Source organism: Vagococcus proximus (assembly GCF_029143285.1).
GTDB classification, from domain to species: Bacteria; Bacillota; Bacilli; order Lactobacillales; family Vagococcaceae; genus Vagococcus_D; species Vagococcus_D proximus.
In genome coordinates, this window is record NZ_JAPDSH010000002.1 from 115,343 (window position 1) to 230,685 (window position 115,343).

Below are 115,343 nucleotides of genomic sequence, written 5' to 3' on the forward strand. Positions count from 1 at the left end.
GAGTTACAGGAAAATGATTTAGTTAAGTCTGTGGCTTATGTTAAAAAGTTGAGGGAAAAATATTGTCAGTAATAGTGAAAACTATTTACATATAAATAAAAAGGGAGTTTTAACAGATGAAAAAAGAAATTAAAACACAACACGCACCAAAAGCAATAGGACCGTATTCTCAAGGAATGGCCACTGAGCAACTGCTATTTATTTCAGGTCAATTACCTTTAAACCCAGAAACTGGCGAAATGGGTGAAGATGTTGTTACGCAAACCAAACAAAGCTTGAGTAATTTAAAGGCTATTTTAGAACAAGATGGTTTAATGATGTCAGATGTTGTTAAAACGACAATATTTGTAAAAGATATAGAGGAATTTGCTGCTGTAAATGAAGTGTATGGAGAGTTTTTCTCTGAACCATATCCAGCAAGAAGTACAATTGAAGTAGCTCGATTACCTAAGGATGCTAAAGTTGAAATTGAAGCTATAGTAACACGAAATTAAAAAAATGCTCTTCTCAAACATGAGAAGGGCATTTTTTTGCGTGTTAAACCCATAAAGAAGGTAAGGCTTGAACTGTAATAGCTTCTTGAGTTAGAGGATGTACTAAACTCAATTCATAAGCGTGTAGCATCAAGCGTGCGGCTCTATCGGGTTGTGGATGATAAAGTGGGTCACCCATGATAGGATGTCCCATGCTCGCTAAATGGACGCGTATTTGGTGAGTACGTCCAGTTTCTAAGACGCAGTAGACGTAAGAACAGTTCTCTCCAATATGGTCACATGTCACATGAGTGATAGCTTCTTGACCTGCTACATCAGAGACCATACGCTTACGACTATCATGTCTGTCTTTAGTGATACGTTTGTTGATGGTCATTTCTTTTTGTGTAATGGCTCGACTAGCTACAGCTTGGTACGTACGTTTGATAGACTTAGCTTCAAGCATACGACTTAAGATTGGAAGGATAAAGGGGTTTTTAGCAAATAAAATCGCCCCACTTGTATCTCTATCTAGACGATGAACGACATAAGGAATCGTGTCAGTTTGTGCTAGATAAGCTGACACATGGTTTAGTAATGTCCCTTCCTCGCCAGGATCATTTGGATGAGTTTTCATGCCAACAGGTTTGTTAACAATAAGAAGGTGTTCATCTTCAAATAGAGGGGTGATTAGTTCGGCATCACCATGTTCGATTGAGGGGATTGGATAGTTACCGTCATCAAACGTTAAGGTAATCTTGTCGCCTTCAGTAGCTGTTTCGTGAAATTTTACAGTTTGGTCGTTTACAGCAACATTTTGTCCCGTACGCAAGAAGTGACGTACTTTCTTTGGCACAAGCCATTGTTTTTCTAAAAGGGTACTAACTTCTGTTTCTTTAAAACCACTAGGTAGTGTTATTTCAATTTTCATATAAGTCTCCATTATCTATTAAAAGTCATAAATTTTACATAATTCTTAATTATTGTATCATATAAATGAAATAACTTCATGATATGATAAACCTTATAATCAATAAACATCAGACTTTGGACTTAGGGTGTTTTAATGGTTCTATGATAGAATAACAATAGGATGTACGATTTAGAATCCGACTAATAGAGGTGATGACATGGACTTTCAAAAAATAAAATCAATAGTGGTATCAAAAATAAAAACATTTTGGACGTGGTTAAAACCACATTTGCAGACATTCCATCAATTTAGGAAGCGAGTATGGAAGAAGTATCAAATTAATAAAATTTTAATTTTAATTGTGTTACTTATTTCATTAGGGACAAGTATTTACATGTTCTATTTGGCTAAAAGTGCGAATGTTGAGACGTTAAAAGCGAGTCTTGCACAAGTTACAACATTTTATGATAAGGATGATGAAGAGGCAGGAAATGGCTATGGCCAAAAAGGAACATTTGTTGATTTAAAAGAAATTTCTCCGAATATTACAAATGCCTTACTTTCAACCGAAGATAAACGTTTCTATGAGCATAAAGGATTTGATATACGCGGGATTGCTCGGGCTGCAGTTGGTATTGTAACAAGTGGCCGTGTAACAGGTGGTGGGAGTACGATTACCCAGCAGCTTGCAAAAAATGCATATCTGACATTAGATCAAACTCTAAATCGTAAAGCAAAAGAGCTATTCTTGGCGATTGAGATTGAGAAAAATTACTCTAAAGATGAAATATTAGAGATGTATTTAAACCATGCCTATTTTGCTAATAATGTGTGGGGCGTGGAAGATGCTTCTCATAAGTACTTTGGTAAAAGTGCAAAAGAAGTAACAATAGATGAAGCAGCAGTAATTGTGGGTATGTTAAAAGGGCCGTCGCTATATAATCCTATCGACAACCACGAGAATGCTGTAAACCGAAGAGATACTGTTTTAGAATTGATGGTGGCTAATGGTAAGCTAGAACGAGAAACAGCAGATAAGTTAGAAGCAGATGAACTCTATATAACGGATGACTATTCGGATACTAAAAAAGGTTATCAATACATGGATTACTTTGATGCAGTAGTCAATGAGGCAAGTAAAAAATATAAAATTAAAGACGATGAATTATTAACAAAAGGGTACAAGATTTACACAACTTTAGATCAACAATCTCAAATTGACATGGATGCAACCTTCAAGCGTGATGAGTTGTTCCCACCAGATGCGAGTGATGGTGAAAAAGTACAAGGCGCTTCGATTGCTATCAACCCAAAAACAGGAGGGGTTGAAGCTGTAATCGGTGGACGTGGTGAACGAACAAGTCGTGGGTTGAACCGTGCGACTCAATCATCATTATCACCAGGCTCAACGATGAAACCACTAGCAGTTTACACAACAGCTTTAGAAAATGGTTATAAACCAACAGACATGTTGCAAGATAAAAAATTGGATTTTTATGATGTGGAAAACTATGATCGCATATTCAGAGATGAAGTAACTATGTATCAAGCCGTTATTCAAAGTTTAAATGCACCTGCAGTTTGGCTATTTGACAAGGTAGGTATGGATAACGGAATGAATAAAGTAGAAAAATTTGGTATAGATTTAGATAAAAAAGACCGTTATCCTGGTCTAGTTTTAGGTGGTATGACTAAAGGGACAACGCCTATGAAGATGGCGAGTGCCTACACGGTATTTGCTAATAATGGGAAACGTAAAGATCCGCATTTCATTCGTAAGATTGTGGATGCAACAGGTGCAGTAATCGTTGATAATGAAGAAGCAAAATCAAAACAAGTAACCACACCAGAGGTTGCTAAAAAAATGACAAGTATGTTGATGGGCGTTTTTGATGAAGGAACAGGAGCACCGGCTAAGCCAGATGGTTACGTGATGGCTGGGAAAACTGGAACAACTGAAAGTGTCAATGTAGATGAACAATCAAAAGATCAATGGATTATCGGTTACACACCAGATGTTGTGATTGCAACTTGGATTGGATTTGATAAAAGTAGTGACATTCATTACCTAGAAGGTTCAAGTACTCAGGGGATTTCTCCAATATTTAAAGACCAAGCGAGTCGAATCTTATCGCATTCGCCAGGCACAACATTTGATGTTGAGAATGAAAATGAAGGTTCGCTTAATGTAAAAGAAGCAAAAGAGCAAGCATCGAAGATAGGTTCCGAAGTGAAAGAGGGGCTATCTAAATTTGGTTCTAAAGTCAAAGAAGGTGCTGACTATTGGGGAGATCAAATAGGTAATGGTATGAGGAGTGTTAAGGATTCCTTGGGTGCGTTATGGGGTAAGGTGAATCAATAAGTATTTGAAGTAGAAAATTAGTAAAAAACAAGGTAGAATGTTATACTGTATAGGACTTTAAAAAGAGAGAGGGAGTTAGTTATGACTGTTAATATTTATGATAGTGCGAACCAAATTGAAAAAGAAATCCGTGAATTACCAGAATTTTTAGCTTTAAAAGAAGCATTTGAAGGCGTTAAAGCTGACGAAGCAACATTCAAATTATTTAAAGAATTCCAAACATTACAAATGGAACTACAACAAAAACAAATGCAAGGTCAAGAATTTTCTGAAGATGATGCTAAATTAGCTCAAGAATTAGCTGAAAAAGTTCAAGAGTCTGACTTAATTAACGAATTAATGACAAAAGAACAAGCATTCAGCATGATTATCAATGATTTAAATCGTGTAATTATGAAGCCTATTCAAGAATTATACGCTGAAGTATAATATTTCATCGAAGGCTCCCTGTAAAAGGTGGAGTCCTTCGTTTTTTTTTGTTAAAATAAGAACATACATTTGGTAGTTGGGAAGGAGGCGATAGCGTGAAAATCTTACATATCGCAGATTTACATATGGATCAGGCATTTGAAGGGCTTGGGAAATTACCTGGGGAGATGAGAAAGAAATTAGCACTAGAAAATCAAGATGTATGGATGAATCTAGTTGATTTAGCAATAGGTAGGAAAGTTGATATGGTTGTAATTGCGGGGGATACTTTTCATCAACCAAACGTGCCAGTCAATACGCAACATCATTTCATAAAAGGGTTATCTAAACTTGAGAACATGACTATTCCTGTTGTCCTAACATTTGGTAATCATGATTACTATATTTCTGAAAAGTATTGGTTTGAGTTTCCGTCTAATGTTTACGTAATGACAAGTGAGGAAGTTGATACGGTTCAATTTAGACTTAAGACAGGTGAAATGGTTTCAGTAAGTGGGTTCTCTTATGAGTCTAAGTGGTTGCAAGAATCAAAAAGTAAAGAATTTCCTGTAAGATGTTCGGATAGTGATTATCATATTGGAGTGTATCATGGTCAACTTCAAACAGGTAAAGTGGAAATGGATCGATATGCACCATTTAATATATCTGAATTAAAGCAATTGGGTTATGATTATTGGGCAATGGGACATATACACCAACCGCAAATTTTAAGTGAGGAGCCATTGATGGTTTATCCTGGGTCACCGGTAGGACATACTAAAAAAGAGCGATCAAGTAAGGGCGCTGTGTTAGTTGATCTTGGTAGTAAAGATGTGAAGATAGAGTGGTTGCCAGTTGCAACAACGAGTTGGCAATCCTGTAAGATTAGTTTGAATTCGGTAGACACGTTAAGTGAATGCTTAGTTGAAACAGAAGAGCAATTTAAAAAAATTGACTGGGAAGGTAAAAAATTAACATTAGCGATGCTTGAATGGTACGACATACCTGAAAAGTTACGTTATGAAATTTCAGAAGAATTAGAGCAACAGGAAGTACTAATGTATTTACAAGAACGACTGTATCATGCTACAACTGGGAAAGTTTGGTTGGCAAGTCTTAATCAAGAACCGTTAGAAAAAACAGAACATTTACCTTTAGGGTTATCAGATCAACTCATCCAAGAAGAGATACTAGCAGTAGACTCTACTGATGGATTCTATAATGCGGTATCAGATTTATTCAGACAACCGGAGTTAAGACAACTCATTGAACAAGATGACAACTTTAAAGAGGCCGTGTATTACGAAACCTACCAACACTTATTAAATGATTTAGGCGGAAGAGGTGCTACTATATATGAAAATTAGACGTTTAGAAATAGTAGCATTTGGAAAATGGCGTAATAAAACGGTTAATTTTTCACCTGATATGATGGTGGTATATGGTGATAATGAAGCCGGAAAATCAACACTTTATCACTTTATAAGAACCATGTTATTTGGTTTCTCTGCACGAGATAAGAAAAGTCAACTTTATAAACCGAAGGATACAGAACAATTTGGTGGCAGGTTGTGGCTAACAATACCAGGTTATGGAGATGTTAAGATTGAACGTTTTGAATCCGTTCGAAAAGGTAAGGCAACAGTTTATTTTGAAGAAGGTATCGAAGGTGACGAACAAGCACTTAAAGAATTACTATCACCCTTAACCATGTCGCTATTTGATGAGATTTATAGCCTAGATCCGGATCAACTCTTTGACTATAAAGGACTTTCCGAAGACGCTCTTCAACGGTCATTACTATCACTGGGGGCAACAGGGAGTCACCGATTAATGCAGCTGACAGATGAATACAACCGAGAACGCCAAAAACTATATAAAGTTAAGGGTCGTGTACCCGAGCTAAATCAACTGTTAGAAAAATACCGTGAATTAAATAGACGGATTACAGAAAAGGAAGCCAACGAGAAAAACTATCAAACCTTATGTGAAAAGGAAGAGCAACTGATAAAGGTACTGAATGACAACCGAAAAACTGTAGCAGAATTACAGTCTCGTAAACAAGTGGTTGAAGATCAAATTAAATCTTATTCATTGTATGTCGAGATGCAGGAGCTTTTAGAACATAGAGACTCCAACAATCTGTTTTCTGATATATCTCAAAAAGAGGATTATCAAGAGTTATTAGTGAAATATGATTATATTAAAGAAGAAAAAGAGAGCTATCATGCTAAGCAATTAGCCATTTTAAATGAAAGTACGGCTTCACCGGCGGTAAAACATTACCTAGCTCACCAAGAAGAACTGGAGAAAGCTAGTTTGGGATTTTCTGAAATGGAACAAACTCTATTGAAAGAGTCATGGTTAAGTGATACTGTAACAGAACTGATGAGTGAAGTGGATAGTATTGATAAAAAACTAGAGTATTCAAATGTTTTTGAAAAAAATAGTGTCAGTAAAAGAGAGTTAATGGAAGTGTCACATGAGGAGATTGAGAATTTAGCAAGACAAGAAAATGAAGTAAATATGACGATGTCTGAGCTAAATAATAAAGTAGAAGAAGAAAAATCTCGTGAGGCTTACTATATGTCACACTTAGAAAGAGAACAGGGTCAGTTGATAAAGTGGGGACTAGTTCCTTTGATAGCTTTACTGATTGGTTTAGTAATGATAGTAAGTTCGCAAGCAACTTTTGGTTTAGTTTTAGTTGTATTAGGGGGAATACTTATGGGAACAGTAGGTTATCGTCTCTTTACAACGAAACAATTATTAAGGCTTTCAAAAGAACGCCAGTCCAATGAAACAACCTCTCAACATTTGGTGACAGAACTTAATCAAGTAAGTCATGAACAGAGTCGTATTTTACTTGAAAAACAACGGTTAGCTCAAGAGCTAGGATTTAATAGTAATCAACCGGTTGAAAAGTGGTTAGGATACTTGCCGTTGCTTAATCAGAAAAAAAGACTACTTCAAAAAATTGAAACACAGCAGTTTGAATTAGAACGACTTAACAATCAATTCAAGGCCTATCAAGATAATTTGTACTGCATGGACGAGTGGTTACCACCGTTAACGCTCTCTAAAAAGAAATGGCTAAGTGAGTTACAACGTTTTTATACAGAGGTTGGGGCTAAGGCACGCCAGCAATTAAAGGTGGGCGATGAGCCAGAGCGAATAGGGACACTAGCTGAATTGACTAGACGTGAAGAGGAAATAAGCCAAAAATTGCTAGTACTTTCAAATGGTCAACTCGAAACGATAGAAGATGTTAAAGCATGGTTAGTTACAGCAACGCAAAAAGAACAGGAAGATGCACGATTAAACCAACTCCAACACCAGTTGTCAGGGGTTTTCTCAGAGCACTTAATTTATTCGGAGCAAGACTTAAGAGAAGAAGAAGAGAAGTTGACGCATCAACTCCATGAATTGCAAGATAACCAACCTGTTTTAGCCGATCAATTACAAGCTTATAGATTTGACATAAAGCAACATGAATTAGATGGTAGTTTAGCTGTACTCTATCAAGAACAATCAGAATTAGAGTGTGAGTTGACTAGATTGAGTGAAAAATGGTCAACTTATAAACTTGGAGAAACAGTTGTCACGAAGTTATTAGAACGTCTGACATCAGAACGTCTTAGTCACTTACTCCTTTTTACCTCTGAAATTCTAGCAGAATTAACTGAAAATAACTATGTAGAGTGTCGTTTATTGGAAGGACGTTTAGTTATTTGTAATCACGAGGGAGTATGTTATCATTTAGATGAATTATCAACAGGAACACGTGACCAGTTGATACTATCAGTAAGATTAGCTTTCATACTTTCTTATCAACAAGAAATTAAAGCACCATTAATCATTGATGATGCCTGGTTGCACTACGACCAGCAACGAAAAATACAATTGTTTAATGTCTTACAAAAAATGAGCCAAGACAACCAAGTGATTTGTTTAAGTTCTGACCAAGAACTGATGACATACGCAGAAGTAAATGAGCTTAAAATGGATTATTTATAAAGGAGAAGAGAGATGAAAAAATTAAGAGAGCTTGCCCTAGATGAAACATTTGAAATTTTTGTATATGTTAAACAAGCGGACGTTCGAGTTGCAAAAAATGGTAAGAAGTTTATTGCATTTACGTTCCAAGATACGTCAGGGTCGATTGACGGGAAGTTTTGGGGAGCATCAGAAGAAGAGATTAGTCGATTCGTTGCAGGCAGCGTTGTAGCATTATCAGGTAAACGAGAAGTTTATCAAGGAAATGCCCAAATCAAAATTTTACAATTACGATTAGCTGTAGAAGGTGAGCCAAATGATCCAGCATTATATATGGAGAAATCACCAGTCAAGCAAGAAGAGATGGTTGAAGAAATTACAGAAACTATTTTTGAAATTACAAATGCGACTTGGAACCGTATTGTACGTCATTTGTTGGCAGAATATCAAGCAGAATTTTATGAGTTTCCAGCAGCTAAACGTAATCATCATGCTTTTGCTGGTGGGTTAGCATACCACACGGTAAGTATGTTACGTATTGCGAAATCATTGTGTAAAGAGTATCCAGAGCTAAATGAGTCGCTATTATATTCGGGTGTTATTTTGCATGATTTAGGAAAAGTGATTGAGTTGTCAGGACCGGTTTCGACAGAATATACACTAGCTGGTAATTTAATTGGTCATATTGTACTAGTTGACGAAGAAATTAGTAAAGCCTGTGTTCAATTAAAAATTGATGAACGTTCAGAAGATGTTATTTTATTAAAACATATGATTTTATCACATCATGGCTTATTAGAATACGGATCACCAGTAAGACCACGTATTATTGAAGCGGAAGTCTTACATCAGATTGACAATATGGATGCGTCGATTCAAATGATGCTAGGTTCTGTTAAACAAGTAGGACCAGGTGAGTTTACAGAACGAATCTTTGGTATGGACAACCGTAGTTTCTACCGCCCAAACGTATAAAAAAGAGTTAACCTTTTAAAAGGTTAACTCTTTTTTTATAATGTGTATGATGCAGCGTTAAAAGCTTCGCCGACTGTCATTGTTTCAGGTAATTCTAGAATACCTTTAGCTTCAGGTGCGTTTGGTACGTGTAATTCTTTAGCAGAACAAATCATACCAAGACTTTCAACACCACGTAAAGCACCAGGCCAGATCATCATACCATCAGGCATCATAGCACCAGGTTTTGCAACCACGACTGTTAAACCTTGTTTGATATTTGAAGCACCACATACGATTTGTAAAATTTCTCCATTGTCAACTTCTGTTTGTGTAACAGATAGGTGATCTGAATCTGGATGAGCTTCACATTCTTTAACATAACCAACAACAATCTTAGGACGACCATCATCTTCTAATGTTTCAGAGAAACCAGCTTCTTTTAAAGCTGAATTCAAAGTAGTGATGTCTTCAGTTGACGGGTAAACTTGACCGTTACCCGTCAGGTTTGGTAGTAATGAACTTAAATTGAAGAAGTTCCAACCAACCGTCTCATTTGTTTCTTCTACGAAAACACGTGTAATGTTTCCTTTTGATTCTGAAGCGACAGGGTTACCTGCAGCATTTGCAACAGTGACTAAAAGTGTGTCACCAACATGTTCTTTGTTATAACTAAAAATCATGATAATCTCCTTTAAACCGTGATTAAGCTTATTTTTCTGGACGTACAACTAAAACGTCACATGGGGCATGACGAATGATATAGTCACTGACACTTCCCATCATTAATTTTTCAACTGCACTGAGGCCAGATTGCCCAACCATTATTAAATCAGTTTTATGTGCTGTTGGCAAGTCTTCCGCCATTAAGGTCTTAGGTGAACCAAATGCTAAAATAGTTTCGACTTCATCGATTCCTTTAGAATGAGCGTATTCTTTATATTCTTCTAAGACTTCTTTAGAGCGGTCTGTTTCTTGTTGAATTAAATCCGGGTTGACGAGTGAATATCCCATATTGCCATATAATCTGTTTTCGATAATATGAGCAACAAAAATTTTCGCTTTGTTTCTTTCAGCTACTGCAATAGCTTTATCAAAAGCCTCACGAGCTTGGTCACTACCATCTATTCCGACTAAAATACGTTGATATTCTTGTGTTTCTAACATGTGACTCACCTTCCTTAAGGGTTTATTTTATTGCATCATTTAAGAATGTGATAACTTGTTCTTTTGTTTTACGTTCTTTGTTTACAAGACGTGCCACTTCTTTGCCTTTGCTTGTGACAACAAAACTTGGGATGCCAAATATTGCCCATTCACCGCATAAATTGATAAATTCATCGCGATCAACTTGGATAAATTTATAATCAGGATACATTTCAGCAATTTCTGGCATAACTGGTTTGATAAAGACACAGTCGCCACACCATTCTGCTGTGAAGAAAAAGACGCAATTGTCATTCTCGACATAGTTTGCTAATTCTTCATATGACGTTGGGATAATCAAAATAAAAGCCTACTTTCCGTAAATAATTTCGTTTACTTTGTCAGCATCTAATGTATTCATAATTGTAAGAACCATTTCTTTAGCTGATTCGTAATCTTCGATATTAAACATTGTTTGGTGAGTGTGGATATAACGTCCAGCAACACCGATAACAGCACTAGGAACACCATCGTTAGCTAAGTGAGCCGCACCAGCATCAGTACCACCTTTAGATACAAAGTATTGGTGCTTAATGTTGTTACCCTCAGCAACGTCTAAGATAAAGTTACGCATACGACCTAACGTAATCATACCTGGGTCGAAAATACGAACTAAGAAGCCTTCACCTAAGTGACCGTAAGTATCTTTTTTACCATTCAAATCATTAGCAGGTGAGCAATCAACTGCGAAGAATAAATCTGGTTTAAATTTATTTGTAGAAGGTTTAGCTCCACGTAGACCAACTTCTTCTTGAACGTTTGCTCCAGCGATTAATGTGAAGGGTAGTTCAACATCTTTAAGCGCTTCTAATACTTCGATAACTAAGCTACAGCCGTAACGGTTATCCCAAGCTTTACTGATGATATTTTTGCCATTGGCAGTTTTAATTGTTGTCGATTCGGGAACAATGCTATCGCCAGGACGTACGCCATAGCTTTCAGCTTCTTCTTTAGAATCAAAGCCAGCGTCAAATAAAATATCAGCTGCTTCTACTTTAGATTGGCCATCAGTACCTCGTAATAAATGTGGTGGAACTGATGAAGAAATAACAGGATAGTTACCTTTACGTGTTTTTAAAGTATAACGTTGTGCTGAAACAACGTATGGATTCCATCCGCCTAAAGGAACAACGCGGAACATACCGTTATCTTGGATTTGTGCTAACATGAAACCCACTTCATCCATGTGAGCTGCTAACATAACGCGTGGTGCATTTTCAGCTTTACTTTTTTTAATTCCGAATACGCCACCTAAACCATCGTATTCAATTTTGTCGACAAAAGGAGTCATTTCCTTAGTCATTACCTCACGAACATCGTCTTCGAAACCGCTTGTGCCTTGAATTTCAGTCATTTTCTTAATTAATTGAAAAGTTTTTTCTTCCATAAATTTCTCTGCAAGTTGCAGAGCCCACCTCGCTTTCGTATATTACCTACATTATAACGCATGAATTCGCTTTTTTATATGGTTGTTTTGAAAAAAGCTATGATACAATAGAGACAAAGAAGGAGTGAATGCCCATGAAGGAAATATTGAAACATTACAGTCCAAAATGTGAGCAAGAGAAAGAAGCTCTGAAAAGGATTGATCTATTAGAAAATAACTTTAATAATCTTTTGTACCGAGAAAATGATTATGCTCACTATACAAGTTCAGCTTTTATTATAAATAAAGATCGAACAAAAGTTTTATTTATCAACCATAAACTATATGATGCTTGGGGTTGGGTAGGTGGTCATATGGATGGAGAAGATGATTTTAGAGCCGTCGCTTTAAAAGAGGCTCAAGAAGAAACGGGCTTAAAAAATCTTGAATTTTTATCAGAAGAAGTTGCAAGTGTGGATATACTGCCGGTTGTAGGGCATTTGAAAAATAATAAATGGGTATCGCCTCATGTTCACTTGTCCCTATCATTTGTATTAATTGCAGATGAAAATGAAAAATTAGTTGAAAATGAGGAAGAGACTAATGGTGTTCAATGGTTTGAGATAATCGAGTTAGATAAAGTAGTAAAAGAAGAGCATATGCTACCAATTTATAATAAACTAAAAGAGTTTAGCGAAGATCAAAAATAAAATTATCGAAAGAGGGGATATAATGAAAAAAGAGTGGGAGAAATTAGGACTAACAGCAGGTGTGAGTTTAGCTTGTGGAATGGTATTAGGTGGTGGTCTAGCTTTAATGATAAATAAAGCTAAAACTAAGAGTGCAAGTGATGTATTAGAGGCTATCAAATTATCATTCTCAGAAGAGGGTTCAATTGAAGGGGCTTGGATTCAAATGAAAAAAGAAGAGCTGAGACGTTACGCTATTAAAACTAAAGTATATACAGGTGGTATCACTCGTCGAGAAGATGAGGTGCTTGTTCAATATGAGTTTATTGCGGACGCCTATACAGGAACAGTGATTGATATCTATAGATTAAATTAAAAAAGCTCGCCTAGGCGAGCTTTTTATTTATCTTCTTTTGCTGGAAAGTAGGCTTCAACACGATTGATTCTGAATCCTTTAGTTGAGAATTTTTCTTCATATTCTGTTTTAATATTACCTTCGAAGTTTGAGTTATGTAAATCTAGCCAAACTTGGTTGATAATCATCCCATATTGTGAAAAGCTCGCTAGAGAGTATTCAAACAACCCTTGATTATCAGTTTTGAAGTGAATTTCGCCATTAGGAACTAAAATAGTTTCATAGGTTGCTAAAAATGTTTTATAAGTTAAACGACGTTTAGCATGACGCGTCTTAGGCCAAGGGTCAGAAAAGTTTAGGTACACTAAATCAACTTCTGCCTCATTGAAATATTCTGTTAAATCACGCCCATCGACTCTTAAAAGTTGTAAATTAGGTAATTCTTCTTCGATTAGTTTTTCAAGAGCAGTGACGATAACGCTTGTTTCAATTTCAATTCCAACATAGTTAATCTCTGGATTAGCTTTAGCCATTTGATAAATGAATTGCCCTTTACCTGTTCCAACTTCGATATGAAGAGGTTGTTTTTTTTCAAAGCGTTCTTGCCAACGTCCTTTCCAAATTTCAGGTTCATTTACAACGTATTGTGGGTATTCAGCAAGTTTGTCTTTAGCCCACGGTTTATTTTTAACGCGCATAAATCATTCTCCTTATTTTTTCAAATTAAAACTCTCTGACCATCTCGCATCAGAGAGTTTTTTTAATAAATATATATTTCTTTGAGCAAAGCTATTTCGTGATTCATTAATTTGAAATTTTCATTTAAATAAGCTTGCTTAATTCTCAAGAGAAAATTGATACCACAGTACCAATAAATACGGTCCATGTCATCTTTGTTAGGTTCAATCCCATAAACTAACAACCAGTGATGCCAATTGTGGTGCGCAACATAGCGACCTAAAATAGTTCCTAAATCACTAGCAGGATCAGCTAACATACTTGAATCCCAGTCGACTAGATAAAGACGACCTTCTTCTGAAAGAAGCCAATTGTGATGAAGGGGATCACCATGACATGCTCTAGGCTCAACTGGTTCAGGTAAGTAGTTTTCTAAATAGCGGAAAACACTTTCGAGATATTGGTTGGTCCGAAGTGCTGTTGGTAAGTCATCCACATAGGCGCTTAGGAAGTCGAGAGCAGTCTGTTCTTCGCCTCCAACTTTTTTTAGCATACTTTTTAATGAGTCTGATTGATGTAAATGTTTCATGATGGTAATCACTTCACGGCTATTACCAACAATATCAGGAGAGAGTAAGCTTCCCTCTAACCACTCTTGAGCTGTAAGGATATCTCCATTACCAGTTCGTTTGGTCCAAATTAATTTAGGGGCAATGCCTTCCCTTGATAGTGCGGCTAGGAAAGGGGATGAATTACGTTTTATAAATACTTTTTCATCGCCAGAAACACCTAAATAAGTTTGTCCCGTTTCTCCTTTAATTGGTTGGAGAGTCCATTTTTTATCAAATTGAAAATCTGTAATCATTTCGTCTCCACCTTATCTTTGGAATACACTTGTACCCTTCATTTTAAAACGTGAAACTGATGTAGTCAATAGATAGTGACTAAAGGGTAAAAGAATGACTTAGAATCTCGTCATTTTTTGTAGTCGTTTTGGTAAATAAATAAAATGAAAGACTAGTACTTCAACAATTAGAGCCAAAATAATGAATCCTACTAATTTTTTATCTGGATAAAAAATTATGAGAGTTATTCCAATGATAACAGTTACAATACTCAGAATCTTTGTAACAAGGTTTTTAAAATTTTTATTTTTCATCTGTGGCGTAAGAGGATAAAGCTGTGTCATTGTCATGTAATTAAATTGGTTAAATAACGGTATAAGTTGGAAACCAATTAGAAATAGTGACAATAATGAAATACCTAATACGAGAGGCCACTCTTTTAATGAGGCAACAATTAAAACTGCGACAACCGTGAGTCTGAAAACAAGACCACTGTATTCTGAACCTCGAATAAAACTACGCGCATACAAATAACGATACGTATTAGCATGTGTTCTAGAAATTCGATTTAAAATAGGGTCAAAAGCTCGACGGCGTTTAACTTTACCTGTCATTCCCGGCACGTCTGTAAATAGATTGATAAATTGATAGATAGTCTTCATTCGTTGCTGTTCAAGCTCGACTAAACGTTGCCAATGAAGCGAGATGTTTTGCAATTTCTTCTTTTCAACGAGCTGATCGTAAGTTGTAAGAAGTAGGGCAAGGACAAGTCCGACAAGTGGCGATACATAAAGTGTCAGTGTTAATGTTGAGAGACTTACGACGCCCCATGTTATTAAACCAATTTTCAGTTGAGCTGTATCAATTTGAAAAGCATGTTGTAACAAACGCATCATATGGCTTGTTTTAAGCAACCAAAGAATAAGACAGTATAGAACAAAATCAATTAGGGTTGAACGATTGATGGCTATTAATAAAGGCATTAAAACACCCGTCGTAAGTAACAGGCAAGTAAAGGGTAGCACCAAAGAATGTTTAAATGCTTGTTTTAAGTAGTCATGAAGTTGCATTTCTTTAGGCAATAAAAATAATTGGTCAGCTTCTTTTATAAGTGTTGCCAATTTTCCAGTGAGTAAGACTAAAAACCATATTAAAATAACAAATGGCTTACCAATAAAAAAATCGGGACTGAGTGTTTTAACGAAGTCAGCGTAGTAAAAGCCAAAGCCACCAATTAAAAAGGTAGAAACTAATACAATGTGATCATTAAATACATATTTTAAATAGCGCATTAATTTAGTTTGATGTTTGGTTAAACGGTCACGATAAAACTCTCTCATTATTTCGCTCCTTCTTCTTGTGTTAGAGCAAGATAGATATCATCTAAAGAAGAATTTGGAAGATTAAATTCAGCACGCAATTCTTCAATCGTTCCTTGCGCACGAACTTTTCCTTCATGTAAAACAACAAAACGATCACAGTATCTTTCAGCAGTTGCCAGTATATGTGTAGACATTAAAATCGCTGCGCCTTGTTTTTTCATATCAGCCATTAATTCTAATAGGGCGTGAATGGCAAGTGGATCCAATCCTAAAAACGGTTCATCAATAATATAAAGGCTAGGCTCAATTAAAAAGGCACAAAGAACCATTACTTTCTGCTTCATCCCTTTTGAAAAATGAGCGGGAAACCAGTCTAATCGAGTATCGAGTCTAAATGTTTGAAGTAGACCCTCTGCTCGTTTCATAGCGATATCAACGGGAATATCGTAAGCCATTGCTGTAATTTCAATATGCTCTCTTAACGTTAACTCGTCATATAAGACAGGGGTTTCTGGAATGTAACCCAATTTTTTACGATAAGTCTCAGGGTGTGTTTGTATGGTTTCATTATCGATCGATATGCGCCCTTTTGTAGGTGTTAGTAAACCAATTATCGACTTGATAGTGGTACTTTTACCTGCACCATTTAGGCCGATTAAGCCAACCATTTCACCATTTTTAACATCAAATGAGACATCTTTTAGAACAGGTATATGGCCGTAACCACCTGTGATTTTTTCTAGTTGTAAACTCATGTTTAGTCCTCCGATAATTTATTAGATTTATTATAACATAAGGATATTTTAGTAGGGGAACAACCTTTGACAATCGGGAGTTTTTTAGCGTATGATATGGACAAAAGTGGTAAAGGAGATTTGAAATGGAAAACTGTATTTTTTGTAAGATTATAGAGGGAGATATTCCAAGTTATAAAGTATATGAAGATGAGCATGTTTACGCCTTTTTAGATATTACCCAAGTGACAAAAGGTCATACGTTAGTTGTCCCTAAAAAACATTTAAAAGATTTATTTGATTATGATGACAAGGACGCATCACAAGTGTTTTCTCGTTTACCTAAAATAGCAAAGGCTTTAGAAAAAGCCTTTCCAGAGATGGAAGGATTAAACATGGTCAATAATAATAAAGAATTAGCTTACCAAACAGTCTTCCACTCGCATATTCATTTAATTCCAAGATATTCTAAAGAGGATCAATTCAGTTTGTCGTTTGGTAGTGTTAAAAATACAAGAACTCCTGAAGAAATGGCAAATATTGCAGAAGCGATTGCCGAGCAGGTGAGCTCGCATGATTAAAAAGTTTGCAAAAGGGCTTTTAGTGGGATCAATTGTTGGTGGTGGTTTAGGCTTATTATTTGCTCCTAAAAAGGGAAAAGAGACACGTCAAGGTGTGATTGATAGCGTAGATGACGCAACAACTACGACAACAGACTTAACCAAAAGTATTCAGCGTTTTAATGAGTCCCTAGTCACATTAAAAAAAACTGCGGCAGAGGTTATCCCTGTATTTACAGAGGACATGGCCGATACAGTTGATGAATTCAAATTCCAAGCAGAGCCTAGAATGAAAGAAATAACAAAACAAGTTGAAAAAATTCAAAATACTATAGATAAAAAAACTAATGTGTAAATAAGAATTTTTTTAGATTTTTTCTTGAAATTACAAATAAGAAACAATAGATAGGTTTGTTTCTTCAGGCTAGTATGGTATAGTTATTTAGGAATTATTTCAAATAATTAATATAAAAAATGAATGGAAGTGTAACTTAATGAAAAGTAAAAAAATAGCGTTAGCGTTAGTTGGTATGTGTGCGGCTTTCACATTAGCAGCTTGCTCAGGTGGAAAAGAATTAGTCACTATGAAAGGTGACAAAATTACGTTAGAAGAATTTTTTGACGAAATTAAAACAGATCAACAAGTACAAGGTAAACTACAAAATGCAATTGTCTTTAAACTTGCTGAAAATGCATATGGTGACAAAGTAAACAAAAAAGAAGTTCAAGATATGTTCAATGAACAAAAAGAGAACTTAGGAGATACATTCCTACAACAGTTACAAGCATCTGGTTTTACTGAAGCAACATACAAAGAAGCGATTGCTCAAAACTTAGCATTCAAAAAAATGCAAGAGGCACATGTTAAATTAACAGATAAAGACTTAAAAGAAACATGGAAAACGTTCCACCCAGAAGTTGAAGTTCAACTGTTTGGAACAAGTGATGAAGAAAAAGCCAAAGAAGCCTTAAAAGATATTAAAGGTGGAAAAGACTTTGGTAAACTTGCTCGTGAAAAATCAGAAGATATTTCAAGCAAAGACAAAGGTGTTGTAAAATTTGATTCAAGCAGCATGGCTGTACCAAATGAAATCAAAGAAGATATCTACAAATTGAAAAATGGTGAAATATCAGAAGTATTAACTGCTCAACAAATGGGACAACAAGGTCCTGTTACAACATATTACGTTGTTAAGATGGTTAAAAACAAAGATAAAGGTAACGATATGAAGCCTTTCGAAAAAGAATTAAAACAAATTGCTACAGATGCTAAATTAGCAGATGCAACATTTGTTCAAAAAGTTATTGGCGAAGAAATGAAAAAAGCAAATGTTAAAATGAAAGATAAGAGTTTAGATGGTATCATTGCAAGCTTTATCACTGAACCAGAAAAACCAGCTAAAACAGATAAAAAAGCTGATGACAAAAAGTCAGACAAAAAAGATGACAAAAAATCAGATAAAAAAGATGAGAAAAAAGACGATAAGAAATAATTAATGGGGACAAGCTGAAACTTAGTTTCGGCTTGTTTTTTTAAGAATGAATGATATTATTTGAGGTTTTAACAAATATCTTGTAAAATGAATATGAATACTAGAGGAAAGAGGTGGAGATGAATGTCTTTTACAGATGAAACAGTCCAATTCAATGTGGATGAATTCGCAAAACAAACCGTAGGTGAAACTCTTAAAACGGTCTATCAAGCATTAGAGGAAAAAGGGTATAACCCAATTAATCAAATTGTCGGGTACTTATTATCAGGTGATCCAGCGTACATTCCACGTTATCAGGATGCACGTAATTTAATTCGTCGCCATGAACGTGATGAGATTATGGAAGAATTAGTTCGTAATTACTTAACTAATAGTGGGTTAGACGTTAAATAATGAGAGCAATGGGACTAGATGTTGGTTCAAAAACGGTTGGAGTTGCGATTAGTGACCCACTAGGATGGACAGCACAAGGAATTGAAATTATCAGAATTAATGAAGCTGAAGGCAACTTTGGTTATGAGCGTGTTCAAGAATTAGCAAAAGAATATCAAGTGAAACACTTGGTAGTGGGTTTGCCTAAAAATATGAATAACTCTATTGGCCCTAGAGCAGAAGCCTCAATGGCGTATGGTAAAGCAATTGAAGAATTGTGCCAATTACCGGTCACTTATCAAGATGAGCGTTTGACTACTGTGGAAGCAGAGCGTATGCTAGTAGAGCAAGGTAATGTTTCAAGAGGAAAACGTAAAAAAGTGATTGATAAAGTAGCAGCAGTAATGATTTTACAAAATTATTTAGATAAACAGGCTAATTAAAATTTTAATTATATGAAAAGAGGCTATTAACATGACAGAAGAACACACACATGATCATGAACATGATTTTATTACATTAGTAGATGACGAAGGAAATGAAGCATTATTTGAAATCTTACTTACAATTGACGGCGAAGATGAATTTGCTAATAAACAATATGTATTATTATTCCCAGCTGGTGTGGAAGAAGATGACGAGCAAGTAGATGTTGAGTTATTAGCTTACCAATACATCGAAGGTGAAGATGGTACTGAAGGCGAACTTAAAAATATCGAAACAGATGCAGAGTGGGATATGATTGAAGAAGTATTCAACGCATTTGCTGAAGAAGAAGAACAAGCTTAAGTTTGTTTAACTAAGACCTCAAGTCTAAGGGCTTGAGGTCTTTTTCTATGCATAATTGAAAGGTGAGCTTATGTTATAATAATAGACAAGAAAATCCTTACTTGAGTTAAAAAATAAGGGGAATAGGAGTGACATAGCATGAAATTTTTACACACAGCAGATTGGCATATTGGTAAAAAAATAAATGGTTTTGATTTACTTGAAGAACAGTCTCATGCTTTCCAAAAGATAGTGGAGATTGCAAAAGAAGAAGCGGTTGACGGGATTATTATTGCAGGTGATTTATACGATAGCGCTATTCCATCAGTAGCAGCAGTAAAGGCGTTTGATGAGATGCTCATGACACTCAATATAGAGGAAGAATTTCCGATTTATGCAATTAGTGGGAACCATGACGGGGCCAATCGTTTGAATTTTGGGAACAGTTGGTTAGCAAAAAATGAGTTATATTTACATACTAAGTTATCTGAAGCCTTTACCCCGATTGAAACAGACGATACTCAGATTTTCTTGTTACCATTTTTTGATCCAATTGATGCTCGCATTTATTATGGAGATAAAGATGGTGAGGATCTACGCTCTATTAATGAAGCCATGGCCCGTATTATTGAAGATATGGAAAAGTTATTTAATCCGTCAAAGAAACAGATACTAGTCACTCATTTTCATGTAATTGGTCAAAAGAATCAAGAGTATGAATTGACAAGTGAAACAACTTCTACAGTAGGTGGTTTGCGCGCTGTGAGTGGGCAATTATTTGAGAATTTTGATTACGTAGCGTTAGGTCATCTTCATTTATGGCAAGCTAGTCCCGATGAAAGAATTCGATACAGCGGTTCGCCTATAAAGTTTAATACAAAAGAAGCTAAAAATAAAAAAGGGGTTTATATTGTTGATCTAGATGACAAGGAAGAAACAACTCGCTTTATCGAGATTCCACCTCATAAGGATTTAATCGTCCTTAAAGGAGCGTATGAAGAATTGATTTCACCGGAATTTTATAACAATCAGCCTGAAAAAGGGACAGCATTCTTTAGCATTAAGTTGACAAATAGACCAACAGAAAAAAACGTTAGGCAAGTATTAAATGGAATATATGGTGATATTTTAGAGCTACAGTATCATTTAGAAGCCATAGAAGGCAATTGGTCGGTTGACGCACTAAAAGAGCGTACCGTGATGAATGAAACGGACTTAATTGAAAGTTTTTATAAAGAAACAATGACGGAAGAAGGATTGACGAAACGTCAAGCGAAGTGGGTTGAACAAACCTTTACTGAAATTAGAAAAGGAGAAGACGCATAATGAGACCGTTAAAGTTAGAAATGAATTATTTTGGACCACACCGCAATGCGGTGATAGACTTTACAGCCTTTACCAAAGGTGACAGCTCACTTTTTTTAATCAGTGGAGACACAGGTGCAGGTAAGACCACTATTTTTGATGGCATGACCTATGCTTTATTTGGTACGGGAACAAGTAGTCGTGAACCAGAAACCATGAGAAGTGATTTCGCAACAGGGAAAGAAGAAACAAGTGTGAGATTTACATTTGAACATAATGGTAAAGTGTATCGAGTAGAGCGTAAACCTAAACAATGGTTGGAGACACGTAAAAAAAATAGTGATAAATTGGTTGAAAGTAAAGCAACTGTAAATTTTAGTGAGTTAGAAGATATAGCAGGTGCTGAGATTGGAGAAGGCTATAGCAAGATAACCGAAGCGAATCGTGTGATTAATGAGTTACTAGGATTGACGCCAGAACAATTCAGACAAATTATCTTACTTCCACAGAATGATTTCAGGAAATTTTTATCAGCAAAAAGTGATAGTAAAGAAGAAATTTTAAGAAACTTATTCGGGACAGAATTATTTGCTACATTTACCAAGCAGTTGAAAGAACGTCAAAATGAGTCTAAAAAAGAACGTGAAACAGTTGAAAAGCAATTGACAGGAATTTTAGATAACATTGTATGGGGAGAAGAGTATGCTGACAAGTTAGAAAGTTGTCGCACTCAGCTAGAACAAATTTCACTGTTAGAAGAAAAAATAAAAGAAGTAGAAGAACAGTTAGAACATTCTCTTAAACACTTTAAAGAGGTAAAGAAACAACAAACTCATTTATCTGAACGTTATCAACAAGCAGAAGTAATAAAAGCGCAAGAAGAGGAACTACGTCAATTAAGAGAAAAATTAGAGCATCTGAATTCTGAGAAACATAGTATTGAATTAGAACGTAAAAAGCTAGAGCAACTTACTTTTGCACAAGGGTTGCAGGAGGTTGTCCAACGGTTAGAAGAAAATAGCAATAGCCTTGAAAAGATAGAAAAAGTGCTATCTGAAAAACGAGTTATTGAAACAGAGTTGAAAGTTAAAGTTGATGGACTTGCCACCGAGGAAAAAGAATTAGACTCACAATTAGCAAGTAAAACTAAATGGGAAGATGAACTAGAGGACTTGAAGTCGAATCAGAAACCTGCTGCCTTGCAGAAAGTTGAATTGACACGAGACGTGACACATACGGAACAAAAGTTAACACAAGTTATAACTTCTATAGAGCTGAAACAAGAAAAATTAACAACATATCAACGTGAAGAAGAAGAGTTGAAGGTAAAACAATTGCAGTTGAAGGACTGTCAGATTGACCTTGTTAGAGTGAGAGAACAAGAATTGAAGTGGCAAGATGTCAATCGATTGTTAGACACTCTAAAACAGGTGACCGCTGATATTACGCAACTAGAAGCTAAATTAAGTGAACTCAAAGTAGCTAAAGAGCAAGCTGAAAAAAATAAGATAGAAGCAAATCAAGTATTAAAAGAAAGCCAAGTCAAGCGCCAAGAGTTGATGATTGCGCAGCTTCGTCATGAATTACATGATGGAGAAGCCTGTCTTGTATGTGGTGCAACTGAGCATCCTTATTTAGCAAAAGAGACTACCGAGTTGTCAGACTCAGACTTAAAGCAAGCCTTCTTAGAACTTGAAAAAGCGCAAGAAGAATCAGGTAAACGAAGCACTGAATTGGCACTATTGGAAACAAAAGAAGTAGATTTGAAAAATCAGTTGCAAGAGCTAGTTGCAACACAAACAAAAGAGACTGACAAATTAAACCAGGACTATGGCCAATTTAAGGTAGAGTGGGAAAGTCAGTTTACAGAGGCGGAGTTACCTGAGACAATCTGTTCTGAAAAGGTAAAAGCGACATTTGAAATGGTAAGACATCAACTTGAAAAAGATAAGAATGAATTGGAAAATATTATTCAACGACTGGAAGAATTAGCTCAGCATCTTTCGCAATTAGCGACAGAAATTTCAACGTTGACAGGTGAGAAAAATGGGATTGTTGATAAGAAAGAAGAATTGTCAACTAAGTTAAATCAGCTAACAGAAAAGTATCCGTCATTAATGAGCCTAGAATTGATTGAGGTACGTGAAAAGGAGCTTATTCAACTAATTGAACAATATACTCAATCAGTTGACGAGTTACAAATAAGAAAACAAGCTATTCTGACAAAACAAGCAAGTATTTCAGGTGAACTTTCGTCACTAGAAGTACAATATAAAGACTGCAAGCTTACGATTGAAGGTGATGACGAGACGTTAGACGCGAAACTTAAAGAGTCAAAAGAAGAATTTAGTCGTGACGTGTTATTGGAACTTATTCAAGCTATTAAGTTAGGAGAGTTGTCATCACGTTCTGCACGTATTACAAAATATCAAACAGATGTTGAGGCAACGTTAACTCGAATCGAGTTACTAGAGAAAAACAGCCTTAGCCGTGAGGCAATAAATCTAGATCAGTTGACCGAACAAAAAAATGAAGTTGATAATCAGGTTGAATCCCTACTTAAAGAAGTTTCAAATTTAGAAACAACTGTGTCAACACTTAAAGGGAGTCAAGAGAAGTTGAACAATTTAATGACTCATTATGCGTCTAAATCTGATGAGTATCAGGAACTAGATGAATTAGTATTGGCAGTCACAGGTAAAAATAAATTAAATCTGACATTAGAACGTTATGTCCTACAATCGTTTCTAATGGAAGTCCTACATTATGCTAATGACCACTATATTGGTCAGTTAACAAATGGTCGTTATCAGTTCCAATTAAAGCGTGAAAAATCAAGTTTTACTAACCGTACAGGGTTAGAGATAGATGTCTTTGACCAAGATACTAATGAAGCTCGCTCAACAGATACCTTATCAGGTGGAGAGAGTTTTATTGCGGCATTATCCATTGCATTATCATTAGCAGAAGTTGTCCAAGCAAAATCTGGTGGTGTTAAAATTGATGCGTTATTTATTGATGAGGGATTTGGTTCACTAGACCAAGAAACGTTAGAAAAATCTATGATAGCATTAGAAGAAATTGGTGATACTGGACGAATGGTCGGTGTCATTTCACACGTTACAGAAATGAAAACACGTATACCACAGCAATTGCTTATTCAAAAAGAGGGGAACGGGTGTAGTCGAGTAATAACTAAAATTAATTAAAAGCAATCCTAATGAAAACTGACTATTTTCATTAGGATTTTTTTATTAATTGTAATTAGTGTTATTTAATAATTATTACAAGCATATCATTCGCTATAATTAAAGTTACTCGTTATACTTAACCCTTAAATTATAATAATTATAATCTAGGAGGCAAAACATGTTAGAAGAAAAAGGTAAGACGTTGACTACTGCCCAAGGTGCACCTGTAGGAGATAATCAAAATTCGTTATCGGCTGGCAACCTAGGCCCTGTTTTAATACAAGATGTTCATTTGTTAGAGAAATTAGCTCATTTTAATCGTGAGCGTGTCCCTGAACGAGTGGTGCATGCTAAAGGATTTGGAGCACATGGTTATTTCAAAGTAACGAATGATGTGTCACGTTATACAAAAGCTGATTTTTTATCTGAAGTAGGGAAAGAAACACCAATGTTCGCTCGTTTTTCTACTGTAGCAGGAGAAGCGGGATCAGCTGATACATTAAGAGACCCCCGTGGGTTTGCTTTAAAATTCTATACAGATGAAGGTAATTTTGACATGGTCGGAAATAACACGCCAGTTTTCTTCATTCGAGATGCTATAAAATTTCCTGATTTCATTCATACGCAAAAACGTGATCCAAAAACACATCGCAAAAATGCAGATGCAGTCTGGGATTTTTGGTCACTTTCTCCTGAGTCACTTCACCAAGTTACGGTGTTAATGAGTGATCGAGGTATTCCTGCAACTTTCCGCAATATGCATGGTTACGGAAGCCATACTTATATGTGGGTCAATGAGAACAATGAACAATTTTGGATTAAGTATCATTTTAGAACAAATCAAGGCATTAAAAATTTGAGTGCTGAGCTTGCTGAGCAACTAGCAGGTGAAAATCCTGATTGCCATGGACAAGATCTATACAATGCTATTGAAGCAGGAGATTTTCCATCATGGACATTATCAGTTCAAGTTATTCCTTTTGAAGAGGGACTAAATTATAAGACAAATATTTTCGATGTGACACGTACGGTTTCACAAAAAGATTACCCGCTGATTGAGGTTGGCCAAATGGTTCTAAACCGCAATCCAGAAAATTACTTTGCAGAAGTTGAGCAAGCAACATTTTCACCAGGAAACTTTGTGCCAGGCATCCAGGCATCACCTGATAAATTATTGCAAGGGCGCTTGTTTGGTTACGGAGACGCTCACCGTCACCGTGTAGGAACGAATAGCGCTATATTACCAATCAATAGTCCTAAATCAGGAGCAAATACTTACCAACGTGATGGCGCAATGCGTTCAGATTCTAACGGTGGATCAAGTGTCTATTACGAGCCAAATAGTTTTAATGGTCCGAAAGAAGAACCAGCTGCTAAACAAGTAGGACATGAGATTACGGGGCAGATTGGTAATTATTCATATGATGATGATTTTTATAGTCAACCAGGTGATTTATATCGCCTACTACCAGTTGACGAACAACAGAACCTAGTTGACAATATTGTAGCCAATATGTCTGGTGTGACTCAAGAAGCGATTAAAATTCGTCAATTGAAACATTTTTATAAAGCTGATCCAAGTTATGGCGAACGAATTGCTAAAGGCTTAGGAATCGATATAGAAAAAATAAAAGAATAATAATAAAAAGACAGGACTTGAAAAAGTGCTGTCTTTTCTTGTTTAAAATGATAATTAAGTGCTTTTTTTATGGAAGTTGTTTAAAATGGAGATAAGCGAAAAGTGACGCTAAATTGACCGAAAGGAATGATTTTATGACAGACAAGTACGTGCCCGAAATAACAACAGCATTACGCCAAGATATTGTAAAAGTTCCTAAAGTAATTAAAGATGCAAGCGGCATTCTTATTTTTGGTAAGAAAATAAGATCAATTATTTTTACAACAGATATTGCGATTATTCGTAACACTGATGCAGATGCAGTGATTGCAGTTTATCCGTTTACACCACATCCCGCTATTACTAAAAGTATTATTGAATCGGCTGATATACCTGTTTTTTCTGGAGTAGGTGGAGGATTAACCCAAGGGGAACGTTCTGCTTATATGAGTATGTTCGCCGAGTCTCAAGGTTCGATTGGTGTAGTCTTAAATGCCCCAACACCTGTTGAGACAGTCGAGATGGTAACGAATGTAGTTGATATCCCAGTCGTCAGTACAGTGACGTCTATTCATACACAAATCGATGATAAACTTTTAGCCGGTATTAAGATGATTAATATAAGTGCAGGGAAAGATACAGCGGATACAGTTCGTTATTTTAGAAAAAAATATCCAGGCTTACCAATTATTGCAACAGGTGGCCCAACTGAAGAAAGTATTAAAGAAACCATCGAAGCAGGAGCCAATGCGATTACCTTTACACCGCCATCTAATGGGGATTTGTTTAGTCGTAAAATGGAAAAATACCGTGAAGAAGAGCAGAAAAAGTAGAAAAGACCTATACCACTTGAGTTCGTGAAATGAATGAGGTATAATTAAAAACGTTAAATAATTAAATATAACTCTTTAGAGAGATAGAGGAGCAACATTCACAAGTATTGTAGTCGAGGAGTAACGAGTCTGTTAACACTACAAAAAAAGGACTGTTGCCGAAGAAAAGACCTGTCGTTGAGGTTTTTATCTGGGCATACATTGAATAAGTGTGTGACTGTCACAATTGTGTGGGGCGCTATCAGATAAAAGTGTGAATTATAATTATAAGCCACTCTTTATGTCCGATAGTATCGACATAAGGAGTGGTTTATTTTATTTGATAATAACGAAGAATGTAGGAGAAGTTATGTCACAAGAAAACAATGAAATGAAAAGAAGTTTAGAAACACGTCACCTGTCCATGATTGCCATTGGTGGATCAATTGGTACAGGATTATTCTTAGCAAGTGGATCAGCGATTTCACAAGCAGGTCCTGGAGGAGCATTAGTAGCCTATGCCTTGATGGGCGCCATGGTATTCTTCTTAATGACCTCACTTGGTGAGATGGCAACCTATATGCCAGTGTCGGGTTCATTTAGTACGTATGCCACAAAATTTGTGGATCCAGCCTTTGGATTTGCTTTAGGTTGGAACTATTGGTTTAACTGGGCTATTACGTTAGCTGTAGAGATTAATACAGCAGCCATTATTATGGAATACTGGTTACCAGATGTTCCAAGTTGGATGTTTAGTGTCTTTTTCTTAGCTATTATTTTTACAATCAATGCAACATCAGGTAAGTCATTTGGAGAATCAGAATATTGGTTATCTATGATAAAAGTGATTACCGTTTTAGTCTTTATTGTAGTGGGGCTATTAACTATTTTTGGAATAATGGGTGGACAAGGACCGGTTGGATTTGAAAACTTTACAACAGGTGAAGCACCGTTTGTAGGTGGAATCCCAGCTTTACTAGGTGTGTTCGTTGTTGCTGGATTTTCTTTCCAAGGAACAGAATTAATCGGGATTACTGCAGGGGAGTCTGCTAACCCAGAAGAATCAATTCCAAAAGCCATTAAACAAGTATTCTGGCGTATTATTTTATTCTATATTGTTTCAATCTTTATTATTGCGATGTTGATTCCTTATACATCACCAAACTTATTGGGTGGCGATGTTAGTGATGTGTCAACAAGTCCATTTACGCTTGTGTTTGAACGTGCAGGACTTGCTACAGCAGCCAGTGTTTTAAATGCTGTTATTCTTACAGCTGTTTTATCAGCGGGTAACTCAGGGTTATATGCCTCATCAAGAATGTTGCATTCTATGGCTCACAGTGGTCAAGCCCCTAAAGTATTCGGTAAAGTAAATAAACGCGGTGTACCAATCAATGCTGTTATCCTTACAACATTAGTAGGAGCCTTAGCATTCTTAAGTTCAATCTTTGGAGATGGGTTTTATAATTTACTGTTAGCTGCGTCAGGTTTAACAGGATTTATCGCATGGTTAGGTATAGCGATTAGTCACTTTAGATTTAGACGTGCTTTCAAAGCGCAAAATCATGATCTTTCAGAATTAAAATATAAAGCAAGATGGTTCCCATTCGGGCCAATTTTAGCTGTTATCTTATGTGTTTTAGTTATTGTTGGGCAAGATGTTCAAGCCTTTAAAGATTTTGATTTAAAAGCAATCTTAGTAACCTATATGAGTATTCCATTAGTTTTAGTTTTATATGTTTATTACAAAGTAAAACATAAAACGAAATTAATTCCATTAGAAGAGATTAAATTAAAATAAAAAAACACGCTACTAACTGATTTAGTTAGTGGCGTGTTTTTTTAGTACTTATTTTTAACCAATAAAGATAAAGAATGAAAAGTCCCACACTAATAATAAAGCAAGCGACGCCCGTAATAAAACCATACGGTAGGAATACGAGTTCAATCTCATGCTTTCCAGGTTTTAAGTCAAGTGTAATAAAGGCTTTATCTAAAGGTTTTATATCTGTCTTTTTACCATCGACATAGGCTTTCCATCCTTTGTCATATGGGATTGTTGTAAATAGAACTTCGCGACCTTCAGGAACATTGACACTAGCTTTAGCTTTTCGACCTTTAACCTGGAATGGTACTTGGCTAGGCTTCATTTTATTGAAAGCTTCGGCATATTCTTCATTATTTAAGAAGATTACTTTTGGTGTGAAGACATCTAAATTAGCTGTTCCAAAGAAGCTGACAGTAAATTCGATTGTTTTCGCTTCATCATAGAATCCTAAATCATAATATTGTCCAGTTGCACTCATACGGGTTTTCTGTTTATGAGTCCCCACTGTAATCTCAGCTGTTCCAGATTTTAAGTCAGCAAAATTTGTAGGTTGCAAACTAAGATAAGCTTGTTTATTAGCTGGTACGGTCAATTTGTAAGTAATTTCTTTTGCTTTATTAAATTCTAATTCCTTAAAGCTTGTTATATTATCTTTTTCTTCTATTTTAGTATTAGTAGTTGAGACAACTTCAGGAAAGCTGTGAGTGAACAAATTAAGCTTATTCCCTGATAGAGTACTTAGTAATGAGGCTTGATTGTCTAAAAAGGCATTCTCTTTTGGTTTGTATTTGTAAAGAGAGCGAGGAGCCATCATACCTAGTGAGTTAGCATAGTCATTTTGGTACATTTTTAAAGTGTTATTTTTATCGAATTCTTTAAAACCAAATTTCAACGTTTTACTCTTGCTGATATTATAACGAATTCCTAATAAGGAATCCATAATCAATGTATTATTGTCATATCGAATATTTTGGTTAGTGCCGCGAGAACGATAGCCTAAGCTGTTTAAAAATGAATTAGTATTTCTATTTCGAATGGATGTAAAGGTACTGACACCACTATAACCGTAGTTAATGCCATCATTTGCAGTGACAGGTTCCATAGATTCCATACGGTAAAATGAATCTTCTTCTACTTTTTTAGTTTGTTGAACTAGTGACTCAATATCTGAATATGGACCGCTGTAAAGTACTCTTGAAGCGTAGTTCCAATCCTTACGGATACCTTGAATCATCCAGCTGGTATTTGTAACAACTTCACCGAGCATAACAAGAGCAAGAATAGTCATTATAAAATGCTGACGTCGTATATTTGAGTGTTTTCGTGAGCTCTTAAAGTAAAAATAGAACGTGACAAGATAAACACTTAAAAAAATGAGAGTTGCGACTAATTGAGAAATCGTAATGTATGTATAATTAGTTGTTCCTTTGGTAAAGTAGAAAACCAACATAAACGCTATTAAACCAATAATGATACGATTATAGAGATGGCTATCCGCTTTTGTTAAAAGTTCCAATCCATATCCAGCTAAGACAATCACCATAAAGGAGAAGGTAAATGCAAAGCGGAATAAAAACATATTGGGTGCGTGTAGGCCATGCCAAAATAAATTTAGTGGATTATAGTAAAAGCTAATAATAATAAAAATCATAATCGAGCCGTAAGCTAGTTTATTACGACGTGGTACTTTCTTTGTAAAGAAATAGAAGAGACATAGAACAAGTGGAACGAGTCCAATATAGATAAAAGGAATAGATCCATACTTTGTACCATCATAAGAACCTACCATATTTTTTGCGATTAAATCCCAAAATGCAGTAGCTTCCGTTTTAACCCAAGCAATTTTATTTAACTTTTCACCATTTGATCTAATATCAAGAACAGTTGGTAAAATCATAATCATCGAAGCAATACCAGCTAAGAAAGAAGTTATTAGATAGCGAGGGATACTTTTCTTGTATGTTTTCCAGTCTGTAGAGGCCTTCGCCCAGAAATATAGAAATGATAAAAGACCAACCATGAAGCCAAAGTAGAAATTGGAAACAAATAATAAGAAATAGGAAACAAAGAGTAGAGTAGGATTTTTACCCTCCATAATTTTGTGAATTCCTAAAAAGATAAGTGGTAAGTAGATAAAGGCATCTAACCACATGATTAATTCTGATTGAGCAGTAATGAATGACATTAAAGCATAGCAATTTGAAAAAGCAACCTTTAAAATTGGGCTGAAACGGTAAGTGTGTTTAGCAAAATACCAAAAAGAAAGACCCGCTAATCCTATTTTAAGTAAGGTCAAAAAGTAAAGGGCATCAGGTATGGCCTCATTTTTAAAAAAGAAAACGAGGGGGGTGAAAATCCCGCTAAGGTAGTATGAAATCAACGCGTAGTAATTTAGGCCGAGCGATGAGTTCCATGTATAAAAAATACTCTGTTTTCCATGTAACACATTATTGAAACTGGCATGGAAATTTGAAAATTGAGCGAATGCATCACTAGCAAGCAAACTTCGATCACTGCCCCAATAGATCCCTTGAGTGGCGTAAACACCTGCCATCACCGCAATTGGAATTAAAAAAGCAGCTAATGGATAAAGTATCATTTTATTTTTATAAAATAGTTTTTTTGTTTTTATTTCAGTCATATATTTTATCTCCTAGTGTTATTAAAAAACTTCCCTTATTACAAATATAAGTATAGCTAATTTTATCATGATTAGAAGTAAATACAAGGGTTCTTCTATAGAGATAGCGTTTTAATTTCAAAGATATTTCAATTTATATTTTAGTGTTATTTTTTGATAGAAAAATAAAAATCTAATTCTTTTTTTGACAGAAAGATATAAAAAAAGATTAAAACACTGTATTATCAAGGTTAATTTATTGTATTTTATATAAAAATATGTCCGGTAAGGTATTTGAAAAAAAAACTTTAAAAATCGTGATTGACTTTTAGTTTTAAAGGAATATAATGAGCTACATCAGTAATTTAATAATGTAAAAAAACATAGGGGAGTAGCTGACATATCAATGATTAGGCGTTGTTTCAAAAGAACGAAATTGATGTGTTTTTAGATCAACAGTTAGTACGTGTAGGCGTGCTGGTCTAAGATGAAATAGCGAGACTTGTGTATTGGGTGAATGCTCAATATGCAAGTCCATTTTTATGGCAGTAATTTGGTCCTCAGGAGGAAAATAATGAAAAAAGAAAAACAAAACCATCAATTAGACAAGTTTAAAATTGGTGGTGCCTTGGTGGCAATGGGGGTTGTGTACGGGGATATTGGAACAAGTCCGCTGTATGTAATGAAGGCCATAATCGAAGGCAATGGTGGTTTAGCTAAAGTGTCAGAGGATTTTATTATTGGAGCGGTTTCGTTGATTGTTTGGACGCTTACCCTACTGACCACTGTTAAGTATGTAATGATAGCACTCAAAGCCGATAACCACGGTGAAGGTGGGATTTTTTCATTATATACACTGGTTAGAAAATGTAGTCGTTATCTGATTATTCCCGCGATGATAGGTGGGGCCGCACTACTTGCAGATGGTGTGTTAACACCTGCTGTCACAATTACGACAGCTATTGAGGGTCTGAGAGGTATACCGTCATTTTATAACGTTTTTGGAAATAACCAAAATGTTATTATAGTTATTACGATTGCTATTATTTGTGTGTTATTTATGATTCAACGCTTTGGAACGGAAAAAGTAGGAAAAGCATTTGGCCCGGTTATGTTAGGGTGGTTCACATTTATCGGGGGAGTTGGTATTTATAACTTCTTAGGTAATATGACCGTGTTAAGAGCTCTTAACCCATACTATGCGATTGAGTTGCTATTTAGCCCGGAAAATAAAGCCGGTTTGTTTATCTTAGGAAGTGTTTTCTTAGCAACAACAGGGGCTGAAGCTCTTTATTCAGATATGGGGCATGTCGGTCGTAAAAATATCTTAGGCAGCTGGCCATATATCAAAATTTGCTTGTTATGTAATTACTTTGGACAAGCAGCTTGGATTTTATCTATTAAAGACAGTACATATTATCAAAGTGTGGATATGTTAAATCCATTCTTCCGTATGATGCCTGCTAGCTTATCAGTTTTTGGTGTTATCTTTGCTACCTTAGCAGCGGTTATTGCCTCACAAGCCTTGATTTCAGGGTCATACACATTAGTATCAGAAGCTGTTAAATTAAAATTATTACCACGTTTTAGAATTATTTACCCATCTAACCATAAAGGGCAGCTATACATCCCTGTTGTGAATACCATTTTATTCGTAACGTGTATTATGATTGTTTTATTATTTAAAACATCAGCCAAAATGGAAGCGGCATATGGATTAGCGATTACGGTTACAATGTTAATGACAACAGTTCTACTGTTATTCTATTTATTACAACGCAACAAAATACCAAAAATTATGTCATTTGCTATTTTCTTGTTCTTTGGAGCAATTGAAACAATCTTCTTTATTTCAAGTGCGACTAAGTTTTTCCACGGTGGATTCGTAGCAGTATTTATTGCTCTTGCAATTTTACTAGTTATGGTCATCTGGGAAAAAGGATCGATGATTCAAGAGCGTCACAACGAACGTGTTTCGCTTTGTGACTATACACAACAATTAAGTGATTTAAGTCATGATGAAAGTATTCAACTTTATCAAACAAACGTTGTTTTCTTAACGAACAACTTAAAAGGTCATAAAATTGGTCGTGAGATTCTTTATTCAATTTTAGATAAAAAACCGAAGAGAGCAAAAGTGTATTGGTTTGTAAATGTATTTGTTACTGATGAACCATTTACGAAAGAATATCACGTAGATATGATGGGGACAGATCATATCGTAAATATTCAATTACGTTTAGGTTTCCGTGTGAATCAAGATGTGAATCTATACTTAAGACGAATTGTTCATGATTTGATGGAACAAGGAAAATTACCAAAACAGCCTCAAAAATATACAATCTACCCAGGTCGTGAAGTAGGAGATTTCTGTTTTGTTCTTATTAAAGAAGAATTATCTCGTAAATCTGATTTAACTAATTTTGAACGCATGATTATGCAAGCAAAATTGGGAATTAAATCAATCACAACATCACCTGCACGTTGGTTTGGGTTACAGTTTAGCGACGTTATTAACGAAAGCGTGCCGTTAAATATCCCAAGTTATAATCAACATTTACAGTGTGACCAATTGAATCAAGTGCAAGTTGATGATTTTTCATCTGAAGATGATGAAGATGAGGATGAATTAACTGAAGTATAAAAAAAGAACTTCCTATAATAAGGAAGTTCTTTTTTTATTATGCTTCTTCACCAGGTTCTGAAGCGATGATTTGTAGATCGCCTTCAATACGCCAGTTTTTAATCGTGTAAGGTAAAATAAAGTGAGTTCCTTTAGAAATCTCGTAACTTTCTTCTTCTTTAGTAGCGTCGTCAATAATAACGATGTTACCAGCACCTTCAATAACACTAACAATTGTGTAAAGAGAATTTTGTTTAAAATCAAGCATGCCTGACACTTTCCATTCGTAAACGTTGAAGAATGGTGTTTTAACGTATTCTGTAATGCTAGAATCTCCGAAAGATGTTTCTTTAATAGAAAGAGTTGGGTCAACGTGAGGAATAGTTGTCACATCAACAGATTGTTGGATGTGTAATTCTCTTGGTTTACCATCATCGCCTTTGCGGTCATAATCGTATACGCGGTAAGTTGTGTCACTACTTTGTTGTGTTTCTAAAATCATGATGCCAGCTCCAATAGCATGAATAGTACCACTTGGAACATGGAAGAAGTCGCCAGCTTTTACTTTAACTCGGCGTAATAAATCATCCCAACGGCCTTCTTTAATCATCGCTTCTAATTCTTCTTTAGATTTAGCGTGGTGACCATAGATAATTTCAGCACCTTCATCGGCAGCAATAACATACCAACACTCAGTTTTTCCTAGTTCACCTTCGTGTTTCATGCCATAAGCATCGTCTGGGTGAACTTGTACAGATAAATCATCTGCAGCATCTAAAATTTTAGTAAGAAGTGGGAAGACATCACCTTTAGCATTACCAAATAGCTCACGGTGTTCTGCCCAAAGTGTATCTAAACGTTGACCTTTATAAGGGCCATTTTCAACTGTACAGGTACCATTTGGATGTGCACTTACTGCCCAACATTCGCCTGTTTTGTCACTTGGTAAATCGTAACCGAAAACGGTGTTTAATTTTTCACCACCCCAGATTTTTTCTTGTAGTACAGGTGTTAAAAATAATGGTTGTTCCATGAATAAAGTCCTCCTTAGTAATAATATCTTAATTATTATATCAGATTTTTGTTAGTGTGGCTTTCTCGTTTAAATATTCCTCTAATATGTGATCTCTTTTCTCTATATAGTCCACTCTATTGTCAATAGGATGAACCCGATTTGATAAAAAGATAAAGGCGCTTTTTTCTTTTGGATCAATAAGTAAAAAAGTACCAGTATAACCTGTATGGAAAAGTAGAGGTCGTTTTGTATCGACAGTCGTTTTTAAATCCCAACCTAATGAACGGTTTAGTGTCCCACTAGGAGTCCAGTCTTGTAATAAGTTTTGGATGGTTTCTTTTTGGAAATAGTGACTGCCATCTGGTAATTGCCCATAGTTAAGCACCATCTGACAGAAAGTAATACAGTCATCTAATGTAGAGAATAATCCTGCACTACCGCAATTCTCACCTAAGACAAAAGCTTTAGGGTCATGGACAGTGCCGCGAATAACACCTCGTTTAGGATGATTTTCTGTAGCGGCGATAGAATCGGACAGGTCAGGTTTAAAAGTACTTTGATTAAGTTGAAGCGGACGTAAAACTTCCTCCTCTATAACGTGTTGTACAGGTTTGTTATATAATTTTTCAATTAAAAAGCCAAGTAAGAGCGTTCCGGTATCTGTGTAGGCTACTTTTGCTCCGATATGAGGTCCTGAGTTTAAAAGTAAAAGCGCTGCTCGTAACTCTTCTTTGTTCAGAGTGTCACGATCTTTTATGAAAGGATTGATATCAGATGTGTGCGTTAGCAAGTGTCGACTAGTTACTTTTTTATCTTGAAAATCAGGCAAATAAAAAGCGAGTGGTAAATCAATATCAAGTTGTCCGTCCTCAATTAATTTTAAAATAACACTGTTTGTGCCGATTACTTTAGTAAGTGAGGCAACATCAAAGAGTGTTGTGTCAAACATTGCATCAGGGTTAGGTAAAAGTGAGGCGTGACCATAAGAGTGTGTCTCAATTGTGTTACCTTCAACAAAGGCGAAGTTAGCACCTGAAAATACACCAGATTTTAATTGAGAAAGAATGGTTTGTGTTGTATTAGGATACATAAGTTAGCTCCTTTCAGATATAGGTTTCTTGATTAAGTATAGCAAATAAATCAGTATAAAAGCGTGATTTTATAGTGAAATGTGACACAACCTTTCTTTAGAAATCCGACTAAAAAATTGTTATGAAAAAATTCGTCAGATTGTATATTGCCGTCCTAAATTTCCTGTGATAGTATTAGGAAAAACAGGTGATAACCCTAGCGATTATATCAAAGGACCCTCGTGCATATGAGGGCCCTTTTTCTAAATATTTTTAAGTTAAAAATATAGGTAAAAGTAATGAAATAGGCCGCTATAGGTATCAGATTGGAGGAAAAATATGAAAAATAAAGAAACACAAAAAATGATGTTGATTGTTATTGGTAATCTCTTCTTAGTATTCGTAGGGATTGGGTTAGTTATACCAGTAATGCCAACATTTAAAAGCGAGATGCATTTAAGTGGGCAAACAATGGGTTATTTAACCGCAGCCTATGCGATGTCACAATTAATTTGTTCACCAGTAGCAGGACGTTTATCAGATTTATTTGGTCGTAAACGGATGATTGTTATAGGTATGATTATCTTTTCATTATCAGAATTTTTATTTGGTATGGGGACAACTGTACCAGCACTGTATGTTTCAAGGGTTTTAGGTGGTCTTAGTGCGGCGTTAATCTTCCCTTCAGTCATGGCTTTTGTGGCAGATATTACGACATTAGAAGAACGACCAAAAGCAATGGGCTGGGTATCAGGAGCAATTAGTGGAGGTTTTATTATTGGACCTGGAATCGGTGGATTCTTAGGTGATATCTCTATGCGTTTACCGTTTTATGTAGCCGGTATTTTAGGTTTAGTAGGATTCTTATTTGCGTTAGTTATGCTTAAAGAACCAAAACGTATTGAAACAGTGACAGAAGACGGTCCAAAGGCAAGTTTAAAAGAAGTTATTTTAACGCCAGCGTTAACATTCCCATTCTTTATTATTTTGATTAATGCGTTTGGGTTAGCGGCATTTGAGTCTATTTATAGTATCTATGTAGATATCAATTACGGTTTTTCAGTAAGAGATATTGCGGTTGTTATCACTGTTAGTGGTGTTCTTGCTTTAATTGTTCAAATTGTCTTCTTTGATGCAATTGTTCGTAAAATTGGTGAGATTGGTTTAATTCGTTTATGTTTAGCTGTCAGTGCTGTTTTCGTACTAGCGATTGTCTTTGCTAAAGGCTATTGGGGTGTCTTGATTAGTACATTCGTCATCTTTTTAGCGTTTGATTTAATTAGACCTGCTATTACAACATTTTTATCTAAACATGCGGGTGAAAATCAAGGATCAGTTAGTGGAATTAACTCCGCACTGACAAGTGTTGGGAATATTGTAGGGCCTATTTTATCTGGGACATTATTAGATGTTAACTCGCATTATCCGTACTATGTTGTGGTTGTTATCTTGACAATTACCTTCATGTTAACAATGATTTGGAACACTAAGACTAAAGTAAAAATGAGTTAATTTAAAACACGTTTAGGCGTGTTTTTTTATTTCTAAAAAATTAATTAGATTTACAAACAGATAATTTCCTATTTGGCGAAAAAAGTGGTTTAATTAGAGATGAGAATAATTACAATTAGCATGGAATGTGCGAAGGTAATAAAAAACGGAGGAATAAAAAACATGACTAAAAAGAAAATTGTTGTCTTGGGAGCAGGCTATGCAGGCCTTAGAACGGTAAAAGGCTTACAAAAGAAAGGTCTAGACGCTGATATCACATTAATTAACAAAAATTCATATCACTATGAAGCCACTCAATTACATGAAGTTGCAGCCGGTACTGAGCCAGCTAAAAAAATTAGCTTTGAAATCAAAGATGTTATTGATGAATCAAAAGTTAATTTTATTCAAGACGAAGTTGTTACGATTAACCATGACGCTCAAGAAGTATCATTAAAAGAAGGCGAAAAAGTAAGCTATGATTACTTAGTTGTTGCCTTAGGTTTCGAATCAGAATCATTTGGTATCCCAGGTGTTGATGAATTCGGATGGCCATTAGTTGATATTAAAACAGCTGAAGCAGCTAAAGCACAATTAGATAAAAACCTACAAAATTATAAAGTATCAAAAGATCCTAAAGATTTAAGTATTGTAGTTTGTGGTGCTGGTTTCACAAGTATCGAATACTTAGGTGAAATTTCAAACCGTTTACCAAAATTAGCGGATAAATTTGATTTCCCAATGGATAAAGTGAAAGTAACATGTATTGAAGCAATGCCAAAATTATTACCAATGTTCTCAGAAAAATTAGCATCATACGGTATCGACGTATTAGAAAAACGTGGGGTTGAATTTATCGTAGGAACACCAATTAAAGAAATCAAAGAATCATCAGTTGTTTACGAACAAGATGGTGAATTAAAAGAAATCGAAGCAAGTACAATTATCTGGACTACAGGTGTACGTGGCAGCAGTGTTGTCGGAGCATCAGGCTTTGAAGAACGTCGTGGTCGCGTAATGGTAGAACCTGACTTAACTGTTAAAGGCCAACCAAACGTCTTCATGATTGGTGACGTTAGTGCGGTTATGGATGAAGCATCAGGTCGTCCTTACCCAACTACAGCTCAAATCGCCTTAGTTCAAGCGGACTTTGTCGTTGAAGCGATGGCTAACAAATTTGCCGGAACAGAACCAAAAGGATTTGAATTCAAATCAGCAGGTACTGTTGCGTCATTAGGTAACAATGATGGTATCGGTCATACAATGAACAAAGATTTCAAAGGCTACATCGCCTCTGTTATGAAAAAAGGAATTGTAGACAAATCATTATTACAAACAGGAACACCTTCAGTATTACTTAAAAAAGGTCGTTTTGATTTCTACCACTAAGAATTTAACTATTAAAACCTTGAATCTCTTTGGATTCAAGGTTTTTTATTTTAGTCTGGAAGACTCTGATAGTATCAATCAACCTCCTAAATAGTGTATAATAAATAGACATAGTTAGAAGTGGAGGCGTTAAGATGGTCTGTTATCCAAATGTTCAAGTTGCAACATTAATTAATCGAGATAATCGTTTCATAGCAAGGTGTTTGCTGGAGTCTGGAGAAGAAGTTCGGGTTCATGTAAAGAATACAGGACGTTGTAAAGAATTGTTAATTCCAGGTGTTACTGTCTCTCTTAGCTATCAAGCATCGCCGACACGAAAGACTGATTATGACTTAGTAGCTGTTGAGAAAAAAGGCAATTGGATTAACATCGACAGTCAAGTTCCCAATCAACTTGCAGCAGAAGGAATTCAATCTGGTGAGATTGTTCTGCCATTTTTAAAAGGAAATATCACTGAAGTCAGACGTGAAGTAACATACGGAGCATCGAGGTTTGATATTTGTGTAACAACTGACCAAGATGAGAAAGTCTTTGTTGAAGTCAAAGGGATGACCTTAGAACACAATAAAAAAGCTGCTTTTCCAGATGCACCAAGTGAAAGAGCTCTAAAGCATGTGACTGAATTAAGTACAGCAAGAGCGGAAGGCTACCTAACTGCGGTGTTATTTATTATTCAGTTAGAAGAGGTTGAGTTGGCAACGATTCACGAAGAGCGTCAACCAAAATTACAACAGGCGATTGAAGAAGGGTCTAAAAAAGGTCTTGAAGTTTTAGCCTATAATTGCAAAGTTACGCCAGAAACAATCGTACTAAAAGAAAGTATACCAGTGGATTTAGCACATGATTTTGTTGAAGCACTGGCTTAAATAGGGGAGAGAATAGATATGTTGAATTTAGGAATTATTGGTACAAACTGGATTACAAAACAATTTATTGAAGCGGCAGAAGCATCAAAAGAGTACCGCTTAGCATTGGTTTACTCTAGAAAATTAGAAACAGCTCAGTCATTTGCAGCTGATTTTTCGTGTGAGGGTGTAACCGATAGTTTAGAAGATTTTTATAAGGCGGAGGCTATTGACGTGGTTTATATTGCGTCGCCAAATAGCTTGCACTTTGAACAAGCCAAAGCAAGTTTAGAAGCGGGGAAACACGTTATTGTTGAAAAACCAGCTGTATCAACGTTAGCTGAGTGGCAACACCTATTAGCTATTGCGAGTGAAAATGACCGTTTTATTTTTGAAGCAGCCCGTAATATTCATGAAGACAGCTTTAAAAAAGTATCAGAGTTATTAAGTGCCTGTGAAGATGATGTGATTGGGGCGAATATTAGCTTTATGAAATATTCATCACGTTATGACGCTGTTCTTGCAGGTGAAGAGCCGAATATCTTTTCACTTGATTTTTCAGGAGGAGCTTTAATGGATTTAGGTGTGTATGTACTGTATGCATCAGTGGCGTGGTTTGGTAAGCCTGAATCTGTTCATTACTTTGCTAGAAAAATTAGAACAGGTGTTGATGGTATTGGCACAATGGTTTTACGTTATGAAAACTTTGATGTAAATATGATGACAGGGAAGATTGGCAATAGTTTCTTACCAACAGAAATCTACACACCAACTCAAACCATTAGTTTAAATGCGATTAACAGCATAGATGACATTTCTGTTATTGATCAAAAAGGTAACGTGGAAAAAGTTTCATGTACAAGTTTAGACAATCCGATGATTGAAGAAGCCGTAGACTTTGCAACTGTTATTAATAACCCAACATCAGAAGAGTCAAAAGAAAATTACAGCAAGTGGTGTGAAGTGGCGCTGACTGTACATGACATCATGGAAACGTTACGTAAACAAGAAGGCATTTACTTTAAAGCCGATAAAAAATAAAATCAATTAGTTTAGAAACTGATAAAGAATATGAGGGAAAAAGAGTGACGACATTAGTAGAGAAATTACCAGAAGTGTGGCAAGCGCAGTGGGGGAAATTAGGATTTACATCAGCTTCACCCATTCAAGAAAAAGCATATGAGCCGTTGTTAGCAGGAGAAAACTTAGTAGGGGTATCTCCGACAGGTTCAGGAAAAACATTAGCGTATTTATTACCGTTACTACAAACGATTGAAAAGGGAGCAGGCAATCAATTATTGATTTTACTGCCTTCTCAAGAACTAGCGGTTCAAGTAGCGAGTGTGACGAAAGAATGGGCTGATTTACTAGGCTTAAACTCACAAGCACTTGTAGGTGGCGCCAACGTGAAACGCCAAATTGAAAAACTAAAAACGAAACCAGAAATCCTAGTAGGGACACCCGGTCGTGTGATTGAGTTGATCAAAGGTAAAAAAGTGAAAGCACATTTACTAAAAACACTTGTCTTAGATGAAGTGGATCAATTAATTGAAACAAGTGAGTTAAATGCCTCAGCAACTATCTTGAAATCATTAGACCGTGACGCGCAGTTAGTCTGTGTCTCTGCAACGGCTGTAGCGATTGAAGAGAAGTTAGGTGAGTTAAATAAACGCGAGATGACAATACTAGACGTAACGGATGAAGATCAATCAGCTGGAACGGTTGAACATGGCTATATTGTGACGCCGCCAAGAAAACGTGTGGAAGTCTTACGTAAATTGTCACATATCAAAGGATTTAAGGCCATTGTCTTCTTTAACGAAGTGCAAGAGATGGGCTTTGTGTCAGAAAAATTAGAGTTTTTAGGTGTAGCAAATGCGACGTTAGCATCAGACCAAAATAAAATGGAACGTCGTTTAGCGTTATCTGCTTTTGCGGATAATAAATTAAACTTACTATTAACGACAGATATCGCTGCTCGTGGGTTAGATTTCGATGCTTTACCGTATGTTATTCATTATGACGTACCGTATACATTGGAAAGCTACGTTCACCGCTCAGGTCGTACAGGTCGTATGGGGCATGATGGACATATCTTATCACTTGTTGATGATTACTCTATTCGTGACCTTAAGAAAATAGCGAAGCAAAAAGAATGGCCATTATCAGAAAAAACAGTTCACAGTAGCCAAATCGTGACACAAGAAAAACGTGTCGTAATGGATGGCGAAACGGTGGGGGCTGATGGTGAAACAGGAACATCAGAGAAACCAGCTAGAAAGCCTAAAGGCGATGGCGAAGTGAAACGTTATAAAAAAATTAAAACACCTGCTGAAAAGAAATCAGCTAAGAAAAAAACTAAATCTAAAAATAAAAAGAATGATAAGAACAAAGGGGCTCGTAAAAAGTCCGAGAAATAATGAACTAAAGGGTGGGACAGATGTCGAATAGAAAAGAACAGATTATGACGATATTGGAGGAAAATCCAACAGGCTTAACAGCTGCCTCAGTGGCAGATTTAATGGCACTAGATCGAACAAATGTCAGTAGGTATTTAAATGAATTGTCAAAAGAAGGACGAGTAGCAAGATCAACTGGACGTCCTGTGGTATTTTCTATTTCGACAGCTGAGGAGATAGAGCAAGAGTCTTTTGAAGTTAGCTTTGACACATTGGTAGGGGCTGAGGAATCATTAAAGGTCGTTATCCAACAAGCGAAAGCCGCGATTCTTTACCCACCTAGAGGACTACATACGACTATATTTGGCCAAACAGGAACAGGGAAATCACTTTTTGCAGAATGCATGTATCGATTTGCAATTAGCTCTGAAACACTTCCTAAAACAGCACCGTTTATTTCGTTTAACTGTGCTGACTATGCTCAAAATCCGCAACTTCTTTTTGCGCATATATTTGGTGTGAAGAAAGGAGCCTACACTGGTGCGACAGAGGACCGTGAAGGGTTAATGTCTAAAGCAAATGGTGGAATTTTGTTCTTAGATGAGATACACCGCTTACCACCAGAAGGGCAAGAGATGCTTTTTACCTTTATTGATAAAGGTGTCTACCGACCTCTTGGTGAGAGTAGTAAGAGTCATGAAGCCAGTGTTCAGATTATTGGGGCAACGACAGAATCTTCAAGTACCTTTTTAAGTACCTTTAATCGACGTATTCCGATGTCGATTACGTTACCTTCCTTAACAGAGCGTACGATTGATGAACGTTATGAAATTGTAACGCGCTTTATTAAAGAAGAAGCGAACCGATTGAATCGTCGTATTATTGTCGAGCGTGATGCGATTTTAGCTTATATGCTCTATTATGCAGAAGGAAATATCGGACAGGTGAAGCGCGACTTGAAACTTGTCTGTGCAAAAGCCTTTCTATATAGCCGTACCAATCAGAAAGACTATCTTCAAATTAATCAGCAAGAACTGCCATTACATGTTCAAAAAGGCCTTCTTAAAGTCAAAGAAGCACCTGAGAAAGTAGAGCGATTTGTAGATAAAAATAACCGTTATTTAACTTTTGATCCTGGTATGAAAGAAGTGGTTTGGTCACTTGATCCAGCGAGAGATATGACAGTATATAACGAGATTGAAGAGCGTGTATCCAGTATGACATCGGTTGATTTGGAAAATACCGATTTGGCAGAACTGATTGAAACAGATGTCGATAAGTATTTTGAAACCTATGTGGATGAATTGACGAGAAGCGATGTTCATAGGGAATTGATTTCTGATAAAATGTGGGATTTAACTAACAAAGTGTATGATTTGGCAGAAGAGCGATTGGATAGAAGTTACAATCAAAAAGCTCGTTTTACATTTGCACTTCATCTTCAAGGGACGTTGGAACGGATTGAAAAAAATAGAAGTATTGTTCATCCTAACCTTAATGAAATTAGAATCAATTATAAAAAAGAATTTCAAGTTGCACTAGATATATCCTCTTTAATAGAAGAAGAATATGAGATTGAAATACCATTTGACGAAATAGGATTTATCACAATGTTCTTATCGCTTGATATTAGTGAGACTGTAGAAAAAGCTGAAAGTAAAGTGTCAGTAGTTGTTTTGATGCATGGAAAATCCACCGCAAGCAGTATGTTAGAAGCTGTTCAAGAGTTACTTGGAACCGATACAGGTAAAGCCTTTAATATGCCACTTACAATGGAAGTGCAAGAGATGTATGATGCACTCAAAACATATGTCTTAGAAAATCGTGAAGAGATGGAAAGTGGGATGCTGCTTTTAACAGATATGGGATCACTAAATACCTTTGGGGATATGATTTATGAAGAGACCGGTGTTAGAACGAAAGCTATTTCAATGGTCAGTACAATGATTGTTCTTGAAGCGGTAAGAACAGCAAGTATCGGTAGAAGTTTAAAGGATATCTATCAAAATATTCAACTATCATTAGAGAGTATTGTTAGGAATCAATTTAAACCCAAGCGTAAACTAGATAAAGCTGTTATCGTTACTTGTTTCACAGGTGAAGGTGTGTCTAAGAAACTTTACGAACGTGTGCTTCCAGTAGTTAATACAGATGTGATAGAAATTATTCAATTGCAATTTTTAGAAAAAGAGTCGTTTAAAAAGCATATCGATGAATTAATCGAGCAGTATGAGATATTAGCGATTGTAGGAACGGTAGAGATAGATTATCAAAATATCCCGTTCTTTTCAGCGTTTGATATCTTTAGTAATGAAAAATTAAACGTGTTTAAGCGAATCGTAGCGGATGAAGTACCAATGGAACAAATGGTATCCTCATTGGAAGGGACGATTAAAAGTGTTCCATCGGTATCGGTATTATTAATGATGCTGCAAAAAATCGTTCATCAAATGCAGACAGATTTACAAATTGTCGTTGAACCGGGTGTTGATGCGGGTGTGCTGATTCATTTGGCGTTTTTAGTAGAGGCGCTTAATAATGGACAAGCTGCGAGACAGTTTAAAGAGCTTGATGAATTTAAAGCAAGTCATCGTATGGAGATGAAGACAGTTCGTTCTAATCTAATGCCTCTAGAAAAGCAATATAATGTTGAATTACCAGAGAGTGAAGTGGCTTATTTAACACAAATGATGATTGAGAATAAAATTGATCAAAATTTTGTAGATACACACTAATCGTAGTGTGTAAGGATATAATCTTTAGTGTAAACGTTATATTGTATGTTCAAAAAGCGTGTTATATCAACAAAAACCGTGCCAATAAAAGTTGGCACGGTTTTTGCTTTATATATAAGTGTAAAATACAAATAAGGGAGACGATAGATATGTCAAAAAAAACAATTATGTTAGTATGTTCAGCAGGTATGAGTACTAGTTTATTAGTAACAAAAATGGAAGCGGCAGCAGAAGCTCAAGGAATTGAATCAGATATCTTCGCAGTATCAGCATCAGATGCAGATTCACACTTAGCGAATAAAGATGTTAACGTTTTATTATTAGGCCCTCAAGTTCGTTTTATGCAAAAACAATTCGAAGAAAAATTAGCACCAATGAATATCCCTTCAGCGGTAATCGATATGAAAGATTACGGTATGATGAACGGTGAAAATGTATTAAAACAAGCGTTAACTTTAATCGGTGAATAAGGACTAAGGAGATAAATTAATTTATGAGTATGAAAAGAGGAAAACAAATGGATGAAGCAAACTTAGAATCAATCATGGGACTTATCGTCAATGCAGGTAATGCAAAAAGCGATGCAATGGAAGCGATTCAAGCAGCAAAAGAAGGAAACTTCGATGAAGCAGCTGAAAAAATTAAAAGTGCAGAAGCGTCATTAGTAGAAGCGCATCATGCTCAAACAGGACTTTTAACTAAAGAAGCACAAGGCGATCATATGACAGTGACATTATTAACTGTTCATAGCCAAGATCATTTAATGACAGCTATTGCATTTACAGATATAGCTAAGGAGTTAATTGATTTACACAAAAAAATTGATGAAAAATAATTTTTAGGGGGAAGATGAGATGGACAAATTTATTGCCTTTATGGATGCAAAATTCATCCCAGTAGCTTCAAAAATTGGAGCACAACGTCACTTGGTAGCAATCAGAGATTCATTCGTAGTTACGATGCCTTTAATGATTTTAGGGGCTTTCGCAGTATTAATTAACAACTTACCGATTCCTGCAGTTCAAAACTTTATGAACTCAATTTTCTCAAAACAAGTTGAAGATGGTGTTTACATCTGGACTAAGTTTGGTGGAAATGTATGGAATGGTACATTTGCAATACTATCAGTGTTGATTGCTTTCTTAGTAGCTTATAACTTAGCTAACTCATATGGCAAAAATGGGATATCAGCTGGTACGACATCATTAGGAGCATTCTTTGCTTTTGGTGGGGCTACAGGTATGTCTTCAAATGGATTATTTATTGCACTTATCGTTGGATTAATCTCAGCTGAATTATTCTGTAAATTAGCAGGAAATGATAAATTAGTTATCAAAATGCCTGATGGTGTTCCACCAGCAGTAGCAAACTCATTTGCAGCTCTAATGCCAGCAATGATTACTATTTCTTTATTCGGTTTAATTAATACATTCTTCATGGCATTCGGTATTATGGACGTAGTAGCATCATTCTATGCAGCGGTACAAGAACCATTCATGAAATTATCTAGCTCTTATCCATCAGCTTTATTATTAGCATTCTTAACACCGTTCTTATGGTTCTTCGGTTTACACGGTGCCAATATGTTAGAGCCTTTAATGCAATCTATCAATGCGCCTTCTATTGAAGCGAATATCAAAGCGTTAGAAGCAGGAAAAGAATTACCATATATCGTTAACAAACCATTCTTTGATGCATTCGTAAACTTAGGTGGTACAGGTGCTACTTTAGGTTTAGTTATCGCGATTTTCTTAGTTGGTAAAAAACATAAACAATTCTCAGTTGTAGGTAAATTAGGAGCTGCTCCAAGTTTATTCAACATCAATGAACCTCTAACATTTGGTTTACCGATCGTATTGAATCCAATCTTATTCATTCCGTACATCATAACACCAATGGTATTAGTAACAGTAGCGTACTTTGCAACATCAATGGGTATGGTCCCAGCAGCTACAGGAATGCCACCATGGGTAACACCACCAGTAATTGGCGGTATCTTAGCAACAAATAGCCTATCAGGTGGAGTATTATCAGCAGTAAACTTAGTTATTTCAGTAATTATCTATGTTCCATTTATCAAAATGGCGACAATTCAAGAAATGAAAAAAGAAGCAGTTTAATACTAATTAGTAAAAGAAGCCAAATTTATTTGGCTTCTTTTTTTAGTCAAATTCCTAGACAATCAAAATGATAAGTGAGAAAATAAGTATGTTAATGTTTCTGTAGCTCAGTAGGATAGAGCAATCGCCTCCTAAGCGATAGGCCGCTGGTTCGATTCCAGTCAGAAACGTAAAGGGGAGACTAATGGTGACCTGCTTCAAAGGAACTGGAAGAGACTCTTAGGAACAAGCCCAAAGAGAGTATCTGAAGTTACAAAGAAGCAACCATTAGAACCCGTAAAAAGGTGAGACTAAAATCGTTATGCTCAAAAAAACTGGAAGCCAGCCCTATGCAGAAAAGCAAAAAGGACTGGCTGAAGTTTTAAAGAGCAGATTTTAGAACCCGAGAAAAAGGTGAGACTAATGGTGACCTGCTTCAAAGGAACTGGAAGAGACTCTTGGGAACAAGCCCAAAGAGAGCATCTGAAGTTACAAAGAAGCAACCATTAGAACCCGTAAAAAGGTGAGACTAAAATCGTTATGCTCAAAAAAACTGGAAGCCAGCCCTATGCAGAAAAGCAAAAAGGACTGGCTGAAGTTTTAAAGAGCAGATTTTAGAACCCGTAAAAAGGTGAGACTAATGCTGGTTTACATATAAAAAAGAAGCGCCTCTTTTGAGGCGCTTCTTTTTTATACCTATTATTAAGCCCAGTCACCATTTCTAAATAATGGAACTCGAGAACCGTCGGCACGGATGCCGTCGATGTTCATTTTATCTGAGCCAATCATAAAGTCAACGTGGGTTGTGCTACGATTAAGGCCAGCTTCAAGTAACTCATCATTTGTCATTTCAGTTCCACCTTGTAAGTTGAAGGCATAAGCTGAACCTAATGCAACATGGTTTGAAGCATTCTCATCAAATAAAGTATTGTAGAATGTAATACCTGATTGTGAAATAGGAGAAGGATCTGGAACAAGAGCGACTTCACCTAGACGTTTAGAACCTTCGTCAGTGGCCACTAATTTTTTAAGGACATCTTCACCTTGTTCAGCAGAGCAATCAACAACCGCGCCATCTTTAAATGTGAATGACATGCCTGTAATGGTCGTACCAGCATAGCTTAAAGGTTTTGTACTAACGACTGTTCCATCAACACGGTTGCGGTCAGGAGCAGTGAAGACTTCTTCAGTTGGCATATTAGCCATGAATTTTTCACCGCGTACGTTGTAGCTTCCAGCACCTTCCCAGCTGTGGTTTTTAGGTAATCCGATAACTAGGTCAGTGCCTGGTGCTGTATAGTGTAATGAATCAAATTGTTCAGCATTTAATTCAGCTGCTTTTTTATTCAATAGAGCATCATGTTCTTCCCATGCTTTGATTGGGTCTTCTTGGTCAATGCGAGTCGCTTTGAAGATAGCATTCCAAAGAGCTTCTACTTGCTCGTCGTTTGTTGTTAAGTCAGGGAACACTTTAGCAGCCCAGTCGCGACCAGCTGCCGCAACAACAGTCCAACTGATTTTATTCGCTTGAGAAGCTTGGCGTAAAGCACCCATAGCTTTTCCTGACGCGGCTTGGTAAGTTGCAACACGTTCTGGATCAGTACCAGCTAAGGCATCTGGATTTTGAGAAACAACACTAATACGGCTAGCACCAGCGGCAACCCAGGCATCCATTTCTGCAACTTTATAATCTGGAATGTCTGTTAATAATGATTCATCAGCGTGTAAGAAGAATTCTTTCTGAATAACATCGTCACGCCATTGAACCATGACGTTTTTAGCACCATTAGCATAAGCTTCTTTGGTAATTAAACGAGCAAGGTCAACTTGTTCGACATCAATTAATAAAACAACAGAGTGGCTCTTTTGAACGTTTACACCTGTTTTTACAATCAGTTTTGCGTAAGCTTCTAATTTTTCTTGAAATGTATTTTTAGTCATAACTATTCCTCCTGAATATCAATTAGTTAAAGAATATAATACCATATATAATTTGAAATCACTAATTAAATACTCTTTGTATTTTAATGTTCTAAAATAGTCCGAAAAAAAGTAAAAAGTCTGTTATATCAAGGTTTTAAGACGAACAATTGAATGATACAATAACAGAAATAAGAGAAGTGTTGGGGTTAGGAATTATCAAAAGAGAGGAAAAGAAAATGCCTAGAAAAAAAATGGTGACACGATCAGATATTATTGAGGCCGGATTCATGCAACTGATAACCAAGGGACCGAAAGGGTTTTCTTCGCGTAAGATAGCCGACAAATTAAATTGTTCGACTCAACCTATTTATTTAGAATTTAAAAATATGGACGAGCTTCATGCTGCTGTTTTAGGACACTTTGAAAAGATAATCAAACGTATTGATGAAATAGCTGTTGATCATACTGATCCTTTGATAGCTGCTAATCTTAAATTTTTAAATTTTGCTAAAGATGAAGGCAAAATATTTCAAGCGTTATTTTTAAGAGAAGATAAAATTGGAGAAGATTTAAAACGTTTTTGTCGAAAAATAGTATTGTCACACATTGATGACTCTCAAAAATATAGAGAGATAAGCGGTGAGGTGAAAGAAACTTTATTTTCAAGTACGTTGTTACTTACTATGGGTGTCGCTACGATGAGACTTAATGGTTCGATTAACCTCGAAAATGCCAAAGTGGTTTCTCTTTTAGAAGCGATGGTAGAAAATCGGTTATCAGAGTCTGGTGAGAAAGTTCTACTATAAATAAAAAAAACGCCATTAGGCGTTTTTTTTATTTATTAATTTAATTTAGCAGCAATCTCTTTAGCGAACGCTTCTAGATTAACGATGTCATCTTCTTCGGCAGCAAGGTCAACTTTGACTGCAGTTGCTCCTTTAGTTGCACCTGTCTTTTCGAATGCTGCTTCAAAATCATCAACAGACTGACAGAATAGCTCGTAGAAGGTATCCCCTGAACCAACGACACCATAAACCTTACCTTTTAGATCAACTTCTTGTAATTCTTCGTAAAAATCGACGATTTCATCTGGTAACTCGCCGTCTCCGTATGTATAAGTTGCAATAATACAAATATCAGCATCTGAAAAATCAGAAGCATCTACTTGTGAACACTCTTCTTGTTCCACTTCGATATCTAGATTTTCTAACGCTTCAGCAACGATATCAGCGATTTCTTCTGTATTACCCGTTAAACTTGCGTAAACTATTTTAGCTAATGCCATACTATTCATCCTTTCGCTATAAAGCTTTAAATACTACTTAAAATTATAACAGAAAACAAGATTATTGAAACAAAAAAATAGTAACCACAGTTATTTGGCTAGTGTCGGACATTGTGCTAAAATATAGAGTGCAAAGTTACGATTCATTATAAGATAACGTAACGATTGAGAAGGGATGAGAAAATATGATTACATTAAAATCAGCAAGAGAAATAGAAGCAATGGATAAATCAGGAGAACTTTTAGCAGATGTTCACCGTCAATTAAGAACCTTTATTAAACCAGGTATTACAAGCTGGGATATTGAAAAATTTGTTCACAAGTATATTGTGGATCACGGCGGAATTCCTGCACAAATCGGGTTTGAAGGATATGAGTATGCAACATGTTGCAGTATTAATGATGAAATCTGTCATGGTTTCCCTCGTAAAGAAAAACTAAAAGACGGCGATTTAATCAAAGTAGATATGTGTATCGACCTTAACGGCGCGATGTCAGATTCATGTTGGACATATGTTGTAGGTGAGTCTAATCCAGAACTTGATAAATTAATGGAAGTGACTAAAAAAGCATTATATCTAGGGATTGAACAAGCACAAGTTGGTAACCGTATTGGCGATATCGGACATGCTATCCAAACCTATGTAGAATCTGAAAACTTAAGTGTTGTTCGTGATTTTATTGGTCACGGCATTGGACCAACTATTCACGAAGCACCAATGGTTCCTCACTACGGTGAAGCGGGTAAAGGATTACGCCTTAAAGAAGGTATGGTTATCACGATTGAACCAATGGTAAACACTGGAACTTGGAAAATGAAAATGGATGACAATGGTTGGACTGCTCGTACATTAGATGGCGGGTTAAGCTGTCAATACGAGCATACGTTAGCGATTACTAAAGAAGGTCCTCAAATTTTAACCTCTCAAGGAGACCAATAATAGACGTCAAAACGTTATTAAAGGAGCCTTATGAAGTCAGTTGAAAGAATACTCAATAATCAAACGTATCGAAAATTAATAGGAACTATACAAGAGCGTTTTAAAGGGGCGGAGGTTGGTCTTTCAGCTGCTGCGATTGCGTATTACCTATTGTTATCTTTATTTCCACTAACGATAGCAATTGGTAATATTTTACCCTTTTTAAATCTCGATCCTGAAATGGTTCTCCCTTATATATCAGCGATGGTTCCTGAAAGTATCTTTACGATGTTAGAAGGGACGATTCGTTCGCTATTAAGTGTATCAAATGGTGGTGTCCTTTCTGTATCAGCGATAGCAACATTGTGGGCAAGTAGTCGAAGTATTAATGCACTCCAAATTACTCTTAATAAAGTATATGGAGTAGAACGTCGTGCCAACATGATTTTAACGCGGTTATTTTCATTTGGAGCGATTTTCTTATTCTTACTTTCTGTTATTGTTGTCGCGTTATTATTTAGTTTTGGACAACGAATATTAGATTATATTTTACCCATTTTAAATTTACCTATATCAATAGTGGATATTTTTCAAACATTAAAATGGCCGGTTACTTTGTTGGTCTTGTTTGTAACGATGTGTGTTATTTATGCTTTTTTACCAAATGCTAAAGTGAGGCTACGTTCAATCTTACCAGGAGCTATCTTTGCTTCGGTCGGTTGGATGATCCTGACCCAATTCTTTGGGTTGTATACGCATTACTTTTCAAAAGGGTTTACGAGTTATGGGTTGATTGGTGGGTTCGTTGTCTTTATGCTGTGGCTTGATTTTGCTGCGACAGTTATTATCTTAGGTGGGCTAATCAATGCTGTCTTTGAAGAATTTATCAGTGGGTCGATTGAAACACGCAATAGTAGTCTAAATGTTCCATTAAGAAAAATAGCACGTCAAGGTAAAAAATACACTATAAAAAATAAGCATTCCGAGTAATTTAAAATTACTTAGAATGCTTATTTTTTTTCTTACGTTTTTCTAACCGTTCAATACGATAAGCTCGATTTCCGATAAACTTCAACGCATCCATCAGAGGTTGACGTTCCGTACCGGTCAAGCCGATTAACTCAACGAAAAGTTCAAGACCAAATAACAGTGCGATGGTCATAATGATGTTGGCCCACATGTCACTAAAGCTATAAAGTATAGCAATGAATGAGAAGATAAATGCTAGAGCGTAAATCATTAAGACCGCTCCTCGGTGTGTGAAACCTATCGATAGTAAACGGTGATGCAGATGCATTTTATCTGCTGATGAAATGGGCTGTTTATTAAGAAGGCGACGGATGATTGCGAAAAGAGTATCTGTAATTGGCACACCTAGAATAATGAGTGGTGTGATTAATGAAATAACAGTTGTATTCTTTAATCCTTGTAATGAGAGGATGGCTATCATGAAGCCTAAAAACAGTGCGCCGGTATCACCGAGATAGATTTTCGCTGGATAAAAGTTGAATGGTAAAAATCCTACCGTGCAAGCTACCAATATAAAAATCATGATAGGGACTTGGATAATAACACCATAACTTGCTACCGAAATATACCCGACAATTCCCATGGACATCAATGCGATAATCGATACACCAGAGGCGAGACCGTCTAAACCATCAATGAGATTAATCGCATTCGTTAAGGCAATAATCCAAATCAAGGTTAAAGGTAAACTTAGAAATCCCAAATTGATATCAAAGAAGGAAAAAAGACTTACGGTATTCATGCGAATATCAGCAATATAATACGCGGATAGTGCGCCTAATGTAATGCCTAATAACTTTTGTTTAGGTGACAATTCAAAAATATCATCCAAAATACCTGTTATAACGACAATCCCACTTGATAAAATGATTTTTAAAGCATAATCTTTTGGGATAACATCAGGAAAGATGAAAAGTGTCGTAATAATAAAGGTAATATAAATGGTTAAGCCACCAGCTGATGGCATTGGTTTTTTATTTAATCGACGAGCGTTTGGATAATCAACAGCTTTAATAAAAAGTGAAAAACGTCGACCGATTGGAGTTATTAGGTAAGCAATGGCAGCAACAAGAAGTAGCCGTAGTACCAAACTTACAATAAAATTCATAATTATAAACCTACTTTCAGTATTCTTGTCTATTATACAGTACAACGGAATAACTGCCAACTTAAATAATATATTATGGAAAGTTTAAGACATATTAGCCGACTAGGTTTGTCATAAAAGATATGGTATAATAATTTGGATATTAATTAAGAAGGATGACACAAATGACTGATAAAAACAAAATCAAAGAGTCAAGTGAAACGAAAAAAGTTAATACGAAACAATCGGATGAAACGATAAAAAAAGAAACAAAAAAAGAAGAAGTAGAGAAGATAAAACCTGAGAGTTCAGAAGATCTACGCACGATATTATTGGAAGATGATTTAGTAGATGGTGCTATTTTCGATGAAATGCGTGAGAAATTAGAAGCGGCGACAGTCGAGGATGATCCGGAAGCTGATGATCCAGATGCTGTATTAGAAGAGGCTATTAAAGATTATCAACTCAAAAGTGTAAAACGTAAAGAAATTACGAAGGCGACGACTTTAGAGAAAAGAAAAAAAAGAAATCGCATCTTAATTATTGGGTTACTGTTGTTATTATTGGGGATAGTTGCCTATAGTGCTAACATTTTTACTACGGTGAATAGCTTTCTTAATGATTCGTATAAACCGTTGAACAGAAAAACAACGATCAATGATAATATTGACCCATTGAATGATCCGATTTCTATTTTAGTGCTCGGAATAGACAATAATGATGAGCGAAATTTAGAAGCAACTCGAACGGATGCTATGCTACTTGTAACAGTTAGCCCTAAAAATGGTAAAATCAGTCAGGTAAGTATCCCTCGTGATACCTATACTCAGATAAATTCTGAAAAGTATACCGGTAAAGGAAAAATTAATGCAGCGTATGCCTACGGTGATATTGAAGCGACCGTAGATGCAGTAGAAAACCTAATGAATGTCCCAATTAATCATTATGTGACGATTGATTTCCAAGCATTTGAGCAGATTATTGATGCGTTTGATGGAGTGGAAGTAGATGTACCGTATGATTACACAGAGCAAAATGCTAAAGGGAAGTTTAAAGTGAAGCTGAAAAAAGGACGTCATGTTCTAAACGGGGAAGAAGCACTAGCCTTTGCCAGAACTCGTAAAGCCGATGATGATGTTAAGCGAGGCAGTCGTCAACAAGAAGTCATGCAAGCTTTATTAAAAAAAGCAATGGGATTAGGTTCAATCACCAAATTTCAAGATGTGATTAAGGCGCTAAGAGGTCATTTTTGGACGGATATGAATATGCCGACGATGTTAGCGGTAGCCCAGTCCGGTCTAACCAATAGTTATGATTTTGATTCTTATATTTTCTCATGGATGAGTTTCACTTATTATGGCGAGAGTATGGTAGGACTTCATGAAGATAGTTTAGATTATATCAGTCATCGTATGCGTTATAACCTAGGGTTAGATGCAGCGGATGAAAGAGATGTAGAGGGCTTTAAGTTGGAATCAAATGGAGTTGTCTCACCGGACACATTCCCTGAAGATGGCATGGCCATAATAGATGATTAATGTGAAGTATCAGGGATAATTGTTTCTTAATTATCCCTATTATTATTTTATAAGCATCAAAAGATATTTTAAGAACATCTGAAAATAATGGTGTTCTAAAACAATTAGAGTAAGGTGGCGTTTAGTTTGACTCAAGAAAATAGACAAGTTAAAGTTCGGATGGAAATGATCACAAAAGAATATGACTTATATAAGAAAAAATCAGATAAAGTGAAAGCTCTTTTTAAATTTTCACAAAAAGATATTCCACATTTTTGGGCACTTAAAGGAGTGGACTTAGAAGTTTATTCAGGTGAAACGGTTGGTTTGATTGGGATCAACGGGTCAGGGAAATCAACCTTATCCAATATTTTAGCTGGCATTATTCCACAAACAAGCGGTGTTCTTGAAATTAAAGGTGAGACCTCAATTATTGCGATAGGCGCTGGTCTTAAAGGACAATTAACAGGATTAGAAAATATTCGCTTGAAATGTTTGATGACAGGCCTAACGAATGAGCAAATTGATGTTATTTTAGATGATATTATCGCGTTTGCTGATCTGGGTGCATTTATTGACCAACCTGTAAAAAACTATTCGAGTGGGATGAAGTCTCGTTTAGGGTTTGCGATTGCGGTGCATAATAACCCAGATATTTTAATCATTGATGAAGCCTTATCAGTAGGTGATGATACGTTTTATCAAAAATGTGTCGAGCGTATTGAACAATTTAAATCAGAAGGTAAGACAATCTTCTTCGTTAGTCATTCGTTAGCTCAAATCGAAAAACTCTGTACACGTGTGTTGTGGATGCATTACGGTGAGGTGAAAATGTTTGGTGAAACAGCTGAAGTTGTTAAAGAATATAAAGATTTTACTGCTTGGTTTAGGAAACAGTCACCAAAAGAGAAAAAAGCCTATCAAGATAATTATAAGAGTCAACAGACAGCCTTCAATGAAGAGAAGTTAGCTGAACTTGCTAAAGAAAAAAATAAAGATCCAGAAGTTTTAAAAGGGCCTCCGATTGGTAAGATGACACGTTTTACAAAAGTGATGTTAGGCGTGGCAGTATTAGCACTCATTTTTTTAGGCGCGATAAATATTAATGGACGTGCCCTAACGACAGTGATCAAACAGCCGACGGTCTTATTTGAGAAACCGATGCCGCTGAAACGTCTTGACCCTAAAACTGGTAAGCCTATTGTGCAAAAGAAAAAGACAAAACAATCACCAGTTAAAGGTAAGGGCTATGAGGGTTAAAGGTCAATTTAATCAATGGGCTAAAGTAGCCTATATGACTCTGGTTAAATTAAAGTCAAAACGAGCAAGACGACAAGGCATATGTCATGGCGTGGCGTACCTGCTTAGTTTTCCAGGGAATGACCGTGGTCTAATTAAACGACTGACTCAAGAAAAAGATTTAGGTATGGTGACGGTTTATTATACCAAGGCGTGTGAGACAGAGGTGGAAATTTACCGAGATATGGGTCTTACGTGCTATAGCCTAGATGAGACCACCTCTTTTTTTAAAGAATGTGTTGCTAGGATCACTAACTCCCGTTATGTCATCTGTGACAATTACTTTGCGTTTATGGGAGCGTTAGAGCTTTCAGATGAGACGACTGTTTTTCAAATATGGCATGCAAATGGTGCGATTAAAACATTTGGATGGCAAGATAGAGCGACCGCTACGCGTTCAAAAGCAGATCATAAACGGTTTCAAGCGGTCTATGATGCTTGCGATTATTATGTTGTGGGCTCTGATAAGATGGGAACCATTTTCCAAGAAAGCTATCAGATTTCTGAAACAAAGTTGCTTAAGATAGGTTGTCCTCGAACAGATTATTATTTTGAAAAGGGATATAAAGTTCAAGCGAAAGAAAAATTTCAGCTGGCTTTTCCTGAGTTCAAAGAGGAACAGATAGTATTGTATGTCCCGACTTACCGACCGTATGAGACTAGTGTGATAGAGGCAATGTTTAACCAGCTAAGCTTGCCTGAAGGGATGGTTGGGTTTGCACACTTGCATCCTCATATGACAGAGTACCGAGCTGATGGACCGCTTAAGTTTGATTTAAAAGGTCTTACATTAGAAGAATTGTTATATAATGTAGACATTCTAATTACCGATTATTCGTCTGTTCCGTTTGACTATAGCGTAATTAAGCCAGAAGGACAGCTTATCTTTTACTGTCCAGACTTAAAAACCTATAAGAAACAAGTTGGGCTTCAACCAGATTTTGTGCAAGGGGCGAGTTCAACTATTGTACAAACTATAGAGGATTTAGAGAAAAAAATAAAAGCGCATGAGGGGCTGTTAGCCGCTGATTATGGCGTAAGCTGGCAAGAGTATAATGATGGCCAAGCCAGTGAGCGTTTAATTGAATTTATGAAAACGAAATGAAGGGATGACTAACATGGAAAAGGAAGTCATACTAGGTTTACCTGTTGCTGTTGCGACCTTAGATGAGATTATCGCTGAATTACCAGAACATTTGCAGCAAGGGGATAAAACACTTTATTTAAGTATTAATCCTCAAATTGCTTTACATGCGAATAAGCATCCAGAAATCGTTGACTTAGCTAACAAGGCGACTTACGGCATTGCAGATGGCATAGGAATTGTCAAAGCTTCGAAACAACAAGGTGGCAAGATAAAAGAGCGGGTAACAGGCATTGATTTGATGTATCGCTTGTTGGCTTTTGCTAACGAGAGAAAAGAATCTATCTTTTTATACGGTTCAAAGCCAGAGGTTCTAAACGATACTGTTAAAGCGATTAGGAGAGAGTATCCTGACGTTAAAATCGCGGGTTACATTGATGGCTATACCGCTTTGTCGGGTGAACAAGTTGCAGCAGAGATAAATAAAGTGAAGCCGACATTTGTTTTTGTCGCGCTAGGATTTCCAAGACAAGAGCAGTGGTTAGCGGAGTACTATGAGAGTTGTGATGCGAAGGTCTTTCAAGATGTGGGAGGCAGTTTTGATGTGATAAGTGGTCATGTGAAGCGAGCACCTGATTTCTTTATAAAGTACCGTTTAGAATGGTTATACCGCTCGTTAAGTAGCCCAAAACGATTGTATAGAATAGCGGAATTACCACTTTTTATGTTCCAAGCTAAAAAATGGCATAAAGCGAACGTAAAACTGAAATGATGAAGACAAAATAGGCGAGTGAAGTCTTAAAGGAGTTTGACATTATGAATGATGTAAAATTAGTTTTAAAAGAACAACTAGAAAATGTCGGAATTATCCGTCGAATCTCTAAATATGAAGAAAAAGCAACGTATCAAAGTCACTACCTAGGCTTAGTGTGGCAGTTTTTAAATCCAGCGATTCAGATTGGAATTTATTATTTAGTATTTGGTTTGGGTGTTAACCAAGGGAAGCGAGTAGATGGTGTGCCGTTTATCATTTGGATGATTATCGGAATGATTGCCTGGTTTTTTATTAGCAGTTCTATCTTAGGCTGTTCTAACAGTATTTATCGTCAGGTTGGACTGGTGTCTAAGATGAAGTTTCCGGTAAGTATTCTCCCATCGGTTAATATTACGAGTAATTTTGTAAGTTACCGTGCAATGATGGTACTTCTATTAATCTCAATGTTGGCTGCTGGTGTGACACCTACGATTTATTGGTTACAGTATTTTTATTACTTTATCTGTATGATCGCTTTCCTTTTTTCATTCGGCATATTAAATGCGACGATAAGTGTGTTGGTCCGTGATTATCACATCATGTTACAATCAATCTTACGTTTACTTTTTTACTTATCAGGCCCGATTTGGAATATCGAAACAGCGGCCCAATTTGCAGGTAAAGATTTATTAATCCGTATCTTACAACTTAATCCCATCTACTATATTATTAACGGCTTTAGAGATTCATTTTTATCTAAAGGATGGTTCTGGGAAAAAGGAACGCAAACTTTATTTTTCTGGTTAATTGTGGGGGTACTATTGACGTTAGGCTCGCATTTACATATGAAGTTTAGAGCTCGTTTTGTGGATTTTATTTAACTTTAAAAAATAATACTGTTAAAGGTATTATTTTTTTTATTTATGAAAAAAGGGCACTTTATTAAAATAAATTAAAAGAATGATTTAAAGTTAAAAAAAGAGCTCATTAATATGGTAAAATGTAAAGTATCGTGGCTTATTCTGTATTAGAGAGGTAGAGGGTAAGTACTCAATCAAATAAGAAGAGGGATTAGACATTATGAAAAAAGTAATTACGTATGGAACGTTTGATTTGTTACATAAAGGTCATGTGAACATTTTAAAACGTGCGAGAGAATTGGGAGACCACTTGACTGTTGTTGTCTCATCGGATGAGTTTAATGCGTTAAAGGGGAAAAAGGCCTATACATCTTATGAAGACCGCAAGTATATCTTAGAAGCCATCAAATATGTAGACGTTGTCTTACCTGAATTTACGTGGGAGCAAAAAGTGGATGATGTTAAAGATAACAATATTGATGTCTTTGTTATGGGGGATGATTGGGAAGGTAAATTTGATTTCCTCCAAGAACACTGTGAGGTTGTTTACTTACCAAGGACAGAAGGTGTCTCAACAACGAAGATAAAAGAAGATTTAAAAGATCAATTGTTAAAAAAATAATAGATTAGTAATAGAGTGATCCTTGGAGGAGACGTTAAATGGAAACATATCTTATTACAGGAGGAGCAGGTTTTATTGGCTCAAATTTGACAAACTACCTGGTAAAGGAACATAAAGTTGTAGTTATTGATGATCTATCGATGGGGCAACAAGAAAACTTGAAACCTTCAGCAAACTTAACTTTTATAAAAGGTGATGTGACGGACAGGAAGTTAATGAAAGAGATAATTACAACTAATGAGTTTGATTATATTTTTCATTTGGCGGCCATAGCGAGTGTAGCGGACTCAGTTGAACGTCCGGTAGAAACACATCAAGTTAATTTTGAAAGTGTTTTAATGCTTCTTGAATTAGCTAAAGAGCATCAAAAGAATATGAAGAGACTTGTTTTTTCATCATCAGCAGCAGTTTATGGTGATGAACCGACTTTACCTAAAACAGAAGAATCGGTCATTAGACCGTTGACACCTTATGCTATTGATAAATTTGCTGCAGAACGTTTTGTACTAACATATAGTAAGCTTTATAATGTTCCAACTAGTGCAGTGAGATTTTTCAATGTATTTGGTCCTAATCAAAATCCTAAATCGCCATATTCAGGTGTCATTTCTATATTGGTAGATCAATTCAAAAGACGACTTAGAGATGAAGAAACACTTTTTAGTGTGTACGGAGATGGTAAACAATCAAGAGATTTTATTTATGTGGATGATGTGGTTCAAGCGTTATTGTTAGTTTCTAAAAGTATGATCTCACTGGGAGAGGTTTATAATGTTGGTACAGGAAACGAAACCGATTTAAATGAACTTATCATGATGATATCAGAAATTTTAGAAGTAGAGTTACTAGTAAGCTATGAAAAAGCTAGAGTAGGTGATATTCCTAAATCCTTAGCTGATATCACAAAGCTTAAGTCAATTAATTTTAAATCCAACTATAGTGTAAAAGAGGGTTTAGAAAACTATTTAAAGAATATATAAAAAAGTATTTATAATATGGAGGTTCCAATGGAAGAGACGTTTAGTTTAGAAGAAATTTTTAGTTTGATTAAAAAGAAAATGGCATTAATTTTGTCAATGATGTTAGTGGGAATTGGTATAGCGTCATTAATAACTTTTTTTATAATAACGCCCAAATATAGTTCGTCAGCTCAGTTGTTAGCTAAAATGGCGCAAAATGAAAATAATACAGTCAACGTTGGCGATGTGAATGCTAACTTAATGTTAATTAATACCTATAAAGATGTTATCAAATCAAACGTTGTGATTGATGAGTCGTATGAAAAGTTAGTAAAAGAAGTAGGTTTTAAAGGCGATGAATCAGAATTAAGAGATATGTTAAGCGTGGAACAGTCACAAAACTCTCAAATGTTTACTGTGAAGGCGACATCGAAAAATCCGGAAGAAGCTCAAGCTATAGCAAATAGTATTTCTAAAGTTTTTCAAAAGAAAGCAAAAGATTTGATTGATGTGGACAAAGTGTCAATCATTGCGAAGGCTCCTTTGAATGAAAAACCTGTATCACCTAATAATAAATTAAATATTCTAATAGGTGCAGTTTTAGGATTGTTTGTTGGTTTAAGTGTAGCTGTTCTAAGTCAAATTATGGATAAAACAATCAAAGAAGATAAATTTATTACGGATCAATTAGGTTTTAGAATTTTAGGGACAGTTCCCGAAATGACAGCTAAAGAGTTGAATGCTAAGGCAGATATGACAGTAATAGAAAAAGCAAATGATTTAACAACACGTTCACGTAGGAAAGGGTAGATAAAAATGGCAAAGAAACCTAATTTAAGTAATGTAACAAAAGCAGTGAGCTTAATATCACTGGCAGATAAAAGTTCACCAGTTTCAGAGCAATACCGTACAATCAGAACCAATATTCAATTTGCAATGGTGGATAGTGATTTAAAATCATTTGTTGTCACATCTTCTGGTCCCGGAGAGGGTAAATCAACTACTTCGGCAAATCTAGCGGTGGTATTTGCTAATTCGGGTTTGAAAACCTTAATTGTGGATGCTGATTTAAGAAAGCCGACAGTGGCAAAAACGTTTAGCTTAAATAACTCATTAGGATTTAGTAATTTATTGAGTGAAAGAACATTAACTGTAACAGAAGCAACCCAATCTACTGGTGTACCAGGATTATCTGTACTAACAAGTGGTCCTAAACCACCTAACCCATCGGAATTGTTAGGTTCAAGACGTATGGAAGAGTTAATTAAAGAGATGGAAGAAGAGTTCGATTTAGTTATTTTTGATATGCCACCTGTTGTAGCAGTAACTGATGCACAAATTATGTCCTCTAAAGTGGATGGGACAATTTTGGTTGTTAGAGAACAAATTTCAAACAAATCAGCTTTATTAAAAGCTAAGAGCTTGTTAGAAATGGTTAATGCAAATGTATTGGGTGTCGTATATAACGGGTCTACTCGTTCGAAAGATCAAGGCTATTACTACTACGGTGCATAGTTTATTAGATAAGGAGTAGTGCGATGATTGATTTACATTGTCATATATTACCAGGTATTGATGACGGGGCACAGACGTTAGAGGATTCCTTAGCGATGGCGGAAGTTGCCGTTGCTAATGGGATTACTCATATTTTGTGTACACCTCATCATAATAATGGTCGATTTGAAAATCCTAAATATGAAGTGATGGAGCATGTTTCAAAATTACAAGAGGAATTGGATGAACGAAATATTCCTTTGACATTGTTTGAGGGGCAAGAAGTTCGCTTGACAGGGGAGACAATCCCTGACCTATTAGGAGATAGATTATTAACGGTTGATAGTGAAGATAAATACTTGTTAATTGAGTTCCCTAGTAGTGATGTGCCCTCTTTTTCAGAACAAGTGGTCTTTGAATTGGTAAGTAAAGGTGTTACACCAATCATTGTTCATCCTGAGCGGAATGCGGTCTTTTTAGAAGAACCTAATAGACTTATTCCATTTTTAGAGATGGGCTGTTTAGCTCAGTTAACAGCGCCTAGTTATATTGGAGTATTTGGTAAGAAAATCCAAAAAATGGCTAAACTGATGATTAAACATAATATGGTGCATATGATTTCGACCGATGCTCATAATGTTAATAAGAGAACATTTTGTTTGAAAGAAGCCTACAAACGTTTAGGAAAAGAGTTTGGTAAGGAAAAAGTTGAAGAGTTTCAACAAATAGCAAAAGATTTAATTAATGGGGAGCAAGTTGAAGTGTCGCAATATAGTGAAGTGGAACAAAAGAGAGGCTTATTTTCTTAAACCACGCTAAATATTGAAAGAAGGTTGTTTTTGTTGAGTAGAAAAATCAAAGTTTTTACGCTAGTTACTATTGATTCGCTATTAATTATGATAGCGAATTTTTTCGCATATCTATATATGGGACCGTTCGTGAGAATAACACAGGAAATGATGGTTAATGCCTTGATCCTTCAATTGTGTCTGTATTTAATTTTTGGATTCTTTTTTAAAGTCTTTGTAAGAATTAATAGATACACAAATTTAAAAGAAATGATTGCTATTTTTTTGACAATTATTTTATCGTATTTAATAGAAAGTATTTACTTCTTTATGAACCATGATAGATATAGCCAGCGTTATATTTTATTAACTTCGTTAATAGCATTGCTATTAATTATTATCAGTAGAATAACATGGCGTCTAATTGTTGAATATGATGTTAAACGTCGAAACGTCGATCCAAAATCACATCGTATCCTTCTTGTTGGGGCAGGAGCAGGGGCTTCAATGTTATTGAATACTTTAAAGAACTCTACAAAATCGCAAGGTGAAATTGTAGGTGTTGTAGATGATGATCGTAATAAACAAGGAACGGTATTTTGTGGTCAAAAAGTATTAGGAACAATTCAAGATTTACCACATCTTATTGAAGAAAAACAGGCAGATATGATTACAGTTGCCATCCCTTCATTACCTGCTAAACAGTATGAGGAAATTTTAGATTTAGTAAAAGATAAGAAGGTTAAAATAAATACGGTGCCTTCTTTAGAAGAAATAGTTCACGGGGACGTCAGCGTGAGTAAGCTAAGAGAAGTAGATGTAGTTGATTTGCTAGGAAGAGAAGAAGTTCAATTAGATATGGATACTTTAGCTGCGCAACTGACAAATAAAGTTATTTTAGTCACAGGAGCAGGCGGCTCTATTGGTTCTGAAATATGTCGTCAGTTAATGCGTTTTACACCTAAAAAATTATTACTCGTAGGTCATGGTGAAAATTCAATTTATTTAATTGAGAAAGAGTTAAGAAATAAGTTTAGTAATAAAAATACTGAAATTATACCGATTATTGCAGATGTACAAGATAGAAAGAGAATGTTTGAATTGATGGAAAAATACCATCCAGCTATTGTTTATCATGCAGCAGCACATAAACATGTGCCTATGATGGAGTATAATCCAACAGAAGCGATTAAAAATAATATATATGGAACAAAGAATGTTGCAGAAGCAGCTAAGGATGCCGATGTTAAATCATTCGTAATGGTATCAACCGATAAAGCAAATAATCCGCCTAATGTTATGGGAGCTACTAAACGTGTAGCGGAAATGATTGTCACTGGATTAAACGAAGAAGGTAAAACAAAATTTTCAGCGACTCGCTTTGGGAATGTTTTAGGAAGTCGTGGGAGCGTTGTACCTTTATTTAAAGAGCAAATCGCAGCGGGAGGTCCTGTAACGGTTACCGATATGCGCATGACCCGTTACTTTATGACGATACCAGAAGCTAGTCGTTTAGTTATTCAGTCAGGAGTATTGGCAAAAGGTGGAGAAGTCTTTATTTTAGATATGGGTGAGCCTGTTAAAATTAGTGATTTGGCTAAGAAGATTATTAAATTAAGTGGTTTTTCTGAGGATGAGATACCTGTTGTTGAAACAGGTATTAGACCAGGAGAAAAGTTATACGAAGAATTATTAGTAGATAAAGAAAAATCACCAGAACAAATTTATGACAAAATATTTGTTGGGAACGTTTCGGCGTATCAACTAGGTGATGTGATGGATTTTGTAGAAAACTTATCCAAAGATGAAGAGGAACTTTCCAAAGAAATTGTAGCGTATGCAAATCAATCAAGTAAAGAATAGAGGGATTTTTAAATGAAGAATATACCATTTTCACCACCAGATATAACAGAAGAAGAGATAGCGGAAGTTGTGGATACACTTAAAAGTGGTTGGATAACAACAGGCCCTAAAACAAAGCTTTTTGAAAAAAGAGTTGCGGAGTACTGTGGAACAAATAAAGCAGTCGCTTTAAATTCAGCTACTGCATGTATGGAGATGACACTGAGAGTCTTGGGAGTAGGGCCCGGTGATGAAGTGATAACAACAGCTTATACTTATACTGCTACAGCGAGTGCAATATATCATGTAGGTGCACAAATTGTAATGGTGGATTCAGGAGAAAATTCATATGAAATAGATTATGATGAGATTGCTAATAAGATAACTGATAGAACTAAGGTCATTATTCCGGTAGATATCGCAGGTGTTATGTGTAATTATAATAAAGTTTTTGAAGTAGTCGAAAGTAAAAAAAACCTCTTTAAACCAGCAAATAATATCCAAGAAAAAATGGGAAGAATTACAGTTATGGCAGATGGAGCACACTCTTTTGGAGCTAGTCAATTTGGCAAAATGAGTGGAGCAGTTGCGGATTTTACTGCATTTTCATTTCACGCTGTAAAGAATTTGACTACAGGAGAAGGGGGGGCCGTAACATGGCAACCTATTGAGGGGATTAGTGATGAAGATATTTATAAAAATTATATGTTACTATCCCTTCACGGACAATCGAAAGATGCACTTGAAAAAACTAAGTTAGGTTCTTGGGAATACGATATTTTGTCACCAAATTTCAAATGTAATATGACAGATATTATGGCTTCAATTGGCTTAATTCAACTTAATAGATACGATAAAATGTTGAGTCGAAGAAAAGAAATTATTGAAATGTATTATGATGGGTTTAAGGATACCAATATTTCGTGTATTCAACATTTTACAGAGGGTAATAAGTCTAGTGGCCATCTTTTCCTAACCAGAATAGATGGGATAGCAGAGGAAGAAAGAAATAGTATAATTCAAAAGTTAGCAGAAAAAGGTATTTCTAGTAATGTTCATTATAAACCACTACCATTATTAACAGCCTATAAAGATTTAGGATTTGATATCCAAGATTATCCAAATGCTCATGAACAGTATAAGAATGGAATTTCTTTACCGTTACATACATTATTGACTGATAAAGAGGTTAGATACATTATTGAAAAGTATAAGAAAATTATAGATGGAGAATCAGAATAGATGTATAGCAAATTTTTTAAAAGATGGATAGATATCGTATTATGTCTATTGGTATGTCCGATAGTCTTGTTAGTTATCATTGTTTTTGCACCATTTATCTATTTTGAAGATAAGGGTTCAATTTTTTATAAAGCTAAGCGACGTGGACAGTATGGTACGGTATTCAATATGCTGAAATTACGAACAATGAAGGTAAATGCTCCTGATATTAGGAATGAAGACAATTCAACATTTAATTCTGAGAATGATCCAAGAGTGACTAAAGTGGGAAGGGTTTTAAGAAAAACGAGTTTAGATGAATTCCCTCAATTTTTAAATGTCATCAAAGGTGATATGAGTTTAATAGGACCAAGACCAGTTATGACTGATAAACCATTATCAGAATATGATCAAGTTCGAATAGATCGTTTAAAAGTTAAGCCGGGTATTACAGGCTTGTCACAGGCGTACTATAGAAATTCAATTTCTCAAGAAGAGAAAATGAAAATTGATGCAGAATATGCAAATACTGTAACCTTTGTTTTAGATATCAAGATAATATTTAAGACGCTTAAAACTGTATTATTAAAAGAAAATATATACATCGAGTAAGGAAGGATCTCATGAAAAAACTACTAATTTTAGGGGGATCAGAACTTCAGGTTCCTATGATACGAAAAGCAAAAACATTAGGGTACTGTGTAGCAGTTGTAGATTTCAATAACGAAGCAGCAGGACGTAGATTTAGTGATTATTTCTATAATATTAGTACAAATGATATACAGGGGGTTATTGAGGTCGTTAAAGAATTTCAACCCAATGGTATCACAACTATTGCTACAGACATGCCAGTTAGAACAATCGCAGGTGTTAATGATTATTTAGGAACTCAAGAAGGTTTAGACAGTGCAACTGCAATAAGATGTACTGATAAATTAAAGATGATAGAATCTTTATCATCTAATAATGTGAGTGTTCCTTGGTTTTATTTAGTAGATAGAACAAAAAAAATCGAGGAAGATTTAGAATTTCCTTGTATTGTTAAGCCAGTAGATAGCTCAGGAAGCCGAGGAGTATCTACTGTTAATAATATACAGGAACTATCGTCAGCAATTGAATATGCACTTGAATTTTCTAAAGAAGAAGAAGTATTGGTTGAAGAATTATTAATTGGTCAAGAAATTAGTGTAGAGGTTCTTGTTCATAAAGGAAAGGTTAATATTCTAGCTTATACAGAAAAAACAACAACAGGATCTCCTTATTTTGTTGAACTAATGCATATACAGCCGGCAAATTTATCGAGTCTTGTTAAGAATAAAGTAGATAAACTTGTTAAAGATTCTTTATTTGTGTTAGGAGTTAACCATGGTCCAGCGCATGTAGAAATGATGTTAACAGAAAAAGGTCCTAAAATAATTGAAGTAGGTGCGAGACTGGGTGGGGATTTCATAACAACCCACTTAGTAGAATTATCAACAGGGATTGATATTGTAGGTGCTACGATAAAACAAGCTTGTGGTGATGATTTTTCATTAGAGAGTACAATGACAAAAGCAAGCATAGTCAAGTTTTTTCATTCAGAAACATATGGTAAGATAAAAAATATAATTGTACCATCTGAAGCGTTACAAATTGAAGGTATAAAAGATATCTGTTTATTTAAAAATAAGGGAGACTATCTTGGACCTATAAATAACAGTACAAGTCGTTTAGGCGCAGTTATTGGTCAAGCTGACAATCGCAAAGAAGCACTAGCTATTTGTGATGAAGCTATAAAACAAATCAAGGTTTTGACCTTGTAATTTCAGGAGTGATAATATGAAGGATTTAATTATAATCGGTGCAGGTGGGCTAGGTCGTAAAGTATTTGTTTGCTTAAAAAGATTAAATCAAGGGAATTTAAGATGGAATATCAAGGGTTTTATTGATGATGATTTAAATAGTCTTGATAATGTCAGATGTGATTTAAAAATAATTGGCAGTATTAAAGATTATCAACCGAAACCTAATGATGTATTTGTTCTAGCAATGTCTAATCCCGATGCAAAAGAAAAGATGGCAGATATGTTTCTTGAAAGAGGAGCAGTATTTGAAACAATCGTTTCACCTGATGTACTTTTAGGGGATTATGTTGAAATTGGTTTAGGAAGTATTGTAATGACACCATACAACATTGAAAGTGGGGCTAAAATCGGGAAATTTGTGACGATTTTGGGATCAACTTTGGCATTAGATGGTCAAATAGGTGATTATTCTACAACTACAGGCTTCGCTAATTTAACAAATGCTAATATTGGGAAAAAGGTTTTTGTAGGGAGTCATGCGGTTATTTTAGAAGGGTTGAATATTGGCGATGAATCGTCAGTAGGTGTTGGTAGTATTGTTATGAAAGATGTTAATCCAGGTACAAAAGTTTTTGGTAATCCAGCAAGAGAATATAAATAAAGGACGTGCAAAATGGAAAATAAAATAAAATTAAATGAAATATTTAAAAGAACATTCAATATTAAGGATGAGGAATTAGATTTTTTATTTAACAAAGAAAATGTTACTAATTGGGATTCATTAGGTCATATTACCTTAGTTTCTGAAATTGAAAATGACTTTGAAGTTATGATGGAGACAGAAGATATTCTAGCTTTAAATAGTTTTGATGACGCAATTAAAATTTTAGAAAAAAACGAAATATCATTTTAAATTACTCGCTCTAGGAGGAAAAAGGTATGACATTGGACGGTAAAGTGTGTCTAGTTACAGGTGCAAGTAAGGGGATTGGTAGAGCTATAACAGAACTTTTTGCTGAGCAAGGTGCTATTGTTTATGCGGTGGCTAGAAATATTGATGACTTAAATAAATGGGTTGTAAATAAAGCGTTTCAGTCTAAGGTAATACCAATCTCATTTGACTTGAAAAATATAAGTCAAATAAAACAAATATTTCTAAGAATGCGAAAAGAGCAGGGAAAGATTGACGTGGTAGTTAATAATGCAGGAATTGAATATAACGAGAGAATTGGAATGATTTCTCAAAAAAATTTACAAGATATGTTCGAATTGAATGTGTTTAGTACAATTGAAATAATTCAATTAGCTTCTCGTATTATGGCCCCTAAAAAATGCGGAAGTATCATTAATATTTCTTCAGTTGTTGGGATCAAAGGTAATTCTGGTCAGTTGAGTTATTCAGCTACAAAAGGAGCGATAAACTCAGTAACACTTTCAGCAGCTAAGGAGTTAGCTTCTAATAATATTCGAGTAAATGCTGTAGCTCCAGGATTGACTGAAACTACAATGTTAGATGATGCTAAATCAGAGGAGTTGGAAAAGAGAATTAATAATATAAAATTGGGAAGGTTAGCTAAAGTTGATGATATTGCAAACGCTGTTCTATTTTTAGCCAGCGATGCCTCGGAGTATATTTCTGGTCAAATACTTTCAGTAGATGGATGTTCAATTTTTTAATATTACTTTATAGATAGGATGTGAAAATTGTGTTTTTAAATATTGATCAAAAAAAACCAGAAAAAATTGCTTTATTAGATGATACGAATAAATCGATTACATATGGTGAGTTAGTAAAGTTTTGTAATGATTTATCAGAAAAGCAATTACAAAGAGGTTTAGTTTTATGTCTATGTGATAATTCAGTAGATAGTGCTGTAGGTTATATTTCACTTATAGAAAATAAATTGGTCCCCATCATGCTATCAGTTAACACAGATCCAAAACTTATTGAATCATTTATTAAGAATTATGAACCAATGTACATTTTCTCACCAAAATCTAACGAATATATTAGTGAAGATAGTACAAAAATATTATCATATGGTGAGTTTGGTTTGGTTTCAAGGTCTAACAATATTGATGATTTAAACGAAAATTTATCCATTTTATTACCTACATCTGGGAGTACAGGCTCACCTAAATTAGTACGCTATAAGTATGGTAATTTAGAAAGTAATGCAGAAAATGTTGCTAAGGGACTAAAGTGGACAGATTCTGAAATAGGTTTTATGGACTTACCTATGAATTATACAATGTCGCTAAATGTTATTAATGTACATTTATGGTTAGGTGCGAGAGTGGTTTTAACCAAACACAATATTTTAAGTAGAGAATATTGGTCTCAGTTGGATGGAAAAGATATCACTAATATTACAGGAGTCCCTTTCAGTTATGAACTCCTTGAAAAATTAGGGTTATATAGAAAAAATCTCCCTAAATTAAATTATTTGTGTCAAGGTGGTGGGAAATTACCAAACGATAGATTCAAATCTTTAACTAAGTATGCAAAAGAAACAAATAAATATTTTATACCTACATTTGGAACAACAGAGACTTCTGCACGAATGAGTTTTTTACCATCTAATTTTGTAGATGAGAAAATTGGAAGCATAGGTAAACCTTTTCCGTATGGTAAAATGTATTTGATTGATGAGGACAATAATGAAATTACTAATTCAGACGTAAGAGGCGAATTGGTCTATGAGGGCCCGAATGTAACGATGGGATATGCTATGAATAAAAGTGATTTATTATTGGATGACGAATGGTGTGGTAAATATATCACTGGTGACTATGCGAGTATAGATGAAGATGGGTTCTTTTATATTCAAGGAAGAAAATCAAGATTTTTAAAATTACTTGGACACAGAGTAAGTTTAGATCAAACAGAATTGTTGATTAAAGATGAGTTTAAAATAGAGTGCGCATGTACAGGTACAGATGAGTGTATGGTCATATACATTACTGATTCAGAAAAAACTGAAAGTGTCCATGAATTCGTTTCTAAAAAAATGGATTTATACATGGGATTATTTAAAGTAAAAGTTATTTCTGAGATACCAAGAAACGAAGCTGGTAAAACAATGTACAAATTATTGAAATAAGTAGGGATCGAATGAAAAATTTAATAATCTTAACAAATAGTTTTCCATATGATAAAAGCGAGCCGTATATGGAAACAGAGACAGAATATTATCAAGGTTTTGACAGAAAAATAATTTATTCTTTATCAGTAAGAGACAGTAAAAACAAACGTATAATAGAGGACGGTTTTGAGACAATTCCAATAAAATTTGATAAGACAAGAATAATGTATTTACTAATGTTTATTTTTGTGTTGTTTGATTCAAATTTTTATAAAGAATTAAGGATATTGCGTCAGCAAAAAAAAACATCAGTAAAAAGAATTTTGAGGATAAGTATATTTTTATCTAGGGCGAAATATGAAGGTTATAAAATTAAAAGAGACTTAAAAAAAAGAAAGATTTCAAAGAATGATTTTGGGATAATTTATTCCTACAGGTTTGAATATCAGGCATATATAGCTGTTAATTTATTAAAATCATATCCTAATTACAAAGTTGTATGTCGTGCTCATGGTTATGATTTATACCATTATCGGAATAGTGATAAATATATTCCGTTTAGAGAATATGTATTAGATAAAATAACTAGTTTGAGTACTATATCTAAAGATGGTAGTGAGTATATTTCTAAAAGGTATCCGAAATATAAAGATAAAATTAAACTATCTTATTTAGGAACTAAAGACTATGGCTGCAGAGAGGTAGACAAAAAAAGTGATATTCTAAAAATAGTATCTTGTTCAAATCTATTACCGGTTAAAAGGATTGATAGAATCATTGAGGTTTTTAAATTATTACCGAAACAGTATTCTATAGTTTGGGAACATTATGGAGACGGCTATCTGAAAAAAGATTTAGATAATACAGCTTTAAATGAGCTAGGGAAAAATATTAAGTATGAATTTAAAGGACATATTTCAAATAAAGACTTGATGAAAGTATATATGACTGAAGAATATCATTTATTTATAAACCTAAGCGATTCCGAAGGTCTACCAGTTTCAATAATGGAGGTACTTTCTGTAGGAATACCTGTGATTGCTACAAATGTGGGTGGAACTAGTGAAATTGTTATTGATGGTAAAAATGGTAAACTAGTTGAACCAAATGAATTAACTGATATTAAGAATCAAATAGAACTATTTTATAATATGTCTAATGAAGGATACGTTGAGTATAGAAAGCAGGCCAGACTTTATTGGGAATCTAACTTTTCAGCAGAGAAAAATTATAAAAAGTTTAATGAAGAATTGTTAGGTATGTTAGAAGAGTAGGATGTGAGAATAGGTGTTAGATGAAAAAAAATTTGATATGTCAAATTCTTTAGTCTTAGGAATGATTTGTCTTATAACTTTTGGATATTTGGGCGTACTTAGAGAGAAACAAATATGGATAAGTGTGGTGTGTCTAGCCATATTATTAGTTTTAATTATGTTAAAAAAAATAAATATAAAAAAACCATATGGGACGATTATGACTATTTATATTTTTTTATTAGTTAGTGTGGTTATATACACTAGATTTCAAGGTTTAAGTTATATTATATATTTTACAATAATGTGTATTATTATACTTTTAGATAATAATTATATATTTTACAATAAGTTGATTAATATTTTTTCTAAAATCACAACTTTATTTATGATTGTTACAATTATAAATTACTTCAACAAAGATTTAATCATAAATAGTTTAGGTTTTTTACTTAGTAATGAGCAAGTAGATACAATTAGATTTGGGCAGATATGGAATGGCTCTTCAGGTCTTGCTGGAGAACTTAGTTTCAATGCTTTTTGTCTGTCGATTGGCTTTTCAATATATTTTAGCAGATTATTAAGTAATAAAAAAAATGTTTTATTGTCAATTTGGTACTCTATAGTTCTAATTTTATTCTTTATTAGTATATCTATGACTAGTAAGAGAAGTATGTTGATAGTAATACCTTTAGTATCTGTAATAATGATTTTGATATACGTGTATAATCAAAGAAATAATATTTTAAAATTTTTTACTACAATGATAATTATTGTATCGCCAATTTTTTACAAAATTTTTGTACTAGATAAATTAACTCAACTATTACAATCAGGGAAGGGAAACTCTGCTTTGAGTAATCGTGAATTATATTGGAATATAGCACTTGATATGATAAAAGAAAAACCGATTTTGGGTCATGGCATTAACTCTTATGATATTAGGTTTAATATGTTACGAGGACACAGTGGTTTTGCAGGAGCACATAATTCTTTTCTTCAAATTTTTTCTGAATTGGGACTTGTTGGTTTTTTGTTATTTGTTACATTTATTTTAAACAATTTGTATATGACCTTTAAATCACTTAATTATAGTATTAAGGAAGAGATGTTAGAGAATCAATTATTATTATTAATATCTTTATTTATACAGTTAATTTGTATTTCTGTTGGGGTATCTGAGAGTATTTTTTATCAGCCTCAAGAAATGTATATGTATGGTGTAGCTTGTAGTATTGGCTATAAAATATTCTTGGATATAAATAAAAGAAATAGAAAGAAGGTACCTGTACTATGCGAATCTTAGTGGTTAATTATTTAGACATAAATAAATTACCTCCAGTTCAAAGTTTGGTGCAAACTTTATTAAGTATGGGAATTAAAGTGACTTTGATATCTTTTGGTGATATTAAAAATGAAAAACTTAGAGATGATAAAAATTTAAAGTTTATAAAATTAACTGATACAAGTAATAATAAGTTTGGAAAAGCTATTCATTTTTTTTCTAGAAAAAAAGATTTAAAAAAAATAGTAACAGAACAAATGACAATGAATGATATACTATGGACAACTACTGATTTAACAGTGAGAGAATTAGGTGATCTTGTATATAGATATAAGCATGTCATGCATCTTATGGAATTGATAAAAGATATTCCAAAATATCCATATCAGAATTTTTTTGGGAGTAATTTAAAAAAATATGCACAAAAAGCTTACAAAGTTGTCGTACCTGAATATAATAGAGCACATATTCAAAAAGTATGGTGGGAACTGGAAGAATGTCCATCTATATTTCCAAATAAACCGTACTCAGTTAATATTGAAAATATCCCCTCAGAAGTTAATAAAGTTATTCGAACGATGCTAGAAGAAAAAAGAAAAATAATTTTATATCAAGGTGTTTTTAGAAAAGAAAGAAATTTAGAAGATTTTGCTAAAGCAATAACAGATTTGAATGATGAATACGTTTTTTATATAATGGGAAGTGAAAGCCTAGAAAGTACAGAATTATTAAAAAAATATCCAGAAGTCAAACATATACCATTTATAGCACCACCCTATCATTTATGTATTACAAGGCAGGCTTATATAGGTGTATTAACATATATACCTATGTTTAGCAAGGAACACCATATTTCAGAGCTAAATGGGGTATACTGTGCACCAAATAAATTATACGAATACTCTTATTTTGGAATTCCAATGATTGGAAATGATGTTCCAGGCTTAATGTACCCTTTTGAAAAGTTTAATATGGGAAGAGTAACTAAATTAAATAGTGTAGATATAAGAAAAACTTTGATGGTCATCGAAAAAAATTATGATGAATTGAGTCTAGGGTGTAAAGAATTCTATGAAGATGTAAGTTTAAGTGATGCCATAAATGAAATCCTTAGTTAAGAAGGAATTATATATATGAAAATCTTATTAAAAAAAATTTTGAAAAATAATACTATAAAAAATGGTATGTGGTTGTATGTCTTACAGATGTTTAATACTGTTATACCATTTTTGACATTGCCATATATAACGAGAATTTTAGGTGCAGATCAATATGGAGTTTTTTCAGCTGCCTTGAACTTGATTGGGTATTTTCAAGTAATTGTAGAATATGGTTTCAATTTATTAGGATCTAGAAAAGTTGCATTATTAAATAAAAAAGAAGAAATGAGTGAACTTTATACAAAAATTTTCTTAGCCAGATTAATTTTAAGCGCGATTAGTTTAAGTTTACTTGTCATTGTAGTGTTGTTAACGGGAGTATCACAATTACAATTTTATTGTATGTTAATTTTATTCTTTATGGTTATAGGAACTGGGATTCAACAAGTTTGGTTATTTCAGGGATTAGAAAGTATGAAATTTATAACAGTTTTAACTGTTATAATTAGAACAATTTTTACAATATTAATATTTATACTGATTAAGAATAGTTCACAAGTATTGATGTATTCTTTCTTATATTCAATTTCATTTTTTTTATTAGGATTAATTAGTATGTTTATAGCGAATAATAATCTAAATATAAAATTTGTTAAAATTAAGGCAAGTTCTGTTTATGATATCTTAAAAGAAGGTTGGATATTATTTACAACATCTGCTATGACAAAAATTTTTACGGGAATAGGAATTACTATTTTACAGTATACGAGTACTAATGCAATTGTAGGATCTTACACTGCAATTCAAAAAATACCTCAGATGCTAGTAATGTTATTTTTCCCATTGAGTCAAGCAATATATCCGTATTTAAGTAAGATATTTCAGAATTCTTTTGAAGAAGGACTATTTAAATTAAAAAGAATAACTAAAAGTGTAATGTTATTATTTATATGCATGGGTCTCGTATTAATTTTATTCAGAAGGCCAATAGTTTTATTATTGTATGGCTCTGAGTATATTAAGTATGTTAATATATTAATTCCATTAGTATTATGGTTGCTATTTAGCATATTTAATAATTTTTTAGGTACTCAATTTTTAGTTGCTACAGGAAATGTAAGAAGATACAGTAACGCTTTTAAAATAGGTATAGTTGCAATGGTTTCATCTAACTTGATATTAGGATACTTCTTTGATATTTATGGCATAGCTTTTGCTGCAATGTTAGGTGAATTCATTTTGACGATATCTTTATGGAAGCAAGTAAATGAAGTAATAATGTTGAAAGGAGATTTTCATGAAAAAAATTAAAATAATGACAGTTTTTGGTACAAGACCGGAAGCGATAAAAATGGCACCATTAGTTTTAGAAATCGAAAAACAAAGTGATAAGTTTGAGTCAGTGGTAGTTGTAACTGCTCAACACAGACAAATGTTAGATCAAGTTTTAGATATCTTTAAAATTAAACCTGATTATGATTTAGATATAATGAAACCTAATCAAACGTTAGCTGAAATCACTAGTAATGTGCTGACTAAATTAGATGAGGTTATAAAAGAAGTTGCTCCTGATATTATTTTGGTTCATGGAGATACAACTACCGCTTATGCAGGTGCAATGGCTGGTTTTTATAACCAAGTGCCTATTGGTCACGTTGAAGCGGGACTAAGAACTTGGGACAAATACTCTCCGTTTCCAGAAGAGGTTAACCGTCAGATGATTGATGTTGTAACAGATTTATATTTTGCCCCAACTGAAGAAACTAAAATGAATCTCCTTAAAGAAAATTACAAAGAAAATAATATATTTGTAACGGGGAATACAGTTATTGACGCATTATCGGAAACAGTACAAGAAAATTATGAAAATGAAATTCTAGATGCTGTATCAAAAGATAGAAAACTGATTCTTATGACAATGCATCGTCGTGAAAATTTAGGTAAGCCAATGGAAAATGTATTCAAAGCGGTTCGTGAGATTCTGGATGAAAAAGAAGATTTAGAGTTAATTTATCCAGTACATTTGAATCCAAAAGTTCAAGAGGCTGCAACTAAATATTTAGGCGAACATGATAGAATTCATTTAATAGAACCGTTAGATGTTATTGATTTCCATAATTTTGCTTCAAGAAGTCATCTGATACTGACAGATTCTGGTGGTATACAGGAAGAAGCCCCTTCTCTTGGTGTACCAGTGTTAGTTTTACGAGATACTACAGAGAGACCAGAGGGTGTCGCTGCAGGTACTCTTAAACTTGTTGGAACAGAATATAAAGATGTAAAAAAAGAAGTTAATGATTTATTATTAGATGAAAAATTGTATACTACTATGTGCAAAGCGGAAAATCCTTATGGCGATGGCAATGCAAGTAAATATATTTTAAAAGCAATTCACAATTATTTCATTAAATAGAAAAACTCTCCCCAAGGGAGAGTTTTTTAATAACTATTAAGTATTTTTTACATTTCAAGTTATTTATTGTATTTGATAGATTTTAATGCCAAAATAGAAACAGTTGATAAGCTACCAAAGTATCGCTAAAAAAATTCAAAAGGTGTTGACTATTATGTTGAAGAAATTACTCAAAGTGTTATTAAGTATCATCCTTATCCTAATGTTGGGTATTGTAGGATACAGTGCGAAAGTTTATTTTGATGTAAAAAATACAGCTAAAGATATGCATGAAACAATTGATAGACCAAAATCAGAAAAACGTAATAAAGCCGTTAATATTGATGGAGGAGAAGCTTTCTCAGTCTTATTATTAGGTCTTGATACAGGTGATTTAGGACGTGATGAGCAAGGTCGTTCAGATTCTATGATGATTGCAACAGTGAGTCCTAAAACAAATAAAACAACGATTACAAGTTTGCCACGTGATACACGTGCAGAAATCGTAGGACATGGTACAACGGATAAAATTAACCATGCTTATGCGTTTGGTGGTGTACCAATGGCTATGGATACAGTAGAAAACCTATTAGATATTCCCGTTGACCACTATGTGTCAATCAACATGAAAGGTCTAAAAGAATTAGTCGATGCAGTTGGCGGTATCGATGTCAATAATACATTAGACTTCAGTCAAGATGGCACACACTTCCCAGTTGGAAATGTACACTTAACTGGTGAAACTGCTTTATCATTCTCTCGTATGCGTTACGAAGATCCAAATGGTGATTATGGTCGTCAAGGACGTCAGCGTCAAATCATTGAAGGTGTTATTAAAAAGGCACTAAGTATTAAATCAGTGACGAACTATAAAAATATTTTAGATGCATTAGCTGATAATATGAAAACAGATTTAAATTGGGATGACATGATGGATATCCAATCTAAATATAAATCTGCATTTGGTGTAATTGAAGAAGGTAATCTTCAAGGAGATGGTCAAATGATTGATGGTGTATCTTACCAAATCGTTTCTGACGGAGAATTAGACCGTGTTCAAACAATGTTAAAAGAACAATTAGCTGAATAAACTATCAAATAAAAAGCTGGCATTCCGCCAGCTTTTTCTGTTATTTTATAACCAAAAGCCCCTACCTTTAATAACACAAGGTGGGGGCTTTTAGTCTCTATAAAATCCATCATCAAGGAAAATTTTCCTTGACTGTTCGTATCATATCGTCATACAATGACGGCAGATAGAGATAAATTAAATAAATCGGCACTCTACAGATTGGTTGGCGCCCTTCCGCAGAGCCTTGAACAAATAAAGACACTATTTGACCAAGTTGCCATAGCTAATACTATCATTAATAGTCAGGTTTGTAAACGCTGTAAAGGTTGCTATATTAACTTTTCACCGTAGTTAAACTTGTTTTTAGATAGGCTTATTAAACTATGTCAGAGGGGTTGGACAGTCGTCCAACTCCTCTTTTTTGTTTGCTCTAGACAGACAAAAAGCAAGCCGATTTTTATCTTTACTGCATATTGTCGGCTGTTTCTGATCGTCAACTGACTGTTTCTTTCGTTTAGATTAAGGTGAGAGAACCAAAAAATATCCGGAATTTTAAAGTTTACACTCACATTAATGAAACCGCTATCACTTTATTTTGTTCGATAGTTTAACAAAAAAAGGTAATAGCGAATAGTGAATGAATAATCATGTATCGCAAAGACGATACGATTATGTTTAGGAGGAACTTGATGTGAGAATTTTATTTGGAATAGTTATGTTGCTGCTCGTTTTAGGAGCGATGACGTTGTTTGCCTTTAAAGCACCACGAGGTAAGAAGTCGTTGGGTGCATTATCTGGTGCAGCCTGTGCTACGTTTTTAGGAGAAGCTTTTTTACACTATGCTATTGGTGGTGTGTTTCATTTAGATTATGTCGGTCATATTGGTGAAGTAATGGGTGGACTTGGCGGTTTAGCTGCAGGGACGCTTGTTCCTTTAGCATTTGGTGTTAGCCCAGTATTTGCCGTAATTATGGGCGTATCGTTATTAGAGTTCAAATTGCTTCCAGCCTTTATAGCCGCTTACTTATTATCGTTTATTATTTTACAAATTGAAAAAAGAGTGACAGAAGGTATTGATTTGATTGTTGTTATTTTAATTGTCCCAGTTGCAGCTTACACCGTTGCTTTTATGATTCAACCAGTCGTGCTTGGGGTATTAAATATCATCGGTGGTGTGGTGACAACCGCAGTCGATGGGAACCCGTATGTGATGGGGGCCGTATTAGGAATAATCATCCCAATTGTCGGTATGACTCCACTAAGTTCAATGGTCCTAACAGCCTTGATTGGTTTGACAGGTATACCGATGGGCGTAGGAGCTATGGGGTGTTTTGGTAACTCAATCTTAAACGGTATGTTATTTAAGAAAATGAGATTTGGTGATGATACAACTGCATTTGCCGTGGCAATCGAACCCTTAACCCAAATTGATATTATCAGTTCAAATCCAGTTCCCATCTATCTGACCAATGCAGTCGCCGGTGCGATTAATGGAATGATCGTCACCTATTTTGGCTTACAAATTCCCGTAACAGGAATGGCAACACCTTGGGCAGGTTTACTCGTAACCTTAGGTAATAATCCATTACTCCCAACCCTAACCGCCGTAGCATTGATTACAGTCAATAGTTTGATATTTGGTTACCTGGGTTACATGGTCTTTAAAAATCATAAAATCGTCACCGTAGATGAAATTAGGAATACAAATGCCGCGTAGTAATAAAAAAAGAGGAGGAAGATAATATGACAACAACGGATAACAAACCAGAAAAAAAGCCGCTTAATTTTAAAAGTTGTTTCGACATTATTGGGCCTGTGATGATTGGTCCATCAAGTTCCCATACAGCAGGAGCTATCTCAATCGGGATAGCTGCTAACAAATTATTTCAAACAACACCTAAAAAAGTCAGTGTAAATTATTATGAATCATTTGCTGAGACACACAAAGGGCACGGAACAGATTATGCGATTATCAGTGGAATTTTAGGATTTGCGACAGATGATTTACGTGTCCCTAACGCGTTGGAGATTGCAGCCGAACAAGGTATGGAAATCGAATTTATCGAAATGCCAGGAGACAGCCCTGTTCAACATGCGAATACAGCTTGTGTCAACTTACAGGATGGTGATCATGAAATAAATGTAACTGGAATCTCTGTAGGAGGTGGCACGATTGAAATCAAATATATTGAAGTCGACCGATTCGCTTTTGAGCCGCAAGGAACGTTACCCATTCTGATTGCAATTACTGAAGACGAATCAATCAAATATAACTTACAAGGAAAATTATATGATAACAATGTTGAGGTCAATGTGTTTAATGAGTACGAGTGTGATAGCACGTATTTATATCAATTTGACCTTAACTCTCAACCGCCAAAAAAATTAAAAGAACAGTTACTAAACATTGATAAAGCAACTCAAATTATCTTACTTTAACCATTAAAAGGAGGACAACTACCCATGTATTTATTAATTGAAGAATTTATAGTCGAAGCAGAGGAGACTGGAAAATCCTTATCCGATTTAATGATTGAGCAAGAGATGAAACAAAATCAACTGACTTTTGAAGAAGTTTGGGAAGTTATGGAATATAATTTAGCGACGATGGAAGAAGCCGTTAAACGATCCAGTGAAGGGGAGGGTGTTTTCTCCCCAACTGGGTTAACAGGTGGCGATGCTGTGAAAATGAAAAACTACCGTGCTAAGAAACGCACACTTTCAGGTGACGATATGCTAAAAGGGGTGCAAAGTGCCCTAGGAACAAATGAAGTCAATGCGTCTATGGGCGTGATTTGTGCCACACCAACTGCAGGGGCAAGCGGCACACTACCTGGCGTGTTATTCACGATTAACGACTCCCTAGAATTAACGCGTGAACAGATGGTGCGTTTCTTATTTACCTCTGGTTTATTTGGAATAGTGGTGGCTAATAATGCAATGATAGCTGGTGCAATGGGTGGTTGTCAGGCAGAAGTCGGAAGTGCCTCTGCTATGTCTGCCGCTGCCGCAGTAGAAGCTGCAGGTGGAACACCACGTCAATCGGCAACAGCATTTGGTATGGCATTAGGAAATTTACTTGGACTTGTTTGTGATCCTGTGGCAGGTCTAGTAGAAATCCCTTGCGTGAAACGTAATGCCATCGGAGCAGGGAATGCCCTAATCGCAGCCGATATGGCTTTAGCAGGAATTGATAATAAAATCCCTGCCGATGAAGTAGTTGAAGCTATGCGTGAAATAGGGTCAAACTTACCTAGAGAATTGAGAGAAACTGGCATAGGTGGTCTTGCAGGAACACCAGAAGGTAAGAAGATGATGAAAGAGATTTTTGGTGGAGAACTAAAGAGCAAAGATTAGGTATATAAATAGGACATTAGTAGTTTTTATTTTGGATAATAAACAAGCCTGACTCATCCAAACGGATTAGTCAGGCTTGTTCTGATTGTTATTTTTGTAAAGGGGATTACGAAAAAAAAGTATTTATAAACCACTATATAATCTTTACTACCATGGAAATTGATTAATAATGATTACTAATAATTGGATCAAAAGTAGAATATCATCATATGATGTTTGAACAGAGGAGATAAAAATTAAGTGTGAATGTAAGTTGTTAGCGTGTCACTAATTTAAAATTTAATTAACTTTATAAAATAACGTCTTTAAAGAATATTAAATGAACTTAAATGGAAATAAAAAATTTATTTTGACGTTCTTTGGAATTAAATGAATTTATTTTGAATATTTAGGAAAAATTCGCCTTTATTTAGGTGATATATAGACTTTTTTGGAAATTAACGATATATTGTAAGCGTTATCATAACGTTTTTTAGTTGTTTTTAGCTTAATTAAAATTGAGAAAAGGATGGGGATAAGTAATGAAAGTAGTCAAAAAAAGTTTGTTGGTTGGAATGACAGTTACTGCATTATTAGGTTTGACAGCTTGTGGTGGAAGTAAGAGTAAAGAGTCTAAAGATGGTGGTGTAAAAATCAGATTATTAACTAGAATGGCGGGTACATCTCCACAAGTTAAAATATATAAAGATGTTATTGAGCAATTTGAAAAAGATTATCCCGATGCTGAAGTGATTGATGAGTCACAAGGCGATGAAGGCTCATACAATAATAAACTTAAAACAAGTCGTGCTTCAGGCGATCTTCCTAATATTTTTAGAGTTCAAGGGGTCGCTAATTTAGGAGAATACATCGACAATAATCTTGTTATGAATATGGATGAAACATTAAAGGCTGACAAGGAATGGGCAGATGGTTTTACGGAAGGTGCATTAAATTATTATCAAGTCCCTGGCTATGATGGTACATATGCTATTCCTATGGAGTCAGGTTTGATTGGAATGTATTATAATGAAAAACTATTTAAAGAAGCGGGTATAAGTGAGTTTCCTGAAACATGGAGTCAATTTACAGATGCAATCAAAAAGTTAAATGCTAAAGGGATTGTGCCGATGTCTATGGGTGCAAAAGCTGCGTATAAGGCAGGTCATTTACACAACTCAATTTTCTATCACTGGTTAGGTACAGAAGCAGCCAAGGATTTAGGAACTGGTAAGTTAAAATGGACAGATCCAGACGTGGTTAAAACGATAGAGTATGTTAAAGAGTTAGCTGATTTAAAAGCTTGGGATAAAAATGCAGCAGGCATAGATGATAATGTCGCACTAACTTCATTCTTGGACGGTGAAACAGCGATGATTTTAACAGGTCCATGGGATGGTGACGGCTTTATGGATAAAGAAAAAACAGAGTATACAGACAGTATAAAGTTGGCTAAATTCCCATATTTTGAAGAAAAACCAGAATTTAAAAATAATGATATGCAAGTTGTCAGTCCTTATATGGTAAATGGAAAACTAGAAGGAAAAGATAAAGACTATACGATAGAATTATTAAAACGTCTAACAAGTAAAGACGTTGCAAAACGCTATGCTGAAGAAGCAAATTTTATTGTTCCAAGAACGGATATGGAGATTGATAAAGATAAAGTATCACCATTATTCTTACGCAACTTAGAGTTATCTGGAACATCAGATCATTTAGCTGTTGATGTTTTTGATTATGACAAGGTTCAATCTATGCAAGATAGAACACGTAATTCACTAGTAGGTGTTTTAACAGGAAATTCTCCAGAACAAGCGGCCAAAGAAATACAAGCAGAACGAGATAAAAACGCTAAATAAAAGTAATGCATAAGAGGTGTGAAAGCACCTCTTTCAAAATTTATAAAGTAAGAGGTGGAAATTTTGGTAGTAAAGTCCTTTAAAGAAAAAGCGAAAGTGTTAGTCATGCTCGTGCCGACAATGTTACTCTATACCTTATTTTTAGTTATTCCGATTATACTGGCGGTATATTTTTCAGTCCATCAGTGGAATGGAATTCCAGGATCACCATTAACATATGTGGGTTTTAAGAATTTTGTAGATGCTTTTAAAGATGATTTATTTAGAGTATCTGTGGTCAATCTTTTTAAATTAGTTTTTTTCAGTGTACTATTTCATACACCTATTGCCTTAATTTTAGCAGTGGCCTTACAAGCTAAACTTAAAGGCTCACGTTTTTTTAAAGTTATCTTTTTTGTACCAACGATATTTCCTTTAACAGCAATAGGGCTACTTTGGTATTTTATTTTCATGCCAAATGGCGCAATCAATAGTATTCTTGAGATGATAGGCTTAGGAACTTTAGCTCAAGGGTGGTTAATTAATCCATCTACAGCTATACCTGTTATTATTTTCGTTAATATCTGGGCAGGTGTCGGATACTATATGATTATTTTACTTGCAGGCTTGAAAACGATACCTGAAGAAATATACGATGCGGCAAAAATTGATGGTGCATCAGAAGTGAAGCAGTTTTTTAATATTACGGTACCTATGTTAAAACCAATTATCAGTATGTGTGTACTGTTAGATATTATTGGTACAATTAAGTCTTTCGATTTGGTGTTTGTAATGACGGGTGGTGGGCCGAATGATTTGACCAATTTACCAACAACGTTGATGTACAATCAAGCATTCAAATATGATAATTATGGAATGGGTAGTGCATTAGGAATTATTATCTTAGTTATGGTATTAGTTCTTACAATTCTAAGTGATTTTATTATGAATAGGAAAAAGAAAGGAGCGGTCGATTAATATGAAAAAGAAAGTCTTTCTATATATATTTGTTATAGCAATGGCAATCACATTTATTGGACCAATGTTATTTACAATAATTTCATCATTTAAAGACAATAAAGAAATCTTTAGTGCACCTTTCTCACTACCAGAAACATTTAGATTTGAAAATTATAAGATTGCTTGGGAAGATGCCAAGATGAGTCGTTATATGTTAAACAGTATCTTTATTGCCGTATCATCTGTTATCACAGTTGTTATTGTGTCATCTATGAGTGCATTTGTCCTATCGCGCTTTAATTTTAAGGTCAATAAATATATTTCTCTATTTATATTAATGGGAATGATGGTGCCAATGCATACAATCTTAGTTCCTGTTTCGTACATTATTGCGGCATTTGATTTGAAGAATAACTTAATAGCACTCGTATTACTTTATGTAGCATTTAGTATTCCATTTAGTACAATTGTACTGACAAGATTTATGCAAGGGATTTCCAAGTCTGTTGAAGAAGCAGCGGTAATGGATGGGGCTTCTTTCTTTAAAATATATTGGAAAATCATCTTACCAATGTCGATCCCGTCTATATCAACTGTAGCGATATTTAATTTTTTAGGAGCTTGGAACGATGTGCTGTTTCCACTGTTATTTATTAATGATGATAAATTGAAAACAGTATCTTTAGGATTGTTAAATTTCCAAGGAGAGCGAGGAGCTGAGTATGGTCCTATGATGGCTGCCATCGGGATAACGTTATTAATTCCTTTGGTTATCTATTTATTCTTCCAGGAAAAAGTAGAAGAGGGAATTGCGGCAGGTGGTGTGAAAGAATAAGGGATAAGTTATTTATATATCTACAGTAGATATATAGTGTTATTAAATAGAGTAGCACCTTGACTATTCGCATTTAAAAGGCATACAATGACATCAAATGGGGAGCTTTTATAACTCTCGATTTGATGGCTTTTCTTATAATCAATTGTCCTATTGCTATGTGTTAAAATAGGAGGAAATGTATGAAAAAATATTATTTTTTAGTCGCTGTTTGTGCCACTACATTATTAACAGTAGCTCCGATGACGAGTCATGCTAGTGAAGATGTGAGTCCGTCAGCTGAGTTGCCAATCAATCCCGAAATTGTCGGTCAAATGGAAGATGAACTTAATAATGCGCTTAATGATGTCCAAAATGGTCTTCAACCAGATATAATTGCTGAAAAGGAAGAAGAACTTAACAATGCCCTTAATGATGTCGAAAATGGTATTCAACCCCAAATGACTATACCTGAAGAAATGCCTCAACCGTCAGTAGAACTACCATTTGATCCTGAGGTTATTGGTCAAATGGAAGATGAACTTAATAATGCTCTTAATGATGTCGAAAATGGCATTCAACCTCAACTTAACGTTATTGGTGAGCCCGCAACACCAGAGTTGCCTAGTGTGCCAGGTGTTGCCGATCCAATGCCGATGCCATTAGACCCAGAAACGAATATGCCGATGTTACCCTCTGATCCAGATGGTTCAGGTGTTGCCGATCCGATGCCAATGCCATTAGATCCAGAAACAAATATGCCGATGTTACCGTCAGCAGACCAACCACTTGTTGAGTTAGAGGACGCTAATTCTCTTACGAATCAATTAGCTTTAGGAGACAGTCAAACAAACACGCCATTTGTTAATTTGGCTACGAGCTTAAAAAATAATGACCTTAAAACTGAAAAGGCTCCAGATGAAACAGTTAAGGGAGAAAAAACATTTCCTCAGACTGGCGAACGAAGTAGTGTAGCAGTTGTGGCATCAGGCCTAGTGATGACACTTGCAACTTTAGTCGCATTTGTGCTTAGAAAATTTAAATAGTAGTAAAGACAAGAAGTCCCATCTTCTTGTCTTTTTTTATCGTTCTTTTTAAAAATGGTCTATACTTATCGTTTTGTGTGGTTGAGATAAAACTCTTTATTTAAAAAGGTTTTGTGTTATCATTATGAAGTAGAGTTTGTTTAAAATAAAAATTGGTATAGGTTGGTGGAGACGTGGAAGATGTTAAGTTTTTATCCTTATTAGCAAAAGAATTTCCAAACAAACAAAGTGTGGTAACAGAGATCATTAATTTGAAAGCGATTTTATCACTTCCGAAAGGAACGGAGCATTTTGTCAGTGACTTGCACGGGGAGTATGATGCCTTTCAACATGTATTGCGTAATGGGTCAGGTAAGATTAAAAATAAGATAAGTGAAACTTTAGGAGAGGAATTGACTGCGGAAGAGCAACGTACCTTGGCAAGCTTGATTTATTACCCTAAAGAAAAATTAGCGTTAAAAAAAGCAGAGTGGCAGTCCGAAGATGAAGCGAGGCAGTGGTATGAGACAGAGTTAAAGTCACTAGTTACTTTATGTCAGGATATCTCATCTAAATATAGCCGTTCAAAAGTGAGGAAGGCTATTCCGAAAGAGTTTAGCTATATTATTGAAGAGCTGTTGTTTACACCAAGTAAGCATAAAACACAGTCGGGTTATTATCAAAGTATTATAAAAAATGTGATTGAATTAGAGATGGCGGATGCGTTTATTCGGGAGCTGTGTTTCTTAATTCAGCATCTCACGGTTGATCATCTGCATGTGGTAGGGGATATTTATGATAGAGGTCCCTATCCAGATAAGATTATTGATCATCTTCAAAGGCAAAGCTCGGTAGACGTGCAGTGGGGAAACCATGATATCTTATGGATGGGAGCCGCTTGGGGATCGGCAGTCTGTATTGCTAATGTGATTCGGATAGCTTCTCGCTATAATAATTTAGCAGTGCTTGAAGAAGGCTATGGGATTTCACTTCGCAATATGGTCAACTTTGCGGAGAAAACCTATCACAGCGCTAATCAGCAGTTTCTTCCTCGGTTAGCCAAAGAAGACCAAGATGTTTCCGAGTATGAAAAGCAGCAGATGGGGAAAATTCAACAAGCGATTGCGATTATTCAGTTTAAATTAGAAGGGGAAATTATTAAACGTCGTCCTGAGTTTGAGATGGAAAATCGTCTGGTATTAGAGAGAATCAACTATGATGACTTGACGATAGAGTTGGAAGGGCAGCGCTATTTCTTAGACCAAGCGAGTTTTCCAACGATTGATCCCAAAGAGCCGTATCAGCTGACTGATGAGGAGCAAGAGCTAGTTGATGCATTAGTTAGAGTATTTACTGGCAGCGAGAAACTCCAAGCTCATATCGATTATCTGATGCAGGTTGGGAGTATGTCACTGATTTATAATGGCAATTTACTATATCACGGGTGTGTTCCCATGACAGAAGAGGGGGCCTTTCAATCCTTTGATATCGAAGGTCGATCGTATTCAGGGAAAGGGTTGTTTGACCGTTTTGAAAAAGTGTTACGACAAGCGCACACAGATAAGAACGTGCCGTCACGGTATCTGGATTATGTTTGGTATTTATGGACAGGCAAGTATTCGCCTTTATTTGGTAAGACGAAGATGACAACATTTGAAAGGTACTATATCTTAGAAAAAGAAACCCATGAAGAGTATAAAAATAGTTATTACCGACTACGTGAGACGGAAGAAGGGTGCCATGCCATTCTCAAAGAGTTTGGACTAGAACCTGGTAAAGCTCACATAATCAATGGCCACACACCTGTTAAAGAGAAAAAAGGTGAGAATCCTATCAAGGGAAATAGCGCCATGATTGTGATAGATGGGGGCTATTCAAAACCGTATCAATCGGCTACGGGGATTGCAGGTTATACGTTGATTTATAATTCTTACGGGATGGAGTTAGCGGTTCACGAGCCGTTTTGCGGAGCTGAGTTGAGTGTGAAAAGTGAACGAGATTTAGTATCCACGAGACGTTTAGTCTTTAAAGAGGACAAACGCCAATATGTCGCAGAAACGGATATCGGCGTTAGTCTTCAAAAACAGGTTGAGGATCTTTTATTATTAAAGCAGTATTATGAAAAGAAACAGTTGATTGAGCGTTATTAACTGACAGAGATGTGGCAAAATCAGATGAGTTAATTTGGTTTTGCCACATCTTTTTGCAAAAAATACGTTTAAGTCTTGCAATCGGAGTTGATAAACTGATAAGGTAGAAAAATTATAGTAAGAGGAGAGATACAAATGGCAGAAAAAACAATTGTTGCTATTACGTCTTGTCCAGTAGGGATTGCTCATACATATATGGCAGCCGAAACATTGGAGAAGAAAGGGAAAGAACTTGGCGTTAACGTTAAAGTTGAAACCCACGGATCAATCGGTGTTGAAAATAAGTTATCAGCTACCGAAATTGCAAATGCTGAAGGTGTTATTATCGCAGCTGATACAGCGGTCGATATGTCACGTTTTGCTGGCAAACAAGTTGTAAAAGTTGGCGTACAAGATGGGATTCATAAAGCAACTGAACTTATTAATCAAATTTTAAATGGCGAAGGCCAAATCCAATCTGGTACAGTCGGCCAAGCATCTGTTGATGGCGAAGCTAAAAAAGCAAGTGTTGGTCAAGTGATGTATAAGAGTTTAATGAATGGTGTATCTTACATGGTACCTTTCGTTGTAACAGGTGGGCTATTAATCGCCATTGCGTTATCACTAGGTGGTGTGGCAGGTCCTAACGGTATTGCGATTCCAGAGGGTAGCATTTGGGCAACGATTAACTCAATCGGTGGAGTAGCAATGGGTATGATGGTACCTGTTCTTTCAGCGTTTATTGCTCAAAGTATTGCAGACCGTCCTGGTTTAGTTCCAGGTTTCGTTGGTGGTTTAATCGCAACTAACGGAGCACTTTACAACAGTGAAGCAGGAGCAGGATTCTTAGGTGGGATTTTAGCCGGTTTCCTTGCCGGTTTTGTGGCATTAGGAATTAAGAAATTAAAAGTTCCTAAAGTGATTCAATCAATCATGCCAATTATCATTATCCCAGTTATCTCAACATTAGTTGTTGGGTTTGCATTTATCTATGTTATTGGTAAACCAGTCGCATTATTATTCACAAGTTTATCTGATTTCTTAGCAGGTATGCAAGGTGGAAGTCAAATTGTCTTAGCCTTAATCTTAGGTGCGATGATTGCCGTTGATATGGGTGGCCCATTCAACAAAGTAGCGTTCTTATTCGGATCAGGTATGATCGAAAAAGGAAACTTCAGTATCATGGGACCCATTGCGGTTGCTATCTGTGTGCCACCTTTAGCTTTAGGTGTGGCAACATTTGTTCTTAAAAATAAATTTAGTCAACCAGAAAAAGAAGCGGGTAAAGCTTCATTCGCGATGGGATTATTCGGGATTACAGAGGGTGCGATTCCTTTCGCATCAACAGATCCATTACGTGTTATTCCAAGTATCGTAGCCGGTTCAATGGCTGGTAGTGTGATGGCAATGTTATTCGGCGTGACTGACCACGTGGCTCATGGTGGCCCAATCGTAGCTGTTTTAGGTGCGGTTGATAATGTTTTGATGTTCTTCGTATCAGTAGCAGTAGGGATTGCAGTAACAGTATTCTGTTTATCATTCTTAAAGAAACCAGTTAATGCAGCACCAGTAGCAGCAACAGAAACAGCTGCGCCTGCACCTGTTAAAGAAGCAGTAGCAACTCCAGAAGTAAAAGATGATGTAGAATTTGAAAAATTAACAGACATCGTAACAGATGACGCGTTAATTTTAGATGTTAAAGGCGATACAAAATTAGATGTAATGGATGAGTTAATTGCTAAATTTGCAGACTTAGGTAAAATTACATCAGCAGAAGAATTTAAAAAAGCAATCTTAAAACGTGAATCTGAAAGTACAACAGGAATTGGCATGTCAGTAGCAATCCCTCATGGTAAATCAGATGCTGTTATCGAACCAAGTGTTGTCTTTGGTCGTGCACCAAAAGGAATCGACTGGGAAAGTTTAGACGGCGAGCCTGCTAAATTAGTCTTCATGATCGCAGTTCCTGCTGGTAATAAGACAGACGCTCATTTAAAAATCTTACAAATGTTATCACGTAAATTAATGGATGACGATTTCCGTCAAGCGTTATTAGAAGCTGATACAAACGTTGATGTTATGGCGTTATTAGATACAGTTCGTTAAACAACAGTTAGAATTTAAGGCACTGCCTATGTTATAATTTTATAGCAAAGGGAGTGTCTTTTCTTTTGATAAGAAATAGGGAGGGAAATCAGAAATGAATGTGAGACAAAAACAGTTACTCGAGCATCTACTCGATACTGGTGATAAACCAGTGACATTAAAAAGTTTAGCCGCTTTTGTAGGGTGTTCTGAACGCACCGTTCGCAATGACTTCAATCAATTGACAGCCTATTTTGAAAAAGAAAACTACGAGGCACGCCTAGTGAAGAAACCAGGTGTAGGGATTCACCTTGATGTTGGACTTTATGAAAAACAAAAATTACAGAGTATCTTGCTAAAAAATAAAATTCCGATGCAACACAGTCGAGAAATGCAACAACGCTATATTTTAGTAGCATTGTTAATGGCACAAGAACCATTATCTCTAGATGAGCTAGCAGATCGATTCTTTGTGAATCGGGCAGTAATCAGGGAAGATTTAGAGCATGTGAAAGAGCAAGTCACAGGCTTCCAGTTAGAGTTAGTTAGTAAACCTGGTCAAGGGACGTTTGTAGTTGCTTCAGAACGTGTCAGACGTGAGATATTGGCCAAGCTTATGCGAGAGATTAATGCGGAGGAACAACACGGTAAAAAGTTGTCTGAATTCTTTTCACCTCAGTCAATCGCTATTGTAAATGAGGCGTTACAAGTCCTTGTAAATGAAACCGATATCGCCATAAAAGATAATCCGATGAATAGTATTGCCATCCATATTTTATTTATGATTGAAAGGATTAAGACAAATGAATCCTTAACGTTATCAGATGGCGAATGGAATTTAATTAAGTATTCTAAGGCACTAAACTATAGTGAGCAAATTACCGATTATTTGCATCAAAAATTAAGCATTCATTTTCCTAAAGATGAGATAGGGTATTTAGCTTTACGTATTTCAAGTTTTAATATTCATCATAGTGGGGATGAAGACAGTTATTATCAAGAAATTACAAAGGCAGTAGAGAAGATTATTGCTGTTTTAATTGCTGAAATCCATCATCTTTTAGGGATTGATTTATCTGAAGACCATATCTTATTAGATAATTTGAAACAGCATCTAGAGTCAACTTTCACTCGTATTAACAGTGGGTTCCATATTGCGAATCCATTAAAGGATGAGATTAGACGAACGTATACACAATTATTTTTAATCGTTCAAACGATTGTGGATGAGTTTTTTAAAGCGACAGATATCACGGTCCCTGAAGAAGAAGTAGCCTATCTAACGGTTCACTTGCAAGGGGCTTTAGAACGCCAAAAGAAAGCAACGGAAATGACGTATCACACGGTTATCGTGTGTGAGTATGGCATGGGTGTTTCAGCCTTTTTAGAAGCTAAAATCAATAGACATTTTCCAAATATAGTAGTTGAAAAGTTAGTATCAGTCCAAGAATTTTCAGTTTATTCAGGGTTGGATCAACTGGATTTTGCCATTACAACAGTTCCCTGTCAGGCTGATCAACTGCCGACACTAGAGGTCTCACCCTTACTATCAGAGGCGGATTTAGCTGTACTTCATTCTTTTTTACTTGAGTTTAAACCAAACAGAGGACATAAAGAATTTGATATCACACGCTTTAGTCAGCCCTTTTTAGTAGAGACTCAAATGGAAGCCACAGAAAAAGAAACGGTCATCTCTGAGATGGTGACGAAGTTAGTAGACCAAAACTATGTATCGGAGGGATACTTAGAAACCGTTCTGACAAGGGAGTCTAACTCAAGTACGAGAATAGGGAGTTTAATCGCCTTACCTCACGGTGACCCCCAGAAAGTCTTAACGTCTAGTATCAGTCTAGCAACCCTCGAAACACCTCTTTCTTGGGGAAATGGCGACGTACAATTAGTAGCTCTTCTTGCTTTGAAGAAAGATGACATGGGTCAAAAGGAATTAAAAAATTTCTTTAGTATTCTCCATTATATTAATGAATCACCTGAATTGCTTCACCAAATTATTGAAGAAAAAGATAAGTTGAAATTATTGAGTTATTTTAAGTATTATAGCTAAAAAAAAGAGCCCCTACAGAATGTAGGGGCTTTTTTTAATAATAAACTTGTTCGTCGCCAGTGGCTTGATAATTGTCATCAGTGTACTGGTCGTTAGGAAGATCGTTGATTTGTTGATTAGGATCAACAGTGGTGCTTTGTTCTTGATCTGGAGTTGTAATTTTTTCGAAAAGTTCTGTAATAAGGTCTTTATTCATGTGATCATCTTTGTAAGAATTTCCCATAAACACGATTCCAGATGAACCGTCATTTGTTAGTAAGACAGTTGGTTCAAATCCCATAAAAATACCATGGGCAAGGAAATGACCCTCACGATTGTAGACGCCACTAGCATAAGTGTAATTGAAGTACATTAAATCATGAGTCATCAGAGATTCTAAGTTGTTTTTACGAAGAATATGACCGTCAATAAGACCTTGGAAATAAGTAAGTAAGTCAGAAGGTGTTGTGTAGATATTACCCGTACCAATCTCAGAAGCATACTTCGTTTCACTGATTGTATACGGAACGCTATATGGATCCTCTAAAGAACTTTTGTACGATTTGGTTTTGTTTTCTTTTTTTAGTAGTTTATCGTAAAAGTCTGTATTTTTTAAACGAAGTGGCGTAATAATTTCCTCAGTCACAAAGTCTTTATAACTTTTGCCACTAATTTTTCTAATAATACCAGCTAAAATATTATAGTTAACCGTTGAATACTCCCATCCATTATATAGTGGTTGATAGTACACGTTTGGTAGTATCTCATTTAGTACGTCTTCTTCATTTATTGCGCTTTTATCATAGTCTGCTAAGAAAAGTCCGCTTGTCATATCTAATAAATTTCGAATCGTGATATAGTCGCTATTTGGAATTTCTGGATAGAATTGTGATAAAGGTGTATAAAGGGTTAATTTATTATCTTCTACTAAACGCATAGTAGCAGCAGCAGTAAATGATTTTTGTATAGAAGCTAGCATGTATTCTGAGTTATCTGTCAGTTTTTTATCAGCTTCTTTATCACTATATCCTATAGAGCTGTTCACAATTAATTTGTCATTTTTTATAGCAATAACAGAACCACTATAATTTTCCTCTCTTAGTGCGTTTAAGATTTCTTTTTTCAACTCAGGATATTCTGATTTTTTTAGTTTTGAAAAATCAAGACGTGGTTTCATATTCTTTTCATAAATTTTCAAGGCAGAGTCTCGATCCTGCTTCTCTTTGTTAGTTTTCGTAGCTAGAGCTTCTTGGCGTTGTTTATCGAGAGTCTTATTAGTAAGTTGGGCAGCATATAGGGCTAGTGAAATAACTAATACAAATAATGTCCCTAATAACGCCCATTTGTTGAACAGTATAGCTTTAAACGAACTCTTTTTTCGTCGCGAGTTGTTACGGTAACGTCTAGTCATAGTGCCTCCTTAAGATAAATAGTTTCTCTATTAGAATAACACATTTGACTGTAAGGAAAAATACTTTTCACTATTTTTTACAAAAAAAGACACTTTATTATAAAATAAAGTGTCAGTGGTTTATTGTGTTGTGAGATTAAAAAATATCTGTACGGATTGTTTCGCTATAATAGGCGCTGCTTGCCTGTTGGAATTTTTGAATGCCATTTTTTTCAAATAATTGAAGGGCAATAAGTTGTATCATAAAAGTTTGGACTTCTTCTTCTGAAAGAGTATCCTTAGCGAGAGAGGGTATTAACGTTGTTGTTTTCCCTTCGCCATTTAAAAATAGTAAGTGTAATTTTTTCATAGTGTGTTCTCCTTTCTTTTACATAGCGTAATAACGTGTTCGTGTTACTAAGACAGTTGAATCATAAGTGCTAACTTTAGGTGTAATTGTTTCTAAAAGTTTGCCTAATTGATCAAGTTGTTCGGGAGTAGCTGTCAATCGTAAGTCAGTCAACATTTCTCTTTGTTGTTTCAGTTCACCTGCAACGTTAAAGTAAATTTCTGCTTTGACAGATTCTAATGTATCCATGAGTGGTTCCTCCTTTTTGTTATGGCGTGTAAGCTCGCGATGCTTATACTCTAGTAACGATTTTTGAGATTAAAAGGGGTCAGTTGTTTCGTTAATTTTTAAAAAAACTTTTTTTATATGTTGTCGCTGACGGTAAAGAGTACTTTTTGATAAAGCAAAACGTTTTTGATAATCCCGTCCGGTTGTCTGATGAGTTAAGCGCCAAAGTAGCAAGCGTTGTTCAGCTGGTGGTAGGTGTGTTAAGAGTGTTGAGAATAATTCTTGGTTTTCTAAGCGTTCAAGTGGAGAGTCCTCGGGTGTTTCAGTTGTATCATAAGTCAGTTGTTCTGCAGTTAAGAGTGGGTGTCGCCCAGCTCTCAACCGTTCTTTTTTTAAGTCATCTAAAAGGTGCCAATAAATATTTTGAAAAAGGTACCCTCTATTTTTAGGCTGTTCCAGAGAAAAATTAGCAGGAAGTTGCTGAAGACATAGGATAAAGCGTAATCGAGCAAGTTGGAGATAGTCGTCGTAATCCGAATCTGTAGGTCTAAGGTGACACCGCCTAACAATAGAGTGAAAGAAACAATCGTATTTTATTAACAGTGCCGAATAGTCATGAGTAGTCATAGAAGTATATCCTTTCCTAATAAGTAATAGTTGGCCAACACCAGAAGTATAGTAGGTGTGACGTTATTAAGCGGAAGGGAAATTAACCAAATGAGCCCAAAACTATCACTATGAAAGTAAAGGGGAAGAAATTAATAAATTAAGGGGAGTCTTGGCTATGAGACGTTTTTATTTGAAAGAGCGTAATAAGAGGCATGAAAGGTTGCGGACAATTGATCTTGAGAACCTTAAGGAGAGTATACCGAGTTGTCAAATGAGAGAGGATTATGTTATTTCTTCAGATACACTATTATTGCTAGATCTGTCACAAATCGGATATAAGCATATAGACAAGACCTTAATAGTGGAAAGAGGAGACGTACCTTTCCTTATAAAAACAGAGATGACACATGTGTTGGAGCGAAATTATACCAGCACATTTTACAGTCAACGAGAAAAAGAGCAAGTATTGACTCGCTTTTTAGGCAAACGTTATCGTTATCCACATTTTTCAACGGAAGGAATTTTTATGCCGTTTAATAAAGAGGATGGAAAGGTATCAGCCTGGTTTAACTTGTTGCATGTTAAGAATTTAAAAGGCGTTACGAGTAGTGATGGTCTTTTTACTGGTTGTCAGATTGAATTTTTAACGGGATTAGTGATACAAGTTCCAAAAAGTAGGCGAGCAGTTAAACGAACGATGACCTTAGATATTAAATATAGCTATTTGTATTATTATTTTATTTATTGGAGTGTAGGATTCCGAATTGAGGACAATGAAATCGTTAAAGGATTAAATAAGGTTGTAAAGAACTTAGAGCTGGAGGTTCCGATTGTTTATGATAGTGCGCTATTTAAGCAGATGGGCTTTTATTTTTCCTTTTTAAAAATTGCTCATTCCCTTATAGAAAATGACAATTGGACAGTTGAAGAGTTAGAATCTTTTTTGAAGCTCTAAAAAAGCGAGACCTTTTTATAGGTCTCGCTTTTGGTTTATTTTAAAGTTAATTTTACAACCACTTCAGCACGAGCAGTTTGTGGGAACATATCAACAGACTGTAAGTAATCAACATGATAAGCATGACTTAACTGAACTAAGTCACGAGCTAGAGTTGAGGGGTTACATGACACGTAAACTAACGTCTCAGTCGGGTAATCAATTAAGGCCTTAATTAAGTTGTCATCTAAACCAGTACGTGGCGGATCGACAACAATTCCATTTGGTTTAAAGCCATCTGCCAACCATTTAGGCAGTAATTCTTCAGCAGTCCCGACTTCGTAATGACTGTTGGTAATGCCTAATCGTTTAGCATTGCGGTTAGCATCGTCAATCGCTGCAGGAATCGTATCCATCCCGCGGACTTCTTTAACGTGTTTAGCTAAGCTTAGTCCGATTGTTCCCACGCCACAGTAGGCATCGACAATCGTATCTGTTTCTTTAGCATTGAGTGCCTTACGTGCTTCTTCATATAATACAGCAGTTTGCTCTGGGTTTAATTGGAAAAATGCACGAGGTGATAAGTCAAAGACTAAATCTTCTAGATGCTCTTCAATACTTTCTTTACCCCAAAGGTGAACTGTTTCATCACCCATTACAAGAGATGTTTTCTTGCTTTGAATATTTTGCATGATAGAGACAACTTCAGGTAATTCTTCTTGAATGTCTGAAATCAAGGCTTGCTTTTTAGGTAGTTTAGGGCTATTGGTCACAAAGACAACTTGTACTTCACCAGTAGCAATCCCAACACGAACCATAACGGTTTTAATAATACCGCTATTTTTTGCTTCATTATAAATAGGGAGTTCATGTTTTTCGATAAGTGCCACGACAGTATTTAAGACTTTCATTGTAGCAGGTTGTTGGACTAAACAGTCGTCAATATCCACAAGGTAATGGCTGTCTGGTTGGTAAAGACCGGAAATCACTTCGTCATGTTGGTTGAGACGGACTTGGAATTGTAACTTGTTGCGGTAATGCCAAGGGGTCTCCATGCCGATAGTTTCTTTTAATTTATACTGCTGGTAGCCAGCTGGTTTGAATTTTGCAAGGGCCTGTTTTACAACATCTTTTTTGAAAGTCAGTTGAGATGAGTAGGCTAAATGTTGGAGCTGACAACCGCCACATTCTTCATATAAATGACAATCTGGTGTGACGCGGTCTTTGGCGCGTACGTTTAATTTCATTAAGCGTGCTTCAACGAAACGAGGGGCAACTGTTGTTATTTTAGCTGTGACCGTTTCGTTAGGTAGGGCACCAGGGACGAAAACGATTGTTTTTTTATAGTAGCCAATCCCTTCACCATTTATTCCCAGGCGTTTGATAGGTAGTGTTATTGTTTGATCTTTTATTAGGTTATGTTTGATTTCCATAATGACTCCTTTAGTCTCCATTAACTGAATAGTTTTCAGTTTTGCTTGTTAAGTGTAGCATAAACCTAGGCGAAATCCTAGGTGTCACGGGTATCTGATTAGGCGAAGCGTTAACGAAAATGTTGGAATTATGGTATAGTTATGAAGGAAAAAGTAATCAGAAAAGAGGAACAGAAATGGAAGTAGTAGAAAGTATTGCAAAAGAAAAAGTGAATTATTATAAAGTGACACTGACTTCAGGACGCCATTTTTTTGTTTCAGAAGATATATTAGTTCGGTATCGTCTGCTAAAAGGCACAGAGTTATCTGATGAAGATATTCAAACAGTCAAAAAGCAAACTCAATTGGACTATGGGTATCAGCAAGCTCTTAACTATTTGAGTTATCAATTGCGTTCTAAAAAGGAGATACGTGATTACTTGAAAAAACAAGAGATTGACAGTACGAGTTCGGATGAGATTATTAAACGACTAGAAGGATTAAACTTAGTTGATGATTTAGTGTATGCTGAGAGTTATGTCAGAACACAAATGAGGTTATCAGACAAAGGGCCCCGTGTGCTACGAGATAAATTAAAACAGCGTGGTATTCCAGAGATGACCATCGAACAAGCCATGGCACTTTACGCTTTTGACGGTCAGTTAGAAGTAGCGGTAGCTGTTGCAGAAAAGGCAGCTCGGAAATATAAGGCTCACAGTTTTAGTGAGAAAAACCAAAAAATTCGTCAGTATTTAATGACAAAAGGATTTTCAGGAGATTGTATTACAGAAGCACTAGCAGCATTAGAATTAGAAAAAGATGAAGAAGTTGAGGCAGATATATTAGTCATACAAGGTGATAAATTATGGCGTAAAAATCAACGCTTTGATGCTAAAAAACGCAAGCAAAAAGTGACCCAATCCTTGTATCAAAAAGGCTTTAGTTTTGATGTGATTAATGAGTATATTGCCCAGAAAGAGATGGAAGATGAAGAAGAGTAAAGTAGACCCCCTTTTCCCTGATGTTACAGCATTATGGGGCGAGAAAAAAATAATCGCTTTTCAAACGGAGTTTTTAGAGTGGTATGAGAGAACACGTCGTGATTTACCTTGGCGTGAAAATAGTGATCCTTACCGTGTATGGGTATCTGAAATTATGTTACAACAAACTCAAGTGGTAACAGTAATCCCTTATTTTTACCGCTTTATGGAGTGGTTCCCGACGATTGCCGACCTTGCTGAAGCTGAGGAAGACAAATTACTCAAAGCATGGGAAGGGTTAGGGTATTACTCGCGTGTCCGTAATATGCAAAAAGCAGCACAACAACTGGTAGAAGCTCACAACGGTAAAATGCCACATACTATAGAAGAAATAAGTGAACTTAAAGGGATTGGCCCGTATACAGCAGGCGCGATAAGTAGTATTGCCTTTGGCTTACCAGAGCCGGCGATTGATGGAAATGTGATGCGTGTTTTTAGTCGATTATTTGAATTAGAGTCAGATATTGCCAAGCCAAGCTCTCGTAAAGTATTTGATCATGTGGTGAGGCAAGTAATGCCGCATCATGACCCTAGTAGTTTTAATCAAGCGATTATGGATTTAGGGGCGACAGTGTGTACACCTAAGGCTCCAAATTGTGAAAGTTGTCCGTTAGCAGGGTATTGTCAAAGTTATGAGAAAGGGACGATGCTTAACTTCCCTGTAAAAAGTAAAAAGGTCAAAAGTAAGCCTGTTTATTATGTGGCTCACGTTATTAAAAATAACAGTGGGGAGTATGTGTTAGAACAACGTTCTGAGACGGGATTGTTAGCTAATCTATGGACATTCCCTTTAATCGAAGTGACCAAAGAAGCGTATGATAAGTTGAACGTAGAGGATACTAAAGAGTTTGCTCAACTTGAATTGATAGCCGAAGACAGACCTTCTTATATCAGTGTTTTAAAAGAACAAGAAAGATGTCCGACTGCGTGGCAAACAAAGCCAGTAGGGGAAGTGACGCACATCTTTAGTCATCTGAAGTGGCATATTTCTATAGGTTATGGGCAAGTTGAAAGTGCTGATTATAGCTTAACTGATAGACAAAAATGGGTGCCAGCTGACCAGTTTTCAGAGTATGCATTCCCGAAACCACAACAAAAAATGGTAGAGGTTCTAAGTGGGACTGGCTATTTGTAGTAGGGGTGTAAAAGCAATATGTTTGAGTATTTTCTAGAACTTTATGGATAAAAATAACTATCTTTAGGAAAATCTGTGCTATAATGTTAACGATGCCGGTGTCCAAGACACCCTTGAAAGAAATGGCGATTCATTTCATAGAAAGTAGGGTTCTTATGCGTGTTCCTAAAGAAGGGGAATTTATAACCATTCAGAGCTACAAGCATGATGGCAATTTGCACAGAACCTGGCGAGATACCATGGTCTTAAAAACGAGTGAACACTCGGTAATTGGGGTCAATGATCATACCTTAGTAACAGAATCTGATGGACGAAGATGGGTGACTAGAGAACCCGCTATTGTTTATTTTCACACGAAATATTGGTTTAATATTATCGCGATGATTAGAGAAAAAGGTGTATCATACTATTGTAATTTAGCGTCACCTTATCTGTTAGATGAGGAAGCTCTTAAATACATTGACTATGATCTCGATATTAAAGTGTTCCCAGATGGGGAAAAAAGACTGTTAGATGTAGATGAGTATGAAGATCATCGACGTCAAATGGATTATCCACCTGAAATTGACTTCATTTTAAAAGAAAATGTTAAAATTTTAGTTGAGTGGATAAACGAAGGCAAAGGTCCTTTTTCACCAGAGTATGTTGAGTTATGGTACGAACGTTACAAGCAATTGTCGCGCAAGCAGTAGCCTGATCAACCAAACAAAAAACTTTCCAAATTGTTGGGAAGTTTTTTTGTTTGGGACTGATAAAAATAACGTTAAATGAAACGCGTCTTATAAGACCTCAAACTACTAGTCACTTTGTCTAATGTTTGAAGGTCTTTTTAGTTTATGCAAGTGGATGCAACCTTTTGTTATGATTGTCACTCTAATAGATGTAAGGCCAGAAGGAAGGAGGTTAGTATTCTTGATTAAGAAACTGTTATTAGTTAGACAAGCAAAGCGAGGAAATCATGAGGCTTTTATTAAGTTAATACAAGACTATGAAGGTGTTTTATATAATACGGCCTATCGTTTTTTGAGGAATGAAGAAGATGTTGCTGATGTGTTACAGGAAACGATTATGATAGCCTTTGAGAAAATTAAACAAGTTAAAGATGATCGCTATTTCAATACATGGCTCTGTAAAATACTTATTAATCAATGTCAAAAGGTAGTGAGGAACCGTCAATTTTTTTATGAGTTAGACAATGTCACGATTGAGGTGAACGAAAAGGAGTCGAATAAATTATTCTTAGATGATTTACTTATTAATTTAGACGAGCCACATAGTATTGTGTTAATGCTTTATTATTATCAAGGCTTTTCTATAAAAGAAATTAGTAAGATATTGGATGAACCGATAGGCACGATAAAATCAAGACTTTCTAGAGGACGCCAACAGTTAAAGGATAAAAAATTAAAGGAGGAATTAAGACATGACTAAAAAACATATCAAAAACAACAAGCAAGTTTCTTCCCAAGCCAGAAAATCATTTGATAAAAGCTATCAAATGATTCGTGAACAAGAGAGCCATAAGACTCCCTCTCCTAATAAGTGGCTTCCGTCACGTGGTCTTAAGATGAGTATGATTGTGATTCTGAGTTTTATTGTAGTAGGTACACCCATCGGACTAGCAGTAGGCAAGTACTTGGGGTTTGATAAGTTTGAATCGCTAACGTTGAAGAAGGAAGGGTTTATAATGCCTCAACATGCAGTAGCTCAAGACCAAGGGGTTAAACTAGAGTTAGCAGATTTTTATGCAGATAATAACGAGATGGGAATTCATTTGAAAGCGACACTTCCTAATGATACACCGTTGTTGAAAGCAGGGTTGGAGACACCGAAAATAAGCCTTACTGTAAAGGATAAAAAGGGGCAGGATATTTCAGAGTATCTATCAGGTAAGAAATTGTCATATTTAGATAGAGAGTCGAAAGTATTAGATTTCTTTTATATCTTGGATAATAGTAACAAAAAAGAGAATCTCGTAGAAAAGTTATCTGAAGCGAAGTTAGAGGTTTATCGCATTGGTGGGATATACGAGGGTCAAAAGACAACTCTCAAAGTGGGGCTTAATCAATTAAAAGGAGAGTCCGTTGAGGGTAAGTGGCTATTACCACTAGATACAACTAAGCTTAAACAATTTGAGTCTTTGGAATATACCCCTAGTGAAAAGCAAACCTTACCTATCCATCAGTTTTTAATTACACCAACAAAAATTATGATTTCATTTGATACTAAGGATTGGGAAACAAGTGGTATTACATTTAATAATAATGAAGCAGGTGGCAGTAATCCTGTATTAACAGGCTATAGAGGGGATACTAAAAAGGTCATTCCTTTTGAAACGTCTACTAGTCTAGCTTATGAAGCTGATACGTCTTATCCTCAACTTCTTTTTGATTTTGGAGGGTATGATACTTATGATCGATTTGTTTTAGATTTAGATGGGCATGAGCCGATTGAGTTTATTAAGAAGTAGGAATTTATAGTAAAATAGCCTCTGCTAAAATTTAATTTTGCAGAGGCTATTTTTATTGTAATTTTCTATCTACTATAATTCTTATGTTTAGTTGTTTGGAGTATTATAAAATAACATTTTAAAGTATAATTAGAAGTATATAACCTTATAAAGTAAGTAGGAGGAAAAATAAAGTGATGAATAGATTTAAAAACTCAAAATTATTATTTTGGTCAGTTGAGTTACTTGTTATCGCAACGCTTATTATGGTATCGTCGCAAATTAATTTTATGTTTAAACCCATTGCGACGTTCTTTTCAACATTATTTGCCCCAATTCTAATCGGTGGTTTTTTGTATTACATGTTGAATCCATTAGTTGAGATACTGAGAAACAAAGCAAAGTTAAAGAAAAATACAGCAGTAGCACTTGTTATGCTATTACTGGTCGGGATTATTGCCTTATTAATTGGGACAGTCATTCCAAACTTAGCGAAACAAGTAGCGCAGCTAGCGAATAATTTACCTGATTTTGTGAAGAGTATGGAAACATGGGCAAAAGGGGCTCTTGAGCACCCGTTCTTTAAAACGTTTGATTATCAAGAGTACGTTGATAAGTTGGACTTATCATTTGGTGATATTATTAAAAATGTAGTGAATGGGTTATCAAATAGTGTGGGATCAATCGTCTCATCTATTGCGAGTACAACGATGTTGATTGTGACAGTACCATTTATTTTGTTTTACATGTTAAAAGATGGTGATCGTTTTGTTCCTTCTATAGAACGCTATTTACCAGCCAGTCATAAAGATGAAATTATTAAATTACTTCATAAAATGAGTAATACAATTTCATCTTATATTAGTGGTCAAGCATTGGAATGTTTATTCGTAGGAGTTTCAACTTTTATCGGGTATCAATTAATCGGTGTCCAGTATGCCTTCTTATTTGGGTGTATTGCTGGTGCGACAAATATGATTCCGTATTTAGGACCTTATATCGGACTAGCGCCAGCTGTTATGGTGACCGTATTTGATTCACCCATGAAGGCTATTTTTGCCTGTATCGTTGTATTGATTGTTCAACAAATTGATGGCAATATTATTTACCCACTTGTTATCGGTAAGAGTTTGAATATTCATCCACTTACTATTATTTTAATTTTATTAGTAGCAGGTAATTTAGCAGGTCTATTAGGTATGATTTTAGGGGTACCATTTTATGCTGTGTGTAAGACCGTCTTTATCCATATTTTTGATATTGTTCAGCTTAATAAAAAGAATAAAATACAAGCAAGCCTTGATATTACGCTAAGTGACAGGGAGTAATATTGTCAAAAGACCGTAATTATGATACGATTTTATCGTATTAACTATAAAACTGGATGCCATAAAAGGTATCTATAAGGAGAGAATAGCGTATGAATGCTGACCCAGAGAGTCAGTCGTTAATAGGGCAGATAGTAATTTTAGTCGTATTAACATTGTTAAATGCCTTTTTTGCAGCCGCAGAAATTGCAGTAGTATCACTTAATAAAAATCGTGTAGAACAAAAAGCAGAACAAGGGGATCGAAAAGCGAAAAAATTGTTTACGTTATTAGGCAATTCAAGTCACTTTTTATCAACTATTCAAGTTGGGATTACCTTGGTTAATATTTTAGCCGGAGCATCTCTAGCAGATTCTTTTGCCAAACGTTTAGCCCCTCTTTTTGGAGACGCAACGTGGGCAATGCAGTTATCGAAAGTAATTATCCTAGTGTTATTAACTTATATTTCGATAGTGTTTGGGGAGTTATATCCAAAACGAATTGCATTAAACAAATCAGAAGAAGTAGCACGTTTTGCGATTGGACCTATTCAAGCGATAGGAGTTATTGCTAAACCGTTTGTGTGGTTATTATCTGCTTCAACTGACTTATTAAGTCGTCTAACACCGATGAAATTTGATGATACGGACAACAAAATGACCCGTGATGAGATGCGTTATATGCTTGAAAAAGAAGGCGTACTTGAATCAGAAGAATTAGAGATGGTTCAGGGTGTATTTTCACTAGACACGACAGTTGCTCGTGAAGTGATGGTACCGAGAACAGACTCATTTATGATTGATTTAAATGATCCGATGGATGAAAATTTAGAGTTAATTTTAAATAACAGTTTTTCAAGAATACCAGTATATGATGATGACAAAGACCGGGTAATCGGTGTCTTACATCTGAAACGCTTATTAAAAGAAGCCCATCAAAAAGGCTTTGACAATATAGATTTACTTTCAATTTTACAGGAGCCGTTATTCGTTCCAGAAACGATTTTTACTGATGACTTGTTGTATGAATTAAAACGCACGCAAAACGCTATGGCAATCTTACTTGATGAGTATGGTGGTATGGTTGGAATTGTGACGTTAGAAGATTTATTAGAAGAAATCGTAGGTGAAATCGAAGACGAATCAGATGAAGTTGAAAAATTATACTCGCAAATTGAAGAGAATGTTTACTACGTTCAAGGTAGAATGTTAATTAGCGAATTTAATGAAGAGTTTAATAAAAACTTAGAGATGAAAGATGTCGATACGATGGCAGGCTACTTGATTACTGCTTTAGGCACGATACCTGATGAAGATCAGAAGCTAAGTTATGAAGTTGAAAATACAACATTGATTTCTGAAGAGATGGAAGGCTCTCGTTTACTTCTATTAAAAGTTATTTTTAATGAAGTAGAAGAAGAGGCAGACGAAGAAGAAAAATCATTCTTCGGCTCATTAAAAGAGAAGAAATCCTCAGACGAAGACGAATAAAAAGCAGGGCGCAATTCAGCGTCCTGCTTTTTATTTTGTCCATAATACGTTATGGTATCCGTATTTTTCGAGTGCGTGTTGGGAAAGTTCAACCCCTAAACCATTCCCTTTAGGAATAGGAAGTTTTCCATTTGTTATAACGTGAGGAGTAGTGATAATATCCTCAAAAAAATAACGGTCAGAGGCTGATAAGTCACCAGGGAAGGTAAAATAATCTTGAGCGGCAAAGGCTAAATTTAAAGCACGACCAACACCAGATTCATACATGCCACCTAACCAAACCATGAGGTCATGACTTTTACAAAAGTTTAGTATATCAAGAGCAGGGGTAATACCGCCTACACGAGGGATTTTCAAATTGACACTTTGACAGCTGCCTAACGTGTAAGCCGTCTCTAAATCTTCGATAGAACGAATCGTTTCATCTAGACAAATAGGGGTAGTCATACGAGCTTGTAGCCTAGCATGCCCTACATAATCACGGTCTGAAAAAGGTTGTTCAATCATTGAAAGACCAAGGTTATCCAGTCGAATTAAGTCTTCACTCTGATTTAGACAATAGGCAGAATTGGCGTCAGCCATCAAAAGTAAATCTGGAAAAGCTTGGCGAATAGCAGTTAAAGGTTCGCTGTCATAACCAGGCCTAATTTTAAGCTTAATACGTGTGTAACCTTGTTCATGATAATAGTTGACTGTTTCAACTAATTTAGTAAAGTCAGGTTCGATACCTAGACTTACGCCAACTTCCAGCTGTTCTTTTTTGACGTTAAATAACGTTTTAAAGGAGCAGTTTTGTTGTTTGGCATAGAGATCCCAGATTGCTGTTTCGAGAGCAGATTTTGCCATATAGTTTCCTTTAATCGAAGCGAAAATCTGACTGACTTCTTTAGGATGCGTTATGTTGTGAGAAATAAGTAAAGGAATAAGGAACTGGTTAATAGTAGTTTGAGCACCTGATAATGTCTCTTCGATATAGTCTGGCGTTTCTAGTGCTGTCAGTTCTCCGTACCCTTGATTGCCCTGGTCATCAGTGATAACTAGGATATCGCAAGCTTTTTCAGTAAGCTCACCATAGCTTGTTTTAAAAGGACTTTTTAAAGGTAAACGAAGAGAGTAGCAGTCAATTTTAGTAAGATTCATCCTGTCCCTCCTTCAAAAAATCGGTGACGGCTTTATAAAATAATGCCGACTGTTCGACATGTGGACAGTGTCCGGCTTTGTCGATTAGTATATAGGTCATATTAGGAGTAAGCTGAGCCATCTCCTTGCCAATTCCTTTGAACTTTTCATCAAGACTTCCCACAGCATAGAGAGTAGGGATGTCCAGTGAAGGTAAGTTTGACCAATTGCTAGGTTGATTCCCAGTACCAGCCCCGCGCAAACTTTGAGCAAGGCCCTTAGGATGTTGAGAAAGACGTTGCTCTCTAATAGTCTGTTGGATAGATGGTGCAAGAGAGCGTTGTGAGTCAAATAAAGGAAGTGATTCCCAGTAGTTGACGAAAGCAACTATCCCTTCAGTTTCGATTTTATTAGCCAACTGGTTGTCCTTTTTTTGGCGTGATTCTCGTTCTTCAGTTGTTTTTAGTCCTGGGGAGCTGTTTTCTAATAGCAGACGATTAACACGCTCAGGATAATGAAGAGCAAACGATAAGGCAAGGCGTCCCCCCATTGAGTAGCCCAAAAGGTCAACCGCATCTATGTTCAAATGAGTAAGTAACGCTGCTATGTCTTGGCAACTTTCCTCAAAAGTATAACGAGTCACAGGTAAATCATAGTCGGTTAACCCATGTCCTAGTAAATCTATAACAAGGCTATTATGGCTTGTTATATAGTGAGTGGCTTCGGCAAAGGTTGCACCAGTTCCTGTAAAACCATGGAGACAAAGGAGCGTCGGTTTAGTCTTATCATAGGGAGTCAGCCACTGATAATGGTAGTGACAGCCTCGGATATTAACAGTCATTTTGACATGCTCCTAAGTGTTGTTTCAAGTCCTCTAAAAATGTTTCGTATAATACCACGGGTTCAGGTTGGTTACCGCCGATTTCAATTAATTTAAAAGTAGGGTGTGACATACTTTTTGTCACTTCTTCTTGGAACTCATTTAAGTTAGTCGGTTTAACATATTCTGCACCATATAGAGTGGCCACTGTTTCAAAATCAAGATTAAGAGGTGTTCCGAATAAGGGTTCGAAATCAGTTGGCTTAAGTTGACGTTGTGATAAGAAAGAGAAAATCCCACCACCATTGTTATTTAATAAGATAATAGTTAACGGTAAATTATAGGCTTTAGCCATCTGCAACCCATTCATATCATGAAATAAGGTTAAGTCACCCACTAGTAAAAAGTTAGCTTTTTCAGGGTGAGCTGCCGTAACACCTAGAGCTGTTGAGATAATCCCATCAATCCCATTCACCCCGCGATTGCCATAAGTTTGATAGCCTTGAGTGTTCTTTAAAGCAAAGCGATCAGCAAAACGAATGGCGTTACTATTCGCTAAGAAAAGGGTCGTATTGTTTTTAAGAGTATTGAATAGAGTAAAACTTGCTGCTGTTTCTGAAAGCTCAGTTAGCAGTGGCGTTGTTTTGATTAACTTTTCAGTGACAGTTTGATAGTATAACCAAGCATCTAGCCACTCGTTAGAAACAGCAGTAGGTTTTTGTTCTACAATAGTTTGTGCTAACCATCTAGCTGAGATGGGCAAGACCAGTTGACTGTTATGTAAGGTATCATGCCACTGCCCATTTTCATCAATAAGAATGGTGTCGTAGTTTTCTTTTGAAACTCTCTTTAACCAAATGCCGACATTTTTTGATAATGGAAGCTTGCCAATGCGTAAGACAACTTCGGGTTGTAACGTTTCATCTGCATAAGGTAAGAAACTATCAGCCTGACGCATCAAGTGTACAGTCTCACCGCCAGTAGAGGTCAAGTTAGTCAATGGATCACCGATAATGGGCCAGTTTAGAGCGTTAGCAAGTTCCAAATAAAGTTGAGCATCTTGTGTAGAGTGTTGCTCACCAAGAACGATAACGCCTTTTTTATTTGTCAGCTTCGTTAGTACTGTAGATAGAGCGGTACTGTTTAAAGTAGAGTGGTGCTCTAGCATGGTTGTCGTATGAGTGAACTCGAAATCAGATTCTAAATCAGGCAGTAACGGTTCTCTAACTGGGATATTGATATGAACGGGTCCCGCTGGTTTCTGAGTCGCCAAGTGACCATTTTTCATAGCATGAAAGTAGCTGTATTGACGCATTTCAGGCGTATCTTCAGGTAAGGCCAATTCGGTAAAGTGTTTAACGTGACTTCGGTACAGCTCTTGCTGATTCATAGTTTGCGGAGCACCAACATCTCTTAGTTCAGCTGGACGGTCAGTCGTTAAAACTACAAGTGGAATATGGCTAGCTTCGGCTTCGCAAATGGCTGGATAGTAATTTGCCGCAGCACTTCCAGAGGTACAGACTAAGGCAACAGGTCGTGAGTGTGCTTGGGATAGCCCAAGAGCAAAGAAACCGGCAGAACGCTCGTCAACATCAATATAGGTTGTCATCTCCTTATCACGGTGGATAAGTAGGGCGAGTGGGGTTGAACGAGACCCTGGACTGATGACAACTTCTTTAATACCAGATGTTTTCAGACCTTGAATAAAGGCTTTTAAATAGTGAGTCATAATACGTTGTTGTGTGATCATTTTGTTAACACTCCTCTTAACATAGGTTGAAATTTTACAGCTGTTTCTTCAAATTCAGATTGAGCATTAGAAGCTGAGATAATCCCACAACCTGCATATAGCAAGCCTTGATTATCATGAAAGACGCCAGAACGGATTGCAACGGCAAATTCACCGATATCTTGTGTGAGGTTTAACCAACCGATTGGTGCACCATACAACCCTCGGCCGATAAATTCGTTGTCAGTAATCCATTCCATAGCAAGTTTTTTAGGCTCACCACCAAGAGCTGGGGTAGGATGTAACTGGTAAATCGCATCGATAAACGACAGATTTTCTTTTCGTTTAGCTGTTATCGGTAAGTACAGGTGCTGTATGTCGCGATTTTTTAGTAAGCTAACGGTGTCGTTTGTCAAAAATTCAGTGGTCAGAGGGCTTAATTCTTTATAAAGACGATCGACAACCAATTGATGTTCGAGCCTATTTTTCGGGTCATTAAGTAGTGCATTACCAAGGGAAAGGTCGTCATCTTCTGTCTTACCACGTGGTGTAGAGCCGGCTACTGCTACTGTTTGAAAGGTAGTCTCATCTGCTGAAAGTAATCGTTCAGGTGTAGCGCCAAGGAAAGTCGTCCCGTCTTTTTCGAGATAAAAAAGATAAGTATTTGGTTGTTGCTTGGCTAAATTTTCCAAAATGAGATGAGTAGGGTAGTCGCTTTCAGCTGACAGTGAGAGATGTCTCGCTAATACGATTTTATCTAAAGGATTATCTGATTTTAAGTGGTCAATTGTTTTATCCACAAGTTTTAGCCACTCTGTAGGTTTAACATCTTCTTGTTTTATAGTAGTAGGAAGTGAGTCCGTTTTAAATTTTAGGGTTGTTAGGTCTAAAAGCATCCCTTGTGCGGCAGCCCAAGCCTTGTTTAACTCCTCCTCATTAGTCGCTTGAAAGTTAAAGGTAACGTCAGTTCCTCTTTTCGAAGTGTGAATAAGGAATTTTGGTAAGAATAAATAGCCATCTGCTAAATCGCCCCAAAGAGGTTCTTCTGTATGAATTTGGCTGAAAGGTAACCCACCGCAAAGAATAGGACCATCCATTTTATTGGTGTATAGTTTTTCTTTTAATTGAGCAAGATGTATTGTTAAGGAGTTAGGTGTTGTCTCATTCCCAGTAAAGGCAATGAGTGTGTCAAACGCAACTATCGTATGGTCTTGAGTAGGCGTTTGAAAGTAGAAGCGCGTATCTAACTCAAGGTTTTGAGAATGATGTAAAAAGGTCCACGGTGTTAAAGATGAGTGGATAGGTTGGCTCCAACTAAAGAGTGTTTTGCCTTGATTTAAGGCGATTAGTAGTGTATCAGGTAATGTCATCATAGGTGTAATCCCTCATTATCTAGATTTTGAATTCGGTTAATACCGACTCAAGTTTCGTCATTAAGTATACCATTCACACGCGGAAAATGACGGGTGTGAGGTTTGATTAATCAAAAAAACAGAAACAAGGCATGGTGAATGCTCACATACCTTGTTTCTGTTTATTTTTCATCTACAAATTTTTTAATAGCACCTAGGAAATCGTCCCCATATTTTTCCAGTTTAGCTTCACCAATACCAGGAATGGCTAAGAAGTCGTCCTCGGTTTGTGGTAAGCGACTTGTCATTTCACGAAGGGATGCGTCGGTAAAGACCACATAAGCAGGCACGCGCTGCTCGTCGGCATGACGGCGGCGTAATACTTGTAGCTCTGCAAATAGTGTAGGATTTTCCACATCGTCTTTAACTTGCGTTGATTTTGCTTTAGGTAAGTCTCGTTCTTTGACTAGATTCATTTTCAGTGAGGCTTCTGGCTGTAGTAAATCATAGGCCCTAAAACCTAATTTTAAGACAGGGTATTTATCGCCATCTTGTTCCAGATAGCCCTCAGCTAACATGAACTCAATCATTTGTCGGATTTGATTCTCTGATGTATCTTTCATTAGACCATATGTAGATAAATGATCTAGTTTTAAATCAATAATTCGTTTTTGTTTGCTGCCACGAAGGACATCAATGACCACTTTAACACCAAAGTTCTCACGGAGTCGTTTAACACAAGAGATAATTTTTTGTGCAGGTATCGTCACATCTATTTTTTCAAAATTATTTAAACAGTTGCTACAATTGCCACAGTAATGAGGGCTCTTTTCACCGAAATAATTTAAAATATAATTGCGCAAACAGTCTTGTGTGAAACAGTAGAAGCTCATTCTTTTTAAACGTTCTTGTTCATGTTTTTTAAAGACTTCTCGTTCTTCTTCCGATAATTTATCATTTTCAGCATTGTTATCAATGAAATACTGATTGGTTACAACATCACGACCGCTATAGAGCAAGATGCACTGTGAATCAGAGCCGTCACGACCTGCACGACCTGCCTCTTGGTAATAGCTCTCCATATTTTTCGGCATGTTGTAATGGATAACGTAAGTGACATTTGATTTATCAATTCCCATACCAAAGGCATTCGTCGCCACCATGATTTTTTTTTCATCGTTAACGAATAGGTCTTGATTACGTTTACGTTCATCAGAAGATAACCCAGCATGATACCGTGTGGCTTCAAAGTCTAACTCATTTAAACGGTCACAAACGTCTTCTACATTTTTTCGAGACTGGCAATAAATAACACCGCTCTCGGTATGATGTTTATCCACAAAGACGCGGACGTATTCAAATTTATCTTTAGGTTTAGTTACAGTGAAGCTGAGATTTTTACGGTCAAAGCCTGTTGTGACTTCGTAAGGTGACTGTAATTGTAAAAGCTGGCTAATATCATGCTTCACGACTTCAGTTGCAGTCGCTGTAAAAGCCCCAACTATTGGGCGCTTAGGGAGTTGTTGGATATATTCATGGATTTGTAGATAACCTGGTCTAAAATCTTGTCCCCATTGTGAGACACAGTGCGCTTCATCCACACTAATAAAATCAACATCGACTGAGCGAGAGAAGTTTAAAAAACGATCAGTTGTTAATTGTTCTGGTGCGACATACATGATTTTATATTGACCAAGACGAGCATTTTCTAAGACTTGGTATTGCTGTGTTGACGTTAGTGAACTATTTAAATAAGCAGCAGGAATACCAACTTGAGTAAGAGCGGCTACTTGGTCTTTCATAAGAGAAATAAGAGGGGAGATAACAAGGGTAATCCCATCAAATAACAAGGCTGGGATTTGGTAACAGATTGATTTTCCCGCACCTGTTGGCATAATGGCTAAGACGTCTTGTTTAGCGAGTAAGGCATCGATAATTCCTTCTTGTCCCTCACGGTAGGAATCATAACCGAAGTAATGTTTAAGTAGGGTATATTTATTTTCTGACATGCCGCAAAAACCTCATTTCTATACTAAATTCAATTCTTTTATTATAGCATAGATTGGCACATTGATTGAGTGGTCTGATTGAAAGGATCTGGGGATAACAAATTAAAAAAAACATGAATTAGAGAAAAATAGAGTGAATTGTGTATAACTAATTATTTTTTTTGAAAAAGAGGACGATTTTTGGGAAAAGTTATGTACAAAGTAAGGTGTTTATACAGATATGGGTATAAGTTGTGTGTAAAAGAATGATTTTGTTAGTAAGTTTAAAAGCTATCCACAATAAAAAGGCACTATCAGTTAAAAGAGCTAACTGTTAGTGCCTTTCTCCAATTTCTCGGAATAGTGCGAACTTTCTCACACCTTATACACGGGTTCGGAAACTCTGATGTATAGAAACTTCAACCCACCATATAATCGAAAGTGCCGATTTTATGGTGGGTCTCCAGTTTTTTACATCAGGTCGAGTTTCCTCACACCTTTATTTTATTGCGTTTTGTTCGATGACTTCTTTCATCCAGAAGCTTGATTTTTTCGGGTAGCGTTTGAAGTTGTCGTCAATGTCTACTCTGTAGAAGCCGTAGCGGTTTTTGTATGAGTTTAGCCATGACCAGCAGTCTACGAATGTCCATAGGTGGTATCCGAAGCAGTTGCTGCCTTCTTCGATTGATTTGTGTAGGAATTCTAAGTGGTCGTTGATAAATTCAATACGGTAGTCATCTTGGATGATGCCATTTTCGTCTTGGAATTTTTCTTCGCCTTCTACACCCATACCGTTTTCAGAGATGAACCATGGTAGGTTGCCGTAATCATTTTTCATACGCATTGAGATATCATAGATACCTTCTGGGTAGATTTCCCATCCGCGGTGAGGGTTGATACGTTTCTCTGGCCAGTCATATCCCATGAAGAATGAACCTGGAGTAATGACATCCATATTTGGATTTTCGCGGTGTTGAACACGTAATGGTTGGTAGTAGTTAACCCCTAAGAAGTCGACTTTATTTGCTTCTAATGTTTCTAAATCGTCTTCTTCGATAACTGGTAATAAGTCGTGTTTACGGTAAAGTTCGATTAATTCTTCTGGGAATTTACCTAATACGATAGGGTCAAGCAAGCTTCTGATTAGTAATAAGTCTGCCATGTGACGTGCGTGTTGGTCTTTTTCATCATCACTTTTCGCATAGACGGGTGATAAGTTTAAGATACATGAGATTTCGCCATCGTTGTTTTTATTTTTGCGGTAAGCTTCAACAGCTTTAGCGTGAGCCATAACAGTGTGGAAACCAACTTGAATGGCACGTTTGTAATCACGAACAGCAGGGTAGTGAGCATCACCTAAGTAACCACATTCGATATGAACCATAGGCTCGTTGAATGTTGCCCATTTTTTGATGATGTCTCCAAATAAAGTGAAAGCGGTATCAGCGTAGAATGCAAAAGCATCCACAGATTCACGAGCTTCCCAGCCGCCTTTTTCCATTAACCACATCGGCATATCGAAGTGGAATAGATTCATGATAGGTTCGACACCTTTATCTTTTAATGTTTGGAAGTAGTCACGGTAGTATGCGACAGCTTCTTCATTAACTGTTTTACCATCAGGTAATAAACGAGCCCATGAAATTGATGTACGATATGAATTCATAGACATATCTTGCATTAATTGTGCGTCTTCCTTGTATTGGTTATAAACATTTGAAGTGTGTTTTGGTCCTACGTTATTGTGGAAACGTTCAGGTTCAGTTTCAAACCAGTAGTCCCAAGTTGTTGCGCTCTTGCCGTGTTCTAATGCCGCTCCTTCTGTTTGTGGGGCAGATGCTGCTGCACCCCAGAAGAAATTCTCTGGAAATTTTCTCATAGCTAAAAGACTCCTTAAAATGTATTTTTGATTTTAAAATAAGTAACTGATCTAGGTCTAGACCAGTTACTTATAGTATATACTATTTTCATTAAATAGGGTGATAAATAACAAGATTAAATGGAATTATTTTGACCAACGCGTTGTGTGGATTTCTGCAGCTGTTAAAGTGTCAGTAAATTCTTTATCTGATTCGTCTTCGATTAATGTACTACGGATACCTGTGTAGCCAGGAACTTTAATATCAAGGGCACAGTCATCTGTATTTGATAAGTTGTAACCGCGTAAGATAATCGCCATTTCATGTTCTTTACGTTTGCATGTTGTTAATAAGTAACCATCAGATTCGATTGAAACAAGTTGGTTAGTTAACGGTAATGTTCCATTGTGACGACTTGTTTGCATTGTAGAGAATGGAATTTGGAAATCTTGTGCTGCTTTGAATGTTTGGTTGTAATCATTCTCACCGTGGAAGCTTACTGCGTATTCGACACGTTGTTCGCCTAAGCATTGTGCTTCTGGTGTTGCGAAGTAACCCCAGTCACCTAATTCGCCAGTTGCTCTGAAAATTGTTAGAGCGATTGTTGTATCTTTTTCAACCAATTCGTATTCATTGATACCGTAGTTGGCTACAGTTACACCTGCTTTTTCATCACGTACGTTTACGAATGAATGTTGATGTTGTGGGTTTGTAGGGTTTTTCCATGTGTCAGCAACAGCATTTGGACGTTCAACCACTTCGTAGATACTTTCAGCAAAGTGATGGTCTGTTTCAATACCAGTAGGGAATAACACACGTAGACGGTGATTCTTCATTTGATTGTTAAAACTTGTTTCAAATTTTAATTGTGAACTATTTTGGTCTAAGCGAATGATTGTTGTTAATTCTAATGGTGCTAGTTCAGTACTACGGCCAGCTTTACGTTGTGTAAAGTCAGTTACAGAGTACATTTCTTCATTAAGTACCTCTTCATCAGCACTTACAGGAATCATCATTGTTTGTTTTAAGGCAATTTTAGCTTGAAGTGGGCTGTCAGTTACAACAGAAACTTCAGCTGGGAAGTCATGAGCATAGATAGGTTGGTCACCTTCTGGAGATTTGAAGATGTACTCGTTAGCAATATCACCCATATTTTCAATAGTTAAGAAATTATCATGTGTGATGCCAGTTTTCTTATCTGTAATGGTTAAGCGACCATCCGTTTTAACGACAACTTTTAAGAAGTCATTTTCTAATGTTTGACCGTTATCTGAGATTAAGCTTGTTGTTTTGTTAGTTGCAGCTTTTTCTACTAACGCAAGACCTTGCCAAGACATTTCAGCCATTTCAGTCATCATCACGCGTACTTTTACATAGCGAGCCATGAATGGGATACGGAAACCATCTTTAGGCAAGTCATAGCCAAAAAGAACTTCTGTTGATACAACTTCTGCTGCAACTTCTTCACCATTTTCATTGATGATAGTGAATTCAGGAACAGTTTCTTCTTGTAATTTATAATATTGACGACGTGGGTGTCCTTCTGAGAATGGGGCACGTGACCATTCGATTTCAGTTTCAAAGACATCTGATTTTTTATTCCCACTTGTATTGAAGACAACGAATGGTTTGCTTCCTTCTGGGAAGTTAGTTGTGTCGATTGCATGTGTTAAGCTTTCTAGGGCTTCGCTTGCAACAAAACGGCCAACTTCTAATGATTTAGCAAAACGAGTCATCATTTCAGCATGAACTTCATCCACACTACAGCCACAAATACTATCATGTGGGTGGTTTTGTAATAATAGTTTCCAAGCGTAACGTAATTCATCATGAGGGTAAACACCAGTTATTTCTGCTGCCATAGTAGCAAGAGGTTCTGAAATGTTTTCTAACTGACGTTGTACTTCTGTATTTTTTTGTTTTAAGTAGATGCGAGATGAAGAGGTATTAGCTAATGTATACCAACCATCTGTTTCTTGACTTGTTAATTCGCCTTCAACAGTGCTTAGGTTTTCAGGAGCATCTTCTTTTACTGCGTCTAAATATTTATCAAAACTACTGTGAACAAATTCGTAGTCAGGGTATAATTCGTTAGCTAATTTAATCGCGTCAGTCACATCTTTTTGTAGAGGTTGGTGGTCACAGCCATTCATCATAAGTAGGTGACCAGTTGATGCGAAAGCTTCAGCGTCCGCTAATTTTTTATCCCAGAATTCAATAGCGGCTTCACGTTCAGCAGGAATTTCATTTCCGTTACTGTACCAGTTAGCAAAAAGAACACCAAAGATTTTAGAACCGTCTGGACCTTCCCACCACATTTCAGAGAATTGAGAAGCATACTTATCATCATTGATAACCGCATTATCAAAGCCAGTTGGTTTAACACCACGTCCGAATGTTGCAACGTCGATGCCACCTTCTAACATCATTTGAGGCGTTTGACCCATGTTCCCGAAAGTATCAGGGAAGTAACCTAACATAACTGGATCGCCCCATTTTTTACTTTCTTCAAGACCGATTAACATATTACGTGTATTTGATTCAGAACTGATTAAGAAATCATCTTGTAAAATGTAGAAGGGTCCAATTTTTAATTTTCCAGCTTCAATCGCTTTGCGAACTTCGGCTTCTTTTTCAGGACGAACTTCTAAGTAGTCATCTAATGCGATAGTTTGGCCATCTAAATGGAAACTATCGAAGTCGGGGTTTGTT

The 115,343-nt window shown here is 35.8% G+C and carries 102 protein-coding genes, 1 tRNA gene and 1 riboswitch (2 of these 104 running past the window's edge); of the genes, 76 read left to right on the top strand and 27 right to left on the bottom strand.

The genetic code is table 11. The annotated features are described in order from the left end of the window. On the top strand, window positions 1-72 hold the end of the coding sequence (locus OL233_RS03150) for a sugar phosphate isomerase/epimerase family protein (protein ID WP_275470925.1). Its footprint begins 882 nt before the window's first position; 72 of the gene's 954 nt are visible here — the last part of the coding sequence; its start codon lies off the left edge, out of view; the stop codon is at window positions 70-72. Window positions 73-116: 44 nt separating this feature from the next. Further along, window positions 117-494 carry a RidA family protein gene (locus OL233_RS03155; protein WP_275470926.1) on the top strand — a complete coding sequence of 126 codons (378 nt, stop codon included), beginning with the start codon at window positions 117-119 and terminating at the stop codon, window positions 492-494. A 43-nt stretch (window positions 495-537) separates the two neighbouring features. Here OL233_RS03155 and OL233_RS03160 read toward each other — a convergent pair whose 3' ends face one another. Continuing rightward, window positions 538-1,404, bottom strand: coding sequence for an RluA family pseudouridine synthase (locus tag OL233_RS03160; RefSeq protein ID WP_275470927.1), 867 nt, complete (start codon window positions 1,402-1,404; stop codon window positions 538-540). A 199-nt stretch (window positions 1,405-1,603) separates the two neighbouring features. Between OL233_RS03160 and OL233_RS03165 the strand changes: the two genes are divergently transcribed. From OL233_RS03165 to OL233_RS03185, 5 genes are all read left to right on the top strand, one after another. Further along, window positions 1,604-3,748 (top strand): PBP1A family penicillin-binding protein, encoded by a 2,145-nt coding sequence (locus OL233_RS03165; protein ID WP_275470928.1) that lies wholly within the window; start codon window positions 1,604-1,606, stop codon window positions 3,746-3,748. Window positions 3,749-3,829: 81 nt separating this feature from the next. Then, window positions 3,830-4,177: a YlbF/YmcA family competence regulator gene (locus tag OL233_RS03170; protein WP_275470929.1), complete on the top strand. Its 348-nt coding sequence runs from the start codon at window positions 3,830-3,832 to the stop codon at window positions 4,175-4,177. Between the two features lie 95 nt (window positions 4,178-4,272). Further along, window positions 4,273-5,523 carry a metallophosphoesterase gene (locus tag OL233_RS03175; RefSeq protein WP_275470930.1) on the top strand — a complete coding sequence of 417 codons (1,251 nt, stop codon included), beginning with the start codon at window positions 4,273-4,275 and terminating at the stop codon, window positions 5,521-5,523. Further along, window positions 5,513-8,173 (top strand): ATP-binding protein, encoded by a 2,661-nt coding sequence (locus tag OL233_RS03180; RefSeq protein WP_275470931.1) that lies wholly within the window; start codon window positions 5,513-5,515, stop codon window positions 8,171-8,173. Before OL233_RS03175 ends, OL233_RS03180 begins: the two co-directional genes overlap by 11 nt. Before the next feature lie 12 nt (window positions 8,174-8,185). After that, a complete protein-coding gene (locus tag OL233_RS03185) occupies window positions 8,186-9,127 on the top strand; it encodes a 3'-5' exoribonuclease YhaM family protein (protein ID WP_275470932.1) in 942 nt (313 codons plus the stop codon). A 35-nt stretch (window positions 9,128-9,162) separates the two neighbouring features. On the opposite strand, the gene ytpR is transcribed toward OL233_RS03185, so the two are convergent. From ytpR to pepA, 4 genes are read right to left on the bottom strand one after another with little or no spacing between them, the layout of a single operon-like run. Then, entirely contained in the window at window positions 9,163-9,789 is a 627-nt protein-coding gene (gene ytpR / locus OL233_RS03190) for a YtpR family tRNA-binding protein (protein ID WP_275470933.1), read from the bottom strand. 28 nt (window positions 9,790-9,817) lie between these two features. After that, on the bottom strand, window positions 9,818-10,273 hold the full coding sequence (locus OL233_RS03195) for a universal stress protein (protein ID WP_275470934.1): 456 nt from the start codon (window positions 10,271-10,273) through the stop codon (window positions 9,818-9,820). 22 nt (window positions 10,274-10,295) lie between these two features. Then, a complete protein-coding gene (locus OL233_RS03200) occupies window positions 10,296-10,613 on the bottom strand; it encodes a thioredoxin family protein (RefSeq protein ID WP_275470935.1) in 318 nt (105 codons plus the stop codon). Window positions 10,614-10,622: 9 nt separating this feature from the next. Then, window positions 10,623-11,699 (bottom strand): glutamyl aminopeptidase, encoded by a 1,077-nt coding sequence (gene pepA, locus OL233_RS03205; protein ID WP_126831527.1) that lies wholly within the window; start codon window positions 11,697-11,699, stop codon window positions 10,623-10,625. A gap of 134 nt (window positions 11,700-11,833) precedes the next feature. Between pepA and OL233_RS03210 the strand changes: the two genes are divergently transcribed. Both OL233_RS03210 and OL233_RS03215 read left to right on the top strand, forming a co-directional pair. Next, on the top strand, window positions 11,834-12,388 hold the full coding sequence (locus OL233_RS03210) for an NUDIX hydrolase (protein ID WP_275470936.1): 555 nt from the start codon (window positions 11,834-11,836) through the stop codon (window positions 12,386-12,388). A 22-nt stretch (window positions 12,389-12,410) separates the two neighbouring features. Continuing rightward, window positions 12,411-12,743, top strand: a complete 333-nt coding sequence (locus OL233_RS03215) for a PepSY domain-containing protein (protein ID WP_275470937.1) — start codon at window positions 12,411-12,413, stop codon at window positions 12,741-12,743. A gap of 23 nt (window positions 12,744-12,766) precedes the next feature. Here OL233_RS03215 and trmB read toward each other — a convergent pair whose 3' ends face one another. The 4 genes from trmB to OL233_RS03235 all read right to left on the bottom strand — a co-directional run bounded on the left by trmB (window position 12,767) and on the right by OL233_RS03235 (window position 16,322). Next, window positions 12,767-13,420 carry a tRNA (guanosine(46)-N7)-methyltransferase TrmB gene (gene trmB / locus OL233_RS03220; RefSeq protein ID WP_275470938.1) on the bottom strand — a complete coding sequence of 218 codons (654 nt, stop codon included), beginning with the start codon at window positions 13,418-13,420 and terminating at the stop codon, window positions 12,767-12,769. Between the two features lie 62 nt (window positions 13,421-13,482). Further along, window positions 13,483-14,265, bottom strand: a complete 783-nt coding sequence (locus tag OL233_RS03225; protein ID WP_302470521.1) for a phosphotransferase family protein — start codon at window positions 14,263-14,265, stop codon at window positions 13,483-13,485. Window positions 14,266-14,364: 99 nt separating this feature from the next. Beyond that, on the bottom strand, window positions 14,365-15,585 hold the full coding sequence (locus OL233_RS03230; RefSeq protein WP_275470939.1) for an ABC transporter permease: 1,221 nt from the start codon (window positions 15,583-15,585) through the stop codon (window positions 14,365-14,367). Further along, window positions 15,585-16,322, bottom strand: coding sequence for an ABC transporter ATP-binding protein (locus OL233_RS03235; RefSeq protein WP_275470940.1), 738 nt, complete (start codon window positions 16,320-16,322; stop codon window positions 15,585-15,587). Before OL233_RS03235 ends, OL233_RS03230 begins: the two co-directional genes overlap by 1 nt. A 125-nt stretch (window positions 16,323-16,447) precedes the next feature. Here OL233_RS03235 and OL233_RS03240 point away from each other — a divergent pair, with 125 nt between their 5' ends. From OL233_RS03240 to OL233_RS03290, 11 genes are all read left to right on the top strand, one after another. Next, entirely contained in the window at window positions 16,448-16,882 is a 435-nt protein-coding gene (locus OL233_RS03240; RefSeq protein WP_275470941.1) for an HIT family protein, read from the top strand. Further along, a complete protein-coding gene (locus OL233_RS03245) occupies window positions 16,875-17,216 on the top strand; it encodes a YtxH domain-containing protein (RefSeq protein ID WP_275470942.1) in 342 nt (113 codons plus the stop codon). The genes OL233_RS03240 and OL233_RS03245 overlap by 8 nt, the downstream gene beginning before the upstream one ends. A 139-nt stretch (window positions 17,217-17,355) precedes the next feature. After that, window positions 17,356-18,354, top strand: coding sequence for a peptidylprolyl isomerase (locus OL233_RS03250; RefSeq protein ID WP_275470943.1), 999 nt, complete (start codon window positions 17,356-17,358; stop codon window positions 18,352-18,354). Between the two features lie 123 nt (window positions 18,355-18,477). After that, entirely contained in the window at window positions 18,478-18,747 is a 270-nt protein-coding gene (locus OL233_RS03255; protein ID WP_275470944.1) for an IreB family regulatory phosphoprotein, read from the top strand. Further along, a complete protein-coding gene (gene ruvX / locus OL233_RS03260; RefSeq protein ID WP_275470945.1) occupies window positions 18,747-19,169 on the top strand; it encodes a Holliday junction resolvase RuvX in 423 nt (140 codons plus the stop codon). The genes OL233_RS03255 and ruvX overlap by 1 nt, the downstream gene beginning before the upstream one ends. A 31-nt stretch (window positions 19,170-19,200) precedes the next feature. Continuing rightward, the gene (locus OL233_RS03265) at window positions 19,201-19,515 is read left to right on the top strand and encodes a DUF1292 domain-containing protein (RefSeq protein ID WP_126831515.1); all 315 of its coding nucleotides are present in this window, start codon (window positions 19,201-19,203) and stop codon (window positions 19,513-19,515) included. A 138-nt stretch (window positions 19,516-19,653) separates the two neighbouring features. After that, the gene (locus tag OL233_RS03270; protein WP_275470946.1) at window positions 19,654-20,820 is read left to right on the top strand and encodes an exonuclease SbcCD subunit D; all 1,167 of its coding nucleotides are present in this window, start codon (window positions 19,654-19,656) and stop codon (window positions 20,818-20,820) included. Further along, the gene (locus OL233_RS03275; RefSeq protein WP_275470947.1) at window positions 20,820-24,008 is read left to right on the top strand and encodes an AAA family ATPase; all 3,189 of its coding nucleotides are present in this window, start codon (window positions 20,820-20,822) and stop codon (window positions 24,006-24,008) included. The genes OL233_RS03270 and OL233_RS03275 overlap by 1 nt, the downstream gene beginning before the upstream one ends. 160 nt (window positions 24,009-24,168) lie before the next feature. Beyond that, window positions 24,169-25,629: a catalase gene (locus OL233_RS03280; protein WP_275470948.1), complete on the top strand. Its 1,461-nt coding sequence runs from the start codon at window positions 24,169-24,171 to the stop codon at window positions 25,627-25,629. 134 nt (window positions 25,630-25,763) lie between these two features. Beyond that, the gene (locus tag OL233_RS03285) at window positions 25,764-26,441 is read left to right on the top strand and encodes a beta/alpha barrel domain-containing protein (RefSeq protein WP_275470949.1); all 678 of its coding nucleotides are present in this window, start codon (window positions 25,764-25,766) and stop codon (window positions 26,439-26,441) included. A gap of 76 nt (window positions 26,442-26,517) precedes the next feature. Beyond that, a riboswitch (Lysine riboswitch) is annotated at window positions 26,518-26,690 on the top strand. Between the two features lie 100 nt (window positions 26,691-26,790). Continuing rightward, window positions 26,791-28,221 (top strand): amino acid permease, encoded by a 1,431-nt coding sequence (locus OL233_RS03290; protein WP_275470950.1) that lies wholly within the window; start codon window positions 26,791-26,793, stop codon window positions 28,219-28,221. Between the two features lie 25 nt (window positions 28,222-28,246). Here the strand turns inward: OL233_RS03290 and OL233_RS03295 are convergent, their stop codons facing one another. Then, window positions 28,247-30,880 carry a YfhO family protein gene (locus OL233_RS03295; protein ID WP_437184400.1) on the bottom strand — a complete coding sequence of 878 codons (2,634 nt, stop codon included), beginning with the start codon at window positions 30,878-30,880 and terminating at the stop codon, window positions 28,247-28,249. Between the two features lie 562 nt (window positions 30,881-31,442). Between OL233_RS03295 and OL233_RS03300 the strand changes: the two genes are divergently transcribed. Next, window positions 31,443-33,512: a KUP/HAK/KT family potassium transporter gene (locus OL233_RS03300; RefSeq protein WP_275470952.1), complete on the top strand. Its 2,070-nt coding sequence runs from the start codon at window positions 31,443-31,445 to the stop codon at window positions 33,510-33,512. A gap of 37 nt (window positions 33,513-33,549) precedes the next feature. On the opposite strand, the gene manA is transcribed toward OL233_RS03300, so the two are convergent. Then, the gene (manA, locus tag OL233_RS03305) at window positions 33,550-34,524 is read right to left on the bottom strand and encodes a mannose-6-phosphate isomerase, class I (RefSeq protein ID WP_275470953.1); all 975 of its coding nucleotides are present in this window, start codon (window positions 34,522-34,524) and stop codon (window positions 33,550-33,552) included. 40 nt (window positions 34,525-34,564) lie between these two features. Continuing rightward, window positions 34,565-35,596 (bottom strand): serine hydrolase domain-containing protein, encoded by a 1,032-nt coding sequence (locus tag OL233_RS03310; protein ID WP_275470954.1) that lies wholly within the window; start codon window positions 35,594-35,596, stop codon window positions 34,565-34,567. A 319-nt stretch (window positions 35,597-35,915) separates the two neighbouring features. Here OL233_RS03310 and OL233_RS03315 point away from each other — a divergent pair, with 319 nt between their 5' ends. The 10 genes from OL233_RS03315 (at window position 35,916) to OL233_RS03360 (ending at window position 46,725) form a co-directional block, all read left to right on the top strand. Continuing rightward, complete coding sequence (locus OL233_RS03315; protein WP_275470955.1) at window positions 35,916-37,088, top strand: MFS transporter; 1,173 nt, start codon at window positions 35,916-35,918, stop codon at window positions 37,086-37,088. Window positions 37,089-37,250: 162 nt separating this feature from the next. Beyond that, a complete protein-coding gene (locus OL233_RS03320; protein ID WP_275470956.1) occupies window positions 37,251-38,456 on the top strand; it encodes an NAD(P)/FAD-dependent oxidoreductase in 1,206 nt (401 codons plus the stop codon). Between the two features lie 134 nt (window positions 38,457-38,590). Next, window positions 38,591-39,322: a DNA/RNA nuclease SfsA gene (gene sfsA / locus OL233_RS03325; RefSeq protein ID WP_275470957.1), complete on the top strand. Its 732-nt coding sequence runs from the start codon at window positions 38,591-38,593 to the stop codon at window positions 39,320-39,322. A gap of 18 nt (window positions 39,323-39,340) precedes the next feature. Beyond that, window positions 39,341-40,342 carry a Gfo/Idh/MocA family protein gene (locus OL233_RS03330; protein ID WP_275470958.1) on the top strand — a complete coding sequence of 334 codons (1,002 nt, stop codon included), beginning with the start codon at window positions 39,341-39,343 and terminating at the stop codon, window positions 40,340-40,342. 44 nt (window positions 40,343-40,386) lie between these two features. Further along, window positions 40,387-41,721, top strand: a complete 1,335-nt coding sequence (locus OL233_RS11395) for a DEAD/DEAH box helicase (protein ID WP_275470959.1) — start codon at window positions 40,387-40,389, stop codon at window positions 41,719-41,721. Between the two features lie 20 nt (window positions 41,722-41,741). Continuing rightward, complete coding sequence (locus OL233_RS03340) at window positions 41,742-44,435, top strand: sigma-54-dependent transcriptional regulator (protein ID WP_275470960.1); 2,694 nt, start codon at window positions 41,742-41,744, stop codon at window positions 44,433-44,435. A 149-nt stretch (window positions 44,436-44,584) separates the two neighbouring features. Beyond that, on the top strand, window positions 44,585-44,905 hold the full coding sequence (locus tag OL233_RS03345) for a PTS sugar transporter subunit IIB (protein WP_126831494.1): 321 nt from the start codon (window positions 44,585-44,587) through the stop codon (window positions 44,903-44,905). Between the two features lie 47 nt (window positions 44,906-44,952). Then, window positions 44,953-45,270, top strand: coding sequence for a PTS lactose/cellobiose transporter subunit IIA (locus tag OL233_RS03350; RefSeq protein WP_126831922.1), 318 nt, complete (start codon window positions 44,953-44,955; stop codon window positions 45,268-45,270). Between the two features lie 19 nt (window positions 45,271-45,289). After that, a complete protein-coding gene (locus tag OL233_RS03355; RefSeq protein WP_275470961.1) occupies window positions 45,290-46,555 on the top strand; it encodes a PTS sugar transporter subunit IIC in 1,266 nt (421 codons plus the stop codon). Between the two features lie 96 nt (window positions 46,556-46,651). Next, window positions 46,652-46,725: transfer RNA gene (locus tag OL233_RS03360), tRNA-Arg, on the top strand. Window positions 46,726-47,236: 511 nt separating this feature from the next. Here OL233_RS03360 and OL233_RS03365 read toward each other — a convergent pair. Then, the gene (locus OL233_RS03365; protein WP_275470962.1) at window positions 47,237-48,475 is read right to left on the bottom strand and encodes an aminopeptidase; all 1,239 of its coding nucleotides are present in this window, start codon (window positions 48,473-48,475) and stop codon (window positions 47,237-47,239) included. Window positions 48,476-48,693: 218 nt separating this feature from the next. Between OL233_RS03365 and OL233_RS03370 the strand changes: the two genes are divergently transcribed. Beyond that, window positions 48,694-49,263: a TetR/AcrR family transcriptional regulator gene (locus OL233_RS03370; protein WP_275470963.1), complete on the top strand. Its 570-nt coding sequence runs from the start codon at window positions 48,694-48,696 to the stop codon at window positions 49,261-49,263. 35 nt (window positions 49,264-49,298) lie between these two features. Here the strand turns inward: OL233_RS03370 and OL233_RS03375 are convergent, their stop codons facing one another. Then, complete coding sequence (locus OL233_RS03375) at window positions 49,299-49,742, bottom strand: flavodoxin (RefSeq protein ID WP_275470964.1); 444 nt, start codon at window positions 49,740-49,742, stop codon at window positions 49,299-49,301. Between the two features lie 185 nt (window positions 49,743-49,927). On the opposite strand from OL233_RS03375, the gene map reads away from it, so the two are divergent. Both map and OL233_RS03385 read left to right on the top strand, forming a co-directional pair. After that, entirely contained in the window at window positions 49,928-50,683 is a 756-nt protein-coding gene (map, locus tag OL233_RS03380) for a type I methionyl aminopeptidase (RefSeq protein ID WP_126831489.1), read from the top strand. A 30-nt stretch (window positions 50,684-50,713) separates the two neighbouring features. Further along, the gene (locus OL233_RS03385; protein WP_275470965.1) at window positions 50,714-51,652 is read left to right on the top strand and encodes a YihY/virulence factor BrkB family protein; all 939 of its coding nucleotides are present in this window, start codon (window positions 50,714-50,716) and stop codon (window positions 51,650-51,652) included. A 7-nt stretch (window positions 51,653-51,659) separates the two neighbouring features. Here OL233_RS03385 and OL233_RS03390 read toward each other — a convergent pair whose 3' ends face one another. Further along, on the bottom strand, window positions 51,660-52,799 hold the full coding sequence (locus OL233_RS03390; RefSeq protein WP_302470522.1) for an MraY family glycosyltransferase: 1,140 nt from the start codon (window positions 52,797-52,799) through the stop codon (window positions 51,660-51,662). Between the two features lie 164 nt (window positions 52,800-52,963). Between OL233_RS03390 and OL233_RS03395 the strand changes: the two genes are divergently transcribed. From OL233_RS03395 to OL233_RS03560, 34 genes are all read left to right on the top strand, one after another. Further along, window positions 52,964-54,316 (top strand): LCP family protein, encoded by a 1,353-nt coding sequence (locus OL233_RS03395; RefSeq protein WP_275470966.1) that lies wholly within the window; start codon window positions 52,964-52,966, stop codon window positions 54,314-54,316. A gap of 126 nt (window positions 54,317-54,442) precedes the next feature. Beyond that, complete coding sequence (locus OL233_RS03400) at window positions 54,443-55,555, top strand: ABC transporter ATP-binding protein (protein ID WP_275470967.1); 1,113 nt, start codon at window positions 54,443-54,445, stop codon at window positions 55,553-55,555. Next, on the top strand, window positions 55,545-56,699 hold the full coding sequence (locus tag OL233_RS03405) for a CDP-glycerol glycerophosphotransferase family protein (protein ID WP_275470968.1): 1,155 nt from the start codon (window positions 55,545-55,547) through the stop codon (window positions 56,697-56,699). Before OL233_RS03400 ends, OL233_RS03405 begins: the two co-directional genes overlap by 11 nt. Window positions 56,700-56,712: 13 nt before the next feature. Next, the gene (locus OL233_RS03410) at window positions 56,713-57,450 is read left to right on the top strand and encodes a WecB/TagA/CpsF family glycosyltransferase (protein WP_275470969.1); all 738 of its coding nucleotides are present in this window, start codon (window positions 56,713-56,715) and stop codon (window positions 57,448-57,450) included. A 44-nt stretch (window positions 57,451-57,494) separates the two neighbouring features. Further along, window positions 57,495-58,313 carry an ABC transporter permease gene (locus OL233_RS03415; RefSeq protein WP_275470970.1) on the top strand — a complete coding sequence of 273 codons (819 nt, stop codon included), beginning with the start codon at window positions 57,495-57,497 and terminating at the stop codon, window positions 58,311-58,313. Between the two features lie 199 nt (window positions 58,314-58,512). Next, a complete protein-coding gene (gene tagD / locus OL233_RS03420) occupies window positions 58,513-58,914 on the top strand; it encodes a glycerol-3-phosphate cytidylyltransferase (RefSeq protein ID WP_275470971.1) in 402 nt (133 codons plus the stop codon). A gap of 38 nt (window positions 58,915-58,952) precedes the next feature. Next, complete coding sequence (locus OL233_RS03425) at window positions 58,953-59,894, top strand: NAD-dependent epimerase/dehydratase family protein (protein ID WP_275470972.1); 942 nt, start codon at window positions 58,953-58,955, stop codon at window positions 59,892-59,894. Between the two features lie 27 nt (window positions 59,895-59,921). Continuing rightward, window positions 59,922-60,683, top strand: coding sequence for a YveK family protein (locus OL233_RS03430; RefSeq protein ID WP_275470973.1), 762 nt, complete (start codon window positions 59,922-59,924; stop codon window positions 60,681-60,683). A 6-nt stretch (window positions 60,684-60,689) separates the two neighbouring features. After that, window positions 60,690-61,388 carry a CpsD/CapB family tyrosine-protein kinase gene (locus OL233_RS03435; protein WP_275470974.1) on the top strand — a complete coding sequence of 233 codons (699 nt, stop codon included), beginning with the start codon at window positions 60,690-60,692 and terminating at the stop codon, window positions 61,386-61,388. 23 nt (window positions 61,389-61,411) lie between these two features. Then, the gene (locus OL233_RS03440) at window positions 61,412-62,176 is read left to right on the top strand and encodes a tyrosine-protein phosphatase (RefSeq protein ID WP_275470975.1); all 765 of its coding nucleotides are present in this window, start codon (window positions 61,412-61,414) and stop codon (window positions 62,174-62,176) included. Between the two features lie 24 nt (window positions 62,177-62,200). Further along, on the top strand, window positions 62,201-64,018 hold the full coding sequence (locus OL233_RS03445; RefSeq protein ID WP_275470976.1) for a polysaccharide biosynthesis protein: 1,818 nt from the start codon (window positions 62,201-62,203) through the stop codon (window positions 64,016-64,018). 12 nt (window positions 64,019-64,030) lie between these two features. Then, complete coding sequence (locus OL233_RS03450; protein ID WP_275470977.1) at window positions 64,031-65,239, top strand: DegT/DnrJ/EryC1/StrS family aminotransferase; 1,209 nt, start codon at window positions 64,031-64,033, stop codon at window positions 65,237-65,239. Next, window positions 65,240-65,830, top strand: a complete 591-nt coding sequence (locus OL233_RS03455) for a sugar transferase (RefSeq protein WP_275470978.1) — start codon at window positions 65,240-65,242, stop codon at window positions 65,828-65,830. An 11-nt stretch (window positions 65,831-65,841) separates the two neighbouring features. Next, on the top strand, window positions 65,842-67,020 hold the full coding sequence (locus tag OL233_RS03460; protein WP_275470979.1) for an ATP-grasp domain-containing protein: 1,179 nt from the start codon (window positions 65,842-65,844) through the stop codon (window positions 67,018-67,020). A gap of 16 nt (window positions 67,021-67,036) precedes the next feature. After that, window positions 67,037-67,663 carry a PglD-related sugar-binding protein gene (locus OL233_RS03465; protein WP_275470980.1) on the top strand — a complete coding sequence of 209 codons (627 nt, stop codon included), beginning with the start codon at window positions 67,037-67,039 and terminating at the stop codon, window positions 67,661-67,663. 12 nt (window positions 67,664-67,675) lie between these two features. Beyond that, a complete protein-coding gene (locus tag OL233_RS03470) occupies window positions 67,676-67,915 on the top strand; it encodes an acyl carrier protein (RefSeq protein WP_275470981.1) in 240 nt (79 codons plus the stop codon). A 26-nt stretch (window positions 67,916-67,941) separates the two neighbouring features. Further along, window positions 67,942-68,679 (top strand): SDR family NAD(P)-dependent oxidoreductase, encoded by a 738-nt coding sequence (locus OL233_RS03475; protein WP_275470982.1) that lies wholly within the window; start codon window positions 67,942-67,944, stop codon window positions 68,677-68,679. 29 nt (window positions 68,680-68,708) lie between these two features. Further along, window positions 68,709-70,106, top strand: coding sequence for an AMP-binding protein (locus OL233_RS03480; RefSeq protein ID WP_275470983.1), 1,398 nt, complete (start codon window positions 68,709-68,711; stop codon window positions 70,104-70,106). An 11-nt stretch (window positions 70,107-70,117) separates the two neighbouring features. After that, window positions 70,118-71,362: a glycosyltransferase gene (locus OL233_RS03485; RefSeq protein ID WP_275470984.1), complete on the top strand. Its 1,245-nt coding sequence runs from the start codon at window positions 70,118-70,120 to the stop codon at window positions 71,360-71,362. Between the two features lie 13 nt (window positions 71,363-71,375). Next, entirely contained in the window at window positions 71,376-72,647 is a 1,272-nt protein-coding gene (locus tag OL233_RS03490; RefSeq protein WP_275470985.1) for an O-antigen ligase family protein, read from the top strand. Then, a complete protein-coding gene (locus OL233_RS03495; protein WP_275470986.1) occupies window positions 72,647-73,744 on the top strand; it encodes a glycosyltransferase family protein in 1,098 nt (365 codons plus the stop codon). Before OL233_RS03490 ends, OL233_RS03495 begins: the two co-directional genes overlap by 1 nt. A gap of 15 nt (window positions 73,745-73,759) precedes the next feature. Then, complete coding sequence (locus OL233_RS03500; protein WP_275470987.1) at window positions 73,760-75,037, top strand: oligosaccharide flippase family protein; 1,278 nt, start codon at window positions 73,760-73,762, stop codon at window positions 75,035-75,037. Then, window positions 75,024-76,139: a non-hydrolyzing UDP-N-acetylglucosamine 2-epimerase gene (gene wecB / locus OL233_RS03505; protein WP_275470988.1), complete on the top strand. Its 1,116-nt coding sequence runs from the start codon at window positions 75,024-75,026 to the stop codon at window positions 76,137-76,139. The genes OL233_RS03500 and wecB overlap by 14 nt, the downstream gene beginning before the upstream one ends. A 154-nt stretch (window positions 76,140-76,293) precedes the next feature. Continuing rightward, window positions 76,294-77,208 (top strand): LCP family glycopolymer transferase, encoded by a 915-nt coding sequence (locus OL233_RS03510; RefSeq protein ID WP_275470989.1) that lies wholly within the window; start codon window positions 76,294-76,296, stop codon window positions 77,206-77,208. Window positions 77,209-77,881: 673 nt separating this feature from the next. Then, window positions 77,882-78,907 (top strand): PTS sugar transporter subunit IIC, encoded by a 1,026-nt coding sequence (locus tag OL233_RS03515; RefSeq protein WP_275470990.1) that lies wholly within the window; start codon window positions 77,882-77,884, stop codon window positions 78,905-78,907. 26 nt (window positions 78,908-78,933) lie between these two features. Then, entirely contained in the window at window positions 78,934-79,629 is a 696-nt protein-coding gene (locus OL233_RS03520; RefSeq protein ID WP_275470991.1) for a serine dehydratase beta chain, read from the top strand. A gap of 24 nt (window positions 79,630-79,653) precedes the next feature. Continuing rightward, a complete protein-coding gene (gene sdaAA / locus OL233_RS03525; RefSeq protein WP_275470992.1) occupies window positions 79,654-80,547 on the top strand; it encodes an L-serine ammonia-lyase, iron-sulfur-dependent, subunit alpha in 894 nt (297 codons plus the stop codon). Between the two features lie 521 nt (window positions 80,548-81,068). Then, window positions 81,069-82,388 carry an ABC transporter substrate-binding protein gene (locus OL233_RS03530; protein WP_275470993.1) on the top strand — a complete coding sequence of 440 codons (1,320 nt, stop codon included), beginning with the start codon at window positions 81,069-81,071 and terminating at the stop codon, window positions 82,386-82,388. 63 nt (window positions 82,389-82,451) lie between these two features. Further along, a complete protein-coding gene (locus OL233_RS03535; protein ID WP_275470994.1) occupies window positions 82,452-83,345 on the top strand; it encodes a carbohydrate ABC transporter permease in 894 nt (297 codons plus the stop codon). A 1-nt stretch (window position 83,346) separates the two neighbouring features. Beyond that, complete coding sequence (locus tag OL233_RS03540; protein WP_275470995.1) at window positions 83,347-84,162, top strand: carbohydrate ABC transporter permease; 816 nt, start codon at window positions 83,347-83,349, stop codon at window positions 84,160-84,162. Window positions 84,163-84,344: 182 nt separating this feature from the next. Continuing rightward, entirely contained in the window at window positions 84,345-85,187 is an 843-nt protein-coding gene (locus tag OL233_RS03545) for an LPXTG cell wall anchor domain-containing protein (protein ID WP_275470996.1), read from the top strand. 173 nt (window positions 85,188-85,360) lie between these two features. Continuing rightward, window positions 85,361-87,316 (top strand): fructose-1,6-bisphosphatase, encoded by a 1,956-nt coding sequence (locus OL233_RS03550; RefSeq protein ID WP_275470997.1) that lies wholly within the window; start codon window positions 85,361-85,363, stop codon window positions 87,314-87,316. A 135-nt stretch (window positions 87,317-87,451) separates the two neighbouring features. Next, window positions 87,452-89,401: a PTS fructose transporter subunit IIABC gene (locus tag OL233_RS03555; protein ID WP_275470998.1), complete on the top strand. Its 1,950-nt coding sequence runs from the start codon at window positions 87,452-87,454 to the stop codon at window positions 89,399-89,401. A 94-nt stretch (window positions 89,402-89,495) separates the two neighbouring features. Further along, window positions 89,496-91,442, top strand: coding sequence for a BglG family transcription antiterminator (locus OL233_RS03560; RefSeq protein WP_275470999.1), 1,947 nt, complete (start codon window positions 89,496-89,498; stop codon window positions 91,440-91,442). Window positions 91,443-91,476: 34 nt separating this feature from the next. On the opposite strand, the gene OL233_RS03565 is transcribed toward OL233_RS03560, so the two are convergent. From OL233_RS03565 to OL233_RS03580, 4 genes are all read right to left on the bottom strand, one after another. After that, window positions 91,477-92,832, bottom strand: coding sequence for a serine hydrolase domain-containing protein (locus OL233_RS03565; protein ID WP_275471000.1), 1,356 nt, complete (start codon window positions 92,830-92,832; stop codon window positions 91,477-91,479). 136 nt (window positions 92,833-92,968) lie between these two features. After that, window positions 92,969-93,181, bottom strand: coding sequence for a DUF2922 domain-containing protein (locus tag OL233_RS03570; RefSeq protein ID WP_275471001.1), 213 nt, complete (start codon window positions 93,179-93,181; stop codon window positions 92,969-92,971). Between the two features lie 18 nt (window positions 93,182-93,199). After that, window positions 93,200-93,409, bottom strand: a complete 210-nt coding sequence (locus OL233_RS03575) for a hypothetical protein (RefSeq protein WP_275471002.1) — start codon at window positions 93,407-93,409, stop codon at window positions 93,200-93,202. A 69-nt stretch (window positions 93,410-93,478) separates the two neighbouring features. Continuing rightward, a complete protein-coding gene (locus tag OL233_RS03580) occupies window positions 93,479-94,015 on the bottom strand; it encodes a hypothetical protein (RefSeq protein ID WP_275471003.1) in 537 nt (178 codons plus the stop codon). Window positions 94,016-94,172: 157 nt separating this feature from the next. Here OL233_RS03580 and OL233_RS03585 point away from each other — a divergent pair, with 157 nt between their 5' ends. Further along, complete coding sequence (locus tag OL233_RS03585; RefSeq protein WP_275471004.1) at window positions 94,173-94,952, top strand: hypothetical protein; 780 nt, start codon at window positions 94,173-94,175, stop codon at window positions 94,950-94,952. 35 nt (window positions 94,953-94,987) lie between these two features. Here the strand turns inward: OL233_RS03585 and rlmD are convergent, their stop codons facing one another. Next, the gene (gene rlmD / locus OL233_RS03590) at window positions 94,988-96,364 is read right to left on the bottom strand and encodes a 23S rRNA (uracil(1939)-C(5))-methyltransferase RlmD (RefSeq protein ID WP_302470523.1); all 1,377 of its coding nucleotides are present in this window, start codon (window positions 96,362-96,364) and stop codon (window positions 94,988-94,990) included. Window positions 96,365-96,540: 176 nt separating this feature from the next. Here rlmD and recX point away from each other — a divergent pair, with 176 nt between their 5' ends. The 7 genes from recX to OL233_RS03625 all read left to right on the top strand — a co-directional run bounded on the left by recX (window position 96,541) and on the right by OL233_RS03625 (window position 103,764). After that, window positions 96,541-97,344: a recombination regulator RecX gene (recX, locus tag OL233_RS03595; protein ID WP_275471186.1), complete on the top strand. Its 804-nt coding sequence runs from the start codon at window positions 96,541-96,543 to the stop codon at window positions 97,342-97,344. Then, window positions 97,331-98,518 (top strand): A/G-specific adenine glycosylase, encoded by a 1,188-nt coding sequence (gene mutY, locus OL233_RS03600; protein ID WP_275471005.1) that lies wholly within the window; start codon window positions 97,331-97,333, stop codon window positions 98,516-98,518. The genes recX and mutY overlap by 14 nt, the downstream gene beginning before the upstream one ends. Window positions 98,519-98,673: 155 nt before the next feature. After that, window positions 98,674-99,210, top strand: coding sequence for a nucleoside tri-diphosphate phosphatase (gene ntdP / locus OL233_RS03605; protein WP_126831918.1), 537 nt, complete (start codon window positions 98,674-98,676; stop codon window positions 99,208-99,210). A gap of 220 nt (window positions 99,211-99,430) precedes the next feature. After that, entirely contained in the window at window positions 99,431-99,949 is a 519-nt protein-coding gene (locus OL233_RS03610) for an RNA polymerase sigma factor (RefSeq protein ID WP_245977932.1), read from the top strand. Next, a complete protein-coding gene (locus tag OL233_RS03615) occupies window positions 99,942-100,988 on the top strand; it encodes a DUF4179 domain-containing protein (protein WP_275471006.1) in 1,047 nt (348 codons plus the stop codon). The genes OL233_RS03610 and OL233_RS03615 overlap by 8 nt, the downstream gene beginning before the upstream one ends. Before the next feature lie 173 nt (window positions 100,989-101,161). Further along, window positions 101,162-102,295, top strand: coding sequence for an AI-2E family transporter (locus tag OL233_RS03620; protein ID WP_437184398.1), 1,134 nt, complete (start codon window positions 101,162-101,164; stop codon window positions 102,293-102,295). Between the two features lie 92 nt (window positions 102,296-102,387). After that, window positions 102,388-103,764 carry a hemolysin family protein gene (locus OL233_RS03625; RefSeq protein WP_275471007.1) on the top strand — a complete coding sequence of 459 codons (1,377 nt, stop codon included), beginning with the start codon at window positions 102,388-102,390 and terminating at the stop codon, window positions 103,762-103,764. A gap of 30 nt (window positions 103,765-103,794) precedes the next feature. Here the strand turns inward: OL233_RS03625 and menC are convergent, their stop codons facing one another. The 7 genes from menC to OL233_RS03660 form a co-directional block, all read right to left on the bottom strand. Then, complete coding sequence (gene menC / locus OL233_RS03630; protein WP_275471008.1) at window positions 103,795-104,904, bottom strand: o-succinylbenzoate synthase; 1,110 nt, start codon at window positions 104,902-104,904, stop codon at window positions 103,795-103,797. Next, the gene (menH, locus tag OL233_RS03635) at window positions 104,891-105,724 is read right to left on the bottom strand and encodes a 2-succinyl-6-hydroxy-2,4-cyclohexadiene-1-carboxylate synthase (protein WP_275471009.1); all 834 of its coding nucleotides are present in this window, start codon (window positions 105,722-105,724) and stop codon (window positions 104,891-104,893) included. The genes menC and menH overlap by 14 nt, the downstream gene beginning before the upstream one ends. Continuing rightward, window positions 105,714-107,453 carry a 2-succinyl-5-enolpyruvyl-6-hydroxy-3-cyclohexene-1-carboxylic-acid synthase gene (menD, locus tag OL233_RS03640; protein ID WP_275471010.1) on the bottom strand — a complete coding sequence of 580 codons (1,740 nt, stop codon included), beginning with the start codon at window positions 107,451-107,453 and terminating at the stop codon, window positions 105,714-105,716. The genes menH and menD overlap by 11 nt, the downstream gene beginning before the upstream one ends. After that, on the bottom strand, window positions 107,450-108,805 hold the full coding sequence (locus OL233_RS03645; RefSeq protein ID WP_275471011.1) for an isochorismate synthase: 1,356 nt from the start codon (window positions 108,803-108,805) through the stop codon (window positions 107,450-107,452). Before OL233_RS03645 ends, menD begins: the two co-directional genes overlap by 4 nt. A gap of 161 nt (window positions 108,806-108,966) precedes the next feature. Continuing rightward, window positions 108,967-110,793: a DNA helicase RecQ gene (recQ, locus tag OL233_RS03650; protein WP_275471012.1), complete on the bottom strand. Its 1,827-nt coding sequence runs from the start codon at window positions 110,791-110,793 to the stop codon at window positions 108,967-108,969. 478 nt (window positions 110,794-111,271) lie between these two features. Further along, window positions 111,272-112,651 carry a glycoside hydrolase family 1 protein gene (locus tag OL233_RS03655; RefSeq protein WP_275471013.1) on the bottom strand — a complete coding sequence of 460 codons (1,380 nt, stop codon included), beginning with the start codon at window positions 112,649-112,651 and terminating at the stop codon, window positions 111,272-111,274. Window positions 112,652-112,777: 126 nt separating this feature from the next. Next, on the bottom strand, window positions 112,778-115,343 hold the 3' portion of the coding sequence (locus OL233_RS03660; protein WP_275471014.1) for an alpha-mannosidase. The gene runs 122 nt beyond the window's last position; 2,566 of the gene's 2,688 nt are visible here — the last part of the coding sequence; its start codon lies beyond the right edge, outside the window — the gene reads right to left on this strand; it ends in the stop codon at window positions 112,778-112,780.

Coding starts and splice junctions, on each gene's coding strand:
- OL233_RS03155 (WP_275470926.1), top strand. CDS start 117: ATGAAAAAAGAAATTAAAACACAACACGCACCAAAAGCAATAGGACCG.
- OL233_RS03160 (WP_275470927.1), bottom strand. CDS start 1,404: ATGAAAATTGAAATAACACTACCTAGTGGTTTTAAAGAAACAGAAGTT.
- OL233_RS03165 (WP_275470928.1), top strand. CDS start 1,604: ATGGACTTTCAAAAAATAAAATCAATAGTGGTATCAAAAATAAAAACA.
- OL233_RS03170 (WP_275470929.1), top strand. CDS start 3,830: ATGACTGTTAATATTTATGATAGTGCGAACCAAATTGAAAAAGAAATC.
- OL233_RS03180 (WP_275470931.1), top strand. CDS start 5,513: ATGAAAATTAGACGTTTAGAAATAGTAGCATTTGGAAAATGGCGTAAT.
- OL233_RS03185 (WP_275470932.1), top strand. CDS start 8,186: ATGAAAAAATTAAGAGAGCTTGCCCTAGATGAAACATTTGAAATTTTT.
- ytpR (WP_275470933.1), bottom strand. CDS start 9,789: ATGATTTTTAGTTATAACAAAGAACATGTTGGTGACACACTTTTAGTC.
- OL233_RS03195 (WP_275470934.1), bottom strand. CDS start 10,273: ATGTTAGAAACACAAGAATATCAACGTATTTTAGTCGGAATAGATGGT.
- pepA (WP_126831527.1), bottom strand. CDS start 11,699: ATGGAAGAAAAAACTTTTCAATTAATTAAGAAAATGACTGAAATTCAA.
- OL233_RS03210 (WP_275470936.1), top strand. CDS start 11,834: ATGAAGGAAATATTGAAACATTACAGTCCAAAATGTGAGCAAGAGAAA.
- OL233_RS03215 (WP_275470937.1), top strand. CDS start 12,411: ATGAAAAAAGAGTGGGAGAAATTAGGACTAACAGCAGGTGTGAGTTTA.
- trmB (WP_275470938.1), bottom strand. CDS start 13,420: ATGCGCGTTAAAAATAAACCGTGGGCTAAAGACAAACTTGCTGAATAC.
- OL233_RS03225 (WP_302470521.1), bottom strand. CDS start 14,265: ATGATTACAGATTTTCAATTTGATAAAAAATGGACTCTCCAACCAATT.
- OL233_RS03230 (WP_275470939.1), bottom strand. CDS start 15,585: ATGAGAGAGTTTTATCGTGACCGTTTAACCAAACATCAAACTAAATTA.
- OL233_RS03235 (WP_275470940.1), bottom strand. CDS start 16,322: ATGAGTTTACAACTAGAAAAAATCACAGGTGGTTACGGCCATATACCT.
- OL233_RS03240 (WP_275470941.1), top strand. CDS start 16,448: ATGGAAAACTGTATTTTTTGTAAGATTATAGAGGGAGATATTCCAAGT.
- OL233_RS03245 (WP_275470942.1), top strand. CDS start 16,875: ATGATTAAAAAGTTTGCAAAAGGGCTTTTAGTGGGATCAATTGTTGGT.
- OL233_RS03250 (WP_275470943.1), top strand. CDS start 17,356: ATGAAAAGTAAAAAAATAGCGTTAGCGTTAGTTGGTATGTGTGCGGCT.
- OL233_RS03255 (WP_275470944.1), top strand. CDS start 18,478: ATGTCTTTTACAGATGAAACAGTCCAATTCAATGTGGATGAATTCGCA.
- ruvX (WP_275470945.1), top strand. CDS start 18,747: ATGAGAGCAATGGGACTAGATGTTGGTTCAAAAACGGTTGGAGTTGCG.
- OL233_RS03265 (WP_126831515.1), top strand. CDS start 19,201: ATGACAGAAGAACACACACATGATCATGAACATGATTTTATTACATTA.
- OL233_RS03270 (WP_275470946.1), top strand. CDS start 19,654: ATGAAATTTTTACACACAGCAGATTGGCATATTGGTAAAAAAATAAAT.
- OL233_RS03275 (WP_275470947.1), top strand. CDS start 20,820: ATGAGACCGTTAAAGTTAGAAATGAATTATTTTGGACCACACCGCAAT.
- OL233_RS03280 (WP_275470948.1), top strand. CDS start 24,169: ATGTTAGAAGAAAAAGGTAAGACGTTGACTACTGCCCAAGGTGCACCT.
- OL233_RS03285 (WP_275470949.1), top strand. CDS start 25,764: ATGACAGACAAGTACGTGCCCGAAATAACAACAGCATTACGCCAAGAT.
- OL233_RS03290 (WP_275470950.1), top strand. CDS start 26,791: ATGTCACAAGAAAACAATGAAATGAAAAGAAGTTTAGAAACACGTCAC.
- OL233_RS03300 (WP_275470952.1), top strand. CDS start 31,443: ATGAAAAAAGAAAAACAAAACCATCAATTAGACAAGTTTAAAATTGGT.
- manA (WP_275470953.1), bottom strand. CDS start 34,524: ATGGAACAACCATTATTTTTAACACCTGTACTACAAGAAAAAATCTGG.
- OL233_RS03310 (WP_275470954.1), bottom strand. CDS start 35,596: ATGTATCCTAATACAACACAAACCATTCTTTCTCAATTAAAATCTGGT.
- OL233_RS03315 (WP_275470955.1), top strand. CDS start 35,916: ATGAAAAATAAAGAAACACAAAAAATGATGTTGATTGTTATTGGTAAT.
- OL233_RS03320 (WP_275470956.1), top strand. CDS start 37,251: ATGACTAAAAAGAAAATTGTTGTCTTGGGAGCAGGCTATGCAGGCCTT.
- sfsA (WP_275470957.1), top strand. CDS start 38,591: ATGGTCTGTTATCCAAATGTTCAAGTTGCAACATTAATTAATCGAGAT.
- OL233_RS03330 (WP_275470958.1), top strand. CDS start 39,341: ATGTTGAATTTAGGAATTATTGGTACAAACTGGATTACAAAACAATTT.
- OL233_RS03340 (WP_275470960.1), top strand. CDS start 41,742: ATGTCGAATAGAAAAGAACAGATTATGACGATATTGGAGGAAAATCCA.
- OL233_RS03345 (WP_126831494.1), top strand. CDS start 44,585: ATGTCAAAAAAAACAATTATGTTAGTATGTTCAGCAGGTATGAGTACT.
- OL233_RS03350 (WP_126831922.1), top strand. CDS start 44,953: ATGGATGAAGCAAACTTAGAATCAATCATGGGACTTATCGTCAATGCA.
- OL233_RS03355 (WP_275470961.1), top strand. CDS start 45,290: ATGGACAAATTTATTGCCTTTATGGATGCAAAATTCATCCCAGTAGCT.
- OL233_RS03365 (WP_275470962.1), bottom strand. CDS start 48,475: ATGACTAAAAATACATTTCAAGAAAAATTAGAAGCTTACGCAAAACTG.
- OL233_RS03370 (WP_275470963.1), top strand. CDS start 48,694: ATGCCTAGAAAAAAAATGGTGACACGATCAGATATTATTGAGGCCGGA.
- OL233_RS03375 (WP_275470964.1), bottom strand. CDS start 49,742: ATGGCATTAGCTAAAATAGTTTACGCAAGTTTAACGGGTAATACAGAA.
- map (WP_126831489.1), top strand. CDS start 49,928: ATGATTACATTAAAATCAGCAAGAGAAATAGAAGCAATGGATAAATCA.
- OL233_RS03385 (WP_275470965.1), top strand. CDS start 50,714: ATGAAGTCAGTTGAAAGAATACTCAATAATCAAACGTATCGAAAATTA.
- OL233_RS03390 (WP_302470522.1), bottom strand. CDS start 52,799: ATGAATTTTATTGTAAGTTTGGTACTACGGCTACTTCTTGTTGCTGCC.
- OL233_RS03395 (WP_275470966.1), top strand. CDS start 52,964: ATGACTGATAAAAACAAAATCAAAGAGTCAAGTGAAACGAAAAAAGTT.
- OL233_RS03405 (WP_275470968.1), top strand. CDS start 55,545: ATGAGGGTTAAAGGTCAATTTAATCAATGGGCTAAAGTAGCCTATATG.
- OL233_RS03410 (WP_275470969.1), top strand. CDS start 56,713: ATGGAAAAGGAAGTCATACTAGGTTTACCTGTTGCTGTTGCGACCTTA.
- OL233_RS03415 (WP_275470970.1), top strand. CDS start 57,495: ATGAATGATGTAAAATTAGTTTTAAAAGAACAACTAGAAAATGTCGGA.
- tagD (WP_275470971.1), top strand. CDS start 58,513: ATGAAAAAAGTAATTACGTATGGAACGTTTGATTTGTTACATAAAGGT.
- OL233_RS03425 (WP_275470972.1), top strand. CDS start 58,953: ATGGAAACATATCTTATTACAGGAGGAGCAGGTTTTATTGGCTCAAAT.
- OL233_RS03430 (WP_275470973.1), top strand. CDS start 59,922: ATGGAAGAGACGTTTAGTTTAGAAGAAATTTTTAGTTTGATTAAAAAG.
- OL233_RS03435 (WP_275470974.1), top strand. CDS start 60,690: ATGGCAAAGAAACCTAATTTAAGTAATGTAACAAAAGCAGTGAGCTTA.
- OL233_RS03440 (WP_275470975.1), top strand. CDS start 61,412: ATGATTGATTTACATTGTCATATATTACCAGGTATTGATGACGGGGCA.
- OL233_RS03450 (WP_275470977.1), top strand. CDS start 64,031: ATGAAGAATATACCATTTTCACCACCAGATATAACAGAAGAAGAGATA.
- OL233_RS03455 (WP_275470978.1), top strand. CDS start 65,240: ATGTATAGCAAATTTTTTAAAAGATGGATAGATATCGTATTATGTCTA.
- OL233_RS03460 (WP_275470979.1), top strand. CDS start 65,842: ATGAAAAAACTACTAATTTTAGGGGGATCAGAACTTCAGGTTCCTATG.
- OL233_RS03465 (WP_275470980.1), top strand. CDS start 67,037: ATGAAGGATTTAATTATAATCGGTGCAGGTGGGCTAGGTCGTAAAGTA.
- OL233_RS03470 (WP_275470981.1), top strand. CDS start 67,676: ATGGAAAATAAAATAAAATTAAATGAAATATTTAAAAGAACATTCAAT.
- OL233_RS03475 (WP_275470982.1), top strand. CDS start 67,942: ATGACATTGGACGGTAAAGTGTGTCTAGTTACAGGTGCAAGTAAGGGG.
- OL233_RS03485 (WP_275470984.1), top strand. CDS start 70,118: ATGAAAAATTTAATAATCTTAACAAATAGTTTTCCATATGATAAAAGC.
- OL233_RS03500 (WP_275470987.1), top strand. CDS start 73,760: ATGAAAATCTTATTAAAAAAAATTTTGAAAAATAATACTATAAAAAAT.
- wecB (WP_275470988.1), top strand. CDS start 75,024: ATGAAAAAAATTAAAATAATGACAGTTTTTGGTACAAGACCGGAAGCG.
- OL233_RS03510 (WP_275470989.1), top strand. CDS start 76,294: ATGTTGAAGAAATTACTCAAAGTGTTATTAAGTATCATCCTTATCCTA.
- OL233_RS03520 (WP_275470991.1), top strand. CDS start 78,934: ATGACAACAACGGATAACAAACCAGAAAAAAAGCCGCTTAATTTTAAA.
- sdaAA (WP_275470992.1), top strand. CDS start 79,654: ATGTATTTATTAATTGAAGAATTTATAGTCGAAGCAGAGGAGACTGGA.
- OL233_RS03530 (WP_275470993.1), top strand. CDS start 81,069: ATGAAAGTAGTCAAAAAAAGTTTGTTGGTTGGAATGACAGTTACTGCA.
- OL233_RS03540 (WP_275470995.1), top strand. CDS start 83,347: ATGAAAAAGAAAGTCTTTCTATATATATTTGTTATAGCAATGGCAATC.
- OL233_RS03545 (WP_275470996.1), top strand. CDS start 84,345: ATGAAAAAATATTATTTTTTAGTCGCTGTTTGTGCCACTACATTATTA.
- OL233_RS03555 (WP_275470998.1), top strand. CDS start 87,452: ATGGCAGAAAAAACAATTGTTGCTATTACGTCTTGTCCAGTAGGGATT.
- OL233_RS03560 (WP_275470999.1), top strand. CDS start 89,496: ATGAATGTGAGACAAAAACAGTTACTCGAGCATCTACTCGATACTGGT.
- OL233_RS03565 (WP_275471000.1), bottom strand. CDS start 92,832: ATGACTAGACGTTACCGTAACAACTCGCGACGAAAAAAGAGTTCGTTT.
- OL233_RS03570 (WP_275471001.1), bottom strand. CDS start 93,181: ATGAAAAAATTACACTTACTATTTTTAAATGGCGAAGGGAAAACAACA.
- OL233_RS03575 (WP_275471002.1), bottom strand. CDS start 93,409: ATGGATACATTAGAATCTGTCAAAGCAGAAATTTACTTTAACGTTGCA.
- OL233_RS03580 (WP_275471003.1), bottom strand. CDS start 94,015: ATGACTACTCATGACTATTCGGCACTGTTAATAAAATACGATTGTTTC.
- OL233_RS03585 (WP_275471004.1), top strand. CDS start 94,173: ATGAGACGTTTTTATTTGAAAGAGCGTAATAAGAGGCATGAAAGGTTG.
- rlmD (WP_302470523.1), bottom strand. CDS start 96,364: ATGGAAATCAAACATAACCTAATAAAAGATCAAACAATAACACTACCT.
- recX (WP_275471186.1), top strand. CDS start 96,541: ATGGAAGTAGTAGAAAGTATTGCAAAAGAAAAAGTGAATTATTATAAA.
- mutY (WP_275471005.1), top strand. CDS start 97,331: ATGAAGAAGAGTAAAGTAGACCCCCTTTTCCCTGATGTTACAGCATTA.
- ntdP (WP_126831918.1), top strand. CDS start 98,674: ATGCGTGTTCCTAAAGAAGGGGAATTTATAACCATTCAGAGCTACAAG.
- OL233_RS03615 (WP_275471006.1), top strand. CDS start 99,942: ATGACTAAAAAACATATCAAAAACAACAAGCAAGTTTCTTCCCAAGCC.
- OL233_RS03625 (WP_275471007.1), top strand. CDS start 102,388: ATGAATGCTGACCCAGAGAGTCAGTCGTTAATAGGGCAGATAGTAATT.
- menC (WP_275471008.1), bottom strand. CDS start 104,904: ATGAATCTTACTAAAATTGACTGCTACTCTCTTCGTTTACCTTTAAAA.
- menH (WP_275471009.1), bottom strand. CDS start 105,724: ATGACTGTTAATATCCGAGGCTGTCACTACCATTATCAGTGGCTGACT.
- menD (WP_275471010.1), bottom strand. CDS start 107,453: ATGATCACACAACAACGTATTATGACTCACTATTTAAAAGCCTTTATT.
- OL233_RS03645 (WP_275471011.1), bottom strand. CDS start 108,805: ATGATGACATTACCTGATACACTACTAATCGCCTTAAATCAAGGCAAA.
- recQ (WP_275471012.1), bottom strand. CDS start 110,793: ATGTCAGAAAATAAATATACCCTACTTAAACATTACTTCGGTTATGAT.
- OL233_RS03655 (WP_275471013.1), bottom strand. CDS start 112,651: ATGAGAAAATTTCCAGAGAATTTCTTCTGGGGTGCAGCAGCATCTGCC.